Source organism: Amycolatopsis sp. La24 (genome assembly GCF_029087445.1).
Lineage (GTDB): Bacteria > Actinomycetota > Actinomycetes > Mycobacteriales > Pseudonocardiaceae > Amycolatopsis > Amycolatopsis nivea.
Genome location: NZ_JARACH010000038.1, coordinates 1 through 83159, shown reverse-complemented (window position 1 = coordinate 83159; position 83159 = coordinate 1). Strand labels below are relative to the sequence as shown.

At 70.3% G+C, this 83159-nt stretch carries 80 protein-coding genes, 1 pseudogene and 1 riboswitch; of the genes and pseudogenes, 35 read left to right on the top strand and 46 right to left on the bottom strand.

Annotated features, from left to right (window positions below; all coding sequences use genetic code 11):
- Positions 1–171 precede the first annotated feature (171 nt).
- A complete protein-coding gene (locus tag PUT80_RS29880; RefSeq protein WP_275294186.1) occupies positions 172–2949 on the bottom strand; it encodes a sugar-binding domain-containing protein in 2778 nt (925 codons plus the stop codon).
- Positions 2950–3260: 311 nt separating this feature from the next.
- Between PUT80_RS29880 and pqqA the strand changes: the two genes are divergently transcribed.
- The 5 genes from pqqA (at position 3261) to pqqB (ending at position 6342) form a co-directional block, all read left to right on the top strand.
- On the top strand, positions 3261–3356 hold the full coding sequence (gene pqqA, locus PUT80_RS29875; RefSeq protein ID WP_037358081.1) for a pyrroloquinoline quinone precursor peptide PqqA: 96 nt from the start codon (positions 3261–3263) through the stop codon (positions 3354–3356).
- A gap of 80 nt (positions 3357–3436) precedes the next feature.
- A complete protein-coding gene (gene pqqC, locus PUT80_RS29870) occupies positions 3437–4135 on the top strand; it encodes a pyrroloquinoline-quinone synthase PqqC (RefSeq protein ID WP_275294185.1) in 699 nt (232 codons plus the stop codon).
- A 4-nt stretch (positions 4136–4139) separates the two neighbouring features.
- Positions 4140–4412, top strand: a complete 273-nt coding sequence (gene pqqD, locus PUT80_RS29865) for a pyrroloquinoline quinone biosynthesis peptide chaperone PqqD (RefSeq protein WP_275294184.1) — start codon at positions 4140–4142, stop codon at positions 4410–4412.
- The gene (gene pqqE / locus PUT80_RS29860; protein WP_275294183.1) at positions 4403–5476 is read left to right on the top strand and encodes a pyrroloquinoline quinone biosynthesis protein PqqE; all 1074 of its coding nucleotides are present in this window, start codon (positions 4403–4405) and stop codon (positions 5474–5476) included. The genes pqqD and pqqE overlap by 10 nt, the downstream gene beginning before the upstream one ends.
- Positions 5473–6342, top strand: a complete 870-nt coding sequence (gene pqqB / locus PUT80_RS29855; protein ID WP_275294182.1) for a pyrroloquinoline quinone biosynthesis protein PqqB — start codon at positions 5473–5475, stop codon at positions 6340–6342. Before pqqE ends, pqqB begins: the two co-directional genes overlap by 4 nt.
- A 576-nt stretch (positions 6343–6918) precedes the next feature.
- On the opposite strand, the gene PUT80_RS29850 is transcribed toward pqqB, so the two are convergent.
- The 4 genes from PUT80_RS29850 to PUT80_RS29835 all read right to left on the bottom strand — a co-directional run bounded on the left by PUT80_RS29850 (position 6919) and on the right by PUT80_RS29835 (position 11826).
- A complete protein-coding gene (locus PUT80_RS29850; protein WP_275294181.1) occupies positions 6919–7542 on the bottom strand; it encodes a DUF6461 domain-containing protein in 624 nt (207 codons plus the stop codon).
- 66 nt (positions 7543–7608) lie between these two features.
- On the bottom strand, positions 7609–9633 hold the full coding sequence (locus tag PUT80_RS29845; protein ID WP_275294180.1) for a hypothetical protein: 2025 nt from the start codon (positions 9631–9633) through the stop codon (positions 7609–7611).
- Positions 9634–9670: 37 nt separating this feature from the next.
- On the bottom strand, positions 9671–10912 hold the full coding sequence (locus PUT80_RS29840) for a carboxylate--amine ligase (RefSeq protein ID WP_238605796.1): 1242 nt from the start codon (positions 10910–10912) through the stop codon (positions 9671–9673).
- Positions 10913–11067: 155 nt separating this feature from the next.
- Positions 11068–11826: a nucleotidyltransferase domain-containing protein gene (locus tag PUT80_RS29835; protein WP_134727345.1), complete on the bottom strand. Its 759-nt coding sequence runs from the start codon at positions 11824–11826 to the stop codon at positions 11068–11070.
- A gap of 74 nt (positions 11827–11900) precedes the next feature.
- Here PUT80_RS29835 and PUT80_RS29830 point away from each other — a divergent pair, with 74 nt between their 5' ends.
- A complete protein-coding gene (locus PUT80_RS29830) occupies positions 11901–13271 on the top strand; it encodes a hypothetical protein (RefSeq protein WP_275294179.1) in 1371 nt (456 codons plus the stop codon).
- 146 nt (positions 13272–13417) lie between these two features.
- Here the strand turns inward: PUT80_RS29830 and PUT80_RS29825 are convergent, their stop codons facing one another.
- A complete protein-coding gene (locus PUT80_RS29825) occupies positions 13418–13606 on the bottom strand; it encodes a hypothetical protein (RefSeq protein WP_275294178.1) in 189 nt (62 codons plus the stop codon).
- A gap of 73 nt (positions 13607–13679) precedes the next feature.
- Here PUT80_RS29825 and PUT80_RS29820 point away from each other — a divergent pair, with 73 nt between their 5' ends.
- The 3 genes from PUT80_RS29820 to PUT80_RS29810 all read left to right on the top strand — a co-directional run bounded on the left by PUT80_RS29820 (position 13680) and on the right by PUT80_RS29810 (position 18070).
- Entirely contained in the window at positions 13680–14582 is a 903-nt protein-coding gene (locus tag PUT80_RS29820) for an NAD-dependent protein deacetylase (RefSeq protein WP_275294177.1), read from the top strand.
- A gap of 130 nt (positions 14583–14712) precedes the next feature.
- The gene (locus PUT80_RS29815; protein WP_134661765.1) at positions 14713–15558 is read left to right on the top strand and encodes an LLM class flavin-dependent oxidoreductase; all 846 of its coding nucleotides are present in this window, start codon (positions 14713–14715) and stop codon (positions 15556–15558) included.
- A 109-nt stretch (positions 15559–15667) separates the two neighbouring features.
- The gene (locus tag PUT80_RS29810; RefSeq protein WP_275294176.1) at positions 15668–18070 is read left to right on the top strand and encodes a glycoside hydrolase family 2 TIM barrel-domain containing protein; all 2403 of its coding nucleotides are present in this window, start codon (positions 15668–15670) and stop codon (positions 18068–18070) included.
- Positions 18071–18072: 2 nt separating this feature from the next.
- Here PUT80_RS29810 and PUT80_RS29805 read toward each other — a convergent pair whose 3' ends face one another.
- Together PUT80_RS29805 and PUT80_RS29800 are read right to left on the bottom strand one after the other, a co-directional pair.
- Positions 18073–19263, bottom strand: coding sequence for a cytochrome P450 (locus PUT80_RS29805; protein ID WP_275294175.1), 1191 nt, complete (start codon positions 19261–19263; stop codon positions 18073–18075).
- Between the two features lie 17 nt (positions 19264–19280).
- Positions 19281–19790: a PadR family transcriptional regulator gene (locus tag PUT80_RS29800; protein WP_107051004.1), complete on the bottom strand. Its 510-nt coding sequence runs from the start codon at positions 19788–19790 to the stop codon at positions 19281–19283.
- Positions 19791–19915: 125 nt separating this feature from the next.
- On the opposite strand from PUT80_RS29800, the gene PUT80_RS29795 reads away from it, so the two are divergent.
- Positions 19916–20743 carry an LLM class flavin-dependent oxidoreductase gene (locus PUT80_RS29795; RefSeq protein ID WP_275294174.1) on the top strand — a complete coding sequence of 276 codons (828 nt, stop codon included), beginning with the start codon at positions 19916–19918 and terminating at the stop codon, positions 20741–20743.
- 971 nt (positions 20744–21714) lie between these two features.
- On the top strand, positions 21715–22128 hold the full coding sequence (locus PUT80_RS29790; protein ID WP_235146686.1) for an STAS domain-containing protein: 414 nt from the start codon (positions 21715–21717) through the stop codon (positions 22126–22128).
- A 317-nt stretch (positions 22129–22445) separates the two neighbouring features.
- Here the strand turns inward: PUT80_RS29790 and PUT80_RS29785 are convergent, their stop codons facing one another.
- The gene (locus tag PUT80_RS29785; RefSeq protein ID WP_037811381.1) at positions 22446–22979 is read right to left on the bottom strand and encodes a bifunctional nuclease family protein; all 534 of its coding nucleotides are present in this window, start codon (positions 22977–22979) and stop codon (positions 22446–22448) included.
- A 207-nt stretch (positions 22980–23186) separates the two neighbouring features.
- Between PUT80_RS29785 and PUT80_RS29780 the strand changes: the two genes are divergently transcribed.
- The 3 genes from PUT80_RS29780 (at position 23187) to PUT80_RS29770 (ending at position 24935) form a co-directional block, all read left to right on the top strand.
- Positions 23187–23639, top strand: coding sequence for an ATP-binding protein (locus PUT80_RS29780; protein ID WP_037811379.1), 453 nt, complete (start codon positions 23187–23189; stop codon positions 23637–23639).
- Complete coding sequence (locus PUT80_RS29775) at positions 23636–24421, top strand: SigB/SigF/SigG family RNA polymerase sigma factor (RefSeq protein ID WP_037811378.1); 786 nt, start codon at positions 23636–23638, stop codon at positions 24419–24421. The genes PUT80_RS29780 and PUT80_RS29775 overlap by 4 nt, the downstream gene beginning before the upstream one ends.
- A gap of 100 nt (positions 24422–24521) precedes the next feature.
- Positions 24522–24935 (top strand): VOC family protein, encoded by a 414-nt coding sequence (locus PUT80_RS29770; RefSeq protein ID WP_037811377.1) that lies wholly within the window; start codon positions 24522–24524, stop codon positions 24933–24935.
- A gap of 9 nt (positions 24936–24944) precedes the next feature.
- Here the strand turns inward: PUT80_RS29770 and PUT80_RS29765 are convergent, their stop codons facing one another.
- Positions 24945–25445 (bottom strand): L,D-transpeptidase, encoded by a 501-nt coding sequence (locus tag PUT80_RS29765; RefSeq protein ID WP_275294173.1) that lies wholly within the window; start codon positions 25443–25445, stop codon positions 24945–24947.
- Positions 25446–25624: 179 nt separating this feature from the next.
- Between PUT80_RS29765 and PUT80_RS29760 the strand changes: the two genes are divergently transcribed.
- Positions 25625–25801, top strand: a complete 177-nt coding sequence (locus tag PUT80_RS29760; protein WP_167753923.1) for a hypothetical protein — start codon at positions 25625–25627, stop codon at positions 25799–25801.
- A gap of 25 nt (positions 25802–25826) precedes the next feature.
- Here the strand turns inward: PUT80_RS29760 and PUT80_RS29755 are convergent, their stop codons facing one another.
- Positions 25827–27377 (bottom strand): S53 family peptidase, encoded by a 1551-nt coding sequence (locus tag PUT80_RS29755; RefSeq protein ID WP_275294172.1) that lies wholly within the window; start codon positions 27375–27377, stop codon positions 25827–25829.
- 138 nt (positions 27378–27515) lie between these two features.
- Between PUT80_RS29755 and PUT80_RS29750 the strand changes: the two genes are divergently transcribed.
- Positions 27516–28706, top strand: coding sequence for an SGNH/GDSL hydrolase family protein (locus tag PUT80_RS29750; protein WP_238605782.1), 1191 nt, complete (start codon positions 27516–27518; stop codon positions 28704–28706).
- On the opposite strand, the gene PUT80_RS29745 is transcribed toward PUT80_RS29750, so the two are convergent.
- The 4 genes from PUT80_RS29745 to PUT80_RS29730 form a co-directional block, all read right to left on the bottom strand.
- Positions 28693–29991: an MFS transporter gene (locus tag PUT80_RS29745; RefSeq protein WP_238605781.1), complete on the bottom strand. Its 1299-nt coding sequence runs from the start codon at positions 29989–29991 to the stop codon at positions 28693–28695. The two genes, PUT80_RS29750 and PUT80_RS29745, sit on opposite strands and share 14 nt — an antisense overlap.
- A gap of 79 nt (positions 29992–30070) precedes the next feature.
- Positions 30071–30394 carry a cupin domain-containing protein gene (locus PUT80_RS29740; protein WP_134661773.1) on the bottom strand — a complete coding sequence of 108 codons (324 nt, stop codon included), beginning with the start codon at positions 30392–30394 and terminating at the stop codon, positions 30071–30073.
- Positions 30395–30545: 151 nt separating this feature from the next.
- Positions 30546–31415 carry an LLM class flavin-dependent oxidoreductase gene (locus PUT80_RS29735; RefSeq protein ID WP_275294171.1) on the bottom strand — a complete coding sequence of 290 codons (870 nt, stop codon included), beginning with the start codon at positions 31413–31415 and terminating at the stop codon, positions 30546–30548.
- Positions 31416–31429: 14 nt separating this feature from the next.
- Entirely contained in the window at positions 31430–32332 is a 903-nt protein-coding gene (locus PUT80_RS29730; RefSeq protein ID WP_134727338.1) for a chlorophyllase, read from the bottom strand.
- A gap of 147 nt (positions 32333–32479) precedes the next feature.
- On the opposite strand from PUT80_RS29730, the gene PUT80_RS29725 reads away from it, so the two are divergent.
- Positions 32480–33052 carry a TetR/AcrR family transcriptional regulator gene (locus PUT80_RS29725; RefSeq protein ID WP_275294170.1) on the top strand — a complete coding sequence of 191 codons (573 nt, stop codon included), beginning with the start codon at positions 32480–32482 and terminating at the stop codon, positions 33050–33052.
- Positions 33053–33217: 165 nt separating this feature from the next.
- Here PUT80_RS29725 and ligD read toward each other — a convergent pair whose 3' ends face one another.
- A complete protein-coding gene (ligD, locus tag PUT80_RS29720) occupies positions 33218–34207 on the bottom strand; it encodes a non-homologous end-joining DNA ligase (RefSeq protein WP_275294169.1) in 990 nt (329 codons plus the stop codon).
- A gap of 89 nt (positions 34208–34296) precedes the next feature.
- Here ligD and PUT80_RS29715 point away from each other — a divergent pair, with 89 nt between their 5' ends.
- Both PUT80_RS29715 and PUT80_RS29710 read left to right on the top strand, forming a co-directional pair.
- Positions 34297–34638 (top strand): MmcQ/YjbR family DNA-binding protein, encoded by a 342-nt coding sequence (locus PUT80_RS29715; RefSeq protein WP_037811366.1) that lies wholly within the window; start codon positions 34297–34299, stop codon positions 34636–34638.
- A 73-nt stretch (positions 34639–34711) separates the two neighbouring features.
- The gene (locus tag PUT80_RS29710) at positions 34712–34954 is read left to right on the top strand and encodes a hypothetical protein (protein WP_037811365.1); all 243 of its coding nucleotides are present in this window, start codon (positions 34712–34714) and stop codon (positions 34952–34954) included.
- Positions 34955–35084: 130 nt separating this feature from the next.
- Here PUT80_RS29710 and PUT80_RS29705 read toward each other — a convergent pair whose 3' ends face one another.
- The 11 genes and pseudogenes from PUT80_RS29705 to PUT80_RS29655 all read right to left on the bottom strand — a co-directional run bounded on the left by PUT80_RS29705 (position 35085) and on the right by PUT80_RS29655 (position 45969).
- Positions 35085–35669 carry a YbaB/EbfC family nucleoid-associated protein gene (locus PUT80_RS29705; protein ID WP_037811364.1) on the bottom strand — a complete coding sequence of 195 codons (585 nt, stop codon included), beginning with the start codon at positions 35667–35669 and terminating at the stop codon, positions 35085–35087.
- 325 nt (positions 35670–35994) lie between these two features.
- Positions 35995–36294, bottom strand: a pseudogene (locus PUT80_RS46340) (type VII secretion target); the annotation flags it as partial.
- 7 nt (positions 36295–36301) lie between these two features.
- Positions 36302–38353, bottom strand: coding sequence for a PPE domain-containing protein (locus tag PUT80_RS29695; RefSeq protein WP_037811362.1), 2052 nt, complete (start codon positions 38351–38353; stop codon positions 36302–36304).
- Positions 38354–38364: 11 nt separating this feature from the next.
- Positions 38365–38799, bottom strand: coding sequence for a hypothetical protein (locus tag PUT80_RS29690; protein ID WP_037811359.1), 435 nt, complete (start codon positions 38797–38799; stop codon positions 38365–38367).
- 50 nt (positions 38800–38849) lie between these two features.
- Positions 38850–39701 carry an ESX secretion-associated protein EspG gene (locus tag PUT80_RS29685; RefSeq protein WP_134727333.1) on the bottom strand — a complete coding sequence of 284 codons (852 nt, stop codon included), beginning with the start codon at positions 39699–39701 and terminating at the stop codon, positions 38850–38852.
- Positions 39702–40073: 372 nt separating this feature from the next.
- Positions 40074–40760 carry a flavin reductase family protein gene (locus PUT80_RS29680; protein ID WP_238605773.1) on the bottom strand — a complete coding sequence of 229 codons (687 nt, stop codon included), beginning with the start codon at positions 40758–40760 and terminating at the stop codon, positions 40074–40076.
- 128 nt (positions 40761–40888) lie between these two features.
- A complete protein-coding gene (locus tag PUT80_RS29675; RefSeq protein ID WP_037811355.1) occupies positions 40889–41704 on the bottom strand; it encodes a xanthine dehydrogenase family protein subunit M in 816 nt (271 codons plus the stop codon).
- Positions 41701–42168 carry a (2Fe-2S)-binding protein gene (locus tag PUT80_RS29670; RefSeq protein WP_037811353.1) on the bottom strand — a complete coding sequence of 156 codons (468 nt, stop codon included), beginning with the start codon at positions 42166–42168 and terminating at the stop codon, positions 41701–41703. The genes PUT80_RS29675 and PUT80_RS29670 overlap by 4 nt, the downstream gene beginning before the upstream one ends.
- A gap of 1 nt (position 42169) precedes the next feature.
- On the bottom strand, positions 42170–44422 hold the full coding sequence (locus PUT80_RS29665; protein WP_037811351.1) for a xanthine dehydrogenase family protein molybdopterin-binding subunit: 2253 nt from the start codon (positions 44420–44422) through the stop codon (positions 42170–42172).
- Positions 44423–44616: 194 nt separating this feature from the next.
- Entirely contained in the window at positions 44617–44937 is a 321-nt protein-coding gene (locus PUT80_RS29660; protein WP_158714461.1) for a hypothetical protein, read from the bottom strand.
- Positions 44938–45204: 267 nt separating this feature from the next.
- Entirely contained in the window at positions 45205–45969 is a 765-nt protein-coding gene (locus PUT80_RS29655) for a sulfite exporter TauE/SafE family protein (protein WP_037811348.1), read from the bottom strand.
- Positions 45970–46155: 186 nt separating this feature from the next.
- Here PUT80_RS29655 and PUT80_RS29650 point away from each other — a divergent pair, with 186 nt between their 5' ends.
- On the top strand, positions 46156–49245 hold the full coding sequence (locus PUT80_RS29650; protein WP_275294168.1) for a discoidin domain-containing protein: 3090 nt from the start codon (positions 46156–46158) through the stop codon (positions 49243–49245).
- Here PUT80_RS29650 and ribA read toward each other — a convergent pair.
- From ribA to PUT80_RS29630, 4 genes are all read right to left on the bottom strand, one after another.
- The gene (gene ribA, locus PUT80_RS29645; RefSeq protein WP_134661786.1) at positions 49229–49864 is read right to left on the bottom strand and encodes a GTP cyclohydrolase II; all 636 of its coding nucleotides are present in this window, start codon (positions 49862–49864) and stop codon (positions 49229–49231) included. The genes PUT80_RS29650 and ribA overlap by 17 nt on opposite strands.
- Before the next feature lie 482 nt (positions 49865–50346).
- Positions 50347–51093: an FHA domain-containing protein gene (locus PUT80_RS29640; RefSeq protein ID WP_134661787.1), complete on the bottom strand. Its 747-nt coding sequence runs from the start codon at positions 51091–51093 to the stop codon at positions 50347–50349.
- An 88-nt stretch (positions 51094–51181) separates the two neighbouring features.
- Positions 51182–52006: a hypothetical protein gene (locus PUT80_RS29635; protein WP_051728843.1), complete on the bottom strand. Its 825-nt coding sequence runs from the start codon at positions 52004–52006 to the stop codon at positions 51182–51184.
- Positions 52003–53784 carry a serine/threonine-protein kinase gene (locus tag PUT80_RS29630; RefSeq protein ID WP_037811344.1) on the bottom strand — a complete coding sequence of 594 codons (1782 nt, stop codon included), beginning with the start codon at positions 53782–53784 and terminating at the stop codon, positions 52003–52005. The genes PUT80_RS29635 and PUT80_RS29630 overlap by 4 nt, the downstream gene beginning before the upstream one ends.
- 153 nt (positions 53785–53937) lie before the next feature.
- Between PUT80_RS29630 and PUT80_RS29625 the strand changes: the two genes are divergently transcribed.
- The 3 genes from PUT80_RS29625 (at position 53938) to PUT80_RS29615 (ending at position 56307) form a co-directional block, all read left to right on the top strand.
- On the top strand, positions 53938–54702 hold the full coding sequence (locus tag PUT80_RS29625; RefSeq protein WP_275294167.1) for a right-handed parallel beta-helix repeat-containing protein: 765 nt from the start codon (positions 53938–53940) through the stop codon (positions 54700–54702).
- Between the two features lie 157 nt (positions 54703–54859).
- The gene (locus PUT80_RS29620) at positions 54860–55123 is read left to right on the top strand and encodes a DUF3040 domain-containing protein (RefSeq protein ID WP_037811598.1); all 264 of its coding nucleotides are present in this window, start codon (positions 54860–54862) and stop codon (positions 55121–55123) included.
- Between the two features lie 122 nt (positions 55124–55245).
- Positions 55246–56307, top strand: a complete 1062-nt coding sequence (locus tag PUT80_RS29615; protein ID WP_275294166.1) for a DNA polymerase IV — start codon at positions 55246–55248, stop codon at positions 56305–56307.
- A 57-nt stretch (positions 56308–56364) separates the two neighbouring features.
- Positions 56365–56442: riboswitch (S-adenosyl-L-homocysteine riboswitch) on the top strand.
- A 37-nt stretch (positions 56443–56479) separates the two neighbouring features.
- On the opposite strand, the gene PUT80_RS29610 is transcribed toward PUT80_RS29615, so the two are convergent.
- Positions 56480–57238, bottom strand: a complete 759-nt coding sequence (locus PUT80_RS29610; protein ID WP_275294165.1) for a class I SAM-dependent methyltransferase — start codon at positions 57236–57238, stop codon at positions 56480–56482.
- A gap of 107 nt (positions 57239–57345) precedes the next feature.
- Between PUT80_RS29610 and ahcY the strand changes: the two genes are divergently transcribed.
- The gene (ahcY, locus tag PUT80_RS29605; RefSeq protein WP_134727328.1) at positions 57346–58806 is read left to right on the top strand and encodes an adenosylhomocysteinase; all 1461 of its coding nucleotides are present in this window, start codon (positions 57346–57348) and stop codon (positions 58804–58806) included.
- A 174-nt stretch (positions 58807–58980) separates the two neighbouring features.
- Here the strand turns inward: ahcY and PUT80_RS29600 are convergent, their stop codons facing one another.
- The 4 genes from PUT80_RS29600 to PUT80_RS29585 form a co-directional block, all read right to left on the bottom strand.
- Positions 58981–59187, bottom strand: a complete 207-nt coding sequence (locus PUT80_RS29600) for a hypothetical protein (RefSeq protein WP_037811335.1) — start codon at positions 59185–59187, stop codon at positions 58981–58983.
- A gap of 230 nt (positions 59188–59417) precedes the next feature.
- Positions 59418–60290, bottom strand: a complete 873-nt coding sequence (locus tag PUT80_RS29595; RefSeq protein ID WP_275294164.1) for a Ku protein — start codon at positions 60288–60290, stop codon at positions 59418–59420.
- Between the two features lie 234 nt (positions 60291–60524).
- Complete coding sequence (locus PUT80_RS29590; protein WP_275294163.1) at positions 60525–61190, bottom strand: hypothetical protein; 666 nt, start codon at positions 61188–61190, stop codon at positions 60525–60527.
- Entirely contained in the window at positions 61187–61552 is a 366-nt protein-coding gene (locus PUT80_RS29585) for a VOC family protein (RefSeq protein WP_275294162.1), read from the bottom strand. The genes PUT80_RS29590 and PUT80_RS29585 overlap by 4 nt, the downstream gene beginning before the upstream one ends.
- Before the next feature lie 124 nt (positions 61553–61676).
- Between PUT80_RS29585 and PUT80_RS29580 the strand changes: the two genes are divergently transcribed.
- The 3 genes from PUT80_RS29580 to PUT80_RS29570 all read left to right on the top strand — a co-directional run bounded on the left by PUT80_RS29580 (position 61677) and on the right by PUT80_RS29570 (position 66083).
- The gene (locus PUT80_RS29580; RefSeq protein WP_037811329.1) at positions 61677–62303 is read left to right on the top strand and encodes a TetR family transcriptional regulator; all 627 of its coding nucleotides are present in this window, start codon (positions 61677–61679) and stop codon (positions 62301–62303) included.
- A gap of 43 nt (positions 62304–62346) precedes the next feature.
- Positions 62347–64080, top strand: a complete 1734-nt coding sequence (locus PUT80_RS29575; RefSeq protein ID WP_134661795.1) for an ABC transporter ATP-binding protein — start codon at positions 62347–62349, stop codon at positions 64078–64080.
- A gap of 113 nt (positions 64081–64193) precedes the next feature.
- Positions 64194–66083, top strand: a complete 1890-nt coding sequence (locus PUT80_RS29570; protein WP_205669803.1) for an ABC transporter ATP-binding protein — start codon at positions 64194–64196, stop codon at positions 66081–66083.
- A gap of 147 nt (positions 66084–66230) precedes the next feature.
- Here PUT80_RS29570 and PUT80_RS29565 read toward each other — a convergent pair whose 3' ends face one another.
- Positions 66231–67979, bottom strand: coding sequence for a pyruvate dehydrogenase (locus PUT80_RS29565; protein WP_037811325.1), 1749 nt, complete (start codon positions 67977–67979; stop codon positions 66231–66233).
- A gap of 126 nt (positions 67980–68105) precedes the next feature.
- Here PUT80_RS29565 and PUT80_RS29560 point away from each other — a divergent pair, with 126 nt between their 5' ends.
- Positions 68106–68852, top strand: a complete 747-nt coding sequence (locus PUT80_RS29560) for an SRPBCC domain-containing protein (RefSeq protein WP_275294161.1) — start codon at positions 68106–68108, stop codon at positions 68850–68852.
- Positions 68853–68854: 2 nt separating this feature from the next.
- Here PUT80_RS29560 and PUT80_RS29555 read toward each other — a convergent pair whose 3' ends face one another.
- The 3 genes from PUT80_RS29555 to PUT80_RS29545 form a co-directional block, all read right to left on the bottom strand.
- The gene (locus PUT80_RS29555; RefSeq protein WP_037811323.1) at positions 68855–69223 is read right to left on the bottom strand and encodes an SPW repeat protein; all 369 of its coding nucleotides are present in this window, start codon (positions 69221–69223) and stop codon (positions 68855–68857) included.
- Between the two features lie 61 nt (positions 69224–69284).
- Entirely contained in the window at positions 69285–69629 is a 345-nt protein-coding gene (locus tag PUT80_RS29550) for an STAS domain-containing protein (RefSeq protein WP_037811322.1), read from the bottom strand.
- A 75-nt stretch (positions 69630–69704) separates the two neighbouring features.
- The gene (locus PUT80_RS29545) at positions 69705–70403 is read right to left on the bottom strand and encodes a DJ-1/PfpI family protein (protein WP_275294160.1); all 699 of its coding nucleotides are present in this window, start codon (positions 70401–70403) and stop codon (positions 69705–69707) included.
- Positions 70404–70501: 98 nt separating this feature from the next.
- Here PUT80_RS29545 and PUT80_RS29540 point away from each other — a divergent pair, with 98 nt between their 5' ends.
- From PUT80_RS29540 to PUT80_RS29530, 3 genes are all read left to right on the top strand, one after another.
- A complete protein-coding gene (locus PUT80_RS29540) occupies positions 70502–71479 on the top strand; it encodes a helix-turn-helix domain-containing protein (protein WP_275294159.1) in 978 nt (325 codons plus the stop codon).
- Positions 71480–72147: 668 nt separating this feature from the next.
- Positions 72148–73515: a YibE/F family protein gene (locus PUT80_RS29535; RefSeq protein ID WP_275294188.1), complete on the top strand. Its 1368-nt coding sequence runs from the start codon at positions 72148–72150 to the stop codon at positions 73513–73515.
- 80 nt (positions 73516–73595) lie between these two features.
- Positions 73596–73952 carry a hypothetical protein gene (locus PUT80_RS29530; protein ID WP_275294158.1) on the top strand — a complete coding sequence of 119 codons (357 nt, stop codon included), beginning with the start codon at positions 73596–73598 and terminating at the stop codon, positions 73950–73952.
- A 29-nt stretch (positions 73953–73981) separates the two neighbouring features.
- Here the strand turns inward: PUT80_RS29530 and PUT80_RS29525 are convergent, their stop codons facing one another.
- Both PUT80_RS29525 and PUT80_RS29520 read right to left on the bottom strand, forming a co-directional pair.
- Positions 73982–74623 (bottom strand): hypothetical protein, encoded by a 642-nt coding sequence (locus PUT80_RS29525; protein WP_043830008.1) that lies wholly within the window; start codon positions 74621–74623, stop codon positions 73982–73984.
- On the bottom strand, positions 74620–75204 hold the full coding sequence (locus PUT80_RS29520) for an MBL fold metallo-hydrolase (RefSeq protein WP_275294187.1): 585 nt from the start codon (positions 75202–75204) through the stop codon (positions 74620–74622). The genes PUT80_RS29525 and PUT80_RS29520 overlap by 4 nt, the downstream gene beginning before the upstream one ends.
- Positions 75205–75340: 136 nt before the next feature.
- Between PUT80_RS29520 and PUT80_RS29515 the strand changes: the two genes are divergently transcribed.
- On the top strand, positions 75341–76222 hold the full coding sequence (locus PUT80_RS29515) for a peptidylprolyl isomerase (RefSeq protein ID WP_043830009.1): 882 nt from the start codon (positions 75341–75343) through the stop codon (positions 76220–76222).
- Position 76223: 1 nt separating this feature from the next.
- Complete coding sequence (locus PUT80_RS29510; RefSeq protein ID WP_275294157.1) at positions 76224–77009, top strand: aminotransferase class IV; 786 nt, start codon at positions 76224–76226, stop codon at positions 77007–77009.
- A gap of 7 nt (positions 77010–77016) precedes the next feature.
- Here PUT80_RS29510 and PUT80_RS29505 read toward each other — a convergent pair whose 3' ends face one another.
- The 3 genes from PUT80_RS29505 to PUT80_RS29495 are packed head-to-tail and all read right to left on the bottom strand — an operon-like array spanning position 77017 to position 79664.
- Positions 77017–77763, bottom strand: coding sequence for an N-acetyltransferase (locus PUT80_RS29505; RefSeq protein ID WP_275294156.1), 747 nt, complete (start codon positions 77761–77763; stop codon positions 77017–77019).
- 43 nt (positions 77764–77806) lie between these two features.
- Complete coding sequence (locus PUT80_RS29500; protein WP_275294155.1) at positions 77807–78586, bottom strand: enoyl-CoA hydratase-related protein; 780 nt, start codon at positions 78584–78586, stop codon at positions 77807–77809.
- 55 nt (positions 78587–78641) lie between these two features.
- A complete protein-coding gene (locus PUT80_RS29495) occupies positions 78642–79664 on the bottom strand; it encodes a helix-turn-helix transcriptional regulator (RefSeq protein WP_275294154.1) in 1023 nt (340 codons plus the stop codon).
- Positions 79665–79752: 88 nt separating this feature from the next.
- Here PUT80_RS29495 and PUT80_RS29490 point away from each other — a divergent pair, with 88 nt between their 5' ends.
- Together PUT80_RS29490 and PUT80_RS29485 are read left to right on the top strand one after the other, a co-directional pair.
- Positions 79753–80196 (top strand): cupin domain-containing protein, encoded by a 444-nt coding sequence (locus PUT80_RS29490; protein WP_275294153.1) that lies wholly within the window; start codon positions 79753–79755, stop codon positions 80194–80196.
- Entirely contained in the window at positions 80193–80594 is a 402-nt protein-coding gene (locus tag PUT80_RS29485; RefSeq protein ID WP_275294152.1) for a DUF1304 domain-containing protein, read from the top strand. The genes PUT80_RS29490 and PUT80_RS29485 overlap by 4 nt, the downstream gene beginning before the upstream one ends.
- A 1-nt stretch (position 80595) precedes the next feature.
- Here PUT80_RS29485 and PUT80_RS29480 read toward each other — a convergent pair whose 3' ends face one another.
- Positions 80596–82953, bottom strand: coding sequence for a bifunctional (p)ppGpp synthetase/guanosine-3',5'-bis(diphosphate) 3'-pyrophosphohydrolase (locus PUT80_RS29480; protein WP_134661805.1), 2358 nt, complete (start codon positions 82951–82953; stop codon positions 80596–80598).
- Positions 82954–83159: the final 206 nt, after the last annotated feature.

The window sequence follows — 83159 nt, the reverse complement described above, 5'->3', positions numbered from 1 at the left end:
GGCACCCAGCCCCTCCCCCACCCCCCGATACGAAGCCTCCCTGCGGTTCGGGGGTGCTTGTCAAGGCATCTTTCCAGCCTTGACAAGCACCCCCGAACCGTCAGCACAATCAACCTTCGGGGTGCCCCACGCAACCCCTCAAAGCAATGTCGCCGGAGGCGACGAGCCGAATCACCCCCCAAACGTCCGAACCTCCGGACTCACCTCCAAAGCATCCCGATTGAACGTCACCTCCACCCCTCGCCCCCGCAACCGAGACGCCCCCTGATCAAGCTTCCACCCATCCACCCGAACCCCAACCCGCGGATGCCGCCGAACCTGCCCCTCATCCAACCGAACCCGAACACTCGCCGCGTCCCCACCGACCAAATTCAAATAATTGTCACTGAAAGTGGCAGGAAGAACCCGCTCCCCAGTCCGCACGTCATAAACCTGCAAATGCACCATCAACGCCACCGACTCGCCGACATTCCGCACATCCACCGCCACCTCAGCCCCGTCGGCCCCGTGCGAAACCCCGGCGATCACCGAAACAGCCGCCCCAGGCATCCCCTCCAACCCGGCAAACCCAGCCTCCAGCCCAGGCTTCTCCACCCAATAGAAACTCCGAACCACCTCCGATCCACGCGAATCCCGAAGCACCAACCGAACAAAAGCAACCTCAGACGGCGCAGCACCAACCTCCGAAGCCACCCTCCCAACCACAGCACGGTCAGACCCAGCCACCCCGCCCACCGGCATCGAGGCACGAGCGAACTCCACCCCGTCCACCCCGTAAAACGAAGCCTCAACACTCCCCCGAACCACCGCCCGGGAATGATTAGCCACAATCACATCGAAGTTCCGCGCATCCAGCACCACATTAACCCGCCGACAAGCATGCTGAACCGCATAGAACGACGAATGCGCCTCCAAATCATGACTGTACATCTGCCAGACAAAACTAGGCTGCGCAGGATTAGTCATCCACATGATGACCCCAGTACGCGGATAAGGCCCAACACTCCGCATATAAGCAACCGGAGCCGCGTAAATAGCCCGAATACACTCGTAATTCATCAACTGCGACTTACGCGCGAAATCCGCAAGATTCCGGACCTCCCCATACCGCTCGCCAGTCAGCCGAAGATACCCCGCACCACCCCCATTCCCGCCGTTCCCGTTGACATCCCGATCAGCCCAGAAATCATCCGGATGCTCCCACGAAGCCTCCGGAAGCATCTTCCGCATGAACTCCAACGTAGGAATAGAATAAGACCCGACCTCATTATGAAACGGCGGCCACTGCGTACCGTCATTCAACGCGAAATGCTTGGCAGGCGGCACCCAGTGGTACGGCCCGCCAGACCGGTACCCGTCAACCGGATTCTCCCCGGTATCCCCGGCAGAACTAGTCAACACCACCCGCTGCGGATCCAGCTCGGCAACCAGCGCGTCCAGTCCGTCGATCAACGGCTGCGGCGGCGGCCCCTCGTTGCCACCGCACCACAGCAGGATCGACGGATGATTGCGAAACCGCACAATGCAATCCCGGATATTGGCGAGATCCCGCTCAATATTCTCCGCAGGCGGCCCCTCAGTGGAACAGAAGAAGTCCTGCCAGACCAGAATTCCGTACTCGTCGCAGGCAGCAAAGAAGTCCTCGGTACTGCTCTGCCCGTTCCAGTTCCGGATCAAGTTGAGATTAGCGTCCCGATGCAACCGGACCTGCGCCCGCAACCGCTCCCGAGGGATCCGCTTGAGCGCCTCGTCCAGCCCCCAGTTCCCGCCCATCACCAGGATCGGCTGATTGTTGACCGTGATCGCCAGACACTGCGTCACCGCCCCGGACGGCGACCGCATCGGCGTCGTGTACTCGATCCGCCGGATCCCGAAGTCCACCGTCCGTTCGTCGTGCACCTGCCCGCCGGACTCGACCCCGACCGTCAGCCGGTACCGATACGGCTCCCCATACCCGTTGGGCCACCACAGCTTCGGCCGATCCACCCGCAGACAGGCGATCTCCTTCGACGTCAGCTTCACCGACGACGCCCCCGCCGGAACACTGACCGTCCGCCGGAACCCCCGCCCGTCAAGGGACCCCGTCACCATCACGGACTTCCCGGCAGCACTGTCCACCGCGAGCGAGACCGAGACCTCCGCCGTCCGCAAATCCTGCGACAGCGTCGAGGTGACCTGGACATCAGCCACCCGCACCGGCCCCGTGGTACGCCAGGTGACCGGCTGCCAGATCCCCAGATCCCGGTCCGGAATGGTGGGCAGCCAGTCCCACCCGGCGGTGCAGAAGAACGTCGGCCCGTTCTTCAGCGTGATCCCGGTCGGACCGCCGTTGCGCCCGCCGCGCGTCACCCCGCTGGCGTAACTCGGCAATGCGGGCGGATCGGTGTAGTCGAGCTTCCCGACCAGCACCGCCAGCCAAGCGACCCCGTCCGCCTCGGCCACGATGTCCGTGACGTCGAAGACCGCGCGCTTGAACGCGCCCTCGACCGTGCCGACCCTGGTCCCGTTGAGCCACACAGTCCCGAGGTAGTTGATCCCGTCGAACTGCAGCCAGAACCGCTGCCCTGGCACCAGCCGCGGCACCCGGAACGCGACCCGGTACCAGTAGCCGGTGTCCTTGAGGGTGTCCGGGACGGTGTCGGTCACGATGTGGCCGTACAACGGATCGGGATACTCGCCGTTGGCGATCATGCTCGTCAGCGGAGTCCCCGGGACAACGGCGGGCTTCAACCCAGCGACGTCCTTCGCGCTGGCGAGCACACTCCCGTCCGCAGCCGTGCCGTCGGCCGCGACAAAGGTCCAGCCACTGCCGATCTCGCCGCCGACCTGAGGCGGACGCGCGTCCGGAGCTGCCTCGGCGGTACCGGACACTCCCAACGCGCCGAGCACACCGCCGCTCGCGACAGCAATCCCGCCGGACAGAAACCGCCTGCGATTCACCTGGGTCACGTCGCTCCCGTAGCCTCTGACATCGTTGTCACCCGCACTTGAACCCTATTATTCGGCCGTTCGCGGGCCCGATGTCAAGCGGCGTAAGGAGGTTTCCGCGCCGCCGCAAGGTTTCTGTCGGGCGGACAACCGGCGGCGGCGCCCCAGCGTGACCGGCGCTGCGCCATAGGAAGGAACCTTTATAAAGTCGGCGGGAAAATCGCCCCGCACCCCTGGCGACCGGCCGCCGTGCGCTTTTAGGGTGACGGCGTTCGGGGCGGGGACCACTGCCCCGCTCACCGGTGCACCACCGAAGGAAAGCGAGTTTCCCAATGCCCGAACCCGTCGAGATGTGGACCGCACCCGACTTCGTCGAGTACGAAACCCCGATGGAGGTCACCGCCTACGCGGCCCGCCGGGAGGAGTGACCCACCGGACGGGACCGGTCCGCCGCGGTCCCGTCCGTCCCGGAAAACCTTACCGCTGAGCGAGAATCCCGGAGGAGCGAATGTCCACTGTGCACCCGATGAGTCCGGCGGAGTTCACCGGAGCCCTGCGCGGCCTCGCCGACCGGTATTGGGGCAGCCATCCGTTCCACCGGCGGATGCACGCCGGCGAACTGACCAAGCGCGAATTGCGGCTCTGGGCCGCGAACCGCTGGTACTACCAATGCGTGCTGCCGCAGAAAGACGCGGCCATCATCAGCAATTGCCCGATCCCGGAAATCCGCCGGATTTGGCTCGACCGGATCGTCTACCACGACGGCGCCGTCGAAGGCGAAAGCGGAGCCGAACGCTGGCTGCGACTGTGCGCCGCGGTCGGCCTGGACCGCGCCGAAGTCCTTGACGAGCGACACGTCGCCCCCGGTGTCCGGTTCGCCGTCGACGCCTACGTCACCTTCGCACGCACCAAACCTTGGGTGGAAGCCGTCGCCTCCGGCTTGACCGAGATGTTCGCAGGACACCTGATGCAGCAGCGGGTGGTCGACGTCCTGGCGAATTATTCCTGGATTTCCCGCGCCGACCTGGCGTACTTCACCAACCGGATCGACAAGGTTTCCGGCGAGGGCAAGGACACTTTGGACATTGTCGTACAGCACTGCGTCACGCGCGAACAGCAGGAGAAAGCGGTGGCCGCGCTGTCGTTCAAGTGCGATGTCCTGTGGTCGATGCTCGACGCCATCGAACGCGCCGCGGCCGAGGAGTGAGCCGATGGACACCATCACGACCGCGTCGGTGCCGAAACTGCGCGTCGGCGTCCGCCTGACGTTCGATCACGTGCGCGGGACGCAGGTGCTGCTGTTCCCGGAAGGCGTGCTGGTACCGAATTCCACCGCCACCGCGGTCCTCGAACTTTGCGACGGCACCATCCCGGTGTCCGGCATCGTCACCACCTTGCGCAGCCGCTACCAAGGCGTCCAGGAGAGCGACGTCCTCACCGTATTGGCCCGGTTCGGACAACGGCGGGTGATCGAATGGACGTGACCGCACCGCTCGGGTTGCTCGCCGAACTGACGCACCGCTGCCCCCTGCACTGCTCGTACTGCTCGAATCCGGTGGAACTCGTCAGCCGGTCCGCGGAAATGTCCACCGCTGAATGGATCGACGCGCTGTCCCAGGCCCGCGAACTGGGCGTGCTCCAGGTCCACCTCTCCGGCGGGGAACCGTTGGCGCGCCCCGACCTTCCGCATCTCGTCACGCACGCGAGCGACCTCGGCTGCTACGTCAACCTCGTCACGTCCGGCCTGGGCCTGACCGAGTCCCGGCTGACCGATCTCGTCGACCGAGGTCTTGCGCACGTCCAGCTCTCGGCCCAAGCCGCCACCGCGGACCGGGCGAACCTGCTCGCCGGCGCGAAAGCCTTCGACCGCAAGCTGGCCGCCGCCGAGCTCGTGAAAGCCTCGGGCCTGCCGCTGACCGTCAACGTGGTGCTGCACCGGCACAATCACGACCAGCTGGCCGACATCATCGCGCTCGCCGAGTCGATGGGCGCGGACCGGCTCGAACTGGCCAACACCCAGTACTACGGCTGGGCCCTGCGCAACCGTGACGCGCTGATGCCCACCCGCGCGCAACTCGCCGCTGCGGAATCCATCGTCCGCGCAGCCGTCGAACGCCTCCGCGGGAGGATGGAGATCATCTACGTCGTCGCCGACTACTACGAGCCGTTCCCCAAACCGTGCATGCACGGCTGGGGCGCGCGGCAACTCACCATCGCGCCCGACGGCACCGTCCTGCCCTGCCCCGCCGCCAGCGCGATCACCACGCTCACGCTCGACAACGTCCGCGACACCGCGTTGGCCGACATCTGGTACCGCTCGGAGTCCTTCAACGCCTACCGCGGCGAGGACTGGATGCGCGACCCGTGCCGCACCTGCGACCGCCGCACCACCGACTTCGGCGGCTGCCGCTGCCAGGCATTCCAGCTCACCGGCGACGCGGCGAACGCCGACCCCGTGTGCTCCCGCTCCCCGCACCGCGGCATGGTCGACCTCATTCTCACCGCACCGTCCACTCCGGACCTGATTATGCGTGGCCCAGCCCGATGAAGGTCATCCTCCTGGGCACCGCGGCCGGCGGCGGCTTTCCCCAGTGGAATTGCGCCTGCGCGCAATGCACGTCCGGTGCGCCTTCGCGTACGCAGGACAGCGTCGCCTTCAGCGCGGACGGCCGTGCCTGGCACCTCATCAACGCCTCACCGGACATCCGCGCGCAAATCCTGGCCACGCCAGCGTTGCGAGCCGGACCGGGCCCGCGCGAGACGCCCCTGCGCACGGTCCTGCTCACCGACGCCGAGCTGGACCACACCCTCGGCCTGCTCATGCTCCGCGAGGCGACGGCCCTGACCGTCCACGCCCCCGCCGCCGCCCTGCACGCGCTGACCGACCACTTCCCGGCCCGTCCCATCATCGGCGAGTACCACGACTGGACCTGGCACGCCTCCACCGAAACCACCCTCGACGGCCTCGTGATCACTTCCTTCCCGATCAGCGACAAACAACCGAAATACGCCCGCTCCTCCGCCCGTCGCGGCCCGTGGGTCGTCGCCTATCGCATCCACGACCCGGCAACCGGCGGCACGCTCGTCTACGCGCCCTGCCTGCGCACCTGGCCACCCGGCTTCGACGAGTTCACCGACGGCGCGAGCCTCGTCCTCCTGGACGGCACCTTCTACAGCGGCAGCGAATTCACGACGGCCACCGACAGCGCCAACCCAGCCGCCCAGCAGGCGATGGGCCACGTACCGATCACCACGACGCTGCCGATGCTCGCGAACCGCCCGGGGGTCGGCCGGTGGGCTTACACGCATCTGAACAACACGAACCCCGTCGTGGACCCGCACGGCTCGGAGCATGCTGCGGTGGTGGGTGCTGGTGCGGAAGTGCCGCCGGATGGAGCCGAGTTCACGCTCTGAACCGTGCGCAAGCCTCACGACGGTTAGCCGGGCACGGCAGAACCGCCCTGCTCGACCCGGCAGAGGCCGCGGCGTGGATCCCGACGCCGAAGTGCCGCTGGACAGAACCTAACTCGCAGAGTCGCGCACGAATCTCGCGGAGATTGCTCCACCAGGAAGGGCAGAACCACACCGCGCACCGACCTCACGGACCGGACGCACCGCCGTTCACACCACGGGAAGCCGAATCAGCACCGACGGAACAGCCCCACCTCCCTCGTCAAGCACGCAAACACACCACACCGGCCCAGCACGCACCACAGGCCGCACCGCCCACCCGCCGGAAACCCGCCTCAGGTCGCCGAGCAGCGGCGCGATCAGCACCGGGCACAACCAGTTCATGCGGTAACCGGGCACGACTAACCGGCCCTCCGCCGAGCCTTGACAGGCGGACCAGAAGCCAGTCCACCGGCTGCTGCCACACTCAACCGCCAGGTGCTCGTCTCCTGACTACAAAATCCCGGCGAGCAAACACGTTGACCAACCGCAGGTCGCCGGTCGCCAAAAGCCCCACCTCGGCAAGCAGATGCGACACACCTAGGTCCGGATATCCCCCACCAGCAACAACCGCTCTAGCATCTCCGGCGTAAACACCACCCCGGTCACCTCCGCCGCCACCGCGAAAGCCGCCGCGATCGGATTCGACGGCGTTTCATCCGGGCCAGGATCCAACCCTGCCTCGCGCATCACCTGGATCAGCCGCTCCGATTCGCTGCCGTACGTCCGGCTCGGCAGGCACGGAGTGAAACCAGCAACAACCGTGCCGTCCACCGCGTGCACGAAGTGCGCCTCCGCATAGTCGTGCCGGTTCACAGCCACGACCTCGCTCCCTTTCGACAGCCGCGCAACGACTTCCGGCAAATTCCCCTGCCACCCCCACGGTTCGACGGCGACACTCCACCCGCCGGACGACACCACGCCGACGTACCCTCCGCCGTTCCCGCCTTGGGTCTGCGCGACGTACTCGGCGACCAGATTGTTCAACTCCCCGAACGTCATCTGCTCGCCGCCGACGGCACCGAACCGCCGCACCACCTCGGGCGGATCGAGCCCGCGCACGAACGAAACGCAGAAGATGTCCTGCAGCGGCCCGTAATCATCCAGCCATGCCAACTCGGTCAGTAAGTCCGTCATCACGCCTCCAAGATCGACTGCGGCCATGATGACAGGCACCACCGACAAAAACCGGATCCGCGACCAAAGCAGTCCATTGTGGACAGCAGAGGGTCACCTCTGCGGCGGCTCCGCCTGCAAAGTCCCGGCAGGCAGCCGATCCGCGCCCCAGCTGCGCTCGAGATACCCGATGATCCGCGCGACGTCCTCGGCGGGCACCTTCTCCGGCTCGCCGTGTTCCCGAGGATCGACGTGGAAGATGTAGAGCCGGGACGCGAACTGGTCGAACGGCAGCGAGGCCTCGCCGAACCGCTCGCCGTTGCCCGCGGTCGAAACCACCACGCCGTCGCCCCAGTCCTGGCCGCTGTCGTTGTTCGGGTTGTAGAAGTACACCCGCATGACGTCGTCGGGATCGGGCGCGGTGCGCAGGATCGTGATCGCGTGCCAGCCGACGTAGCGGGCGGCGCTGTCGGTGACCGCGACTCCGGCCGGCTGCGGGTGGATCAGCGGCTGCTCGCCGTTGTACGACGGGTGGTAGCTCGCGTGGAACTGCCGCAAGAAGTCGTCGAGGTCGATCAGTTTTCCGGTGGCGACGTCGACGTTGATCCGGAAGCCCCGAGACGCCCACCAGCCGTGGAACTCGGGGTTGACCCAGCGGTGCGGGTCGCCCGGCCGGTCGGCGCAGCGGCGGCCCATCTCGGCGTAGATCCGGTCGAGATGGGGCACGACGAGCGACGACACCGGGTCCAGGTCGGCGGGCAGCGACTCGGAGAGCCCGGCCCCGCTTTCCTTCGACGACACCGGCTGTCCTTCGAAGTGCATGACGACCTCGTCGTCGCGCGCCGCCCACACCACGACCTGCAGCAGGTAGTCCGGGTCGTTGTAGGCCCACATCGACAGCGCCCGCGCCGACTGGCAGGTCGGGTTGTCGCCCTGTCCGACGCCGAGCGGCTGGCCCAGCATCGACAGCACGCCCGCGAGCAGCCGCGCCTCGGGCCTCGGCTGGTCGCCGAACACGAGCGCGAGCCGTTCCCGGGCGGCGGTCGACAGCTCCAGCGCAAGCTGCCGCCACAGCGCGGGCACGACCGGCGGTTCGTAGAGGATGCCGCGGTCGAGCAGCAGCGCCAGCCCGTAGACGCACTGCGCGGTCTGCGGGTGCACGGCTTCCTCGATCAGCCGGTGGACCAGGTCGTGGTAGCGCATCAGGCAGTTCCGGCCCACGTCGGACAGGCCGAGCGCTTCGCCGACGAGGTAGTCGCTCTCGTGCGCGAGGTACCGCAGCAGTTCGGCGTGGTACGGCGACACCAGGCCGGTGTCGTGCATGGCCCGGGCGAACCCGGTCGCCTCGTACTGCAGGCTCGCCGCGTCCATTGCCTCGAGCCGCGCCCGGAAGACGTCGACGCCCGGGTCCTCCCGGCACGCCTCGGTGGTCCCGAACAGGCTGGTGATGAGCCGGTCGAGGCCCTGCACCGACGAACCGCCCAGGTCGACGTCCGGGTCGCCGCGGTAGATCGAGATCCGCGTGATCAGCGATTTGACCTGGTCGACCTGGATCGGGCGCTGGCGCAGGATCCGCCAGATCTCCTCGACCACCTTGTCCAGGATGCTGTCGTAGCCGATCTGGTCGGCGAGGTACCGCAGCAGGTCGCGGATCAGCTGCGCAGTCCGGCCCTGCCGGGTCCGCTCCGCTTCGCTGGGCGGCGTGAACAGCAGCTCCAGGTTCGCCCCGAGCACCTGCGACAGGAACACGCGGGCGTCCTCGGCGGGCAGCGTCGGATGCTCGTAGTCGCCGCACGCGACCGCGAGCATCCGCAGTTCGCTGGTCGCCTCGATCACCACGGTGTCGGAGTTCCCGCTGTGCAGGCCAGGGCCGACCAGCGCGGGGATCAGGATCTCCGGGGTGTCCCAGTCGGTGCCCTGGAAAACCCCGGCCTCCTCCAGCGCCCGCGCCCTCGCCCGGACCGCGGCCGCGCCGTCCGGCTGGAGCAGCACCCGCCGCAGCGCCTCCAGCACCCGGCGCAGCTTCGTGTGCTTGCCGAAGTCGCGGGTCGCGGCCATGGCCGCGACCGCGTCGTCGAGCGACGCCACGCGTTTGGCCAGCGTCGCAGTCGTGCCGGTGACGTCGGCGTTCGGCTCCAAGTGCGTCCTTCGGTCGGGGTGGCGGACTCGTCCGTGCTCAGACGTAGAAGTCCAGTTCTTCCTGTTCCTTCAGCAGGTCGCGCATCCGGTAGGCGTCGTCCCCGAAGAAGTACAGCAGACCCCAGTGCGTGCCGAACGCGGTCCTCTTCGTGACCGTCTCCTCCAGCGGCGCGGTCAGGTCGTGCGACTCGTAGTAGTCGTCGTCCTCGGTCTGCTGGGGGATCCGCAGCTCGCTGACCACCCGACGGCGAGGGTACACACCGAAACAGCCCGCGACGCCGGTCGCGTCGACGACCTCCCGCGGGAAGAAGGCGTCGATCTCCTCCTCCGTCGTTTTCGGGTCGAAGGACAGGACGAGCGCCTGGTAGGCGTTGAAGCCGTAGGCCCGTTCGAGCAGCTCGAAGACCTTGAACCCGGGCGGCCGGTAGGCGACCTCGCCGAAGTACATCTCGCCGTCGCTGGTGACGAAGTACTCCGGGTGCACGAAGCCGAACTCGATGTCGAAGGTCTTGACGAGCTTCTCGATCTGGGCGGTGATCTGCGGCCGGTACCGCTCCAGCTCGGGGGTCGCCGGCACGAACACCGAGTAGCCGAGCGTGACGTACTCCGAGATGTTCAGGAACTTGACCTTGCCGTTGTGGATCCACGCCTCGACCGCGAACTCCCAGCCGTCGAGGTGCGATTCCATCAGGACCGGGAACTCCTCCTCCGGGATCGAGTCGATCTCGTCCGGGGTGCGGATGACGCGGTGGCCGAGGCAGCCCGCCTTGTCGAACGCCTTGAGGTGGATGGGGTCGTTCGGGTCGCCGTCGAGCTTGAGCAGCGTCTGGTTGACCCGCTTGAGGAACCGGACGACGTCGTCTCGGGCGTGCGCCTCCTCGAAGATCCCGACCCGGATGCCGCCGAGCTGCGCGCGCCGCTTCATCAGCGCCTTGTCCCGCAGCAGCATCGCCTGGCCGAACAGGCGCGGGTTGTCCATCAGCACCGAGTTGATCGCGCCCGCCCACTCGACCGTCTCCTCGAACAGCGGGATGGCGACGTCGACGCCTTCCTCGTGCAGGATCTCGGCGATCTCCATCGACCGGTCGTTGAGCCGCTCGAAATTCCACGACACGTACGGGATGTCGTGTTCCACGCAGTACTTCTCCGCCCAGTCCGGGGCGACCACGACGTAGCGGCGGTCGAACCGGTCGAGCGCCTCGACCGCGTTGAGCGACCAGCCGAGCAGCGCTACGTATCCCTTGTCCGGATCCTTCGCGACCGGCTCGGACTCTGGCATAGGGCGTTCCTCCGTTCAGCAGGTGCGGCTCGCCACGGCGCGGCGGCCGCAGCCGTGCTGCGGTCATATACCCGAAACCGGCGAAATGAAACGGATCCGTGCCGTCCGGCGAGGTTTGGCGAGCGGAAACCGTTGCGCCATCAGGGTTTTCCGGGTTACGCGGCTCCGCCCGCCTGGCCGAGCAACGCGCACGCGGTCGCGAACGCCCCCGGCAGGTCGTGCCCCATCCCCGCCACCACGTCGTCCAGTGCGCGCAAACCCGCCCGTTCCAGCAAGGTTTTCTCGTTCGTCACCCACTCTCCCTTCGCGGCCAGCACCGCGTGCCCGGTCTGCATCGCCGCCACGCCGACCGACGCCGCGGCCTCCGCGACCCGGCCGTGCCGCACGTACGCGGCCTTCGCGTACTCCAACGTCCGCGCCGCCGAAGCGCGCCAGAACTTGGGGGCGTTTTCCCGCAACAGCTCCGGATACTCTGGCCTCGGCAGTTCCCCGCGCACGACCCGGTTCAGCGCCAGCTCCGCCACCACCAGGTAACTCGGGATCCCGGCCAGGTGGAACGCCAGCGGCTCCCAATGGAACCGGCCCTTCTCCGCCTCGGCCAGCTCGTGCTCGACCACGTCCAGGTCGCGGTAGTGCACGTCCACCGGCCGTCCCTGCACGGTCAGCCACGCGCCGCCGTTGAAGACCCCGCCGCCCCATTCGCCCAGGCCGGACACCTCGCCCGGCAGGCCGAGCGCGCGCAGGTCGTCCGGATCGAACGCGCCGCGGTAGTACACCGCGTAGTCCCAGTCGCTGTCCGGCCGATGGGTGCCGCGCGCCCGCGAACCGCCCAGCGCCACCGCTTCGACTCCGGGCAAATCGGACAACAGCTCGGCGACGTGCTCGGCGAAGGTTTCCTCGTCGTTTTCCTGCATCCCCAGAACATGCCATGAATCTCTGCCAAGATCGCCAGTATTTCGCCGGTTGTCCAGCCGACCTGGGGGTTTGAATGCACCGATTACGCACCATCGCGCTCACCGCTGCCGCCGTCACCGCGCTCGGCGCCGCGCCCGCGGACGCCGCGCAGCCCTTCTCCGACACCGTCTTCGCCGCGACGCACAACAGCTACTCCGGCAACGTCGACGGAGCGAAGGGGTCCATCTCCTACCAGCTCGACCACGGTGTCCGGTTCATCGAATTCGACATCCACGACAACGGTTACGCCACCCGGCACGACTACGGGATCGGCCACAGCTCGCCCGGCGACCTGGTCGACCACGCGGGCAACCCCGCGTCCGACAGCCTCCGCGACTGGCTCGGCGTGGTGAACAGCTGGTCGGCCGCGCACCCGGACGCGGCGCCGATCGTCGTCATGCTGGACCTGAAGGACGACCTCACCGACAACGACTCGTTCGCCGCCGGAAACCTGGCCGCGGTCAACGCCGAACTGAGTGCCGCGTTCGGTCCGCGGCTGCTCTCCCCCGCCGCCTACCGCACCGGAGCGACCACGGATTCCTTGCGCGGCAGGGTCCTTCCGCTGCTGTCGGGCGACGGCGGCACGCGCGCCGCGTACCGCCGGGACGTCGGGTACCACCCCGCGGTCGCGATCAACAGCCGCGGCCAGGTCGTCGAGGTGCACGATTCCGGCGGCGGCGCGCTCTGGTACTGGACCGGACAGCTCGGCGCCGACGGACGCGTCACCTGGCAGCGCCACGGCCGTTACGACGGCGGCCAGACCCCGGCGGTCGCGCTGGACGGCTCCGGCCGGATCGTCGAGGTGCACCAGTCGCCGAGCGCCACCACTCTCTGGTACCACACCGGACAGCTCGGCGCGGACGGCGAAATCCGCTGGTCGGCAAGCCATCAGTACGACAACGGCGTGCTGCCGACGGTCGCGTTCACCAGCTCCGGGATCCGCGAAATCCACCGCAGCCAGTCGAGCGACCAGAACTGGCAGTGGCGCGGCACGCTCTCCGGCGAGACCGTGACCTGGACCGGCAACGCGAAAACGTCCGATCCGCGTTACGACAAGGCAAACGCGGGGCGAATCTCTGTCGCCACCGGCGCCGACGGTTCCACCCCGGTGCAAACCCTGCGGTACTCCACGGATCTCGTCGCCGGCGGCCGTGTGCAGTACCAGCAGGTGGCGTTCGACGAATACCAGCAGGGCGACCCGGCTGAGCTCCAGGACGGGCTGTTCTACGGAGCTCCGGCGAAGAATTCAGCGTTTTTGGTCGCTGCGCACAAGAGCGGGCACGTCGTCCGCGGCTGGGACTTCGACAACGCGGGCCTGGCCACCGATCCGCTGGTCAACTACCCGGCGACCAACCACCCGTACGACGACTGGTACCGGCAGCTCACCCAGGACGCCGCGCGCTAGATTTCGCCGGAACACCAACGGGTTCCGGGCCTGAAGAAAAAGGGGCCCGCGCTCTCCCACCCCGACGGGGAGAGCGCGGGCCTCGCCCGCAGGCTGGAGGGTCGGTGTTCCTCCCAAGAACACCGGCCCCTCCGGCCCGTGGGCGTTCAGGCGGTCCGCTGCCTGAGCCGAGCCGCCCCGACGGCTACGACCGGCATCGACGCTTCCTGCAGCGCCGCCCGTTCGACCGGACGCCGGACCGCCCCGCTCGGAGTCCGCAGGCAATGTCGCTCCACGGATTCCATGAGCACGGCGGCGACCATCACGACCACGGGGGTAGCCAGCGCGAACCACATGTGGCCTTTGGTACCCAGCCGCGCGGAAAACCAATCGCCCGGTTTCCGGGAGGGTGGTCGCTAGACTGGCGGCGTGCGCACGCGACCGACGCTGACCTGGGCCGGACCTGGCGAACCGCTGCCGCGCACGGGCACGGTCGCGGACGTGGCCGAGATCGTCGCCGGGCGGCGGGTGCTCGTGCTCAGCGGCGCGGGCCTCTCCACTGAATCCGGCATACCTGACTACCGCGGCGAAACCGGCAGTCTCCGCAACCACACGCCCATGACGTACGGCGAATTCGTCGCCAGCGAGGCGGGCCGCCAGCGTTACTGGGCGCGCAGCCACCTCGGCTGGCGCACCATCGCACGGGCCGCGCCGAACGACGGGCACCGAGCCGTTTCCGCACTGCGCGCGGGCGGCTGGGTCTCCGGCGTCATCACCCAGAACGTCGACGGCCTGCACCGCGCGGCCGGCACTCCCGGCGTGGTCGAACTGCACGGCAACCTCGACCGCGTCGTCTGCCTCGACTGCCGCCGCACCACCGCGCGCGAAGACCTCGACGCCCGGCTGCGCGCGGCGAACCCGGATTTCGGCGCCGTGGCAACGCGGATCAATCCGGACGGCGACGTCGAGCTCGCCCAGGAGGTCGTCCGCACCTTTCGCACCGTGCCCTGCACCAGTTGCTCCGGCGTGCTGAAACCGGACGTGGTGTTCTTCGGCGAGAACGTGCCGCGCGCACGTGTGGAGCGGTGCTATCGGATGGTCGACGAGGCATCCGCCGTGCTGGTGCTCGGATCTTCGCTCACGGTCATGTCCGGCCTGCGGTTTGTCCGGCGGGCCGCGAAAGCCGGCAAACCCGTGGTGATCGTCAACCGCGGCCAGACCCGAGGCGACGAGCACGCGACCGTCCGCGCGGACCTGCCGCTCGGCCCCGCGCTCACCGAGCTGCTGGCCGTGCTGGAAAACGCGTTGCCCAGCCCGAGCGCCGCCGGATAAGCTGCGGGCACTCCGATGGAACGGTCCCCGGAAGTACGCCGCAGAGCGGATCGGCCAGCCTGAAGACATCCAGGTCCAGGAGCGGGCGGCAACCCTGTAGTTGTCGACCCGTTTTACCGGAGGTTCTCCGATGTCTCTCGGCATTGGCCTGCCCGTCAGCGACCCCGCCGTCCTGCTCGACTGGGCGCGCCGCGCGGACGCCGGCCCGTTCAGCACGCTCGGGCTGCTCGACCGCCTCGTCTACGACAATCCCGAGCCGCTCACCGCGCTCGCCGTGCTGGCCGGCGCGACCACCCGCATCCGGCTGCAGACCGAGGTCCTGCTCGCCCCGCTGCGCGAGACCGCGCTGCTCGCCAAGCAGACCGCCACGCTCGACCGGATGAGCGGCGGCCGGTTCGTGCTCGGCGTCGGCGTCGGCGGCCGCGAGGACGACCACCACGCCGCCGGCACCCCGCTGCGCGAACGCGGCCGCCGTCTCGACCGGCAGCTCGCCGACCTGTACCGGCTGTGGTCCGGCGCGCCGTACAGCGCCGAAGCCGGTCCGATCGGCCCGGCACCGGCCCGCGAAGGCGGCCCGGAGCTGCTGATCGGCGCGTTCAAACCCCAGGCGCTGGCCCGCGTCGCCCGCTGGGGCGACGGGCTGCTCGCCGCCGCTCCCCCGTCGTGGGTCGGCGGGCTGTTCGACGCCGTGCGCCGCGACTGGCGGGACCACGGCCGCAAGGGCGAACCGCGGCTCGTCGCGCAGGTGAACGTCGCGGTCGGCCCGGATTCCGTCGCGGACGAAGCGAAAACGGCAATGCACGCGTACTACGCGTTCACCGAAATGGCGGAGCACATGGTGAGCGGAATGCTCACCACGCCCGGCGACATCCGCGCCGCGATCCGCGCGTACCGCGATCTCGGCGCGGACGAGGTGATGCTCTACTGCTGGGGCAGCGATCCCGGCCAGGTCGACCGGCTCGCCGACCTCTGCTGAACAGCTGACCTTTTCTGAACAGCACGGGAAGTAAGCTCGCGCCCATGCACGCGTCGACGCTTTCCGGCGGATCTTCCGCGCCCCGTCCCGGAATCGCCCGTCGGCGGGGATGACGGACGAACCTTCCGGGCGGGCCCCCTGGCTCGCCGCGCACCCCCGGCGAGGTTTCCTGCTCGGGGCCGGCGCGGTGCTCGCCGGATCGGGCGCGCTCGCGGCCGCGCTTTCCCGTCCCGCGCCCCCGGTGGCGCGGGACGGGTTCGGCGCGGACTGGCTTTTCGGGCCGTACACCGCGGGCAGCACCGATCCGGACTTCGACGACAGCGCGATGGCGCTGGTTTCGGTGCCGCACTGCGTGGTTCCGCTGTCCTGGCAGGACTGGGACCCGTCGGACTGGCAGCACGTCTGGGTGTACCGGCAACATTTCCTCGCGCCCGCGCAGCTGCGCCGGAACCGGGCGTTCCTCCAGTTCGACGGGGTGCTCAGCGCGGCGACCGTGTACCTCAACGGCCGCCGCGTCGCGATGCGCAGCGGCGGTTACCTGCCGCTGCGCTGCGAAGTCACCGGCCTGCTGACGGACAAGGACAACGTGCTCGCGGTGGTCGTCGACGGCCGCTGGCAGCAGAACACGCCGCCGGATCTGCCGGAATTCCCCCACCCGACGGCCATCGACTTCTACCAGCCGGCCGGGCTGTACCGCGAAGTCCGGCTGACCGGCGTGCCGCAGACGTATCTGTCCGATGTGTACGCGCAGCAGATCGCCGTGCTGACGCCGAACCGCGAGGTGCTGCTGCACTGCACGGTGGATTCGGCCAAGGCGGTCAAAGGCCCCGTTCGGCTCACCGCGACGCTCAGCCAGCACGGTGCGGAAGTCGCGTCCTCCTACACTGACCTCACCGGCCTGCCGAAGGGCGACACCCAGGTCACGGTGTCGTTGCAGGGCCTCGACGCGGTGCAGCTGTGGGACCTGGACGATCCGGCGTTGTGCGACATTCTCGTCACCCTCGCGGTCGACGGCCGGAAGGTGCACACCTACCCCGTGCGCACCGGATTGCGCGACGCTCAGTTCACTGTGGACGGTTTCCGGCTGAACGGGCGGCCGCTCAAGCTGTTCGGGCTCAACCGGCACCAGTGGTACCCGTTCGTCGGCGGCGCGATGCCGGACCGGGTGCAGCGCCGGGACGCTCAGCTGCTGAAAGAAGAGCTGAACTGCACGATGGTGCGCTGCTCGCACTATCCGCAGGCGACCGCGTTCCTCGACGCCTGCGACGAACTCGGCATCCTGGTGTGGGAAGAACTGCCCGGCTGGGACCACGTCGGCGACACCGCGTGGCAGGAGCTGGCGGTGCGCGACGTGCACGACATGATCGTGCGCGACCGCAACCATCCGTCGATCATCGTGTGGGGCACCCGGGTGAACGAGACGCTCGGCCAATACGCGCTGTACGGGAGAACCGACCAGCTCGCCGCGGAACTCGACCCGATGCGGCCGTGCACCGGCGCGGTCGCGGGCGAGCGCGGTTACGTTTCGCCGCTGTATCCGGTGAAGGCGGCCGGCGGGGTGTTCTCGTTCAACGACTACAGCCGCCCGCGTCCGCCGGGTTCGCCGCCTCCGCTGCGCCCGCCGCGGCGCGGGGTTCCGTACCTGGTCAGCGAAGCGATCGGCACGCTCGTCGGCTCCGCGTACTTCCGGCGGACGGACCCCCCGGCGGTGCAACGGGAACAGAGCATGCTGCACGCCTGGGTGCACGACCACGCCGCGTCCGATCCGCACTACAGCGGCCTGCTGGGCTGGTGCGGTTTCGACTATCCCTCCGGCTGGTACCACCATTATCGCGGCGTGAAATACCCCGGCGTGATGGACTTCTTCCGGATCCCCAAACTGGGCGCGGCGTTCTACCGGGCGCAACGCGATCCGTCCCGCGGCGCGGTGATCGAACCGGCTTTCTACTGGGATTTCGGCCCGGGCTCCCCGCCGGGCGGTCCGGGTCGCGACGCGATCATCTGGTCGAACTGCGAGGTGCTGGTGGTGACCGTCGCGGGCAAGCGCCCGGTCACCGTGCATCCTGATCGCGCACGGTTTCCGCACCTGGCGTATCCACCGTTCCCGGTGGACCTGCGGGTGAACGGCCGAACGCGCCCGGAGCTGACGATCGAAGGCCGGATCGGCGGGCAAACCGTGCTGCGCAGGCGATTCAGCGCGGATCCGGCGTACGACACGATCGCGGTGACCGCCGACGACGACCAGCTCGTCGCCGACGGCGCGGACACCACCCGGGTCGCGCTGCGCTTGCTCGACCGGTACGGCGCTCCGCGGCCGCATGCGCGCGGGGTGCTGGCGGTCTCGGCGACGGGGCCCGGCGTGCTGATCGGCGACCCCTACCTGGACTTCGGCGCGCTCGGCGGTGCGGCCGCGGTGTGGGTCCGCTCGATGCGCGGCACCCCCGGCACGATCACCGTGAGTGCCACGCATCCGTTCGTCAACACCGGAAGCGCCACGATCGAGTCAGTCTGACGTCACCACACGACCGGGACCTGCGAAACCCCGCCGGTGAGCCGGTTGGAGCGCACCTCCAGCTCGTCGGCGGGCCCGGCGAGGCGGAGGTTCGGGAAGCGGCGGAACAACGTCGTGAACACCACGCGCAGCTCCGTGCGGGCGAGGCTGGCTCCGATGCAGAAGTACCCCCCGTAGCCGAAAGCGATGTGGGAGTTGGGTTTGCGGTCCGCGTCGAACTCGTGCGCGTCGGCGAACACCGCCGGGTCGCGGTTGGCGGACGCGGTCGAGATCATCACCGCATCGCCGCGCGGGATCCGGACGCCGCCGATCTCCACGTCCTCGTGCGCGTACCGGAGCAGCCCGAGCCCGCCGGGCGCGGACATCCGCAGGATCTCCTCGACGGTGGCGTGCACGCGCGCATCGGGGTCGGCGGCCAGCGCGTCGCGGCGGGCGAGGTCGGTGAGCAGGAACAGCACGCCGAGGTCGATCCGGTTGGACGTGGTCTCGTGGCCGGCGAACAGCAATCCGGCGGCGAGCCTGCCGAGGTCGTCGTCGGTGAACGTCGGGTCGTCGGCCTGCGCGGCGACCAGGTCCGAGACGACGTCCTGGCCCGGGTTCGCGCGTTTCGCGTCGGCGAGGCCGGACATGTAGGCGGTGAACTCGGTCATCGCCACCTCGGCGTCGCCGCCGCTGTCGAGCACGCCGATGCGGTCGGAGAGGTCGCGGAACTTCTCGCGGTCTTCGTACGGGACGCCGAGGAGTTCGCAGATCACCAGCACCGGCAAGGGGAACGACAGGTGCTCGTGCAGATTCGCCGGCGAGCCCGCGGCTTCCATCCCGTCGAGGCAGCGATCGGTCAGTTCCTGGATCCGGCTGCCGAGGCGGCGCATCCGGTTCGCCGAGAACGCCGGGACCAGCAGGCGGCGCAGCCGGGCGTGCTCCCGCTCCTCGGTCTCGAAATCGCCCTGCGGCCCGTTGAGCACCGCGGCGTCGGAGACCGTCGAGGCGTCCTCGGGATGCGGGTGGGAACGGCCGAACCGGTTGTCCGCGAACACTTCCCGGGCCTGTTCGTACGCCGTGACGAGCCAGGCCGGGTCGCCCGCCGGGGTCGTCACCGGGACGATCGGGCCTTCGCGGCGCAGGACTTCGTACAGCGGCGCGATGTCCAGGACGTTCGGCCTCGCGAACGGCAGCTGGGTGGGGGTAGACATGCGGGGTCCTCCTCGGGTCAGCCCGCCCGCGTGCGCAACGACGCGAGCCAGTCCTGTTCGTTCTCGGCGCGGCGCTGCACCTCGGCCAGCACGAGCCGGCTCCACGGATCGGCCTGCCCCGCGCCGAGCTTGGCGAGCCGGTCCCGCTGCGCCGCGACGGCGGCCTGGCGGGCGTCCAGCACGCGCAGCCGTTCCTCCGGGGTGAGCCTGCCGAATCCCGCCAGCCGCGCCAGGAACTCGGCCGGATCGCCCGCCAGCTCCGGCGGCAGGTCGGCGAGCAGATCGTGCAGCAGCTCCCGCCCGACGTCAGTGATCGTGTACACGTGCCGCGGCGGACGGCCCTCCTGCGGCTCGGCGGTCCGGGTCACCGCGCCTGCCTCGGCGAAGCGCCGCAGCGCCGGGTAAAGCGAGTTGTTCGACAGCGTGCGGCCGCTGGATTCCTCGATCTGCTTGCGCAGTTCATAGCCGTGCCACGGCCGCTCGGCGAGCTTCGCGAGCAGGAGCACGTCGGTCCACACATAGGTCACCGTAACCTAGGGTCTGGTGAGCGGGCAACGTCCGAACGGCGGATGCCGGAAGAAGATCTCGGGCCCGTTTTTTGTCGGTGTCTCCCGATACGGTGCTGTTCGACCGATCCGGAGGGGGATCTCCTGTGACCGACCACGTCCGCTATGGCCTCTACCTGCCGCCTTTCGGCCCGTTCGGCGATCCGGCCGCCTTGGTCGACCTGGCCGTCCGAGCCGAAGCCGCCGGCTGGGACGGCGTGTTCCTGTGGGACCACGTGGTGCCCGCGATGCCGCCGATCGCCGACACGTGGACCACCCTGGCCGCCATCGCGCAGGCGACCAGCACGGTCCTGCTGGGCCCGATGGTCACGCCGCCGAGCCGCCGCCGCCCGTGGCTCCTGGCCCGGCAAGCCGCGACGCTCGCCCGCCTGTCCCGCGGCCGGCTGATCCTGGGAACCGGCATCGGCTCGGACGAAACCGGCGACTTCAGCCGCTTCGGCGATCCGTCCTCGCCCGCCGAACTGTCGTCGCGAACGGACGAGGCGATGGACATCATCCGCGCGATGTGGGCCGGGGAGGCTTTGCGGCACGAGGGCTCGCATTACCGGGTGTCCCTCGATGCCGCCGACCCGGAGCCGTACCCCATTCCGGTGTGGACTGCCAGCACGACCCAGCATGAACGGGTTCTCCGGCGTGCCGCGGGGAGTGACGGGATTTTCCCGCTTCCTGGGCCTCAGCCGTTGCCTCCCGCGGAGCTAGCCAGTCTGGTTGCTCAAGTGCGGCCGTCGGATCGTCCCTATGAGGTCGCGGTGGCGGGCAACGCGAGTCCGGCGTGGGAGGAACCAGCCACGGTGGATCTCGCGGCGCTCGCGGAGGCGGGGATGACGTGGTGGATGGAATCGCTGATCCACTTCGATCCGCTGGACCTCTCGCTGAAGGTCGTGGACGCCGGACCGCCTCGGATCGGGGGTTGACCGGGCAGGGCTTTGCCTTGCGGCGGCGGGGTTCACGCGGTGCGGGTGCCTGTCGGATCGAGGTGCGGTCGAGCCAGTTGAGCTCTCCCGCAACGGCCGCCCGACCACACCCACGGGAGCGCAGCAACCGCCTCGATGCGCGGCCGAGCCAGCCGGACTCGCCCGCAGCAACCAAGCCCACGCCGCCTGAGCACGCCCGCGGGAGCGCAGCAACCGCCTCGATGCGCGGCCGAGCCAGGTGGGCTCGCCCGCAGCAACCCAGCCCGCCCCGCCCGACCACACCCACCGACCGCAGCAGCCGCATCGAGGCGTGGCCGAGCCAGCTGGGCTCGCGCGCAGCAGTCGAACCGGCGCCGCCGGACCGGGCGCGAGTAACCGGGCCGGAACAGAGGTGTTGCGGTAGAGCCGAGCCGGTTGAGCTTGCGCGAGGTCGCCGAATCCCGCGCCACGACAGCCGGACCGAGGCGTAGCCGAGCCAGTTGGGCTGCGCACGGTAACCGGATCCGTGCCGTCGGGGAATGCCCGCGCGGGCAGCGACAGATCGGGGCCATCCGAGCCAGCAGGGTGCGGAAGCGCTTTCCACCGTGCCGAGGGACAACCGCGCCCTCGGTTGAGGCACAGCCGAACCCGGCAGCGAGTGTCCTCGTGCGCGGCAACGAAATCCGATCAGCACCTCCCCCACCCGATCCCCGCCCGCCAGCGAGAAACTCCCCCGCCGCCACCGAATCATCTTTCCCGCCACCGTTTCCAGCCCGCACACCAGCGATCCCCCGCAGTTGCCTGATCGTTCAACCACCGCCCGCCCGCCGGTCGTCCCCCTTCGGCGGCTTCCCTCGGCCGCTCGGGAGAGCTACGGTGGAGGGTGGTTGAGCCTCCAGCCACCGTGATTCGTCCCGCGCGCCGGGATGCCCGGTGCCGGCCGGTCCGGCATTCCGCCGCAGCCCTGTGCGCGGCTCAGAGAGAGTGCCGTGATGACCGCCGCGCACATTGCCCGACTGCCCGCGCTCCCCTCGGACCCGACGGGGATGCTTCGGCTGCGCGTGGGCCACCCCGCTCCGGGGACCGCCGTCGTCGAGGTGTCCGGGGAGGTCGATCTGGCCACTGCGCCCCGGCTGGCCGAGGTCGTCGAGGCGCGGCTGCGGAGCACCGTCAGCCTGGTGATCGTCGACCTGCGCCGGACGACCTTCCTCGGCGTCGCGGGGCTGCGCGTCCTGATCCGGCTGAAGCTGCTGGCCGCGGGAGCGGACAAGGACTTCTACGTCGACCCGGGCACCGCCCCGACGGTCCGGCGGCTGTTCTCGCTCTTCCCCCTGGACTGCGTGCGGTCCGGCGCCGCCGAGGGGCTCACCGAGATCCCGCTGCCCCGGCCCGCCGGGAAGGCCTGACCGTCCACTGAGGACACAGCGAGCCGCGGCCCGAGGTTCACGCGTCCGGATCGCGAAAAACTCTGCGCTCACGTCGCCCAGCAGAACTCGGAATCGGCAGACAACGAACCAACGGGCGTCCGCGGAAAGACCCCGCGCTCACGTCGTCCAGCAGATCCCGTAGGCGGCGAACCACGGACCGAGGCTACGCGTCCGGGTCGCGGAAGTCCTCCGGGCTCACCTCGCCCAGCAGATCCCGAACCGGCGAACCGCAGGCCGAGACTCACGCGTCCGCGTCGCCCAGCAAACCCCGCAAGCGGCGAACCACGGACCGAGACTCACGCGTCCGGGTCGCGGAAGTCCTCCGGGCTCACGTCGTCCAGCAAGTCCCGGAAGCGGCGGATCTCGTCCTCGGTCGCCTCGGCCGGTTCCTCCAGGTCGGCAGCCGCGTCGAGAGCGGTTTCGTCGCCCGCCGCCACCGTCACGTCGACCGCTGCCTCGTCGAGCACCGCTTCCGCGACTTCCAGCGGGGCATGCGTGCGCAGGCCGATCGCGATCGCGTCGCTCGGGCGGGCCGAGACGCGCGCGCCGCCGGACAGGACGAGGTCCGCGTGGAAGATGCTGTCCAGCAGCTGGGTGATCTCGACCCGTTCCACGCTCTGGCCCAGCGCCGCCAGCACCTCGATGATCAGCTCGACCGTCCCCGGCCGCGCGGACACGACGTGCTCCTGCGCGGCGGCCAGTTCCTGCGCTTCCGGCGCGCCGATGGTGATGGCGAGCCAGCGGCGCGAGCCGGATTCCTCGCGCAGCAGCACGACCGGCGCCGACTCCTGCGCCACCACGGCCAGTCCCTGCACGCGCACCTGCACCATGGGGGTCACCCCGCTTCCGAAAAGGTCCTCCCTGCTGACTACCCAACGTCCGGCGTTTTGTCACGCGAAATCGCCGCGCGCATCACGCCGGATTCACCCGGGCAGCCGGCGCGGACCGGCACGAGCCCGCCGTAAACGTGCCGCGGCGCACAAACCGGAATCCCTGGCGCACGTGTCGATCGGGCCCTGTCTGGGTATGCGGGAGCCATGAACGACGAGGGACCCGGCAGCCGCGCCAGCGGCGGCATGCCAGCCGTGGACCGTTTGCTCGACGAGGTGATCGAGCTGCGGCTTCCGGCGGAGACTTACCAGATCCCGCTTGTCCGCATGCTCGCGCAGGCGGTCGCCGCGCGGGCCGATTACGGGCTCGACGCCATCGCCGACGCCAAGATGGCGGTCGACGAGGCGTGCGCCCAGGTTGTTTCGACAGCCGCCCCCGGGGCGGCGATGACCTGCCAGTTCACTGTCTCGCCCGAAGGGATCCGGTTCACCGTCAAGACGCGCACCCAGCAGCCGGAGCCGCCGAGCGAACGAAGTTTCGGCTGGCACGTGCTGACCACGCTGGCCGCGAACGTGTCCGCGCGCTGCGTGCCGGACGCCGCCGACGACGGGTACGCGCTGACCCTCGACCTCGACCTGCACCGGGAGGCGAGCGGGTGAACCAGCAGCCCGTCACCCGCCACCGTGACGAATACGCGCACACCGCGCCGCTGTTCGAGGAGCTCGCCGCTCTGCCCGCCGACGACGGGCAGCGGCCGCGGCTGCGCGAACAGCTCGTCACCGAATTCCTGCCGGTCGCCGAGCACATCGCGACCCGGTTCACCGGACGCGGCGAACCCCGCGAGGACCTCGTCCAGGTCGCCCGGATCGGCCTGATCAACGCGATCGACCGGTTCACCCCGGACCGCGGCCCGGACTTCCTGTCCTTCGCCGTGCCCACGATCATGGGCGAGATCCGCCGGTACTTCCGCGACACCGGCTGGTCGGTCCGCGTGCCGCGGCGGCTCAAGGAACTGCACCTCGCGCTCAGCCGGGGTTCGGCGACCCTGTCGCAGACGCTCGGCCGCGCGCCGACGCCCACCGAACTGGCCGAGCACCTCGGCCTCGAGCTCTCCGAGGTCCACGAAGGGCTGGTCGCGGGCCACGCGTACCAGACCTTGTCGGTGGACAAGCCGGTGCACGACGACGCCGAGCCGCTGCTGCTCGCCGACACGCTCGGCAGCGACGACCCGGAGATCGAGCACATCGAGAACCACGAGGCCCTGCAGCCGCTGCTGCGCGAACTGCCGAAGCGGGAGCGCGCGATCCTGGTGATGCGGTTCTTCGGCGGTCTCACCCAGACCCAGATCGCCGAGCAGGTCGGCATCTCCCAGATGCACGTGTCCCGGCTGCTGTCGCAGACTCTCGAACAACTGCGCGACAAGCTCACCGGCGACCCCTGAGCACGCCCGCGACGGGGGTCGCCCGACCGGGCTGGATCCCGTTGTCGCGCCCCTTCGGAGCTGCGACGATACGAGTCCGTCCAGCACTGAGGAGGGCCCGATGGCCTCGAGACTCAACCCGTACATCAGCTTCGCGGGCAATGCCCGGGAGGCGATGGAGTACTACCACGACCTGTTCGGCGGCGACCTGGCGCTGAACACCTTCGGAGAGTCCGGCGCACCCGCGGACTCCGGCTACGCGAACAACATCATGCACGCGATGCTGGAGGGCGAGAACGGCTTCACGCTCATGGGCTCCGACGTGCCGCCCGGCATGGAGCACAACCCGGGCACGAACATCTCGATCAGCCTCAGCGGCGACGACGGCGACCTGCTGCGCCGCTGCTGGGAAAAGCTGTCCGACGGCGGAACGGTGGCGGTTCCGCTGGAAAAGCAGATGTGGGGCGACGAATTCGGCGCCTGCACCGACCGGTTCGGCATCTCCTGGATGGTCAACATCGGCCAGGCGGGCTGAGCCGGCCGGTCAGCTGTCCACCTCGGCCTCGGCCCCCACCGGCAACCGGTCGAAGAACAGCGCCGCGTCCTCGTCGGCGAGGTGGATGCAGCCGTGCGACGGACGGTCGAGCGGCCCGGCGTGGAACGCGATGCCGCCCGGGGCGAAGAACACCGAATTCGGCATCTCGTCGCCGTACTCGTCGCTGCGGTGGACGCGGTCCTTCCACGCCACCCGGAACGTCCCGACCGGAGTCGGCTGGTCAGGCCCGCCCGGCTCCATCGGGACCGACCGCACCGCCCTGCCGTTCTCCATCAGCCACGCGCGCCGCAGCGAAAGGCTCGCGCACGCACCGGTGACCACTGAGCACGAGGGGCTCGGCGGGGTGTGCCGCACCGGCGGCGTCGGCAGTTCCGGCGACGGCGCCAGCGGCAGCCCGGCCGCCTGGGCCTCCGGTTCCGCCGGCGCTCCGCACCCGGCCGCGACCACCGCCGCCCCGGCCAGCACGATCGCGACGATCTTCCCGCGCATCCGTCCGCTCCCGCCTTTCGCTCCCCTCTCCTCTACGGGCGAGCGGAGCGAAAGGTTGCGAACGACGACGAACTCGCGGTGGACGGATTTCGCATCCGTCGCCACGGGCTGCCGGGGCCAGTGCGGATCGGCCTGCCCGATCCGCGGTGAGCAGCCACCGGCTTCGTAGTATCGACGGCATGGCTGACGATGATGCGAGCGATCCCGCCGCTCGTCGCGGATGCGCTCACACAGGCACGCTCAACGCGCTTCGCGAAGACCAGGTCGACCTCCGAGAAGAGATGCGACAGGGCTTCGCCTCGGTGAACGCCTCGCTCGGCCGGATCATCGAACTCCTCGACCGCGACAGCCAGTAGCGGCCGACCGGTCCCGACTGTCCATTCAGGACGCTTTACCTCCCAGAACCTTCTGCAGCGCCGCCCCGTCCGGCACCCCGAGCCCGGTGCACGCGTCCCAGCTGGCGGCGGCCGAGTACGCGCCGTTGCTGCCCTCGGTGATGTCGCGGAATCCCGGCTGCACCTTGCCCGCGCCGACTCCGGCGTACAGCTTGCTGTGCACCAGTCCGAAGCCGCTCCCCGCCGACTGCGCCAGCCTCGCCAGCAGCGCCGACCACAGCGGCGAAACCGCGCTCGTGCCGCCGACGACGATCTGCTGTCCGTCGACCAGGACCTGGTACCCCGTCGCCGGATCCGCGTTGCCCGCCACGTCCGGGACGCCGCGGCCCGGTTTTCCGTCGCCTGCCCGAGCGGGCACGCCCGCGGCCTGCTGGTAGTCCGGCACCGGGAACGCGTCGCTCACGCCGCCGCCCGTCGACCCGCCGCCGGAGGTGTTCCAGACCGTCTCCGAGTTCACTGTGGACGGTGGGGTCCCGTCGAGCTTGGTGCCGCCGCAGGCGAGCGCGTGCGGGCTCGACGCGGGGAAATCGACGTGCTGTGCCCCGTCGGTCTGCCCGTCGGCGCTGCCGTTGTCGCCGGACGCGCAGCACACCGTCACGCCGAGCGCCGCGGCGTCGGCGAACGCCTGGTCCATCGCGGTGCGGGCCTGCGGCGTCCACTGGTCCTCGGACTGTCCCCAGCTGATGCTGACCGCGACCGGCGTCGGCGTCGCGTGCACCGCGGTGCTCACCGCGTCCAGGAAGCCCTGGTCGGTGTTCGGCGCGAAGTACACGACCTGCGCGGCTCCCGGGGCGAGCGCGCCGATCACCTCGATGTCGAGCAGCACTTCCCCGTCGGCCGAATTCGGGTCGCCGGTCGGCGCGTTCTTGCCGCCGTCGACCCCGGCCGCGGTCACCTTCGGTTCGGTGATCTTCAAGCCGGCGAAGTACTTCTGGAGATCCTCCGGCTTGTATCCCCCGCCGAGTTCGATGACCGCGACGGTCTGCCCGGTGCCGTCGGCGTCGGCCGGGAACCCGTACAGCTGGCCGACTTGGTCCGGGGTGTAGCCCTGTCCGGCGGCTTCCTTGTGCAGCCGGAACATCGCCCGCGCTTGCGGCCGTTCGTCGAGGCCGAGCACGGCGACGACAACGTCCCCGAGCGAGGCGGGCACTTCCAGTTCCCCGGTGCGCGCGGCGAATTCGCCGGACTCGCCGTGGCGGACCCGGTTCAGTTCGGTCTTGAACGCGGCCGTCATCGCGCGCGCCGGGCCCCGGACCGAGACGCGGCGCGATCCGGCGTGCGTGTCGGTGACGGTGAGCCCGGCGTCGGTGAGGACGGTACGCACCAGGTCGAGATCGTCGGCGCTGGCCCCGTAGCGGTCGGCGAAGTCCTCCGGGGCGAGCGGCTCGCTCAGCGCGGCCACATCCAGTTCGGCGCGGCGCCGCAGGACGACGGTCGCGGTGACGGTGGCATCCGCGTCGAGCGGGCCGAGCACCTCGGCTTCGGCCAGTGCGGGACGCAGACTTCCGGACAACGATACCCATTGTGATTCTGTCATCACTCTATGGTGAACCCCTTTCGGCTGGTCCACCACCGTCGTATCCCCCGTCCGGAGGCAAAACCTGTCCGGTTTTCTGTCGACCCGATGACCGGGACCGCGGATGCCGCGGCGCGCGGGCGCGCGCACAGTGTCTCCATGAAACGGATCCTGATTCTGGGCACGGCCGCCGTGCTCACGCTGGGCTCGGTCACCGCGTCGAGCAGCGCCGAGGGCGACCTGGCGGCGCACGGCTGGGTCGGCACGTGGGCGGCGTCGCCCGCGGCCGCGGTGGCGAACACGCCGCAGGGGTATCCGAACTACTCGATCCGCAACGTCGTGCACACCAGCGCAGGCGGGAATCAGGCCAGGGTAAGGCTTTCCAACGCCTTCGGCACCGCGCCGCTCACCTTCGGCCACGTGACGCTCGCCGTCGCCGCCGACGGTCCGCGCGCGGCCGGCGGCACGATGCGCACGCTGACGTTCGGCGGACAGTCCACTGTGGTCGTTCCGCCCGGGGCCGAGGTGCTGAGCGACCCGGCGTGGCTGCGCGTTCCGGCCGACGCCGACCTCCTCGTGACCACGTACGTGCCGACGCCGTCCGGTCCGGTCACCTACCATCCGCTCGCCCAGCAGACGTCGTTCTTCACCCGCGCCGGCGACTTCGCGGCCGAGGAGTCCGGCGCGTCCTTCACCGAGCAAACCGCGGTGTGGCACTACGTCAGCGAGGTCGACGTCCGCGGGCCCGCGCGCGGCACCGTCGTGACGCTCGGCGATTCGATCACCGACGGCGCGCACTCCACGCCCGGCGCGAACCGCCGCTGGCCGGACCTGCTGAGCGACCGGCTGCACGGACGGCTCGGCGTCCTCAACGCCGGGATCAGCGGCAACCGGCTGCTGCTCGACGGCGGCACCTCGGGGCGCAACGCCCTCTCCCGGCTCGCCGGCGACGTGCTGACCAGCGGCGACGTCCGCACGCTGATCGTGCTCGAAGGCATCAACGACATCCAGCAGAACCCGCACCAGACCGATCCGGCGATGATCGTCTCCGCGCTGCGGCAGGTCGTCGCGCAGGCCAAGGCGCAGGGCATCCGGGTCATCGGCGGCACGCTGACGCCGTTCAAAGGCTGGAAGATCTACGACCCGACGCTGGAGAAGACCCGGCAGGCGGTGAACGCGTTCATCCGGACCAGCGGGATCTACGACGGCGTCGTCGACTTCGACGCCGCCGTGCGCGATCCCGCCGATCCGCTCGCGATGCTTCCCGCCTACGACTCCGGCGACCACCTGCACCCGAACGACGCCGGGTACCAGCGGATGGCCGACGCGGTGCCGCTCACTCTGCTGTGACCGGCACCAGCGGTTTGCGCGGGAACGCCAGCACGGCAAGGAGGCTGAGCACGCCGACGCCCACCATGTAGAGCGACACGGACAACGACGTCCCGGTCGAACTCTGCAGCGCGGCCGCGATCAGCGGGGCGAACCCGCCGCCCAGCACCGCGCCCACGGCGTAGGCGAACGACGATCCGCTGTAGCGGAACCGGGATTCGAACAGCTCCGAGAACAGCGCCGACTGCGGTCCGTAAGTCGCGCCGAGGCCGACGTTCAGCACCGCCACCGCGACGATCAGCAGCCACGGCTGCGCGGTGTCCACGAGCAGGAAGAACGGGATCGACCACACGACCAGCAGCACGGAACCGGCGAGATAGACGGGTTTCCGGCCGACCGAGTCCGACCAGATCGCCGCCGCGACGATGCTCACCAGCCACACGACGCTGCCGACGATCACCACGACCAGCATCGTCGTGCTGGACAGCTTCAGCACCGAAGTGCCGTACGACAGCAGGTAAGCGAAGAAGATGTAGCCCAGCGCGGTGTTCGCGATGAAGCTGACCGCCGCGGCGAGCACCTGCTTCGGCCGCGCGCGCAGCACCTCCACGATCGGCAGCCGGCTCCGCTCGCCGCTGCTGCGCAGCTTCGCGAACACCGGGCTTTCCTCCACGCGCAGCCGGATCACCAGCCCGACCGCCACCAGCACGAGGCTGACCAGGAACGGGATCCGCCAGCCCCACGACCGGAAGTCGTCCGGGGACAGCGAGTTGTTCACCGCGAAGAACACCAGCTGCGCCAGAATCAGCCCGGCCGGGACACCGATCTGCGAGAAGGACCCGTACCGGCCGCGTTTGCCCTCGGGCGCGTGCTCGACCGCCATGAGCGCCGCGCCGCCCCATTCGCCGCCCGCCGAAACCCCTTGCAGCACCCGGAGAACGACGAGCAGCACCGGCGCGATGACGCCGGCCTGGTGGTAGGTCGGCAACACGCCGACGCCCGCGGTCGCGAGCCCCATCAGCACCAGCGAGGCGACCAGCATCGCCTTGCGCCCCACGCGGTCGCCGAAGTGGCCCCAGACGATCCCGCCCAGCGGCCGCGCGACGAACCCGACCCCGAGCGTCGCGAACGCGGCGAGCGTGCCGGACGCCGGGGAAAGCGACGGGAAGAACAGCTTGTTGAAGACCAGGGCGGTCGCCGTGCTGTAGGCGAAATAGTCGTACCACTCGATGGTCGTCCCGATCGCGCTGGCGAGCGCCACCCGCCGGATCCGCCCCGCCGTGTTCACTTCCTGCTCAAGCACCACTGCCGAGCCCCCTTCTCGTTCAGGCGCGTCATCTTGGCACGGCGGATCCCCTCCGGTCGACCACCGGAAGGCGGGCGCTTCAGCCGCCCAGCAGGGTCAACGACAACCGCGAGTCCGCGACCGCTTCCACCGCGTGCGGCATCGACGGCGGAAGGTGCACCAGCCCGCCCGGCCGCAGGTCGACGGTCTGCCCGGCGGCGGTGAGCCGGAGATGCCCGTCGAGGGCCTGCAACAGGAGCGCGCGGGGTGCGCGGTGTTCTTTGAGGACGTGGCCCTGCTCGAATGCGAGCACGATGACCCGGACGCCGTCGGCGTCGAGCACCGTGTGGTGGCCGAGTTTTCCCTCCTCGACCGGGGCGAGGGCCAGCAGATCGTCGATCACCTTCGGTGCGGGTTCGCTCATGGGGCCATTCTCGCGGAAACTCGGTTCCTCCCGCGGACGGAACGTGGACGCCGGGCTGGGCCGGCAGCGAACCCGATCCCGTTCCGGCGCCCACGACCGCCGGGCTGAGCTGGCAGCTTCGGCTCCAGCGAGCCGCCCGCTGAGAAACCGCCTAACCCGCCTTGGCGATCAACTCGTCCGTCACCCACTGCGCGACCCCGGCCGGGTACGGCGTGGACAGCCCCAGCACCACATGGCTGAACCCGGCTTCCAGCGCCTCCCCGATCGCCGCGCGGGTGAGAGCGGGGTCGTCGTAGGACACCGGCAGGTGGATCGAGCGCGTGATCTCCGCCGGGTCGCGGCCGATTTCCGCGCAGTACTCGTTCAGCATCGCGTTGCGTTCGACGGCGTCCGCGATGTCCCCGCCGGGGATGTTCCAGACGTCGGCGTGCTCGGCGACCACCCGCAGCGTCGCGCGGGCCCGGCCGCCGATGACGAACGGCGGATGCGGGCGCTGCACCGGCTTCGGGTTTCCGAACGCACCGGTCAATTGGACATGCTCGCCCGAGAAATCGAACGGCTTGTCCTCGGTCCACAGCTTCCGGATCACGGTGCACGCTTCGGCGAACCGGCCCACCGCGTCGCCGGTTTCCAGGTACGGCAGGCCGTGCGCTTCGTACTCCCGGCGAGCCAGCGGATGGCTCGGCCGGGAGCCGACGCCGATGCCGAAGTCGAGCCGTCCGCCGGACACGACGTCGACGGTCGCGGCGATCTTCGCCAGCATCGCCGGCGGGCGGAATCGGTTGCTGGTCACCAAAAGCCCGAGCCTGAGCCGTTCGGTCTGCGCGGCCAGCGCCGAAAGCAGCGTCCAGCCTTCGAAAATCGGGCCGTCCAGTTCTCCGGCGATCGGCAGGAGATGGTCGAACAGCCAGGCGTGCTCGATAGCCGGGATCGCGTCCGCCTCACGCCAGACCTGCTGGAGCGCGGCGTAGCTGGTCTGCATCGGCGCGGTCATGATGCCGAACTGCGGCTTCGTGGTCATCGCGGGAAGTCCTTTCACTCGTGTGATTCGACGCGGCCGAGCGGGCTGGCTTCGACGCCGGTCCAGCTGTCGTCGCCGGGAATGAGCGCGCTGCGGAGATACGCCGTGGTCAGCCGCTGTTGCAGCGCGACGCGTTCGGGGTGTTCGTCGGTGGTTTCCTTGGCCTCGTAGCCGGAGATGCCGCCGAGCGAGTGCTCCGCGCCGAAGAGCGTCAGCAGGCTCTTCTCCCCCGGGCTGAGCCGGTACGCGTCGGTGAACCAGTCCGGGCCGCGCACGGACAGCATCGAGTCGTCCTGGTCGCCCGCGACGATCAGCGCGGGCGCCTTCAGTCCGGTGAAATCCGGGCTCATGAACGGGAAATGCTCGGCAGCGAACGGCGACAGGTCCGCGCCGCCGACGCCGGTGACGGCGAACAGCACCCCGGCAGACACCCGCGAATCGGACAGATCCTCGCCGACGCTGCCGTCCGCCTCGACGATGCGCGCGCCCAGCAGCATGCTCGCCGACTGCGCGCCCCAGGAGTGCCCGGCGACGGCGATCCGGCTGTGGTCGACCCGCCCCGCCAGCCCGGGCAGCGCCGCTTCGACGGTGTCGAGCTGGTCGATGACGTGCCGCAGATCCTCGACCCGCAACCGCCAGATGACCGGCGTGCGCGGGTCGTCCGCGGGCAGCGCGCGGGTCCGCGAATCGAGGTGAGTCGGTTGCACGACAACGAATCCGTGCGCGGCCCAGTAGTCGGCGAGCGGGCCGTAACCGTCCAGGGACGAGCCGAAACCGTGCGAGAACACGATCACCGGCAGGTCCTGCCCGGCAGCCGGGGCGGACACGCGCACCAGCAGGTCCTCGCCGCGGCCCGGCGCGTCGAGCCGCACCGGCTTCACCGAGACGGCCGGAGCCGGGAGCTGTACAGCGGACATGGGAATACCTTCTTTCGCCATCCGGGCACGAAAGGGTGTGGTGGCCGAGGGCCCGGTCTGGCATCATGAGCAAACGGAACGTTGCTCCGGTAACTATACGGAACACTGTTCCGCTTGTCTACCGGCGGCATGCGGAGGGAGCGGCACGTGGGCGAGAACGCGGGGGCCCGGGCGAAACGGGCGGACGCCCGGCGCAACGAGAAAACCCTGCTCGACGCGGCGGCGGCGGTGTTCGTCGAGTCCGGAGTGGACGCACCGGTGCGCGACGTCGCGACCAGGGCGGGCGTCGGCGTGGGCACGATCTACCGGCACTTCCCCACCCGCGCGGACCTGATCATCGCGGTCTACCGGCACCAGGTCGAGGCGTGCGCCGACGCGGGGCCGAAGCTGCTGGCGGACAACGCGTCCCCGCACGCCGCGCTCGCCCAGTGGATCGACTTGTTCGTCGACTTCCTCGTCACGAAGCACGGGCTGGCCGGGATCATGCAGTCCGACCACAGCGGCTTCGAGGCACTGCACGCGTACTTCCTCGAGCGGCTGGTCCCGGTGTGCACCGAACTGCTCGACGCGGCCACGAAGGCCGGGGAAATCCAGACCGACCTGGAGGCGGTGCACCTGATGCGCGGCGTCGGGAACCTGTGCATCGGCGCGGAAGCCGACGACAGCTACGACGCGCGCCGGCTGGCCGGGCTGTTGATCACCGGACTGCGGAGAGGCTGACTGAGGCTGCCGTGTCGCGGGTGGCTCTGCTCGGCAGAAGTCCGTGAGGGGAACCCTGAGGGAATCTGATTCCCTCAGGGTTCCCCTCACGGACATTCGAGCTGGGTGCTCAGCCGGGGCCGCTTCGCGCGCTTCTTGTCACTGCGCGTTGACACAGGAATCCCTTCACCGCACCGGAACCTCGACCTCGTCCGGACGCCGTTCCGGCCGCAACCCCCGCCACGCCGTGTGCCGCAACCGCCCGTCTCCCGGGGTGAGGCGGCGGTACACCACCTCGCCGACCACCTCCGGGTTCAGCCAGTGCGCGCCGCGCGCCCGGTCCCGCGGCACCTGGTCGGCGAACGGGCTTGTCTTGCGCTCCAAGGGAACCAGCTGCGCCTGAAGGTCTTTCAGCATCGCGTCGGTGAAGCCGGTGCCGACGTCCCCGAGGTACCGCAGCTCCCCCGACGCCGGGTCGTGCGCGCCCAGCAGCAGCGCGCCGATCGTGCCCTCGCGCCTGCCCTGGCCCGCACGCCAGCCGCCGACGATCACCTCGGTCGTCTGCACCAGCGGATGCTTGAGCCAGTCCGGACTGCGCCGTCCCGGGTGGTACCGCGACGTGCGGGCCTTCACCATCAAGCCTTCGAGCATCATTTTCCGCGCGACGTCCAGCAGACCGGCCGGCGTCATGCCGTCGGCAGCGAGATCGCGGTGCCGGTACCAGGGCGTGATCGCGACCAGCTGCCGGTCCGGCGGTTCGATCTCGGCGAGCCGCTCGCGGCGTTCCTCGTACGGCGCGTCGAGCAGGCTTTCGCCGCCGAAGCTCAGGAGATCGAAGGCGAAGTACGCGACCGCCTGCCAGGTGCGGTTCTGCAGGAGCCCGAAGTCGGGGCGGCCGTGCTCGTCGAGCGCGACGATCTCGCCGTCCAGCACCGCGGGCCGTCCCCCGAGCGCGTCGCCGAGCGCGCCGGCCAGCTGCGGGAACCTGGTGGTGAAGTCGTTGTCGTTGCGGCTGGTCAGCAGGGTGCTTCCGTCCGGGGCGACGCGCATGGTCGCCCGGTAACCGTCCCATTTGAACTCGTACGCGTACGCCGGGCCGTCGCGCAGCGTGCCGCCGTCGGGCGACGCCAGCATCGGCTCGATCGCGGGCGGCATGCCGCCGGCCACTTCGGACATTCGGGCACCTCCGCGCACCACCGTAAGCCGAACCGCGCGGATCCGCCGCCGTAAGATGGCCGGGTCCACGACGGAGGGGGCCGGGACCGGTGCCGAGCAAGGATTTCGAACGGATCATCCGCAAGCTGCGCGAGGTCGAACGCGGCAGCGGCCGCGACTACACGTCGTTCAGCGTGCGCGGAAAGCGCTTCGGCTACCACTGGCCGCGCACGGACACGGTCGGGCTCAAGCAGACCATCGCGGAACAGCAGGCGCTCGTCGCCGAACGGCCGGACGTGTTCGAGGAGCAGTTCACGTCCGGCGGATTCGGCTGGGTGGTGGTGCAACTGAGCGGCATCGAGGCCGACGAACTGGCCGAACTCGTGTACGAGGCGTGGCGGCTGTCGGCTCCCGAGGACCTGGCGGCCGAGGTTCCGCTGCCGCAGCTCTGACTATCCGGCATGCCCGGTAACACGGCACCGGGCCACGGCGATCTTCTTCGTGTTCAGGCGGAGGGGGTCTGCGGTGTCGCGGCGGTCAGTGCAGGTGCTGGTGGCGTTCGGCGTGCTGGCCGTGGGGGTGTTCCTGGTGTGGCAGCCGCTTTTCTCCGCCGGACCCCGTCGCGAGTGCGGCCCGGGCCAGGACTCGCCCCCTTCGTGCGGCCCGGCCTACGCCGACCCGGCGGAGTGGGGCAAGGTGCTGGTCGGCGGCGCGGTGCTGGCGCTGCTGTACCTGCGCTATCTGGCCGACCGCAAACAGGTTCTCTGACCTCGGCGTCCACATCGGACAGTCCACACAGGACAGTGCGCGGGTCTTGACGTGCGTGAGGGGAACCCTGAAGGAATCTGATTCCCTGAGGGTTCCCCTCACGAACGTCTGCGCACCTAAGCGCCAGGACTCACCAGGGGTTGTTGTCCTGCTCGTCCGGGTCGATGCCGCCCGGACGGCGGCCCGGCGGCGGCGCAGCGGGCCCGCCCGGTGCGGGCGGCGACGCGGGCGGACGGGCCGCTCCGCCTGCCGGGGGCGGCGACGCGGGCGGCTCCGGCTGCTCGTCCGGGGCGTCGGTTTGGTCGGCCGGGTCCGGGTCGGGGTCCGGGAAGCGGTTGCGGAGCGAATCGAGCATGACGGCGCGCGTGTCCGGGTCCTCGTCGCCGAGGCTGCGGCCCATGACCTCGGCCACCCGGTCGGTGATGCCCGACTGCGCCTTGCGCATCGTCTCGAGCACCATCCTGGAGAGCTCCTCCGGCGGGATGGTGCGCGTGCGGGAACTGAACACCAGGTCCGACACGACCCCGTCGGCCCCGACGGTGACCTTGACGGTCCCGTCCGGGCTCGTCGCGGTCAGCCGCAGCTGCTCGGTTTCCTGCTGGGCCGCCGCGTAGCGCTCCGCTTTGCGGGCGAACCCGGCCGCCCATTCGTCCATTCGCCGGATTGCGTCGTCGGGGTCCCTGATCAGGTCGCCCAGCCCACCCGCGCTGGTCATGCTTTTCGTTCTCCTCGAATCCCGTCACCCGCGCCGCTGCGGGCGGGTCTAGTCCTCGCCGCGACGGGCGGGGCCGTCCGTTGACGGTACCCGCCCGCCGCCGCGCCGCGAGAGCGCCACCGTTTCGTTACGTCTCGTCCGGCGCGACGTCGACCCGTTCCTTCGGCTGCAGCGGCTCCGCGCTCTCGTACCGGGCCTCCGCGGGCATGGCGTCCCGGGTGAACGGCACGTTCTGCCCGGTCGGGGCCTGCACGCCGCCGACCCGGAAGCGCTCCTTGAGCTCCCCGCTGTCGGTCTTGCTGAGCATCCCCTCGGTCGCCACCTTCTTGAAGGGCTTCGACTGGCCTTCGTCGCCCTCCTGGTAGGACTTCGCGGCCGTCCGCACGTTGTCCGCGGTCGCCTGGACGCCCTCGATCGCCCCGCTGATGGCTTCCTTCGCCTTCTCGCCGGTCGGGTTGATGATCGGCGGGAGGAACGCGCACAGCAGCCCGTACGCGTCGTCGGACATCGCGTAGTCGGCCGCCTGCGCCGCGGTGTTCAGCCGGTCCACCAGGCCGTCCAGGTGGCTCGCGTGCGCCACTAGGTCGTCGGGTTCTACGCGGAACCCCTGTGCGCCTCCGCTCATCGCCGCCTCACTTCCAGTCCTTGTTCTTCCAGTCGCCGATCACCGGCGGGGCGACGACCTCGTCGGGTGCGAAGAACGACGGGTCGTCCGCCTCGACGAAGCTCGCGACCTTGTGTTCCTTGTCCTCCGGGCCCTTGCCGCCCTTGCCGCCGCCCATGGCTCCCATGCCGGGAGCGCCGGCCGCGCCCTTGCCGCCCGAACCGGAACCGCCGCGCCCGGCGACGCCCTCCTCGGCCGGGCCCGAACCGCCCGCGCCGCTGAACGCGCCTCCGGAGCCCGGGCCGCCCTTCGCGCCGCCGAGTCCGCCCGCGCCGCCGCCGAGCCTGCTGCTGATGCTCTCGCCGTTGACGCCGCCGACCTTGCCGATGCCGCCGAGCTTCTCCCCGCTCGGCCCGGTGCCGCCGCCCGGGAACAGCGGCTTGCCGTCCGGGCCGATCTTGCCGGGGTTGAACGGCTTGATCCCGCCGGGGCCCTCGGGGATCGAGGGCTTGAACGGCTGCGGCTTGTACGGGTTCGACTTGTACGGGTCGCCGTCCTTGCCGGTCGGCACGGTCGGAATCGTCGGGATGGGCGGCTGGGTGAAGGCCGGGCCGCCGCCCGGGTTGCCGCCGCCGGGGATCGGCGGGATGTTCGGCGGGGTGAAGGTCGAGCCGCCGGGCCCGCCGCCGCCCGGGATGGGCGGGATGTTCGGCGGGGTGAAGCCCTGCGCCTTCGTCGAACCGGGGTCGCCCGAACCCGGGATCGGCGGGAACGACCCGCCGGGGCCGCCGCCGCCCGGGCTTCCGCCGCCGGGACCGCCCTCCGGGATCTTCAGCGACGCCGGGTCGAACCTGTGCTCGGGCTGCTGCCCGCCGGGTCCGCCGGTGACGCTGCCCGGGCCGCCGCTTCCGCCGCCGTACGGCTTGCCGTCCGGTCCGATCGGCCGTCCGTCGGGACCGATCGGCTGCCCGTTCGGGCCCACCGTGGTCCCCGCCGGGCCGATCGGCTTGCCGTCGGGACCCAGCGGGCGCCCGTCCGGACCGATGATCTGCCCGTTCGGGCCGACCGTGGTCCCGGGCGGGCCGATCGGGTTGCCGTCCGGGCCGATCGGACGCCCGTCCGGGCCGACCCGCATCCCGCCCGGAGCGCCCGCGCCCCCGCCGGGCTTCATCGGGGTGCCCTGGATCGTGGGCCGGAACCGCTCCGTCTCGGCGGGCAGCTTCGGCGGTTCGGCGAACCGCGGCGTCGCCACCGCGCCGCCGATGGTCTGGTCGTACCGCGTCATGATCTGCGCGGCCTGCTCGCGGGCGGCCTGCTGGTCGGTGAAGGTCTTCATCGCCGAGGAGTAGGCCAGGACGTACGCGGTCGGGTCCTTGATCGTCATCAGGACCTTGTTCGCGTCCTGCGCCGAGAACTGCACCGGCGGGTTGGCGTTCATCGCCTTCTGCGTCTCGTTGAGCGCCTGCGAGTGCACCTCCTGCTGGCGCCCGGTGAGCGTCGCGCCCTGCGCGGTGGTGCCGAGCCACTTGCCCACGTTCGCGAGGTGCACGCGCGCCGCGTCGCCGGCGTCGCCCTTCCAGTTCGAGGTACTCGCGTTGATCGCGTCGCCGAGGTTCTTCTGGTGCGTCGCCAGTTCGTTGCCGAGGCTCACCCACGCCTCCGACGACTCGGCCACCGCGGCCGGGTCCGCGTCCGTGGTGATGGCCTGGATCATCTGCTCGTGCGTCGCGTTCTTCCAGTCGGTGCTCGGCGCGGCGCCCGGATCGCGCATCTCGAGGTCTTTGCCGAGATGTTTCTTCGATTCTTCCAGGTTCCGCTGGTACATCGCCTGGATCAGCTGGTCGCGCGCCTTGCCCTGGACGTTCGGCAGCAGCCAGCCGTTGAAAATGGCGTCGATCTTGGTCGTCGCGTCCTCGCGCAGCTGGTCGCCCGAGGCCACGTCGTCCGGGCGGACCGGGCCGATGTAGTACTTCGACGACGGGTCCAGCGTCGGGTTGTAGAGCGCGGTGTTGCCCGGGTCGTAGTCCGTCGAGGACGGATCGGAGACGGACTCGGCGGTCGGTGCTTTCTTGTCGGCCACTGGTCTCCCCTTCAGCCCTGTTCCTCGACGGTGCGGTGGATGCGCTCGAAGGCCTCCCGCGAGCTGTGCTCCCGCTCCTTGTAGTTCTTCTTCGCCAGCTTGATCGCCTCGACGTAGGTCGGGAACTCCCGGTGCGCCGCCTGCAGCTGGGTGACCAGGCCCTGCTGGTCGCGCGCGGTCTCGGCCATGTGCTTGCTGACGAACATCCCGGCCGGGCTCTTCGACATCGCCGGCACCCCGGCGATCTTCTCGATCAGGTGCACGTGCGCCTCGAGCGCGTCGAGCACGCCCTGGAGCGCGGCGATCATCTTGTCGCCGGTGCTGTCGTCCACCGCGAACGATCCGCGCTCGGCCAGCGTCTTCAGCTGGCGCGCGGGCAGCGAGAAGCCCACCGGGGCCACGGGGGCCGTCCTCGCTTCCATCGCCATCGGTGCCTCGTCGGTCATCGGGACCTCGTTCTCCTCGTGAACTGTCGCCGCTTGCAAGGGGGGAATGATCAGTAAACCTCGGAAACCGCCTGCTGCACGGCGCGCTTGAGCTCGCGGCTCCCGGCGGGCACGTACTCCGCGGTCAGGTCGCCCGCCTCGCTGACGGCCGACTTGATCAGGTAGCGGCCGTCGGCGGTGTCGAGCCACCCGATCGGGGCGCCGCCGCGCCGCTCGCCGTGGCGGCCCCAGCCGCTCACCGCGATGTGCCCGCCGCCGAGCCGCGGCTGCGCCAGCACGCGTTCGAGCACCTCGACCCCGCCGGGGGCGGTGCGGGAGACCCGCGGGTCCGGGCGGCGCGGCTGCACGCGCCCGCTGACCTCGATCATCCCGAACGCGTCGGTCTCTTCCTCGTCCTCGGCCGCCTCGGCCCGCCGGCGCGCGGTCATCGCGGAGACCTCCTGCGAGGCCGCCTGGCGGATCGTGTGCGCGCCGGTGCTCGCCGGGCGCGCCTGGGGCAGCACGCCGGCGATCACCTCGACGAGCTCCTCGTCGTCGAAGAGGGAGAACAGCAGCTCGTCGGTCTTCGGGTCCTGGGTGATCCCGAGCGCCTGCCTGCCGTCGGTGAGCGCGACCACCGCGATGTCCGCGCCGAGCCCGTCGATCCCGCTGACCGCGACCGACACCCGCGGCTTCGCGAGCAGGTCGAAGGCGGTGCGCACGTAGGGGCTCAGCTCGTCTCCGCTGGAGAGCCTGCGCGCCTCGATCGCGTCGTTGACCACCTTCGCGACCTGGACGTACCGGTCCGGTTCCGCGGGCACGGTACCGATCCGCAGCGGGAACTGGCGGATGTTCCCGCCGGTCGCCTCCCCGATCACCAAAGCTTCGACGACGTCGAGAACGAACTCGAACCTGTCCGCCATCCCGAGGGCATCCTTCCCACAGCCGGGTCGGGCACGGCCGCTCCGGCACCCTTGCGAGTGACGCCGAATTGCGTTGCCGTGCCTGGGATTCGCAATGGGGAAAGACTATCAGTCCGGCAGGGGGCGGTGATCACCACGGGGACGGCTGCCCCAATGTACCGAGGGCCATGTCCGAAGAGACACGACCTGCGGTTTCGCCACGCGCGCCGCTTGACGCGCGACCCGGAAGCGGCGGAAATTCCTTGATGCGAGAAAGCTGACAAAAGGCCGCCGCGGATCGCGGCGGCCCCTTGCGGTGCCCGGTTTTACCGAGTTGTTCGCCTGTTCTTCGCCCTCGTTTCGCCGGGTCGTCGCTCCACAGTGGACACGGGGTCAGGAGACTCCGCGCGCCCGTTCGATGTCCGGCGAGCGGTACATCCGCTCCGGGATCTGCGCGAGCGTCGACTCGTGCACCTGCGGCCCCAGCCCGTACAGCTTCTGGAAGCTCATGATCAGCGGCCGCCACGCGTCCGGGTCGACGTGGTCGTCCGTGCCCGGCGTCCGGATGTCGTCGTGCACGAACACCCGCTGCACGCGCACTTCCAGCCCGACGATGCCGCCGCGCTGCGCCTCGTCGTCCTCGGCGAACGGGTGCACGGATTCCAGCACCGCTTCCATCGCGACCGGGCACTCGGCGACCCGCGGCGGCGCGACGGTCTCGGACGGCACCGGCGTGAGCCCGGCGCGGCCGAACTTGTCCGCGACGTGGAAGTAGCCGCGCTCTTCCTTGCGCGGCGGCACCGGATCGGACCCGGTGGTCAGCGCCAGCCGGTCCACCGCGGCGGCCATCGCCGAGGACGGCAGGTTCAGCACGCATTCGCGCGTGCGCAGGAGGTTGAGCGTGGTCTTCGAGCGGGCGCCGAGGCCGAGCATCGCGCGCCAGCCGAGCCAGAACGCCGACGACATCGGGGCCAGGTTGGCCGAACCGTCCTCATTGGACGTCGAGAGCAGCACCACCGGGGTGCCGAAGTAGAGGATGCCGGGCTCGATCGCTGTGTGCGCGGGAAAAGTCGTGTTCACAGCGCCCAGTCTGGCCACCGCCGCCGGTCCGTCGCTGGCGGAAATCAGCCGTCGCTTTCCCGGCACGGAAAGCCGTGAAGGACTCCTTGGGGGAATCAGATTCCCCCAAGGAGTCCTTCACGGACGGGTCAGGCGATTCCGGCGGCAGCGAGAGCGCGGCCGGTGAGGACTCGCGCGAGGTGCCGGCGGTACTCGGCCGTGGCGTGCGGTTCGTCCGGCGGCGAGGTGTCCTCCGCGGCCAGTTTCGCCGCCTCCGCCGCGGTCGCCCCGTCGGCCAGCGCGCGTTCGGTCGCCGACGCCCGCAGCGGCGTGCCGCCCATGTTGATCAGGCCGACCGAACGCCCGGCGACCGCGACGCCGACGATCGCCCAGTCGATGGCCCGGCGGGTGAACTTCTCGAAGCCCCAGCCGAGTCCGGCCTGGCTCGGCAGCCGGATCTCGGTGAGCAGTTCGTCCGGCTCCAGCGGCGTGGTGAACGGCCCGAGGAAGAACTCCGCGGCCGGGATCCGCCGCTCCCCCCGCGGTCCGCGCGCGACGAGCGTGCCGTCCGCCGCGAGCACCGCCGCGGGCAGGTCGGCCGCCGAGTCGGCGTGCACCAGCGACCCGCCGATCGTCCCGCGATGGCGCACCTGCGGGTCGCCGACCGAACCGGACACGTGCGCGATCAGCGGCGCGTGCTCGGCGAGCACCGGGTCGTGCTCGAGATCGTGGTACCGGGACAGCGCCCCGATCACCACCTCGTCGCCGTCGGTCCGGACGAACTTCAGCTCCCGCAGCGGCGCGATGTCCACCACGACCTCCGGCGCGGCGAACCGGAGTTTCATCAGCGGCAGCAGCGAATGCCCGCCCGCGAGCAGTTTCGCGTCCTCGCCGTGCTCGGCGAGCAGTGCGAGCGCCTCGTCCACAGTGGACGCGCGCCGGTAGGCGAACCCGGCCGGGATCACTGCGCCACCTCCTGTCCGGACGCGTCGATCACGGCGCTCACGATGTTGTGGTAGCCGGTGCAGCGGCAAAGGTTGCCCTCCAGCGCCGCGCGGGCCTCGTCGCGCGTCGGCTTCGGGTTTTCCTTCAGCAGCGACACCGTCGCCATCATCATGCCCGGCGTGCAGAACCCGCACTGCAGGCCGTGCTGCTCGCGGAACGCGCGCTGCACCGGGTGCAGCCCCTCGTCCCCGGCGAGACCCTCCACAGTGGTCACTTCGTGCCCGTCCGCCTGCGCGGCCAGCACCGTGCAGGACTTCACCGATTCGCCGTCGAGCAGCACCGTGCACGCCCCGCAGGACGTGGTGTCGCAGCCGATGTTCGTGCCGGTGAGGCCCGCGGTGTCCCGCAGGTAGTGCACGAGCAGGGTGCGGTCCGGCACCTCCTGCTCGACCGTCTTCCCGTTCACCTCGATCGAGACCCGCACGTCAGTTCGCCTTCCTAGCGTCGTTCAGGGCCGTCCACACCCGCAGCGGGGTGGTCGGCATGTCCAGGTGCGCCACGCCGAGGTGGGCGAGCGCGTCCACCACCGCGTTGTGCACCGCAGGCGTCGACCCGATGGTCGCCGCCTCGCCGATCCCCTTGACCCCCAGCAGGTTCCGGGTCGTCGGCGTCTCCATGTCCACCAGTTCGAAATCGGGCAGCTCGGGCGCGGTGACGAACGAGTAGTCGGCCAGCGTCGCCGTCGTCGGGTTGCCGTCCGCGTCGTAGCTCATCACCTCGAGCAGCGCCTGCGCGATGCCCTGGCCGAGCCCGCCGTGGCGCTGGCCGCGGAAGGTCAGCGGGTTCACGATCGGGCCCGCGTCGTCGAGCGCGACCAGCCGGCGGACCTCGACCTTGCCGGTCTCGGTGTCCACCTCGACGACCGCGAGGTGCGCGCCGAACGGGAACGTCGGCGCGCCGTCGCCGAACCAGACGTCCGCGGTGAACCCGTCGGCCTCGGCGGCGACGCGCGCCCAGTCGAGCGTCGTGCTGGACGGCGCGCCGCGGACCTGCCAGACGCCGCGTTCGGCGTCCAGCTCCAGGTCGTCCGGCGCGGCTTCGAGGAGTTCGGCCGCGACCTGGCGGGCCTGCGCCACGACCTCCTCGGCCGCCTGCCGGATCGCCGAACCGCCGAGCTGCAGCGACCGCGAACCGAACGTGCCGATCGCGCGCGGGACCTCGTCGGTGTCGCCGTGCCGGACAGTGATCTTGTCCAGCGGCACGCCCAGCTGGTCCGACAGCAGCATCCCCAGCGACGTCCCGAGCCCCTGCCCGTGCGGGGAACTGCCGGTCCACGCGGTGACCGAACCGTCCGGGTGCACGTCGACCCGGCCGCTCTCGCCCGACGCGTCGCCGCCGGTGATCTCCACGTATGCCGCGATGCCGAGCCCCAGCGCCACCGGATCCCCGGCGGCCCGGCGCTTCCGCTGTTCTTCGCGCAGCTGCGCATATCCCGCCGCGTCGAGCACCTTGTCGAGCGCCGCGGCGTACTCGCCGGTGTCGTAGGAGCCGCCAGTCGGTGTCTGGTAAGGGAATTCCTCGGGCCGGATGAAGTTGACCCGCCGGACGTCGGCCGGGTCCATGCCGATTTCCGCGGCGAACAGGTCGATCGCGCGCTCGACCGCAGCCGTCGCTTCCGGACGGCCCGCGCCGCGGTAGGCCGCGATCGGCGTGGTCGTGGTGACCACGCCGCGGCTGCGCGTCTGCACGACCGGGAACCGGTAGACGCCCGGGGCCATCATCTCGGTGAGCGTCGGCAGGAACAGCGCCCGCGGGTACGCACCGGTGTCCTGGAGGACGTCGAGCCGGTACGCCAGCACGGTTCCGTCGCGTTTGCCGCCGATGGTGACGGTGTTGCGCTGCGCGCGGCCGTGCGTCATCGAGGTGAGGTTCTCGCTGCGCGATTCGGCCCACCGCACCGCGCGTCCGGCCTGCTTGGCCGCCCAGGCGAGCAGCACCGCTTCCGGATCCGCGCCGATCTTCGCGCCGAACCCGCCGCCGACGTCCGGCGTGATCACGCGCACCAGGTCCTCGCCGATGCCGAGCCCGCCGGCCACCATGCTCCGGCCGATCTGCGCGTTCTGCGTGGACAGCCACAGCGTGACCCGCCCGTCCTCGCCCCACGCGACCGCCGCCCCGCGCGGCTCGACCGGGGCCGGGGCCACGCGCTGGTTGAGGATTTCCTCGGTGACGACGACTTCGCAGCCCTCGAACGCCGAATCGTCGAACTCCTCCGGGCCGTTCGTGTGGACCACGTTGGTGCCGTGGTCCGGGAACACCAGCGTCTCGTCGGCGAGCGCGGTGTCGAAGTCCGCGACCGCGTCCAGCGGGTCGTAGTCCACGTCGACCAGTTCGGCGGCGTCGGCGAGCTGGTACCGCTCCTCGGTGAGCACCAGCGCGACCGCCTCGCCGACGTACCGCACGACGTCCTTCGCCAGGTACGGCTCGGCGACGGGCCCGGCCTTGCCCGGTCCGAGATCGAGATCGGCCGCGGTGTAGACCCCGACCACGCCCGGCGCGGTGCGTGCTTCCTCGACGTCGATGCCGACGATCCGCGCGTGCGCGATCGGGCTGCGCACGAAGACCGCGTGCACGGCGCCGTCCAGCGCTTCTTCCTTGAGGTCGTCGACGTACGTTCCGCCCGCGGTGATCAGCTTCTCGTCTTCGACGCGCACCACCCGGGTGCCGACAATGCTCATCTGTCCTCCTGCTCGGGTACCCCGCCGACTATGCCCGCATGTGCCGCCCCGCGTCAGCCCGAACGGGTCTGCCACGCCGAAACCGCGGTGCGGGAGAGTCTGCGGCGGCGTGGCGGAAGATAGCGCACGAGCCGGATCGGGTCGGCGGCTGAGGCAGTTCGGTGATCAACGGGACTCGGCAGGCGGCTTCCGCGTCACCGCGGGTCCGCTGCTGGGACTCGCTCCTCGAACCAGGTCCGGAGCGACTTCAGCGCGCCCGCGATGTTCTGACCGGCGAGGTGCTCCAAATAGGCTCTGCGCAGCGGGAGCTGGCCGCGCAGTTCACTGTCCTCAGGAGGCAGGAACTGCTCCCCTGCCCAACGGACCTCTGCGAACGTGGTGAAGATGCCGCTCTTGCCAGGCCGCAACGGGAAGCGCATCGCACCAGCCACCTCCGTGAAATCGACCAGCTGGCGGATCGACCGGTTCACCGCATAGCGGGACCCGGCCATATGCCCAGCGCTGTAGCCCGGCATGGTGTCGCACCAATCGGACAGGCCCCGCACTCAAACGAGCGCCTCCACGGCTCCGCCGTGAAGGAAGAGTCCCGCCTCCTCGCGGGTCGGCCCATCCTCGAAACGTTTGCCGTCGAACGCAGCGAGATCTTCCCGCCACCGATCGTGTGCGCGCTGGAGCAGCCGGAGTGCTCTGGCGGCGGGGACGTAGTCAAACTCGGCTGGCTGAGTCATTTCGGCACCCCTCCGTCTTGTCCCCGCAGTCGCGGCCAGACATCCGCCTGTTGCTCAGCCCGAGTAAGCCTGCCAACCCAGCACCACCGCCAAAGAAAGCCCGCCCAGTCCGATCGCGATGCGCAGCGGCGTCGCGGGCAGGTAGCGCACCAGGATCGAGCCCAGCCACGAGCCCGCGACCGAGCCGAGGCACACCGCGATCGCCGCGGGCCAGAAGACCTTTCCGGTGAAGGCGAACACCAGCGCGGCGATCAGGTTCGCGGTGCCGGTCGCGATGTTCTTCGCCGCGTTCGTGCGGGCCAGCGACTGGCTCCATACCGTCGTCAGCAGCGCGAGCATCAGCACCCCGGCCGCGGCCCCGAAGTACCCGCCGTACACCCCGACCAGGAACGCGGCGATCCCGGTGAGCGGGCCGATTCCCCGGTGCTCGCTGTGTTCGGCCATGCGTCGCAGCCGCGGACCGGCCATCAGCACGACCGACGCGCCGCCGATCAGCCACGGCACGACGACGGTGAACGCGTCCGGCGAGCTGACCAGCAGCACCAGCCCGCCGCACGCCCCGCCTGCCGTGGTGATCAGGCACAACGGCAGCAGCCGTCGGCCTTGCCCCTTCAGCTCCGGGCGCGCGCCGACCGCCGCCCCGGCGGTCGTGCCCAGCATCGCGACGGTGTTGGTCATGTTGGCGACGACCGGCGGCAGTCCGGCGGCGAGCAGTGCCGGGTACGACACCAGCGACGCCAGGCCCGCGGTCGCGCCGGTCAGCCCGGCCCCGACCCCGGCCAGCACGAGGAGCAGGAATCCGCCGGGGCCAGTGATCACGTTGTCATCTCAACATGCCGCTCCCGGGCGCCCGCCAGCCGGGCCGAAGCACATCGGCGCAACGTATAGGGCGTTATACGACATTGTCCGAAACCGGACGGGATCGGCCGGGAGGGTTGCCCGGTTGCCCGGCCGCCGCAGAGAATCCGCGCTGACAAGGTTGTCAACGGTTCGGGAGGACGCGGGATGGACGGGTTCACCCGGCGGCAGGCGCTCGGTTTCGCGGGTGCCGGAGCCGTGGTCCTCCTGGCCTCGGGAACAGCGCGAGCGGCGGCCCGGCCCGCTCCGGATCCCGTCGCCGCGACCTACCTGCGGGTCCTGCTCCGGCACACCCGCTGGGCCGAGCAGCAGTTCGACCGCGCCGCCGGGATCTACCCGGCTCGCGACTTCACCTTCGCGGTCGTCCTCGGCAACGCGCTCCTGCTGACCCGCGACGGCTACGACGCGGCCGTCGCCGGAGTCGACCGCGAAACTCTCCGCGCGCACACCCTCGCCACCATCAAGCACTTCGCCGCCTCGAACCGGCTCACCGGCGGGACCGAGTGGGGCCGGAAACTGTTCTTCGACACCACTTTTCAGTCCTACTTCCAGCTCGCCGCCCGTCTCTTGTGGACAGAGCTCGACGCGGCGACGCAACGGAACGTCGAACGCATCGCCACCGAACAGGCCGCCTACACGGCCGGCCTCGGCACCGGCAACGACCCCGCCTCCGGCGACTGGACGCCCAACGGCCTGCGCGGCGGCTACGTCGGCGACACCAAGCTGGAAGAGATGGGCGTCTACGCGCAGTCGCTCGCCCCCGCGCTCGCCTGGGCACCGGACGATCCGCGCGCCCCGGAATGGCGCGCGGCCTTCGGTTCCTGGAGCCGCAACGAAGGCGGCCTGCCCGCGGCGGATCTGGCGAACCCCCGGCTCGTCGACGGAAAGCCGGTCAGCGCCAACACCGCGACCAACCTGTACGACACGTTCCTCGTCGAGAACCACGGCTCGTTCGGCCCGCACTACCAGGAAGAACTCTGGCGCACGTCCGGCCGCAACGCGATGCACTTCCTCACCGCCGGCGTCCCGCTGCCCGAGGTGCTCACCGCGCAGCCGAACGGCGAACTGCTGTGGCGCACCATGCTCCTGATGACCAGCGACGCGGGCGAACCGCTGATGCCGATGGTCGCCGACCGCGAACACCTCTACGGCCGGGACGTCATCCCGCTGGCTTTCCGCGCGCAGGTCCTCGGCGACCGGCACGCCGCCTACGCCGAGGCCCAGCTCGCCGCGCGGCTGGAGCCGTACCAGGCGTACCCGCCGGTCGACCGGATCACGAAGTTCTCCGGCGAACCCAAGTACGAACCGGAGGCCCGCGCCGAACTCGCGATCAGCTACCTGCTGCACGAATGGCGCGCCGGGCACGGCGGCCCGGTCAACGCGGTACGCAAGGACGAATTCGACGCCCACGCCGCTCGCGCCGCCGACTTCGGGACCGGGCCGGGTCTCCTGGCGCAGCGCTCCCCCGCCGCGTGGGCCGCGACCGTCACCAAACCCGGCTTCGTGAAATTCGCCTGGCAGCCGAACCACGACGACTGGCTCTTCGTCCTCGGCGGCGCCAACCCGATGCTGCTGCCCGCCACGAACATCGCCGTGCGCGAACGCCACGCCACGACATACCGCAAGTTCCGCGACGGATTCGACGGCACCGTGGGCGTGCTGCGGTTCGACACCGGGTACGCAGCACTCGCCACGCTCCCCACCGGCGCCGCGGTCTACGCCAGCACCGGCGTCGCGTCGGACGAAGGCGTGCTCAACGTCTACAACCTAGCCATGCCAGGCGTTCCCGGCCTCGACGGCGACCGCACCTACACCGCCGCCGAGGGCTCGGTGACGCTCGCCGCACAGTCCGGACCGACCGGCGCGCGCACCGACGACCTGACCTTCCCGCCAGTGACCGCGCGGCATGTGCGGATGCTCGGCGTGCAGCCGGATCCGCAGTACGGCTACTCGCTCTGGTCATTCGAAGTCCACGACGGCGACGGCCCTGATCTCGCCCTGGCCGGAACCGCGTCCGCGTCGTCGGCCGCGCCGGGCAAGGACGCGAAGTACGCCACCGACGGCAATTCCGCCACGCGCTGGGCAGTGTCCACATCGGACCGACCGCGCGCGGACAGCTGGCTTGCCGTCGATCTCGGTGCGCCACAACGGGTTGACCGGGTCCGGCTGAGCTGGGAGGCCGCCGCCGGGCGGAAGTACCGGATCGAAACATCGCCCGACGGCGTCGCCTGGACCTCCGTCGCGACCTATCCGAAGCCAGCGCTGCACAGCACCGGCGGCTGGCTCGACATCGACGGCCGGGCCGGAATCGTCGTCACCAGCCCGAATCCGCTCACCGTCACGAACGACCACGTCACGCTTTCCGCCGGTCCGCCCGCGCCGCTGCTGGCCGAGCTGTACCCCGGCCGCGCGGACCTGCCGAAGCTCGCCCGCCGCGCTCGCGCCACCGCCTCCGGAGTCCACGTGAGCGCCACGGACGATTTCCTGGTGCTGGCCAACCTTTCCGACCGCACCACGGCCGGAACCGCTTCCCTGCCCCAGGATCGCAGCGCCCTGCTCCTGTACCGAGGCACGCAAAAGGTCACCGCGTCCGGCAGCTCGTTCAGCTACGAACTGGCCCCCGCCGAAGGCCGGATCGAACCGCCCCGATTCACCGTGCGCGGCAGGTCCGGCAGCGCCGTCCCGCCCGGCCTGACCGCGGTAGTGCACGACGCCAGCCGAGTCGACCTGACCGCGCCGCCCGGACTGCTCCCGGCAGTCGTGACCGTGACCCCGACTGGCGGCCGTCCGCGCACCGTCACGCTGCCACCGCGCCGCACCGTGCCGGTCGTCTTCGCCGAGATCCGGCCGTACCCGCTGAACGACCGCGCGCTCGGGGCCGTGACCTTCCCCGCCGAACCGCTGCCGCCCGGGATGACCAGCCCAGACGCCGCCGTCGACGACAACCCGGCGACAGCCTGGCAACCCGGCTCTGGCGGCCGGATGGTGGTGGACCTAGGCGCACCGCTGCAGATCGCGACCGTCGAACTCGCCTGGACCGCAGGACGCGTGCCCGCCACCGTGGTTGAGACCAGCACCGACGGCCTCACCTACGCCGAAGCTGCCCGCCCCGATCGAAAACGCACCGCCTCCGTCGCGCTCGCCCAGCCAGTGCGCTACCTGGCGCTCCGCACCCTGGACTGGCGACGCGGCGACGCCGGCCTCACCCGGATCTCCGCCCTCACACCGCCGAACTAGCCGGCCAGTCCTCGAACGGCAACGCGAGCGTGTGCCCGGTCTGCTCGGCTTTCGCGCGCAGGTACCGGACGTTGTTCTCGTTCGCGAAAACCCCGGTGCGGACCCGTTCTCGCACGTCGATGCCGTGGCGCGCCAGCTGAGCCGCCTTGTCCGGGTTGTTCGACAGCAGATCGAGCTGCTGAACGCCGAACAGGCTGAGCATTTGCGCGGCCGCCGTGTAATCGCGGGCGTCTTCCGGCAGGCCGAGCGCGGAATTCGCCGCGTAGGTGTCCAGACCGGAATCCTGCAGCGCGTACGCGTCGAGCTTGTTGTACAGCCCGATCCCGCGACCCTCCTGGCGCAAGTAGAGCAGGTACCCGCCCGCCTCGGAAATCCGCGCGACCGACTCCGCCAGCTGCGGGCCGCAATCGCAGCGCGCGGATCCGAAGACGTCTCCGGTGAGGCATTCCGAATGCAGCCGCACCAACGGCACCGGACCGGGTTTCCCCAGCACGAAGGCAAGATGCTCGAGCCCGTCGGACAGCCCGGTGAACGTGACCGCCTCGGACTCGACCGCGGGCCCTTCGCCGAACCGCAACGGGATCCGTACTCGCGTGCGCACCTGCGGGACTGTCGTCATCGGGCAACTCCTCTCCCCTCGGTGACTCCGACCCTACTCAGAACCACCGACAGAAACGCGGTCCCGGACTGCGGCCAAGGTCACGTCGGCTCGCGGGCATGGCCGGACGCCGGGAATTGTTCGCCGCCGATCCCGCACGGCTCGTTCCCCGGATCGCTGGCTTCCGCCCGATGAGGTTTCTCAGCGGCGAGGGCAGCGCCGACGGCCGATGATCCGCATCGCTTCGCAGGCATCGCCCCCGCGAACCTGCCCCGCCCGCACCCCGACCGAGCTGTCCGTGAGGGGAACCCTCACGGAATCTGATTCCGTGAGGGTTCCCCTCACGGACCTCTGCGGCTCCCCCGCCCATCCGGGAGCGACATCGCCTGGTACGGGCGCGGGCGGCGGAAACTCCCGGTGTCCGGCGCCCGATCGCCCGTCTGGGCCGCACCGGGATCGCGGCCGCGGCAAGCGTAGTCCGCTCGACCGGGCCGGACGACCGGCTAACTCCCCCACGTGGACGGCATCCACCCTTCCTCCCCCACCGGCGGCAGCTCGGGCGACAGCAGCGCCAGGTCCGGCGGCACCAGCACCGCGGCCGAAACGAGCGCCGCCACCAGATCCTCGTCCGGCGAGCCCGGCCGGAACCGGAACCGCACCGAATCCAGCACCCCCGCCACTGTTTCCGAGGTCCATCCGCCGTCCGGATCCAGCGCGGACAACCGGCTCGCGGCCAGCGGGACCGGCACCGGGCGCGGCCGTTCCTCCCGCCGTAGGAACCCGCGCGCCACCATCGCGAGCACGAGCCGTTCGTCCGGCCGCAGCCGCCCGGCCGGGACCGGCGACGGCGTCCCGTCGGCGATCCGGATCTCCAGCACGTGCTCGCGGTCCCCCGAACCGCGCGCGTACACCGGGAGATAGCCGGGCGGCAGCGGAACCGGCGCGGCCCCGGCGAACACCAGCCGCGACCGCGGCAGCCGCAGCGGCACCTTGCCGGTCGCTCGCACCCACCACCGGCCCGCGTGCCGCTCCAGCACGCCGTGGCGGCGGCTGACCCGGCGGTCGTCCTCGCCGAGCGGCACCGTCACCTCGGCGGTGTTCCGCCCGAACGTGACCGGCCCCCGCGCCGCCGGCGGCACCAGGACTCCCCCCGCGCGTCCCAGCACCACCAGCGTGCCCGGCGGCGACGCGAACCCGAGCGCGAGGCTCGGGTGTCCCGCGGGCAGCGTCCGCATCGCCTCCCCTGCCACGGACACCCCCTGCGGAGCCGCTGCCGGACCCCGGTCGGCCGCGACGGCCCGCCGGGGGCGCGGGGCCGGATCCGCCGCGCACCGCGAGTCAAGCAGGCGGGGCCGGGACCCCTCCCGGATCGTCGCCGGGTTCGAGCAAAGCCAGGTCCGGCGGGACCAGCGACGTCGACAGCAGGAGTTCCTTGATGAGGTTGTCGTTGAGCGCGTTCCCGACCGGTTCGCCGACCTCTTCCCTGGTCAGCCCGGCCACCCCGGCGCGGGCCAGCCGGGCGCGCACGGCGCCGACGAGGTGCTCGACGCGCTTGCCGCTCCAGCGTCCTTCCGGTTTGAGCTCGGACAGCTGCGCCGCGACCTGCCGCCACGCGAGCGGCTGCGGGTACTGGTCCTGCAGCAGATACCGCTGCGCGAGCGAGACGAGGACGAGCCGTTCGTCCGGCGTCAGCCGCCACATCCGCGGCGGTTCGGTGACGTCCTGCGGCCGCGAATCCGGGCGGCGCCCGTCCGCGCCCGCGACGTACACCTCCAGCAGGTGCTCGCGCCCGGCCGAACCGCGCACGAACGCCGCGGTGTAGCCCTCGGCCAGCGGCACCGGTTCCTCCTCGGGGAACAGCAGCCGCGAACCGGGCAGCCGGATCGGCAGCTTCCCGGTGTTGTGGATCCACCAGCAATCCCGGCGGCGCACCAGGAACCCCTGCTGCCGGCTGACCTTCCGGTCGTCCTCGCCGACGCACACGTGCACGTCGTCGCGGTTGCGCCCGAACAGCACCTGCCTGCCGTCGCGCGGCGGCATCCGCACGCCGCCGGTCACCGCGAGCGCGAAGATCGTGCCCGGCGGCGAGGGCGGGACGCCGTGCGCGAGGCTGCCGTGGTCCGGGCCCAGCTCTTCCGGCGGGCCGCCGGGAAACGCGGTCATGTCTTCGGCAGCTTTCCGGCCAGCGAACCGGCCAATGTGGACACTGGCGCGCACAGCCGCTCCGAGGGCGGTTTTCCGTGCACCACGACCCGAAGGCGTTCCACCCTCGGGTCCCCGTGCGCGTCGGTGTAGGAACGGTAGACGAGGACCGCCTGGCAGGTGTCCGTCGCGAACTCGTCGGTCTTGAGATACGCGTCGTGCCCGCCGACCTGCACAAGCTGGCCGGTCGTGCTGTCCGGCGGCTGGTCCCGGTCGAACATGACGGTGACCGAACGGTCGCTCGCCGGGCTCTTCCAGTCGCACCACCAGCCGCCGAAGCCGCGCTCGATCCGGACCGGAGCCTCGACCCCGGCCGTCGCGGAGATCCCGATCGAGTCCAGCAGCGAGCACGCGTCCACGTACGCCAGCGAACCCGCCGGGAACGCCGTCGCGCGCGCCGGAACCCCGGCCGCGGCCATGGCTTTCGTCGCCGAAGCGACCGCGGTGTCGGCGGCCCGGCAGAGGTCGAGGTGGTACCCGTCGTCCTGCTTGGCCGTCACCTTCACCGAATACCGGTCCTGCAGCTGGATCGTCCGCTCGCACTGGTCCGGGGACGACGCGGCGAAAACCGCGAACGGCCCGGACTTCGACTGCGTGCCCTCGATCGCGGAACCGGGCGGGTCTTCCAGCTCGACCAGGACGTCCGCTTGGAGGTCGCCGCGGTGCAGGAGCACGTCGCAGCGGTTGAAATTCCCGTAGTCCGGAACCACTTCCGGATCGCCGAACGGCTTCAGCGGGGCGGGATCGACCAGCCGGCACGGGTCGGCGGCCCGCGGGTCGGGACCGATTCCGAGCTTCGGCTGCGCCGCCGGCGGAGTCGCCTCGGTCTTGGCCGGGCGCGTCACGAAATACGTGGCGACCACGACCGCGACCGCCGCGGCCGCCACTCCGGCGAGCAGCAGCCCGCGCCGGGTGCGCCGCCGTTTCGGCACGTCGACCGGCAGCGCGTCGATTCCCTCCGCGAGCAGCTCCCCCACCGACACCGCGGTCGGGCGTTCGGCAGGGTCGCGCCGCATCAGCAGTTCCAGCGCCGGCGCGAGACCGTCCGCGTGCCGCGCCCGCGGGACCGCGCCCTCGGCGACCCGGCGGATGGTGGCGTACTCGTTGCCGCCGGAGAACGGCGGCGCGCCCTCGACGGCGGCGAAAAGCGTTGCCCCCAACGAAAAAACATCCGAGGCCGCGGTGGGCGGATGCCCTTGCGCGACCTCCGGGGCGAGGTAGTCCGGCGTGCCGCCGATGAGCGGCGAATCGGTGACCGTCTCGTCCGTGCGGACCGAACGGGAGATGCCGAAATCGGTGAGCTTCGCGCGGCCGTCGGCGGCGATCAGGACGTTGCCCGGCTTGACGTCGCGGTGCACGATGCCGTGCGCGTGCACCGCGCCGAGCGCCGCCGCGATCTGCACGCCGATCTCGGCGACCGTGCGCGCGGGCAGTCTCCCTTCCGCGGCGAGGATTTCCGCGAGGCTGCGCGCCGGGACGTACTCCATCACCAGCCACAGCTCGTCCCCGTCAGCGGCGACGTCGAAGAACGTGACCACGTTCGGGTGCAGCACCCCGGCCGCCAGCCGGGCCTCGCGGCGCAGCGTCCGCCCGCTCACCACGTCGGACAGCCGGGCCTGCTTGAGCGCCACCTCCCGGCCGAGCCGGTCGTCGCGCGCCCGCCAGACGACGCCCATGCCGCCGCTGCCGACGCGCTCCAGCAGCCGGTACCGGTCCGCGATGAGCTGGTCCCCGTGCACCGACGCTCCCCTCGGCGTGGTCCGACCCCTGTGAGGTAACTCGCAGTAACGATACTGCATCACGCGCGTTCGCCGGAAGCGGCCCGGGGACCCCTCCCGCCGTCCGGCCCTATCTTCGCCGCGTCCCCCGTCCGAGCGAAGAAGAGGAGACCCATGCGCACCCTCGTCCTGGCCGTCACCGCAGTGCTGGCCGCGGCTTTCGCCCCGTCCGCGCACGCCGGTTCCCGGCTGCACATCACCGCGGGCGGCACGCCGGACCACCCGCGCGTCTATTCCGGCGGCGGGAGATCCGTCCCCGGCATCGACGTCGACGCCGACTGGGTCGTCGTCGACGGATTCACCCTCGAAAGACCGTCCGCTCCCGGCGTGGAAATCCGCGGCAATCACGTGACGCTGAAGAACACCAGAATCACCGCTCCGCAAGGCGGAGACGGCGACGGCATCCGGTTCTTCGGCGACTACCTCGCCATCGAGCACAACACGATCAGCCAGACCTCGAACCGCGACGGCGCGCACGCCGACTGCATGCAGACCTTCTCCAGCGACAGCCCGCCGAGCAATCACGTCCGGATCGAAGGAAACCGCTGCGAGAAAATCGACAATATGTGCTTGATGGCAGAAGGCCCGAACGACGGCGAAGGCGACGGAAAAGGCCACACCACGGATTTCCTGATCAAGGACAATTTCTGCGAAACGCTCGTGGCTTCGCAGACGCTGATGTTCGAGGACGTACAGCAGGCCACCATCACCGGCAACACCTTCGCGGCGGGCCCGGACCACGCGATCGGCTTGGCCGTCCACTCCACCGGAGCCCACGTCGAAGGCAACCGCGTGGACCCGTCGATCCCGTGCGAGGTCGGCATCGACGATTCGTCACGGGAGGGCTACACCGGACCGGAGCCCGCTTGCGCTCCGTGACCTTTGTGGACGGTCCGGCCGACCGCGCACCGTGACCGGAACCGCCGGATTCCGCGCGGAGTTCGGGCACTCGGGTGAATCGGGGGTGACCCGATTCACCAGGGCACGGAGCGGGTACTTCCTCCGGGACGGCACGCGGGCCGCCGAAGGAGACTCCATGCTCAGTCACCACGAACGCGTCGAGCTGGACAAGATCGAGCGCTGGTTCGAAACCAGCGACCCGGAGCTGGCCGCCGCCCTGCGCCGCGGCAAGCCGGCCCGCTCCGCCGCGCTGCTGACCGCGTTCGCGATCCTGCTGGACGTCGCCGCGTGCGGTCTCCTGGTCGCCGGGATCGCCGCGTCGAGCCCGGCGCTGACCGTCTGTGCCCTCTTCGCCGCGGCGGGCGGGGTCGCGGCGCACGTCGCGCGCTGCCGCGGGTGACCACGCCCGAACGGCCTGGAGAAGTCCGTGAGGGCCACCCTCCGGGAATCTGATTCCCCCAGGGTTCCCCTCACGTACTTCCCGCGGGGACACCACGCGACCAACCGGCCCGGTGCCTCCGGATGCGCCGCCGGCCCCGCGCACCGCACACTGGTCCAGTGTCCGATTGGGTGCTGCACGTCGACCTCGACCAGTTCATCGCCGCCGTCGAGGTCGCTCGGCGGCCGGAGCTGCGCGGGCGGCCGGTGATCGTCGGCGGGAACGGCGATCCGACCGAGCGCGCCGTCGTGGCGACCGCGTCGTACGAAGCGCGCGAGTTCGGCGTCGATTCCGGCATGCCGCTGCGGCTGGCCGTCAAACGCTGTCCAGACGCCGTCCTGCTCCCCGTCGACGCCCCGGCGTACCAGGAGGTCTCCGACCGCGTCATGGCCCGGCTGCGGGAGTTCCCGGTGGTGGTCGAGGTGCTCGGCTGGGACGAAGCCTTCCTCGGCGCGACCGCCGACGATCCCGAAGCGCTCGCCGCGGAAATCCGGCGCGGCGTCGAGGAGGAAACCGGTCTCTCGTCGTCGGTGGGAATCGGCGACAACAAACTCCGCGCCAAACTCGCCACCGGGTTCGCGAAACCGGCCGGAATTTACCGGCTCACCCAGGAAAATTGGTGGAACGTCATGGCCGAACGGCCCACCGACGCGTTATGGGGAATCGGCCGGAAAACCGCGAAGAAACTCGCCGAAGCCGGGTATTCCACCGTGCTCGCCCTCGCCGCCGCCGACCCCGACTCGCTCGCCGCGCGGTTCGGGCCGAAGCTGGGTCCGTGGTACCGGCTGCTGGCCGGCGGCATCGGCGACGCCGAGGTGAGCGCGACCCCGTACGTCGCGCGTTCCCGAAGCAGGGAAACGACATTCCAGCAAGACCTCACCGACCCCGACGCCATCGCCAGGGAGACCGCGACCCTGGCCGGACGCGTCGCGCAGGACGTCGCCGACGAGGGACGTCCCGCGGCGCGCGTCGCGGTCAAGGTGCGGTTCGCGCCGTTCCTCACCCACACCCACAGCGTGACGCTGCCCGCACCGTCGTCGGATCCGGCGGTGCTCGCCGCGGCGGCGCAAGACCTGTTGGGCCGCTTCGCTTTCGGCAAACCGGTGCGGCTGCTCGGCGTCCGCGCCGAATTCCCGCGCGCTTGACAGGTCCCGACCGGGCTTGCCAAGGTGGAAACCGACGCGCCCGCCGGGGCGCGGCTCCGGGCCGAGAGGCGCTGCGACGGGGTTTTCCCGCCACGCTCGGCCCGCGGGACTTCGAGAGAAGGGCGCCTCCTGGTTCAGGAGGTGTCGCGTGCCACTGGTTGTCCCAGCCGCCTCAGCGCCGTCGCGCGAGGTGGGCCGTGTGGTCGGCGACCAGGTCGACCGTCTCCGGCAAGACCTGCCGGATCCGCGAGAAAACCTGCTCCCGCACCGAAATCGGCAGCACCAGGTACGCCGAAACCGTGGAGAACAGACCGATCAGCTCGTCCGCGCTCACCGTCATCCGTTCCTGGACGACGACCTGCCGGACGTCGGCGAACAACTCGGACTGCTCGAGTTCCGTGCCCGGCCACTGCAGTGCGTTCTCCGGCGGCGTGCCGTCCGGCGACGGGACCTCAGCGCTCTCCAGGAACGGGGCCTGAGCGTCGTCGACCGCTTTCCGCACAACGGGATCCGCCGGCCCGATCGGCCCGCCGATCGACGCGAACACCCCGCCCGGCGCGAGCAGGGCGGCGATGCGCGGCCACCGCCCGGCCGGGTCCGTCCAGTGCAGCGCCGCGGCCGAGTACACCAGCCCGTACTGCCGGTCCGGTCGCAGGTCCTCCAGTGCGCCGCGACGGGTCTCGACGTCGGCGGGCAGGTGCTTGCGCAGTTCGGCGAGCATCGCCGGATCCGGATCGGTCGCGGTGACCGCGATCCCCCGTCCCGCGAACAACCGGGTCGCTTTCCCTGTCCCCGCCCCGATTTCGAGGGCGTCGGCGACCGGCGCACCCGCGTAGTCCAGCACCTTTTCGGCTAACTCGGCGGGATATCCCGGGCGGTACCGCTCGTACGCCTCCGCCACTGCCCCAAAACTCAACGCGCGCTCTGCCATGCCCGCCATTCTGGCCTGGTCCGCACCGCGCGCGCCTCCCTTTTCCGGGCACCGGCACGGTGCCCGTGCTCCGTCATGCCCCAAAAACCCCTGAAAGGAACGGAAAAATGTCGCCCACCCTGCGTACCGTCGACGCCTTGGAGTTCGCGGTCGCCGACCTGTCGCTCGCCGCGGCCGGACGCATCCAGCTCGACCTCGCCGAGCACGAAATGCCCGGCCTGATGGCGCTGCGCCGCGAGTTCGCGGACGCCCAGCCGCTCAAGGGCGCGCGCATCGCGGGCTCGCTGCACATGACCGTGCAGACCGCGGTGCTGATCGAAACGCTCGTCGCGCTCGGCGCCGAGGTGCGCTGGGTGTCCTGCAACATCTTCTCCACCCAGGACGAGGCGGCCGCGGCGGTCGTCGTCGGGCCGAACGGCACGCCGGAGCGTCCCGAGGGCACCGCGGTATTCGCGTGGAAGGGCGAGACCCTCGACGAATACTGGTGGTGCACCGACCAGCTTTTCCGTTTTCCCGGCGGCGAACTGCCGAACATGATCCTGGACGACGGCGGCGACGCGACCCTGCTCGTCCACAAGGGAGCCGAGTTCGAGAAGGCGGGCGCGGTGCCCGCCGCGCACGAGGACGACCCGGAGGACTACCGGATCCTGCTGCGCACCCTCGCGGCCAGCCTCGCCGAGGACCCGCAGCGGTTCACGCGGATCGCCGGCGCGATGCGCGGGGTCACCGAGGAGACCACGGCGGGCGTGAACCGGCTGTACCAGCTCGCGGCTACCGGCGAACTGCTGTTCCCGGCGATGAACGTCAACGACTCGGTCACGAAGTCGAAGTTCGACAACAGGTACGGAATCCGCCATTCGCTCCCGGACGGCCTCAACCGCGGCACGGACGTGATGATCGGCGGGAAGTACGCCGTCGTGTGCGGGTACGGCGACGTCGGCAAGGGCGCGGCGGAGGCGCTGCGCGGACAGGGCGCGCGCGTCGTGGTGACCGAGATCGACCCGATCTGCGCGCTGCAGGCCGCGATGGACGGGCTCGACGTGGTCGAACTCGACGACGTCGTGGAGCGCGCCGACATTTTCCTCACCACCACCGGCAACTTCGGGATCATCTCCGCAGCGCAGATGGGGCGGATGAAGCACCAGGCGATCGTGGCGAACGTCGGCCACTTCGACAACGAGATCGACATGGCCGGGCTGGCGAAGGTCCCGGGCATCGTCAAGACCGAGGTCAAACCGCAGGTGCACACGTGGCGGTTCCCGGACGGGCACGCGATCATCGTGCTGTCCGAGGGCAGGCTGATGAACCTCGGCAACGCGACCGGGCACCCGTCGTTCGTGATGTCCGCGTCGTTCGCGAACCAGGTGCTCGCGCAGATCGAACTGTTCGCCAAGCCCGGCGAGTACGCGAACGACGTGTACCGGCTGCCGAAGCACCTGGACGAGAAGGTCGCGCGGCTGCACCTGGACGCGCTCGGCGTCCGGCTGACCAAGCTGAGCAAGGAACAGGCGGAGTACATCGGCGTCGACGTGGACGGACCGTACAAACTGGACCATTACCGCTACTGACCGCGCCGCCGGCCTCGCCGGGAAAAAAGGGGTCCTCCGGCTCCGAGGGGGAGGGAGAGCCGAAGGACCCCCGGTAGTGTTAGCACATCGCCAAGCAGCTTGTACACGGCAAGCTACCCGATCGGGTAAAGCCGCCCCGGCCGCGCAGCGTGGCGGCCGGGGCGCCGGCGACGGTCAGGAAGCCTGCCGCAGCAGGGATTTCTCCGCTCCGGTGCAGGCGCACCCCGCGTCGAGGGTGTGACAGTCGATGATCAGGCCGTGCCGGACCCGGTCCAGGTCGAGGCAGGACGGATCGGTGCACTCGCTGAACCCGCGGTCCGGGTGGACCACCAGGGTGCCGTGACAGTGGTCGATGCCGCTCGTGCAGAACGCGCACTCCATGCTCAGCCGCCTTCCGCTCAGGTATTCGGGTCCCCGGCCCCGTTGCTCCGGGGCCGGACTCCTCCTTGGTACCACTGGAAATCTCGCCGTCGCAGGATACCCGGCGGCGTGTCGGCGCCCCGGTCCGGTGAAGTCCGCCGCAGTCGCTCACCCGGCGTGACGATCGGCATTTTCCGGACGGCAGCAGTGAAATTTCACTGTTCCGCGGCGCGGAACACCCGGCGGCGGACTCAGGCGCTCTTCGGCCGCCGGGCCCGCGACGCCGGTTTCTTCGCCGCCGCCTTGCCGTCGCCGGAGGCCTTCTTCGTCTCCTTGGCGGGCCCGCGGGTCTTCTTCGCCGCCGACACGCTCGCCTCCAGCGCCGCCATCAGGTCGACGACCTCGGCCTTCTCCCCCTGCTTCGGCGCGCCGACCGTCTCGCCGCCGCCCGCCTTCGCCTCGATCATCGCCTCGAGCGCTTCGCGGTAGGAGTCCGAGTACTTCTCCGGTTCGAACACCGGCTCCGACAGCGAGTCGATCAGCGACCCCGCCATCGTCACCTCCTGCGGGCGGACCTGCGGCGGATCCTCGTGCAGGAACGGGAAATCCGGGACCCGGACCTCGTCGGCCCACAGCATCGTGGTCATCACGAGCACGTCGTCCACGACGCGCAGCAGCGCCAGGCTCTCCCGCTGGCGCACGGCGACCTTCGCGATCGCCACGTGGCTCGCCTTCTGCAGCGCGTCGCGCAGCACCACGTACGGCTTCACCGCGTTCTTCTGCGGCTCCAGGTAGTAGGTGCGGTCGAACCGGATCGGGTCGATCGACTCCAGCGGCACGAACTCGAGGACGTCGATCGAACGCTGGGTGGGCAGCGGCAGTTCGGCGAGGTCGGCGTCGGTGATCACGACCATCTCGCCGTCGGGCAGCTCGTAGCCCTTGGCGATGTCGGAGTAGGGCACCTCCTCGCCGTCGATCGAGCAGAACCGCTTGTACTGGATCCGCCCGCCGTCGGCGACGTGCACCTGGCGCAGCGACACGTTCTTGTTCTCGGTCGCCGCGTACAGCTGGATCGGGATGCTGACCAGCCCGAAGGACACCGAGCCCTTCCACATCGACCGCATGCCGCGCACCTCCGCCGTCCGCCGGTACGTATTCACGCTCGGTGACCACCGTAGCCGCGATCGTCCGAATCCGACAGTCCGCGCAGGTCCGGGCCCCTACGCACAGGCGCCGCGCGTGCGCAGCCACTCACCGGCGGCGGTCTCCGGGTCTTGCGTCGGGAAGTCGGGCGCGATCGGGACCGCCCCGTATACCCGCCCGGTCCGGTCTACGTCGGCCACGCTGGACGCGCGACCTCAGCACCGCGACCAGCGGCTCAGCCGGACCGGATTGACCTCGTCCGTGCCCGGGTGCTCGCCCGACCAGGACCGCCCGTCGCGGACGGTCCAGAACTGCGGAGCCAGCCCCGGCCCGGCGAACGAGCCCGCGACGCCGTCCCCCAGCAACGGGGCCAGCACGGTCAGCATCGGCCACATGGTGCCGCCGGTGTCGTCGCGGAGATCGACGATCCATCCGCACGTCGCCTGCGCTTCGACCGCCCGCAGCGCCGCTGCCCCGGCCTGGATGTACCGGCGCTCGCCCGCCGGGTCGGCGATGAGGCCGGGAATCGTCAGCATCGCGACGCCGTTCTCGACCCGGCTCGACGGCACCGCGATCGTCGTCGCGAGCGGTGCCTTCGCTTGCGCGGGGCTGAGCAGTTTCGTGTGCTGATTGCCCAGTTCGGAGATCACCGTCTGGATCGCCGGATAGGTCTCGGAGAAGGTCGAAGCCCCTTCCGCGGCACGCAACGCCTCGGCCTCCGCGCGCGGCCAGTCCACCCGGTCCCGGTCCATCGAATGCGTCCGCAGGAGGTTCAGCGCGCCGAGAAGATACGCTCGCGGCGTCGGCGCCGACGACTGGGCCGCGACCAGTCCGGTGCCGAGCAGCACCAGCACGACGGCCGCGGCCAGCGCTCTTCTCAAGCCGGAGCGCCCGGGAAATGCGGGTTTTCGATCACTCCGACCAGGTTCCCGTCCGGCGCGCGCACCAGTGCGGTGCGGATCCCGCCGCCGAAATCGGTCACCGCTGAGTGTTCGGCCGCGCCCTCCTCGATCAGCTTCGCCACGGCGGCTTCCACGTCGGGCACTGCCCAGTACGTCACCGGACCGTCGCCGTTTTCCGCGCGGCCGTTCGGATCGAGGGCCAGCTCGTAGCCGTGGACGCTGTACCCGACGTAAAACGGCTCGTCGAAATACGGCGGCACCCCGAGCACCCGCGTCCACCACTCCTTGGCCGCGGCCAGATCGGCGGCGGGATACACGATCGTGCGCAAGCCATCGAACATGTGTTCATCCTGGCACAGCGAGAACGCCGTCTCCGCACCTCGACCCGCCCCCTGCGAGAACGCAACTTTTCGCGGTCCGCATAATTTTTCGCATCGCGCAACTTTCGCTGCTACTCTCGACCCGGTGACCACCACCGCACCCCTGGGCCTGCGCGAGCGCAAGAAACGAGCCGCGCGGAGGGCGCTCGCCGAAGCGGCGCTCCGGATCGCGCTCGAGCGGGGCGTCGACCAGTTGCGGGTGGAGGACATCGCGAACGAGGTGGGCGTCTCCCCGCGCACCTTCAACAACTACTTTTCCAGCAAGGAGGAAGCTGTCTGCGCGTTCATCGTCGAACGGCAGGAGAACGTGCGCGAAGCGCTCCTGGCGAGGCCCGCCGACGAGCCGCTGTGGGACGCGGTCGTCAACGCCTCGATCACCCGGTTCAACGAGGACGACCGCCCGAAGCGCGAGCAAGTGCGGCGGGTCCGCGCGCTGATGGAGAACGGCGCGCTGTTCGCCGAGATGCTGCGCGCGTTCGCCACCGTCGAGCGGGTGCTGGCCGACGCCATCGCCGAGCGGGCGGGCGAGCACGCAAATCCGTTGCACGCCCGGCTGATGGCGAGCATTGTGCAGAACGCTTCGCGCATCGCCTTCGAAACCTGGCTCAATTCGGACTACTCCGACGAAGAGTTCGTATCGGCCTTCACCGGCCTCCTGAGGGAGGCCGCCGCCGGGATGCCGGCACTCGCCGCGCCCGCCGCGGCCCGCTAGACCCGAACCGACGCCATTCACTTTTTTGGGGGAGTACCCGACCGTGCTGGTCAAACTGTTGCGCAGCTACCTGCGCCCTTACCGGGCGGCGCTGTGGGTCGTCGTCGCGCTGCAACTGGTGCAGACGATCGCCGCGCTGTACCTGCCCACGCTCAACGCCGACATCATCGACGGCGGCCTCGTCAAAGGCGACACCGGCTACATCGTGAAGATCGGCGGCGTGATGCTGCTGATCACACTGGTGCAGATCGCCGGGTCGATCGGGGCCGTCTACTACGGGTCCCGCACCGCCTCGGCCGTCGGCCGCGACATCCGCGCCGGAGTCTTCCACCGCGTGCAGGCGTTCTCCGCCCGCGAGATCGGGAAGTTCGGCACGCCGTCGCTGATCACCCGCACCACCAACGACGTCCAGCAGATCCAGCTGCTCGCCGCGCTCACCTTCACGCTGATGGTGTCCGCGCCGATCATGTGCGTCGGCGGCATCCTGCTCGCGCTGCAGCAGGACGTCCCGCTGTCGTCGCTGCTCGTCGTCATCGTGCCGGTGCTGGGCGTCGCGATCGGGCTCATCGTCATGCGGATGCGCTCGGCGTTCCGGCTCATGCAGGTGCGCCTCGACCGGATCAACCAGGTCATGCGCGAGCAGATCATGGGCATCCGGGTGATCCGCGCGTTCGTGCGGGACAAGCACGAGCGCGAGCGTTTCGGCCGGGCCAACGACGAGCTGTTCACCGTGTCGCTGCGGGTCGGCAGGCTGATCGCGCTGATGTTCCCCACCGTGATGCTGGTGGTGAACGTGTCGAGCGTCGCCGTGCTGTGGTTCGGCGGGCAGCGGGTCGACAGCGGGGCCATGCAGATCGGCGCGCTCACCGCGTTCCTGGCCTATCTGCTGCAGATCCTGATGGCGGTCATGATGGCCACCTTCATGTTCATGATGGTGCCGCGCGCGGAGGTCAGCGCCGAGCGGATCACCGAGGTGCTGGACACCGAGTCGAGCGTGCGCCCGCCGGACGAGCCGGTCGCGGCCGCGGCCGAGCGCGGTCACCTCGACCTGACCGGCGTCGGATTCCGGTACCCCGGCGCGGAAAAGCCGGTGCTGCACGACGTTTCCCTGTTCGCCCGGCCGGGCGAGACCACCGCGATCATCGGCAGCACGGGCAGCGGCAAGACGACGCTGCTCAACCTCATCCCGCGGCTGATGGACGCCACCGAGGGCTCGGTCCGGGTGGACGGCGTCGACGTGCGCCGGCTCGACCCGACAGTGCTGTCGTCGGTGGTCAGCATGGTGCCGCAGAAGCCGTACCTGTTCGCCGGAACGGTCGCCAGCAACCTCCGCTACGGCAATCCGGACGCGACGGACGAGGAGCTCTGGCACGCGCTGGAAGTCGCGCAGGGCAAGGACTTCGTCGAACGGATGGAACAGGGTCTCGACTCCCCCATCGCCCAGGGCGGCACCAACGTCTCGGGCGGACAGCGGCAGCGGCTCGCGATCGCGCGGATGCTGGTGCACCGGCCGGAGATCTACCTGTTCGACGATTCGTTCAGCGCGCTCGACTACGCCACCGACGCCGCGCTGCGCCGTGCGCTCACCGAAGAAACCCAGGACGCGACGGTCGTCATCGTCGCGCAGCGGGTCAGCACGATCCGCGGCGCGGACCGGATCATCGTGCTCGACGACGGCCGCGTCGTCGGCACCGGAACCCACCACGAGCTGATGGACACCAACGAAACCTATCGGGAAATCGTGCTTTCGCAGCTGACCGAGCAGGAGGCGGCGTGAGCGAGGAAACGAAAACCGCGACCGCGCACGACGACGACGAACCAGCCGCCGTCGCGCGCGACAAGACCCGGCCGCAACCCACAGCGGGACCCGGCCGGATGATGTCCGCGGGCATGCCCGCGGAGAAAGCCCTCGACTTCAAAGGCTCGCTAGCGCGATTGCTGCGGCTGCTTCGCCCGCAACGGGCGGCTCTGACCGGAGTGCTGGTGCTCGGCGCGATCGGCGTCGCGCTGACCGTGCTCGGCCCGAAGGTGCTGGCCCGGGCGACGGACCTGATCTTCGCCGGCGTGACCAGCAGGCATCTGCCCGCGGGCGCGACCAAGGAACAGGTGATCGAGGGCCTGCGGGCGCGCGGGGAGAACACCCTGGCCGACATGTTCACCAGCGTCGACCTGATGCCCGGCCACGGCGTCGACTTCACCGCGGTCGGCCAGGTGCTGATGATCGTACTGGCGCTGTACGTCTTCGCGTCGTTCCTGGGCGTCATCCAGGCGCGGCTCACGACGAACCTGGTGCAGGGCGCGGTGTTCCGGCTGCGCCAGGACATCGAGGAGAAGTTCGCGCGGCTGCCGCTGCGCTACTTCGACCGCCAGCCGCGCGGCGAGGTGCTGAGCCGGGTCACCAACGACATCGACAACCTGGCGCAGTCGCTGCAGCAGACGCTGTCGCAGATCGTCACGTCGCTGTTCACTGTGCTGGGCGTGCTGGTGATGATGTTCGTCATCTCGCCGCTGCTGGGCGCGATCGTGCTGCTGACGGTGCCGGTGTCGGTGTTCGTCGCGGCCAAGATCGGCAAACGCGCGCAGCCGCAGTTCATCCGGCAGTGGTCGACGACCGGGAAGCTCAACGCGCACATCGAGGAGATGTACTCGGGCCACTCGCTGGTGCACGTCTTCGGCCGGGGCAAGGAGGCCGAGGAGGTCTTCCGGCAGCAGAACGAGGCGCTGTACGAGGCGAGCTTCAAGGCGTCGTTCATCTCCGGCACGATCCAGCCGGGCATGATGTTCATCGGCAACCTGAGCTACGTGCTGGTCGCCGTCGTCGGCGCCCTGCGGGTCGCTTCGGGCACGCTGACGCTGGGCGACGTGCAGGCGTTCATCCAGTACTCGCGCCAGTTCAGCCAGCCGGTCACGCAGATCGCGAGCATGGCGAACCTGCTGCAGTCCGGCGTCGCCTCGGCCGAGCGGGTGTTCGCGCTGCTGGACGCCAAGGAGCAGGAACCGGAGCCGGAGCACCCGCAGCGCCCGGAGGTCGTGCGCGGGCAGGTCGAATTCGAGCACGTGTCGTTCCGCTACCTGAAGGACACGCCGCTGATCGAAGACCTGTCGCTGTCGGTCGACCCCGGCCACACGGTCGCGATCGTCGGCCCGACCGGCGCGGGCAAGACCACGCTGGTCAACCTCCTGATGCGCTTCTACGAAATCGACGGCGGCCGGATCACTTTGGACGGCGTCGACATCAAGGCGATGGACCGCGAGGAACTGCGCTCGAAGACGGGCATGGTCCTGCAAGACGCCTGGCTGTTCGGCGGCACGATCGCGGAAAACATCGCGTACGGCGCGGACAACGTGACCCGCGAAGAGGTCATCGAAGCCGCGAAGGCAACCTACGTGGACCGCTTCGTCCGCACCCTCCCCGACGGCTACGACACCGTCCTGGACGACGAGGGCGGCACCGTCAGCGCAGGCGAAAAGCAGCTGATCACCGTCGCCCGAGCCTTCCTGGCAAAGCCGGCGATCCTCATCCTGGACGAGGCGACCAGCTCGGTGGACACCCGCACCGAGGTCCTGATCCAGCACGCCATGAACTCCCTGCGCACCGGCCGCACCAGCTTCGTGATCGCCCACCGCCTGTCCACCATCAGGGACGCAGACGTAATCCTGGTAATGGAAAACGGCAACATCGTAGAACAAGGCAACCACGAAACCCTCATCAACGCAGGCGGCGCCTACTCCCGCCTGTACGCAGCCCAATTCGCAGAAGCCATGGCAGAAACCGAATAAAAAAGCAAACCAACGTACGTGAGGGGAACCCTGAGGGAATCCAATTCCCTCAGGGTTCCCCTCACGGCCCTAAACCGCAGCCAGTGCACCCAACGAGCGAGGCAGGCAATGTCGCCGCCAGGCGACGAGCCGCCCAGCACCCACCCCTCAAATCCGAGGAATATTCCGCAAATTAGACTTAGCCAACTCCAGCATCTTCCCCACTCCCCCACTCAACACAGTCTTACTAGCCGCCAACGCAAACCCCTTAACCTGCGCAGCAGTAATATTAGGCGGAATAGACAACGCATTAGGATCCGTAACCACATCCAGCACCGCAGGCCCGTCATGCGCCAGAATATCCCGGATCCCGTCCCGAACCTCCCCAGGCTTCTCCACCCGCCGCGCATACAACCCAGCCGCCCGGGCAATCCCCGCGAAATCCACCTGATCATGGTCGGTGCCGAACTCCGGCAACCCGTCCACGAGCATCTCCAGCTTCACCATCCCGAGCGAAGAGTTGTTGAACACCACAGCCTTAACGGGCAAGCCATGCGTCTTGAGCGTCAACAACTCCCCCATCAACATCGCCAGCCCGCCATCCCCGCACATAGCGACAACCTGCCGCCCAGGATCAGCAGCCTGCGCCCCAATGGCATGCGGCAACGCATTAGCCATGCTCCCGTGTACAAACGACCCGAGAATCCGCCGCCGCCCATTAGGCGTGATATACCGAGCCGCCCACACATTGCACATCCCAGTGTCCACAGTGAACACCGCATCCTCAGCAGCTTCCTCATCCAGCACGTCGGCGACATACTCCGGATGCAACGGAATGTGCTTCGACACCTCATTGGTGTAAGCATCGACCACCCGCTGCAGCCCCCGCTCATGCTTGCGCAGCATGGCATGCAAGAACGACCGATCACTGCGCTCGCGCAACCGGGGCAGCACCGCCCGGATAGTCGCCCCGACGTCCCCCTGCACCCCGAACTCCAACACTGACCGACGCCCCATCCGCGCCGGATCGATGTCCACCTGCACGGTATTCCGCTGCGGCAGGAAGTTGTCGTACGGAAAGTCCGTACCCAGCAACAACACGAGATCAGCCTCGTGCATCGCCTCGTAACAGGCCCCGTACCCGAGCAACCCGCTCATCCCCACATCGAACGGATTCGAGTACTGCACGAACTCCTTGCCCCGCAACGAATGCCCCACCGGCGCCCCGACCGCCTCCGCGAGCGCGAGCACCTCGTCGTGCGCATTACGACAACCAGCACCCGCCATGATCATCACCTTCTCGGCCCGATCGATCCGATCGGCGAGACGGGCGATGTCAGCCTCGGCAGGCACCACAGCAGGCGGGCTCCCCAGCGAAGCCGATTCCCCGGTGGCGTGCGCTGCAGGCTCATGCGACACGTCGCCAGGCAGCACCAGCACCGCAGCCCCGCGACGCCCGACCGCGTTCTGCACCGCGATCCGCGCCAGCCGCGGCATCTGCTCCGGCGAGCTCACCATCTCGCAGTAGTGCGAGCACTCCGCGAACAGCTGCTGCGGATGCGTCTCCTGGAAGAACCCGGTCCCGATCTGCGTGGACGGAATGTGCGACGCGAGCGCGAGCACCGGCGCGCCCGAGCGGTGCGCGTCGTAAACCCCTTGCAGCAGATGCAGGTTGCCCGGCCCGCAGCTGCCCGCGCACACCGCGAGCCGCCCGGTGAGCTGTGCCTCGGCCGCGGCGGCGAACGCGCCGGCCTCCTCGTTGCGCACGTGCACCCAGTCGATCCCGCCGCGCGCCGAGCCCCCGGTGCGGCGCACCGCGTCCACCACCGGGTTGAGGCTGTCGCCCACCACCCCGTAGATCCGGCGCACCCCGGATTGCACCAGAACGTCGATCAACTGGTCGGCCACCGTCGCCATGCTTCTGCGTCCCTTCGTGAGAGTCCCTTCGCAGTCTGGCACCGATCAGGGGAACCGCCACCGCATTGACAGGTATTGTTGTCAATGGCACGGTGATCGGGACGACCACGAGGAGGGACGCCGCAGATGCCACGCGAGTTCGAGGTGCGCAAAGAGGTTCAGCTGCCCGCGGCGCCCGAGGCCGTGTGGGAGGCCGTCGCGACCGGTCCGGGCATCGACTCGTGGTTCATGGGCCGCCACGAGGTCGACGCCGCGGCGAAGCGGATCCGGTTCAGCCTCGGCGAAATGCGCGCCGAGGCGGAGATCACCGCCTGGGATCCCCCGCGCAGGTTCGCCTACCGGGGCGAAGCCGCCGAGGACGGCACGTTCGACGCGATGGAGTTCCTCGTGGAAGCGGCCGAAGGCGACACTTCCGTACTCCGATTCGTGCACCGCGGGTTCGTCCAGGACGGCTGGGACGACGAGTACCACGAGTCCTTCGCCGTCGGCTGGGAGATGTACCTGCACACGCTCGCCGAACTGCTGGCCCACTTCCCCGGCCGGTTCGCGACGTACGTGACCGCGGACGGCCCGGCCTCGTCGGCGAGCCGCGACGCCTGGCCGAAGCTGCTGGCGGCGCTCGGTTTGCCCGCCGAACCTTCAGCGGGGCAACCGGTCCAGTTCAGCGTCGGCGACGAGGTGGTCGAGGGCGTCCTCGACTACTCGACCCCGAATTACGCCGGAGTCCGCACCGAGGACGCCCTCTACCGGTTCCACGAACGGTCGCTGCTCGGCATGCCGGTCGCGGTCGGACATCACCTGTTCCGGCCGACCGTCGACGAGACCGCCGAAAGCGCGGTCTGGAGCCGCTGGCTCGCCGACGCGCTCAGCTGACGTCAGCGGCGGCGCAGCAGCAACGCCGCGCCGCCGGCCGCCACGAGGACGCCGGCGATCACGTTGCCGATCACCGCGCCGGTCGACGGCAGTGTCTCGTCGCCGTAGCGAAGCAGAAACGGAGACACCGCGGCCCACGCCCCGAGCACGGGCAGCACCCAGGTCAGCGCCTGCGCGCCGGAATCCCGCGCCCGCATGGCAGCGAAAACGACGATCGCCAGCCCGGCGACCGTGTTGCTCACCGCGAGTTCGGCCGCCCCGCCGAAGCGCAGCAGCCACGGCGCGGCGATCAGGTACAGCCCGGCCAGCACAGCGAGGCCCGCTGCGCCCCCGGAGACCGCGGTCTTGCCGGACATCGTGCTGGTGGACATCTGGGATCACCTCAGCAGATCTCGGTTCCACCCCACGGGTACCCAGATTCCGGCCGGGGATTCACGCCCCCGCGGCGGCGCACGCCTCGCGCAGGCCGCTGCGCACCGGGGCCTCGATCCCGGAGACGGCGAAAGCGCGCAGCACGAGCGGTCCGGTCGCCACGATCGAAAGCGCGGGCCGGGCGCGGCTCGTCTCTTCGAGCGCGCGCAGCCCGGCACAGCTCAGATAGCCGACCCGCGACAGGTCCACCACCAGTTTGCCGCCTGCCCCGGAGGCGGCCGAGAGCGCGGAGCGGAACTGCCCCACCGACGCGATGTCGATCTCCCCCGCCGCCGTGACCAGAACGATGTCCCCGTCCCTCCGGCTGGTGAAGACGGTCAGACCGGCAGCCCCGCGAGCACCCATTGGCGGAACGGTACGCGTCCGCGCGGCCCGGGCAAACCGTGCGGCCCCAGGTGGGTGGGGCAATTCACCGGAACGTCACTGGTGCGCCAGCAGCTTGTCCCGCAGCTCCGGCTGACCGGCCAAACCTTCCCGGACCGAGTGGTCGACGAACGGCCGCATCTGCTCGCGCGGAGCGAGCGACCAGTCGAGCGGGCCGAGCGGCGGCTGCGGGTCGTATTCGATGCCGAATTGGACGAGCCGCGCAGTGTCCGCTCCGCGCATCCGCTCCACCAGGTGCAACGCCAGGTCGATGCCCGCCGACACGCCAGCGGCGGTGATCACCGAGCCGGTGTCCGCCCAGCGCTGCCGGACCGGCGTGGCGCCGAACGCGCGCAGGGTCTCCAGGAACGTCCAGTGCGTGGTCGCCTCACGGCCGTCGAGCAGCCCAGCTTGGCCCAGCAGCAGCGAACCGGTGCACACAGAGGTCATCAGCTCGGCGGAGGTCGCGGCGCGGCGGAGATAGCCGATGAGCTTCTCGTCGCCGAGCGCGCGCAGCGTCGGCGCACCGCCGCCGGGGACCAGCACCCACGACGGGTCCGGAACCTGGTCGAAGGTGTGGCTCGGCGCGATCCGCAACGGCGTGTCGGTGCCGGTGGGTTCCAGGGTTTCGCCCACGACCGCCACGCGGGCCGACGGGTCGGCCGCCGCGTAGCCGGCGATCACCTGCAGCGGTCCCACCAGGTCGAGCGGCGTCAGGCCGGGGTAGACGACGAACGCGAAGGTTTTCTGGCTCATGCCGCCACCCTCCCGAGCCCGCGGGCCTCACGGGACACGCGTGTCCGGAATCCTGCGAACCTGGTTGATCCGGCCGGGCGAGCTGCTACGGTGCGGCCATGCCGAGTACCGCCCGGCAGGTCGTGATCCTCGGGTACCCCGACGCCGAACTGCTCGACATCGCCTGCGTGTCCGACGTTTTCGACGCCGCCACCCGGCTCGGCGCGGCCCGGCCCTACGAGGTCCGGCTCGCCACCGTCGACGGGCTCCCCTTCACCTGCCAGTCCGGGCTCACGCTCGCCCCGCACGTCCGGATCGACCAGGTCCGCGGCCCGCTCGACACGTTCGTCGTCGCGGGCGGGCTGGGCCATCTCGCCGCCGCCAAGGACGAGCGGCTGCTCGCCCACGTGCGACGGCTTTCGCAGCAGAGCAAGCGCACGGCGTCGGTCTGCACCGGGGCGACCGTGCTCGCCGCCGCCGGGCTGCTGAGCGGCCGGCGCGCCACCACGCACTGGTCGCACGCGTCGCGGCTCGCCGAGCAATACCCGTCGGTGACCGTGGACCCGGTGCCGCTTTTCGTGCGGCACGGCGACGTCTACACCTCTGCGGGCGTCACCAGCGGGCTCGACCTCACCCTCGCGTTCGTCGAGGAGGACCACGGCCCGACCCTCGCCCGCGAGACCGCCCGATCGCTGGTCACCTACCTGCAGCGGCCCGGAAACCAGGCGCAGGTGAGCATGTTCCTCGCCGGTCCGCCGCCCGAGCACCGGCAGGTCCGCGACCTCACCGCATACGTCGCCGAACACCTCGCCGACGACCTCGGCGCGCACGCGCTCGCGAACCAGGCCGGCATCAGCACCCGCCAGCTGACCCGGCTGTTCGACGCCCATCTCGGCACCACGCCGGGGAAATACGTGCGCACCGTGCGCGCGGAACACGCCGCCCGCCTGCTGTCCGGCACCGACCTCCCGCTCGCCGCGATCGCGCGTCGCTGCGGCTTCGGGTCCACGGAGACGCTCCGGCAAGCGTTCCTGGACCATTTCGACACCCCGCCCTCGGCCTACCGGCGCGTGCACCTGCGTTCTGCGCACGCCTGAACGAAACGCCCGCTTCCTCCCCCACCCGGTACGGGTGAACCGCGAGCCGGGAGGGCAGGATGTCCGCCGTGGCACCGCACGACTACCCCGACCAGGACCCCGACGACACCGGCCCGCTGCCGCGAGTGCCGGGCGAACCCGCGTCCCCGTCCTCCGCCGTGCCACCCGCCGCTCCGCCGCGCGCCCGGCCGGAGGGACCGCGCCGCGTGCGCCGCGCCGACCCCGGGCGACCGGCCGAGCGCCCCGGACGGGCGGCTGAGCCCGGACGACCCGGCAATCCTGAACGCACCGGCGATCCCGGATGGCCGATGGAGCGGTCCGGCAGCCCCGAGCGATCGGCGGACTCTGGCCGACCCGTCGAGCGCAACCCCGAACGATCGGCAGAGTCTGGCCGAGCCGTTGAGCGGTCGGCAGAACCCGGCCGACCGGGTGAGTCCGGGCGGCCGGTCGAGCGCAATCCCGCGCGATCGGCAGAGTCTGGCCAAGCCGTTGAGCGATCAGGCAATCCCGGGCGCACCGGCGAACCGGGACGGCGAGCCGAACGGCCCGGCGAACCCCGCCGCCCGCGCCCCGCCGCGCCACGGCCAGCCCAACCCGGTGCCGCGCGCTCCGCGCAACCGGGCGCCCCGCGCACCGCCGATTCCCGCAGCGGCACCCAGTCCGGCGAACTGCGCCTGCCCCGCCGTTCCGGCGACACCCCACCGCCCGGCACCCGCCGCCGTCCCCCGGCCCGGCCACCGCAGTCCGAAAAGGACAGTCCCGATCCGGCTCCGGCCAAGGAAACCCCGCCGCCCGCCAGGCACGGCCACGGTCATGGACACGGCCACGGCCCGGCCGCCCCGGCGTCGCAGCGGGTCCGCAAACTCCTGATCTGGCTCCTCGCCCCGCTGGCGCTGGCGACCGTCGTCGGCATGATCGTCCTGTACCCGTGGGGCAGTTCGCTGCCGAAAAGCGCGGTGCCGCAAGGCACGCCGGTCCAGGCGGCGATCACGACCGCGACGTCCGGCCCGTGCCTGCAGCCCGGCCAGGTCCAGGTCGGCTCGCAGCCGGACCCGGACACGAAACCGTGCCTCACCGTCGACCTGCAGATGTCCGACGGCCCGGCAGCGGGGAAACCGGTGCGGCTGACCGTCCCGATCGAGCCGAGCACTCCGCGGTTCTCCGCGGGCGACAAGGTCGTGCTCGCCTACAACGGCGGCAATCCGCTCGATCCGCAGTCGTTCACGCTCGTCGATTTCCAGCGCGGCACGCCGCTGGTCCTGCTCGCCGCGCTGTTCGCGGTCGCCGTGCTCGTGCTCGGCCGCTGGCAGGGGCTGGCCGCGCTGGTCGCGCTGGTGCTGAGCTTCGTCGTGATCGTGCTGTTCGTGCTGCCCTCGATCCTCGCCGGGGAGAACCCGCTGGTGGTGGCGATCGCCGGGGCGGGCGCGATCATGTTCCTCGCGCTGTACCTGACGCACGGCCTGTCCGCGAGAACCTCGGTCGCCGTGCTGGGCACCTTGGTCAGCCTCGCGCTGATCGGGATCCTGTCGGCGATCTTCTCCGCCGCCGCGTCGCTCACCGGCCTCGACGACAGCACCACGACGCTGATCGCCTCCCTCGGCCACGGCATCGACGCCAGGGGCCTGCTGCTGGCCGGGATCGTGATCGGCGCGCTGGGCGTGCTCGACGACGTGACGATCACCCAGACCAGCGCGGTCTGGGAACTGCGCCGCGCGAACCCTTCGCTCAGCTGGCGCGAGCTGTACAGCTCGGGGCTGCGGATCGGCCGCGACCACGTCGGCTCCGCGGTGAACACGCTGGTGATGGCCTACGCCGGGGCCGCGCTGCCGGTGATGCTGTACTCCGCGATCTCCGGCGTCGGACTCGGCGCGCTGCTCGGCAGCGAGGACATCGCCGCGGAGATCATCCGGACGCTGGCCGGTTCAGTCGGCATCGTCGCGGCGGTGCCGGTGACGACGGTCCTGGCCGCTTTGATCGCCGCCCGCGAGCCCGTGGAGCACCTCATCAGCACCACCAAACCCGCTGAATCACACTAGCCACACAGGGACTGACCCGGCCGGGCGCGGGCGTCGCGGATGAGGTACGAAGACCGCGACCCCGCACCCGAGGAGGGGCTGTGTTCTCAGCCGTCCTAGCCGGACCCCGAGTCACCGTGCACCTGATCCGCCGCCTGTTGGCGTCGGTGCTGGAAGCGGCCGAAACAGTCCCGCGGATCGCCACCGCACTCGACGAGGTCCTCGCGACCCTGCGCCACCTCGAACGGCTGCTGTCCTACGTCGCCGAAGAACTCCCCGAGCTGACCGACCAGCTGGACCGCATCCGCGCCCGCGTGGACGGCCTGCGGGATCGCGCCGACGTTTGGGATGAGCGGCGGGACAGGCCGCAGGCCCCTCCCGCCGCTCAGCCCAAACGTCGGCATAAAGGCGATCCCGCACGCGACGGCGAAGCCGGCGCCATCAAACACAGCTGGTGAGATCCACTCCCAACTCAACCCCAGCCAACTCAACCCAGCGTGGCCACGAACCGGCTAACTGCCTCCATGGGAAACCGCTGCAAGTACTTCCCCGAAGGAGCCGCCGAAGCCAGCCGGTACAACGGTCGTTCCGCCACCGCGTCCCCGCGAGCCTCCGCCCGCAGTTCCGCCACCAGCAGCTCCGAAAACACCAGCCCGTTCGCCTCGGTGTTGTTCAGCACCGCGTCCGCGAGCCGACGCAGCTGCAGCGCCCCCAGTTCCCGTCCGCCGGTTCCCGAAAACACCGCCAGGTCGAGTTTCACCGCGCGCCGCCGGTGGCCCGCGTTCACCAGCAGCGCCACAGTCCGGGTGCCGCGCACGTCGCTGATCACCACGTCCAGCCTGGGCGCGGAAAGCAGGTCCACCCGCCGGATGCCCCATGTGCGCACCACCAGCGTCGTGCCTTCCAGCCAGATCCGGCGGCGGTACGCGTAGAGCACCACGTAAATCAGCGGCAGCGCGACGACCGCCGCCACGATCAGCCCGGCCAGTTGCCCGCCGATCAGCCCGGCGATCCCGCCGAACGCCGCGGCCAGGATCAGCACGCCGAAGACGCCGGACCACGCGCGGCGGCGGCGCAGTTTCGGTTCGTCGGCGAACAGCGGCAGGCGTTCCGCCGGCTTCTCGGTCACTGCGCGGCTCCCGGCACGAAGGGGTTGGCGGCGCGCTCGCGGCCGATGGTCGTGGCCGGTCCGTGGCCGGGCAGCACGACGGTGTCGTCGGCGAGCGTGAGCAGTGTGCGCAACGAATTCTCCAGGTCGGCGCCGGATCCGCCGGTGCGCCCGACCGATCCGGCGAAAAGCGTGTCCCCCGTGAACACCAGCCTGCCACCCTCGCCGGTCTCGACGGTGAAGGCCACTGAACCCGGCGTGTGCCCGGGAAGCGGGAGGACGCCGAGAGTCAGCCCGGCCGTCTCGATCTCTCCCGGCGCGAGCGGTTCGAAGGGCCCGTCGTACCAGTCGGAGTCGCCCGGATGGAGCCGGACCGGTGCGGCATAAGCGCGCGAAAGCTCGGCGGCCGCGCCGACGTGGTCCGGATGGCCGTGCGTGGCGAGCAGCGCGACCGGCGTCAGGCCGTGCTCCGCCAGCGCTTCGGCCAGCGGCCCGGCGGCCCCCTCGCCCGGGTCGACGACGAGGCACGGACCCCCGGCGGCGGGGGCCAGCAGATAGCAATTCGAACGCAGCGGACCCGCGGCGAACCCGGCGACGAGCACCGAACCCTCCTCCCCGGAAGCGGCCTTGATCACGACCCGGTGAAGACTAGCCGCCCCTGTACGGAGTCCTAACAGGCTGTGCCCATACACTGCCGCTACCTCAGACGTGTGACTTCGAGCGGAAACTGGAGGGCGGGTGGCGACCAACCAGCAGCGCCGAGAAGCCGCAAAGCGCAAACTCGAGCGGCAGCTCGTGCGCCGGGCGGAACAGGCGAAGCGACGCAAGATCGTGGGCGCTGGAGTGGTCGGCGGTGTGGTCCTCATCGTCGCCGGTCTCGTGGTGTGGATCGTGAACAGCGGGGGCAGCGGCGACCAGCAGGCCGCCGCGCCGCCGTCGAGTTCCGCGCCGCCGGTCCCGAGCGTCACGAACATCCCCACCGAGCGCACCGCGCTCCCCAAGCGCCCCAAGGCGCTGCCGAACCCGACGACGTGCTCGTACCCGGCCGACCCGAGCGGCAAGCCGCCGTCGGGCAAGAAGGCGACCGCGCCGGACGGCAAGAACGTGTCCTCGTCCGGGACCGTGAACATCACGATGAAGACCACCCAGGGCGACATCCCGATGACGCTCGACCGCGCGCTCGCGCCGTGCACCGTGCAGGCGTTCGAGGCCCTCGCGAAGCAGGGCTTCTACACCGACACGATCTGCCACCGGCTCGGCGTCACCGACCTGCAGATGCTGCAGTGCGGCGACCCGGACGCGAAGGGCGACGTGACGACCGACGGCCGCGGCGGCCCGGGGTTCACCGTGCCGGACGAGTTCATCGACACCGCGAAGTACGGCCGCGGCATCCTCGCGATGGCCAACACCGGCCAGCCGAACAGCGGCGGCAGCCAGTTCTTCATGGTCTACGGCAACGCGCCGCTGCAGCCGCAGTACACGATCTTCGGCAGCATCTCCGACGAGGGCCTGAAGGTGCTCGACAAGATCGCGAAGAACGGCATCGGCGCGATCGGCCAGGACGGGTCGACCGGCGAGCCCAAGCAGCAGGTCAAGTTCACCGCGGTCACGGTTTCCTGACGTGACCGGCCGGGTCGAGATCGGCGGCGCCGCTCCTGGCACCGCCGATCTCGCGGCCGCGGCGACCAGCTACGGCCATTTCACCGCGATGCAAGTCCGCGACGGGCGCGTGCGCGGCCTCCGCTTCCACCTCGACCGGCTCGCGGCGAACACCCGCGAGGTGTTCGGCAGCGAACTGGACACCGATCTGGTCCGCCGCTACGTCCGGCGGCTCGTCGCCGGTCAGGGCGATTTGTCGGTGCGGGTGATCATTTTCTCGCGCTCGTCTCTGTACGACCCCGCGATGACGCCCGAAATCCTCGTGCGCACCGCGCCGCCGCGCTCGCACGTCGCCACGCCGATGCGGCTGCGATCCGTTTCCTACCAACGGGATCTGCCGCACGTGAAGCATCTCGGCGGCTTCGGCCTGACGCACCATTCGCGCGCGGCCGTCCTCGCCGGTTACGACGACGCGGTGTTCCTCGCCGACGACGGCCGGATCAGCGAGGCGACGATCTGGAACGTCGGCTTCCTGCGCGACGGGACGATCGTGTGGCCGGAAGCCCAGGTGCTGCCGGGAATCACGTACCTGGTGCTGGCGGACCAGCTGCGCGCGGCCGGGGTGCCGCAGGAGACGCGGCCGGTGTACCCGGCGGAACTCCCGGAGTTCGACGCGATGTTCCTGACCAACTCGGCGACGATCGGCCGCCTGGTCGCCTCGGTCGACGACGTGCCGCTGCGCACCTCGCCCACCGCGACCGAACTCCTGACCACGGCCTACGAAGCCGCGCCCTGGGACGAAATCTGACCCAGCCTCACGGCCTCCGGTGCTCCACCCAGACATTCGGCTCGACATACACCGCCGAATCCTGCGCCACCGACACCAGCACCGGACTCAGCGCACCTTCCACAACCACCGGACCATCCGTGTCGAACGGCAGTCCGGTCCACTCCCGCCACTGCGCGAGCGTGCCGGGGATGGTCATCGACACCGGGCAGACCTTCACGATCCGCCCGCCCGCGCGCACGTGCACCCGCAGCCACGCGTCGTAGGGCAGGCCGTCGTCGCGCACCCGGTACGCGTACTCGCTCATCGGAGTCTCGGGTTCGTCCGCCTTCTGCGACGGCCGCACCGGGGCGTAGAGCACGTCGTGTCCGAGGCGGAAAGCGTTGTCCCGCAACGCGTTCACCATCACCGAGGCAAGTCCCGTACCCTGCCGTTCCTTGCGGACGACGATCTCCAGCGCGGTCGCCGCGGTGCGTTCGCGGCCGGCGAGCCGGTCTGCGTGCTGCCAGCGGATCACCTCGTCCCACCCCCCGTCGGGCAGCGTCTCGCGGCCGGGGCCGCCGAACGCGAACGGCGTCGAGTAGGCCTTGGCGACCGGTTCGTCGCCGTCGGTCGCGAGCAGCACGTAGTCGGCGACCGTGTCGAGTTCGCCGTAATACAGGTGCCCGGTCGGGTTGTGCTGCATGAAGACCGGCCACGACCGGTCGAAGTCGGCGTGGTCGGTCGCCCGGAAGATCTCCGGGTTCTGGCTGCGGTGATGGATGGTCAGCGCCACAAGCTTCAGTCTCGCTGAGCCGTCAACGGGTTATTCGTGCCGGTCAGCGGTAGGTGAACTTCGGCGCGCGCCGGTTCAGGAACGCGTCCACGCCCTCCGCGTAGTCCTCCCCGTGCAGAGCAGCGAGCCGGATCTCCTCGACCTCGTCGTCGGTCCGCTCCTGCCCCGCGACGATCTTCTCGATGATCCGGTTCATCCCGCGGACCGAGGCCTGCGACCGCCCGCACAGGGTCTCGGTGAACCGGGCCGTCGCGGAGTCCAGGTCCGCGGCCGGGAAAACGTCGTTGACCAGCCCGATCTCGCGCGCCCGGGTCGCGTCGACCAGTTCGCCGGACAGCAGGAAGTACTTGGCGTTCGCCGGGCCGACCAGCGACACCAGCTGCCGCGTCGAGGCGAAGTGGTAGACGATGCCGAGTTTGGCCGGGGTGATGCCGAAGCGCGCGTCGGCCGCGGCGAACCGGAAATCGCAGGCGACCGAGATCTGGCAGCCGCCGCCGATGCAGTTGCCCTGGACCATCGCGACGGTCGGCTTCCGCATCGCGGTCAGCGCCGCCACCGCGCTGTCGACCGCCTCGTCGTACTTCGCGGCGGCCTCGGCGGTCGAGCGCAGCTCGCGGAACTCGCCGATGTCGGCACCGGCGGAGAAATGCCGTCCGGCCCCGGTCAGCACGAGCACCTTCAGCTCGGGATCGGCCTCGACCTCGGCCGCCACGCCCGGGATCGCCGCCCACATGCCGCGGGTGATCGCGTTCATCTTCTCCGGGCGGGAGAACGTCAGCCGGGCCACGGCGCCGTCGCGGGTGAACTCGAGTCCGTCCGTCATGCCCAGCACCCTAATGCGCCCGCACCGCCGTCCCGCTGTGGGACAGGTCACCGGACTAACCGGACAGCCGCGCGGTCAGCTCGCCCCGGCTGCGCACGCCGACCTTGCCGAACACCGACTTCAGGTGGTCCTGCACGGTGTTCGCCGAGATCCCCAGCCGGACTGCGATGTCCGAAGTAGACAGTCCGGACAGGACTTCCCGGCACACGTCGCGTTCGCGCGCGGTCAGCCGGTACGCCGCGAGCAGCACGTCCAGCAGCTCCCCGCCGGAAGCGCGGCGGATCGTCACGACGAGGTCGCACGCGTCGTCATCGGAGACCAACCTGCTGGCCTGCAACACAATCCAGCCACCGTGCGCGTCGCGGACCCGGGCCCGGAACGTCCCGCTCGCCGCCGCCTGCGCCCCGGTCGCGACCGCGCGCAGCAGCACCGCGAACCGGCCGTCGGCGATCGAGTCCAATTCGGACTCCCACGCGCCGACCCCCTCGGTCGCGCCGCGACGGCGACCGTCCGGACCGACCACGACGATCGCCGGTTCCGCCGCCGGAGCCACCCCTCGCGCCAGCGCGGCCACCCGGGTGGCCGCGGCCAGCGTCGGCCCGATCGACAGCAGGAATTCCACCTCGCGGTCGCTGAACTCGCCACGGCGCACCAGACCCGCCGCGGCCCAGCAGACGCCGTCCGCGCGAAACCCGACGCGCAGTTCGCTCTCCAGCCCGAGCGGCCGCCACACCTGCGTCCACCGGCCGCTGCGCTCGCGTTCGCGGCGCGGCAGGTCGGACAGCCGCGCCACCGGCACGGAACGGCGGGCGAGCTGCGCGAAGGCGTGCGGTTCCGCGCCGTCGTACTCGTACGTCGCCAGCAGCGGTTCGTACTGCCCCGGGATCCGCGCCCGGCCGCTGGTCATCGAGCTGATCACGGCGGTGTCCGGGTCCAGCGACGCCCAGCAGGTCAGTTCGGCGGGCACGATCCGCTCGACCAGTTCGATGGCCGCGCCGTGCAGCTCGGCGACTCCGCGACCGGCCGCGGCGAGAGCCGCCAGCTCCCGCCGCACGCTCCGCGCCCGGCCTTCCCACACCCGACGAAGTATGCGCGCGCTCCTCCCGCGCGGGTATCCCTGAATTCCGGGATGGTCCCGCTCCCCCGGCGTTTCTACCGTCGGCGGCATGACTATCCGCGCAGCGGGCGAAGGCCCGGAACTGGACACGCAAGACTCGACCGCGACGGTGAAAGCGTCCGCCGCGGACACCGGCGGCTACGAACTGTTCGAGATCGACGCCCGGAGCGGCCCCGCCGTCCCGCCGCACGCCGACCCGTGGACGAAGGGCTTCTACGTCCTGTCCGGCCGGATCACCGTCTGCCTCCACGGGGAACTCCACGACCTGGGCCCGGGTTCGTTCGTGCACATCCCGGCAGGCACCCCGAACACCTTCACGGTGCACACGCCGCACGCGAAGTTCCTCGTGCTCACCCCGGACGACGCGATGGGCCGGTTCTTCCGCGAAATCGACGCCACCGTCCCGTCCGGCATCCCGTGGCCCGACGCGGTGCCGCTGCTCGGCGCCATCGCCGCGCGGCACGGGGTCGCCTTCGCGGAGCAGGCGCCGTGAACGCCGCGGTGCAGGTGTTCGCCGGGATCGCCGTTCTGGTGCACCTGCTGGCCTTCGCGTGGGAAGTCCTGCTGTTCGAACGCCCGGGCGTGCACGCGGGCATTTTCCGGATCCCTGCGGAAAACCTGCCCGCCACGCGGCTCTGGTCGTTCAACGTCGGCTGGTACAACCTGTTCCTCGCCGCCGGACCGGCCACCGGACTGGTGCTGCTGCACACCGGCGACACCGCGGGCGGACGGGTGCTCCTGCTCTACAGCTGCGCCTTCATGACACTCGCCGGGATCGCCCTGGGCATATCCGACCTGCTCGCGCTGAGCCGCCCGCGCGGTGCGGGACGCGCCGGGGCGCTCGCCCAGGCACTGCCACCGCTGGCCGCGCTCGTCGCCACGGCGTTCTGACCTACGAAGCCGACGTCACCCGGTACACGTCGTACACACCCTCGACCCCACGCACGACCTTCAGCACGTGCCCGAGATGCTTCGGATCGCCCATCTCGAACGAGAACCGGCTCACCGCCACCCGGTCCCGCGAGGTCGTCACCGAGGCCGACAGGATGTTCACCTTCTCGTCCGCCAGCACCTTCGTGACGTCCGACAGCAGCCGGTGCCGGTCGAGGGCCTCGACCTGGATCGCCACCAGGAACACCGAGGACGACGACGGCGCCCACTCCACCTCGACCAACCGCTCGGGCTGGGTCCGCAGGTCGTCGGCGTTCGTGCAGTCGGTCCGGTGCACGCTCACACCGCCGCCGCGCGTCACGAAGCCGAGGATCTCGTCGCCCGGCACCGGCGTGCAGCAGCGCGCCAGCTTCGCCCAGACGTCGCTCGCGCCCTTCACGATGACGCCCACGTCGTTCGAACCGCGGCGGCGCGTGACCGTGGACGGCGTGGCCCGTTCGGCCAGCTCCTCCTCGGCCTCCTCGACCCCGCCGATCAGCGCGACCAGCCGCTGCACCACGTGCTTCGCGCTCGTGTGGCCCTCGCCGACGGCCGCGTACAGCGACGAAATGTCGCCGTGCCGCAGCTCGGTGGCGACCGAGCCCATCGACTCCGCCGACACGAGCCGCTGGATCGGCAGCCCGACCTTGCGGATCTCCTTGGTGATCGCTTCCTTGCCCGCGTCGATCGCCTCGTCGCGGCGCTCCTTCGCGAACCACTGCCGGATCTTCGCGCGCGCCTTCGGCGAACCGGCGAACTGCAGCCAGTCGCGGCTCGGCCCGGCGCTCTCCGCCTTGGACGTGAAGATCTCGACGACCTCGCCGTTCTCGAGCTTCCGCTCGAGCGCGACCAGCCTGCCGTTCACGCGCGCGCCGATGCAGCGGTGGCCGACCTCGGTGTGCACCGCGTACGCGAAGTCCACCGGCGTCGAATCCGCCGGCAGCGTGATGACGTCGCCCTTCGGCGTGAACACGAAGATCTCGCGCGCGGCGAGTTCGTAGCGCAGCGATTCGAGGAAGTCTCCCGGGTCCGCGGCCTCGCGCTGCCAGTCGAGCAGCTGCCGCATCCACGCGATCTCGTCCAGCTCCATCGCGTTGTTGCTGGCGTGCGTGCCCTTGGTTTCCTTGTACCGCCAGTGCGCGGCGATGCCGTACTCGGCGGTCCGGTGCATGTCGTAGGTGCGGATCTGCACCTCGAGCGGTTTGCCGTCCGGCCCGATCACCGTGGTGTGCAGCGACTGGTAGACGCCGAACCGCGGCTGTGCGATGTAGTCCTTGAACCGCCCGGGGACCGGCTGCCACAGCGCGTGCACCACGCCCATCGCGGCGTAGCAGTCGCGCACGTCCTCGACCAGGATCCGCACGCCGACCAGGTCGTGGATGTCGTCGAGGTCGCGGCCGCGGACGATCATCTTCTGGTGGATCGAGTAGTAGTGCTTCGGCCGTCCCTCGACCTTCGCAGTGATCCGCGACGACACCAGGTTGTTCGTGAGGTCGGCGATCACCTTGCGCAGATAGGTGTCGCGCGAGGGCGCGCGGTCGGCGACCAGCCGCACGATCTCGTCGTACTTCTTCGGCTGCAGGATCGCGAACGCGAGGTCTTCCAGCTCCCACTTCACCGTGGCCATGCCGAGCCGGTGCGCCAGCGGGGCGAGCACTTCGAGCGTTTCGCGCGCCTTGCGGGCCTGCTTCTCCGGCGGCAGGAAGCGCATCGTGCGCATGTTGTGCAGCCGGTCGGCGAGCTTGATGACCAGGACGCGCGGGTCCTTCGCCATCGCGATCACCATTTTGCGGATCGTCTCCGCCTCGGCCGAGGTGCCGAGTTTGACCTTGTCCAGCTTCGTGACGCCGTCGACCAGCTCGCCGACCTTGTCGCCGAAATCGGCCTTGAGCTGTTCCAGGGAGTAGCCGGTGTCTTCCACGGTGTCGTGCAGAAGGGCTGCGACGAGCGTGGTGGTGTCCATACCCAGTTCGGCGAGGATCGTGGCTACCGCGAGGGGGTGGGTGATGTACGGGTCGCCGGACTTGCGGCGTTGTTCGCGGTGGAGTTCTTCGGCTACGTCGTAGGCGCGCTGGAGCTGGCCCAGGTCGGAGTTCGGGTGGAGTTCGCGGTGGATGACCGCCAGGGGCTCGAGGACCTGTTTGACCGGGGCGGCTCGTTGGGCGGTGATCCGCCTGGCCAGGCGGGCGCGGACGCGGCGGGTCGCGGAGGGGTTGGGCGCGGCTCCGTTCGGCCGCCCGGTGTCCGCGGCGGTGGCGCCGTTCCTGGCGGGAGTCGCACCGCCTTTGGCGGGGACGTTGGCGTCGAGCTCTTGGCTCACCCGCACCTCCAGCTGCTTCGTGCGGCCTCGAACCTTCAGGGTAACCGGTTGGTCTTTTGGTCGGGGTGGTGACGGGGTGTTGGGGTGAGTTGTTCGGCTCGTCGCCTGGCGGCGACATCGGCTTTTGGTTGCGTGGGGCACCCCGAAGCTTGATTGTGCTGACGGTTCGGGGGTGCTTGTCAAGGCGGGAAAGATGCCTTGACATT

What these genes read in the sequence shown, in the direction of transcription:
- pqqA (WP_037358081.1), top strand. Translation starts at nt 3,261, where the DNA reads ATGCCCGAACCCGTCGAGATGTGGACCGCACCCGACTTCGTCGAGTAC.
- pqqC (WP_275294185.1), top strand. Translation starts at nt 3,437, where the DNA reads ATGTCCACTGTGCACCCGATGAGTCCGGCGGAGTTCACCGGAGCCCTG.
- pqqD (WP_275294184.1), top strand. Translation starts at nt 4,140, where the DNA reads ATGGACACCATCACGACCGCGTCGGTGCCGAAACTGCGCGTCGGCGTC.
- pqqE (WP_275294183.1), top strand. Translation starts at nt 4,403, where the DNA reads ATGGACGTGACCGCACCGCTCGGGTTGCTCGCCGAACTGACGCACCGC.
- pqqB (WP_275294182.1), top strand. Translation starts at nt 5,473, where the DNA reads ATGAAGGTCATCCTCCTGGGCACCGCGGCCGGCGGCGGCTTTCCCCAG.
- PUT80_RS29850 (WP_275294181.1), bottom strand. Translation starts at nt 7,542, where the DNA reads ATGGCCGCAGTCGATCTTGGAGGCGTGATGACGGACTTACTGACCGAG.
- PUT80_RS29840 (WP_238605796.1), bottom strand. Translation starts at nt 10,912, where the DNA reads ATGCCAGAGTCCGAGCCGGTCGCGAAGGATCCGGACAAGGGATACGTA.
- PUT80_RS29835 (WP_134727345.1), bottom strand. Translation starts at nt 11,826, where the DNA reads ATGCAGGAAAACGACGAGGAAACCTTCGCCGAGCACGTCGCCGAGCTG.
- PUT80_RS29830 (WP_275294179.1), top strand. Translation starts at nt 11,901, where the DNA reads ATGCACCGATTACGCACCATCGCGCTCACCGCTGCCGCCGTCACCGCG.
- PUT80_RS29825 (WP_275294178.1), bottom strand. Translation starts at nt 13,606, where the DNA reads ATGTGGTTCGCGCTGGCTACCCCCGTGGTCGTGATGGTCGCCGCCGTG.
- PUT80_RS29815 (WP_134661765.1), top strand. Translation starts at nt 14,713, where the DNA reads ATGTCTCTCGGCATTGGCCTGCCCGTCAGCGACCCCGCCGTCCTGCTC.
- PUT80_RS29810 (WP_275294176.1), top strand. Translation starts at nt 15,668, where the DNA reads ATGACGGACGAACCTTCCGGGCGGGCCCCCTGGCTCGCCGCGCACCCC.
- PUT80_RS29805 (WP_275294175.1), bottom strand. Translation starts at nt 19,263, where the DNA reads ATGTCTACCCCCACCCAGCTGCCGTTCGCGAGGCCGAACGTCCTGGAC.
- PUT80_RS29790 (WP_235146686.1), top strand. Translation starts at nt 21,715, where the DNA reads ATGACCGCCGCGCACATTGCCCGACTGCCCGCGCTCCCCTCGGACCCG.
- PUT80_RS29785 (WP_037811381.1), bottom strand. Translation starts at nt 22,979, where the DNA reads ATGGTGCAGGTGCGCGTGCAGGGACTGGCCGTGGTGGCGCAGGAGTCG.
- PUT80_RS29780 (WP_037811379.1), top strand. Translation starts at nt 23,187, where the DNA reads ATGAACGACGAGGGACCCGGCAGCCGCGCCAGCGGCGGCATGCCAGCC.
- PUT80_RS29770 (WP_037811377.1), top strand. Translation starts at nt 24,522, where the DNA reads ATGGCCTCGAGACTCAACCCGTACATCAGCTTCGCGGGCAATGCCCGG.
- PUT80_RS29765 (WP_275294173.1), bottom strand. Translation starts at nt 25,445, where the DNA reads ATGCGCGGGAAGATCGTCGCGATCGTGCTGGCCGGGGCGGCGGTGGTC.
- PUT80_RS29760 (WP_167753923.1), top strand. Translation starts at nt 25,625, where the DNA reads ATGGCTGACGATGATGCGAGCGATCCCGCCGCTCGTCGCGGATGCGCT.
- PUT80_RS29755 (WP_275294172.1), bottom strand. Translation starts at nt 27,377, where the DNA reads ATGACAGAATCACAATGGGTATCGTTGTCCGGAAGTCTGCGTCCCGCA.
- PUT80_RS29750 (WP_238605782.1), top strand. Translation starts at nt 27,516, where the DNA reads ATGAAACGGATCCTGATTCTGGGCACGGCCGCCGTGCTCACGCTGGGC.
- PUT80_RS29740 (WP_134661773.1), bottom strand. Translation starts at nt 30,394, where the DNA reads ATGAGCGAACCCGCACCGAAGGTGATCGACGATCTGCTGGCCCTCGCC.
- PUT80_RS29735 (WP_275294171.1), bottom strand. Translation starts at nt 31,415, where the DNA reads ATGACCACGAAGCCGCAGTTCGGCATCATGACCGCGCCGATGCAGACC.
- PUT80_RS29730 (WP_134727338.1), bottom strand. Translation starts at nt 32,332, where the DNA reads ATGTCCGCTGTACAGCTCCCGGCTCCGGCCGTCTCGGTGAAGCCGGTG.
- ligD (WP_275294169.1), bottom strand. Translation starts at nt 34,207, where the DNA reads ATGTCCGAAGTGGCCGGCGGCATGCCGCCCGCGATCGAGCCGATGCTG.
- PUT80_RS29705 (WP_037811364.1), bottom strand. Translation starts at nt 35,669, where the DNA reads ATGACCAGCGCGGGTGGGCTGGGCGACCTGATCAGGGACCCCGACGAC.
- PUT80_RS29690 (WP_037811359.1), bottom strand. Translation starts at nt 38,799, where the DNA reads ATGACCGACGAGGCACCGATGGCGATGGAAGCGAGGACGGCCCCCGTG.
- PUT80_RS29685 (WP_134727333.1), bottom strand. Translation starts at nt 39,701, where the DNA reads ATGGCGGACAGGTTCGAGTTCGTTCTCGACGTCGTCGAAGCTTTGGTG.
- PUT80_RS29665 (WP_037811351.1), bottom strand. Translation starts at nt 44,422, where the DNA reads ATGAGCATTGTCGGCACCCGGGTGGTGCGCGTCGAAGACGAGAAGCTG.
- PUT80_RS29660 (WP_158714461.1), bottom strand. Translation starts at nt 44,937, where the DNA reads ATGCCGGGCTACAGCGCTGGGCATATGGCCGGGTCCCGCTATGCGGTG.
- PUT80_RS29650 (WP_275294168.1), top strand. Translation starts at nt 46,156, where the DNA reads ATGGACGGGTTCACCCGGCGGCAGGCGCTCGGTTTCGCGGGTGCCGGA.
- ribA (WP_134661786.1), bottom strand. Translation starts at nt 49,864, where the DNA reads ATGACGACAGTCCCGCAGGTGCGCACGCGAGTACGGATCCCGTTGCGG.
- PUT80_RS29635 (WP_051728843.1), bottom strand. Translation starts at nt 52,006, where the DNA reads ATGACCGCGTTTCCCGGCGGCCCGCCGGAAGAGCTGGGCCCGGACCAC.
- PUT80_RS29625 (WP_275294167.1), top strand. Translation starts at nt 53,938, where the DNA reads ATGCGCACCCTCGTCCTGGCCGTCACCGCAGTGCTGGCCGCGGCTTTC.
- PUT80_RS29620 (WP_037811598.1), top strand. Translation starts at nt 54,860, where the DNA reads ATGCTCAGTCACCACGAACGCGTCGAGCTGGACAAGATCGAGCGCTGG.
- PUT80_RS29615 (WP_275294166.1), top strand. Translation starts at nt 55,246, where the DNA reads ATGCGCCGCCGGCCCCGCGCACCGCACACTGGTCCAGTGTCCGATTGG.
- PUT80_RS29610 (WP_275294165.1), bottom strand. Translation starts at nt 57,238, where the DNA reads ATGGCAGAGCGCGCGTTGAGTTTTGGGGCAGTGGCGGAGGCGTACGAG.
- ahcY (WP_134727328.1), top strand. Translation starts at nt 57,346, where the DNA reads ATGTCGCCCACCCTGCGTACCGTCGACGCCTTGGAGTTCGCGGTCGCC.
- PUT80_RS29600 (WP_037811335.1), bottom strand. Translation starts at nt 59,187, where the DNA reads ATGGAGTGCGCGTTCTGCACGAGCGGCATCGACCACTGTCACGGCACC.
- PUT80_RS29595 (WP_275294164.1), bottom strand. Translation starts at nt 60,290, where the DNA reads ATGCGGTCGATGTGGAAGGGCTCGGTGTCCTTCGGGCTGGTCAGCATC.
- PUT80_RS29585 (WP_275294162.1), bottom strand. Translation starts at nt 61,552, where the DNA reads ATGTTCGATGGCTTGCGCACGATCGTGTATCCCGCCGCCGATCTGGCC.
- PUT80_RS29570 (WP_205669803.1), top strand. Translation starts at nt 64,194, where the DNA reads ATGCCCGCGGAGAAAGCCCTCGACTTCAAAGGCTCGCTAGCGCGATTG.
- PUT80_RS29565 (WP_037811325.1), bottom strand. Translation starts at nt 67,979, where the DNA reads ATGGCGACGGTGGCCGACCAGTTGATCGACGTTCTGGTGCAATCCGGG.
- PUT80_RS29560 (WP_275294161.1), top strand. Translation starts at nt 68,106, where the DNA reads ATGCCACGCGAGTTCGAGGTGCGCAAAGAGGTTCAGCTGCCCGCGGCG.
- PUT80_RS29555 (WP_037811323.1), bottom strand. Translation starts at nt 69,223, where the DNA reads ATGTCCACCAGCACGATGTCCGGCAAGACCGCGGTCTCCGGGGGCGCA.
- PUT80_RS29550 (WP_037811322.1), bottom strand. Translation starts at nt 69,629, where the DNA reads ATGGGTGCTCGCGGGGCTGCCGGTCTGACCGTCTTCACCAGCCGGAGG.
- PUT80_RS29545 (WP_275294160.1), bottom strand. Translation starts at nt 70,403, where the DNA reads ATGAGCCAGAAAACCTTCGCGTTCGTCGTCTACCCCGGCCTGACGCCG.
- PUT80_RS29540 (WP_275294159.1), top strand. Translation starts at nt 70,502, where the DNA reads ATGCCGAGTACCGCCCGGCAGGTCGTGATCCTCGGGTACCCCGACGCC.
- PUT80_RS29500 (WP_275294155.1), bottom strand. Translation starts at nt 78,586, where the DNA reads ATGACGGACGGACTCGAGTTCACCCGCGACGGCGCCGTGGCCCGGCTG.
- PUT80_RS29490 (WP_275294153.1), top strand. Translation starts at nt 79,753, where the DNA reads ATGACTATCCGCGCAGCGGGCGAAGGCCCGGAACTGGACACGCAAGAC.